The sequence below is a fragment of the Nonomuraea sp. NPDC004354 genome (assembly GCF_053602555.1).
In genome coordinates this window covers 676,653-790,921 of the sequence record NZ_JBSGDV010000001.1, presented here as the reverse complement: position 1 = coordinate 790,921, position 114,269 = coordinate 676,653, and the positions used below count along the sequence as shown (strand labels likewise).

The window sequence follows — 114,269 nt, the reverse complement described above, 5'->3', positions numbered from 1 at the left end:
CGGGTAAAGGCCAGGGGCAGGCACGGTGGCCGACCCCATCCAGTTCGCCTCGAGCACGTGCAACGCCTCGCGCCCGAGCGCGGCGTCATCGACCGCCGGCCGCGCCTCCATCTGCCCACTATGCGCCGGTCTGTCCTAGCTGAACAGGGTCTCCCCCCAGAACCCGCCCGGCCGGACGCCCGGCGGGCACACCCACAGGCCCGAGCCGACGTGCTGGATGTACTCGTTGAGCTGGTCCGTCCTGGCCAGCGACCGCTGGATCGGGATGAACCCGCGCTCGGGGTCACGCTGGTAGGCGATGAAGAACAGGCCGGCGTCGAGGCGGCCGAGCCCGTCGCTGCCGTCGGTGAAGGAGTAGCCGCGGCGCAGGATCCTGACACCGCCGAGCGAGGCGGGGTTGGCCAGTCTCACGTGCGAGTCGGCGGGCAGCAGGGACAGGTCGACGGGGTCGTGCTCCCGGGTACGGCCGTAGGCGGCGCCCTCGCCCTTCGTGCGGCCGAAGATGTCCTCCTGCTCCTTGAGCGAGGTGCGGTCCCAGGTCTCGATGTGCATCCTGATCCGCCGCGCCACCAGGTAGGAGCCGCCCACCAGCGCCTGCGGCCCCTCCGAGCCGATCCAGACGTGCTGGTCGAGCAGCTTGGCGTCGGAGCCGGGGATGTTGTTGGTGCCGTCCTTGAAGCCCATCAGGTTGCGCGGGGTCTGCTCCTCGGGCGTGGTCGAGGAGGTCTTGCCGAAGCCGAGCTGCGACCAGCGCACGCCGGCCGTGCCGAACCCGAGCCGCACCAGGTTCCGTACGGCGTGCACCGCCACCTGCGGGTCGTCGGCGCACGCCTGGACGCACAGGTCGCCGTCGCTGCGGGCCGGGTCGAGCTTGTCGCCGGGGAAGCGCGGCAGCGGCTTCAGCGCGGCGGGCCGTTCCAGGCCGAGCTTGTCGAAGAACGACGCGCCGAAGCCGATGGTGAGCGTGAGCCTGGAGGCGGGCAGGCCGAGCGCCTCGCCGGTGTCGTCGGGCGGGGCGAGCGGCACGCCGAGCGCCCCCTTGCCGACCTCGCGCCCGGCCGTCATCTGCTCGGCCGCCGCGGTCCACTGCCTGAGCATGGCCACGACCTTGTCGCGTTCGGTGGTGGTGAGGTCGAAGGCGGCGAAGTGCAGGCGGTCCTGGACAGGGGTGGCGATGCCCGCCTGGTGGGCGCCGTGGAAGGGGATGGGGGCGTGACCCGCGGCGGCGGCGGGGGCGGGCGTGGCCTGCTGGGCCAGGCCGTAGACGGCGCCTCCCGTCACGCCCGCGCCGGCCACGAGCCCGGCGCCGGTCAGCAGCCTGCGTCGCGTCACCATGGCTCAGCCCGCCACGGCGGCCGCGAGGCCGGACAGGGGCTCGGCGAGGGCGTTGACCGCGTCGGCCAGCTCCTTGACCTGCTCCTTCGACAGCTCGGTGTAGGAGACGAAGCCGTCGCCCTTCCGGTAGGCGGCCAGGAGCTTGTCGAGGTCGGCGAACCGGGTGTCGAGCGTGGTGACCAGGGCGGGGTTGCGTTCCATCAGGATGGGCGTGAGCAGCTCGTAGACCTTCTTGGCGCCGTCGACGTTGGCGTCGAAGTCCCACAGGTCGGTGTGGGAGAAGGCCTCCTCCTCGCCGGTGACCTTGCCGGTGGCGACCTCGTCGAGCAGTTCCTTGGCGCCGCTGGCCATGGAGGCGGGGGTGATCTCCGCCTCGGGCAGCCGCTTCTTGAGGTCGTCGAGGTCGGCCAGCAGCTGGTCGGCGTACTTCTTCTCCTTGTCGAGGCTGTCGGGCTGCTTCCACAGCGCCTTCTCCAGGCGGTGCCAGCCCGTCCATTTCTGACCCTGTTCGAGGTCGGCCTCGCGCAGGTCGACCTTGGGGTCGATGTCGCCGAACGCCTCGGCCACCGGCTCGATGCTCTCCCAGCCGACCCGGCTGGGCGCGTAGAGCGCCTTGGCCCGCTTGACGTCGCCCTTCCTGACCGCGGCGGCGAGCTCCTCGGTCTTGGCGATCGTGTCGTCGACCTGGGCGGTGATGTAGGCGCGGTAGTCGGTGACCGCCCTGGTCGCGCGCGGGTCGGCGGCGGCCTTCAGCTCGCCGGTGACGGTGAAGGGCGCCTTGATGCCGTCGCCCTTGTGGCCGGGCTTGCAGGCGAGCTCGTAGCTGCCGCCGCCGATCTCCACGACGAGGTCGGCGGTGGTGCCGGGCTGGATGTTGTTGCGCTCGCTCACCACGGTCCTGTCGGCGCGGTAGACGTAGACCGCGGTGAACTGGCCGCCGTCGTTCTTGATCGCGAACTTGACGACGCCGGCCTTGAGGACGGTCTTGCCGACGACGCAGGTGGTGTCGGTGGCGGTGACGGGCACGTTCTCCTGGACCGCCCCGGTCGGGGCGGGCCGCGGAGCCGAGGCGGCGCTGCCGCTGCCGCTGGCGCTGCCGCCGTCGGCGCCGTCGTCGGCGGCGGTGCCGCAGGCGGCGAGCGTGACGGCGAGTACTCCACACAGGGCTAGGGAACGCATGGTCGACTCCTTGAGCGCGTTAGGTCGTCCTAACTTAGCTTTCCCTAACCTAAACCGCCTACGTGGGGTCCGTCACCTACCGCGTCTTGGCCCAACGGGAGACGAACATCACGGCCACCGCGATGCCGCCGATGATCAGCGCCCACTTCAGGAGCGTGAGAGCGAAGCCCAGGATCGGGCCGACGAGCATGAGGCCGACGATGACCAGGGCGATGATGAGCAGGATGCGTGCCATGGGAGCAACGCTAGGCCGCCGGAGCCCGACATGGACCGGTTCGGCGGTCGAATCAGGGACAAGTCAGGGAGACCCCTCAGGGTCAGGAACCCCCCTGGACACGACCGTCGTTGACCCGGTAAATGGGTGCGGGGTCCTCACTTCGACGGGGGAACGTTGATGCAACCGACCGGGCCGCCGATGAGCCGGGAAGGCGCCGACCACGCGCTGCGACAGCGCGGCGAAGAACGTGACCGCATCTCGGGCGATCTGCTCGACCTGGAGTCCCACACCACCTTCCAGCTGCTCAAGAGCACCGCCTTACGCGGCCGGACGCTGACCGTGTGGACCGCGGCCCAGCAGGCCGTGACCACGCTCTGGGCGTTGTACGACGCCTATCGCGGGGTGCTGCGGCAGGCCGAGGAGGTCAGGGCCCGCCGCGCCCGCCCCGGGCCCACCGAGCTGGAGGAGCTGACCGCCCTGCTCGCCGGCCCCTCCGTACGGCCGGCGCCGGAGAACCTGCCGGTCGAGCGGAGGTCGTTACGCCCTCCCCCGACCCAGGGCCTCACCCTCGACGAGACCGTCGCCCGGATGGACGAGGCGTTCCGCGCGACCGCCGACGCGCTGCGCGAGATCGACGCGGCGTGGACCGCGATCCTGCCGCCGCTGGAGTCGGCGGCCACCCGCCTCGGCGAGATCACCCGCCTGACCGCCGAACTCGGCGAGCCGCCCCTCGCGCCAGGGCACGAAGAAGAACTCGCCCGCCTGCGCTCCACCGCCGCCGCCGACCCGCTCGGCCTCTCCCCCGCCGACCTCGACCGGCTCGGCGCCACGCTCGACTCCCGCCTCGCCGAACTCTCCCGCGCCGACGCCCTCCGGCAGTCGTACGGCCCGCGGCACGCCACGCTGATCCAGCTGGTCGAGCAGGTCAGGACCGCTGAGGCGGAGGCGCGCAGGACCCACGCCACGGTGTCGGTCAAGATCCTCCTTCCTCCCTCGACCAGGCCCAGGACCGTCGCCGACCGCCTCGCCGCCGACGCCGCCGCCCTTCCCGGGGCGGACGCGCCCGCCGGCGGCTGGGTGGAGCGCGCCAGGCGCCTGTCCGGCGTGGAGCACGCGGCCCGCGAGGCGCTGACACGGGCGCGGACGACCACGTCGGCGCTGCTGGGGCTGATGGCCCGCAGGGACGAGTTACGCGGGCGCCTGCTGGCCGTCCAGTCCAAGGCCGTCCGCGTCGGGCTGGCCGAGGACCCCGAGACCGCCCGCCGTTTCACGCGGGCCCGCGAGCTGCTGTGGACCGCCCCGTGCGATCTCAACCAGGCGGCGGAGGCCGTGGAGAACTACCAGGACGCGATCCAGGGAGGGCGCCGATGACCAGGTGCGGGCAGCCAGGCTGCACGGGCACGATCCAGGAGGGCTTCTGCGACGTGTGCGGGCATCCCGAGAGCCCGCCGGCGACCGTCTCTGGCGATGCCACCGCGCCGTCGGGCGGCGGGCCGTCGGGCAGCGTGCCGTCGATCAGCGGGCCCTCGGGCAGCAGGCCGTCGGGCAGCAGGTCGAGCTCTGCCAGGCGATCGGCGGGCGTGCTGGGTCACGGCCTGGTGGACGTGCCGCCGACGCCGTACCGGGATCCGGCCGAGGCCGTCATGGACAACCCCGAGGTGCCGGAGGACAAGCGGTACTGCTCGGCGTGCGGCAGGCCGGTGGGGCGCAGCCGCGAGGGAGTGGCGGGCCGTACCGAGGGGTTCTGCCCGCACGACGGCACGCCCTACAGCTTCACCCCCAAGCTGGCGCCGGGCGCGCTGGTGGCGGGCCAGTACCGCGTGCTGGGCTGCCTGGCGCACGGCGGGCTGGGCTGGATCTACCTGGCCGCCGACGAGAACCTCGACGGCCGGTGGGTGGTGCTGAAGGGCCTGCTGAACGCCGCCGACGCCGAGGCGCTCGCGGCGGCCGAGGCGGAGCGCAGGTTCCTGACGACGGTCGACCACCCCAACATCGTCAAGATCTTCAACTTCCAGCGGCACGAGGGCGCCGGCTACATCGTCATGGAGTACGTCGGCGGGCCCTCCCTGCAGGAGCTGCTCAAGCAGCGGCTGCGCCAGGGCGAGGCGCTGCCGACGCGCCAGACGATCCCCTACGCGCTGGAGATCCTCAGGGCCTTCGAGTACCTGCACGACAACGACCTCGTCTACTGCGACCTGAAACCCGCCAACGTCATCCAGGTGGGACAGCAGCTCAAGGTCATCGACCTGGGCGCCGTCCAGCGCGTCGGCGCGCGCACCGGCAGCTCGTACGTCACGGCCGGCTACCACGCCCCCGAGATCGCCACGTCCGGGCCGTCGATCACCGCCGACCTGTACACGGTGGCGCGCACGCTGGCCGTGCTGAGCCATCCCTTCAGCCCCGCGAAGGACAACGTGGAGGTGCCGCTGCCGGGGCTGGAGGCGTGGGGGAACGAGTCCTTCCACCGCTTCCTCGTCCGGGCGACCCACCCCGAACCCGGCCGGCGCTTCCCCGACGCCGCCGAGATGGCCGAGCAGCTCACCGGGGTGCTGAGAGAGATCCGGGCGGCGGAGGACGGCGTGCCGTACCCGAGCCAGTCGGCGGTCTTCGGGCCCGAGCGGGTCGCGGAGGGAGTGACAGGGGTCTTCGAGCCGCTGGATCCCAAGGCGGCGGTGGCGGCGCTGCCGGTGCCGCTGGCCGACCCCGCCGATCCGGCGGCGGGCCTGCTGCCGGGGCTGCTCGCGCGCGACCCGCGCGAGCTGCTCAGCCGGGTCTCGGCGCTGCCCGCCACCACCGAGACGCTGCTGACCAAGGCCAGGGTGGTGGCCGAGCACGATCTGTCCGACGACTTCCTCGACGAGGCGGCGCGGACCCTCCGCGACGACTGGCGGGTGACCTGGTACCAGGCGGTGCGCGCGCTCGCGTCGGGCAAGCCGGACCTCCAGCTGTTCGACCGCTGCTTCGGCCTGCTGCCCGGCGAGCCCGCCGTGAAGCTGGCCCTGGGGTTCGCGCACGAGCAGGCGGGCGACCACCGGGCCGCCGCCCGCTGGTACGGCACGGTGTGGCGCACCGACCGCGGCTACGTGAGCGCCGCCTTCGGCCTGGCCAGGGCCGAGCTCGCGGACGGGAACGGCAAGGCCGCCGCGGCGGCGCTCGACCAGGTGCCCGCCTCGTCGAGCCAGTACGTGGCCGCGCAGAGCGCGCTGGTCACGATCGCCGCCCGGCGCCCTGCCGCCCAGCTCGCCCCCGCCGAGCTGATCGCCGCCGGCGAGCGGCTCGACCGGCTCACCCAGCTGGAGGGGCGGCGCCGCGGCGAGCTGGCGGCCGAGCTGCTCGAGGCCGCGCTCACCTGGGTGACGGCCGCCGCCCCGCCGCCCTCCCACACCACCACGCTGCTCGGCGCGCCCCTCACCCAGAGCGGCGTGCGGCGCAGGCTGGAGGGCGTCTACCGGGAGCTGGCCAGAGCCGCCCCGACCAGGCGGGAACGGTACGAGCTGGTCGACCGCGCCAACGCGGTCCGTCCGAGGACCTGGCTGTGAGCTGCCCGGCGTGCGGCGCCCCCGTGCTCCCCGACCACGCCTTCTGCGAGCAGTGCGGCTCCCCGCTCGGCCCCGCCCCCTCCTGTACGGCATGCGGCGGCGAGATCGCCGACGGCTACTGCCTCCAGTGCGGCCTGCGCGCACCGGCCGCGACCGACCACGTCGAACTCGTCCTCGACTCGGGGGCGGCGGGCGCCAGCGACAAGGGTCTACGGCACAGCCGCAACCAGGACGCGATGGCGCTGGGCGAGGCCGAACGGCACGTCATCGCCGTGGTCTGCGACGGGGTGTCCCAGTCGCCGCGCCCCGAGACCGCCTCGACGCTGGCCGCGCAGACCGGGGTCGCCGTCCTGGCCGAGGAGCTCAAGGCGGGTTCGAGCCAGGAGGCGGCCACGAGGGCGGCGTGCGCGCGGGCCGCCCGCGCCGTCGCCGCGCTCGGCACCTCCGCCGACGACGCGCCCGCCTGCACCTACGTGTCGGCGGTGGCCGGCCCCGACCTGGTCACCGTCGGCTGGGTCGGCGACAGCCGCGCCTACTGGCTGCCGGACGAGGGCGCCGCCGTCCTGCTGACCGACGACGACGTCGCCTCGGCGGGCGTGCTGACGGCGTGGCTGGGCGCCGACGCCAGGAACGCCGGGTGCCGGGCGCTCGGCTTCGTGCCCGACTCCCCCGGCCTGCTCATGATGTGCACCGACGGGCTGTGGGGTTACCTCGACGATCCCGTCTCCTTCCGCGCCGCCGTACCGATCGACGGGGCGCGCGCGCTCGTGCACCACGCGCTGGCCTCGGGCGGGCGCGACAACGTCACCGTCGTTCTGATACCGGTCAGGAGAGCCTGTTGAGCGAGTTCACGCTGCACGTCGACCAGAACAAGTACCTGCCGATCGGCGGCAGGGAGGTGCACGCCGTCCTCACCGTGACGGGCGCGGCGGCGGCTCCCACGCCCGCCCAGGCCGCCGAGGTGATCATCATCGACACCTCGGGGTCGATGAGCGGCGGCAAGATCAGAGAGGCGCGGCAGGCGGCGAAGGCCGCCGTCGACACGCTGCGCGACGGGGTGGAGTTCGCGGTGATCGCGGGAGACACCTCGGCCCGCATGGTCTACCCCCGCGGCCGCAAGCTCGCCACGGCGAACTTCAGCACGCGGGGCAACGCCAAGAGCGCCATCGACGCCCTGGACGCCGACGGCGGCACCTCGATCGGGCAGTGGCTGCGCCTGGCCGCCGACCTGCTGGAGAGCAGGCCCGGCGCGATCAGGCACGCGCTGCTGATGACCGACGGGCAGAACAACGAGGGCGACGCGGCGTTCGCCGGTGCGCTGAAGCACTGCGAGGGCAGGTTCGTCTGCGACAGCCTCGGCGTGGGCGCCGACTGGGTGCCCGCCGAGCTGCGCAAGGTCTCCGAGGCGCTGCTGGGCACCTTCGACTTCGTGCGCGATCAGCGCGACCTGGCGGCCTTCTTCACCAGGATCACCGAGGCGTCGATGGGCAAGACGGTCGCCGAGCTGGCGCTGCGCGTGTGGATCCCCAAGGACGCCACGCTGAAGTACGTCAAGCAGGTCTCGCCCTCGCTGCTCGACCTGACCGGGAAGGCGGCCGCGGTCAACCCGCTGACCGGCGACTACCCGACCGGCTCGTGGGGCGAGGACGAACGGGAGTACCACCTGTGCGTGGAGGTGCCGCCGTCCGCGCCGGGACAGGAGATCAGGGCGGCGTGGGTCAAGCTGGTCCGCCCCGACACCGGCGACGTGCTGGCCAGCGGCAACGTCCTGGCGCACTGGACGGACGACCTGGCCGCCTCGACCCGGATCAACCCGAAGGTGGCGCACTACACGGGCCAGGCGGAGCTGCACGAGCTGATCCAGGAGGGGCTGAGCGCCCGGGCGGCGGGCGACAGGGCGACCGCGACGGCCCGGCTGGCGAAGGCGCGGCAGCTGGCCGGCTCCTCCGGGCGGGAGGACACCGCCAGGCTCCTGGACAAGATGGTGGAGGTCGACCCCGGCACCGGGACGGCCCGGCTGCGCAGCCGGGTGGACAAGGCCGACGAGATCGAGCTCGACACGGGGTCGACGCGGACCAGCCAGCTTCGGCAGGAGGGCTGAGATGGCGCTGACGTGCCCTCAGGGGCACACGTCCCAGGACGCGGACTACTGCGACGTGTGCGGCGCCCGGATGGCCCCTGCCGACGCGGCGGCTCCCGGCGCGACTCCCGGGGAGGCCGCTCCCGGCGCGGCGGGCGGGTCCGCTCCTTCGGGGGCCGGTCCTTCGGGGGCCGGTCCTTCGGGGGCCGGTCCTTCGGGGGCCGGTCCTTCGGGGTCCGGTCCTTCGGGGGCCGGTCCTTCGGGGTCCGGTCCTTCGGGGGCCGGTCTTTCGGGGGCCGCGGTCTTTCCCGGCGCCCCCGGAGCAGTCGATGCTCCGCGGGGCACGGGCGGGTCCGGCGACCCGGGCGGTTCCGGTGGTGCGGCGGGCGGGTCCGGGGCTCCGGCGGCGTCCGGCGGCACCGAGCCGGGTCCGGGCGACGGCGGGTTCGGCGGGCAGGAGTGCCCGATCTGCCGGACGCCGCGGACCGGGCGGTTCTGCGAGGTGGACGGGCACGACTTCGAGTCGCCGCTGCCCGACCCCGTCGCCCCCGCGCTGTGGCAGGTCGTGGTCGGCGCCGACCACGCCTACTTCGACGAGGTCATCGCCCTGAACGGGCCCGACGCCGGCGCCATGGTCTTCCCCCCCTACCGCCCCGAACGCGTCTACCCGCTGACCGGCACGCAGGTCCGCATCGGCCGCCGCAGCGTCACCCGCGGCACCAGGCCCGAGATCGACCTGGGCGAGCCGCCCGCCGACCCGGGGATCTCGCACCTGCACGCCGTCCTCATGGCCCAGCCGGGCGGCACGTGGGCGCTGGTGGACCCGGGGTCGGCCAACGGCACCCGCGTCAACGGCAAGCCGCTCCAGGTCAACGTGGCGGTGCCGGTCGCCGAGGGCGACCGGATCCACCTCGGCGCGTGGACGGTCATCACGCTGCGCGGAGGCACGCCGTGATGTTCCTGGCGCGCCGTACCGTCCCCGGGCGCATCAAGGTGATCTCCGCGGTCACCGTCGCCGCCCTCGCGCTGCTGTTCGCCACCCTCGCGTACGGCACCGCCGCCGCCCGCGAGGGGCTGCAGGTGATCGGGAACGACGCGGGGCCGCAGGTGGTGGCGACGGCGGGGCTCTACATGGGCCTGAGCGACATGGACGCCCAGGTGGCCGACGCCCTGCTGCTCGGCGACCGGCGCGAGGACGCGCTGGCGCGCTACGACCGGCGCAGGACCGAGGTCGGGGACGCGCTCCTCCAGGCGCACCGCCTGGCCGGCGCCGACCCGGCCGAACGGCGCACGATCGCCGCCGTGCTCGATGGTCTCGGCCGCTACGAACGCCTGGCCGCCGAGGCCCTGCTCCTGAGCTCCCTGCCCGCGACCGGCGACACAGCCCGGTCCGGCGGCACCGCGCAGGCAGACGGCACAACGCATGCAGACGACACAGCGCAGACCGGCGGCGCAGCCCAGTCCAGCGGCACGGCGCAGACCGGCGGCACGGCGCAGACCGGCGGCACGGCCCAGTCCGGCGGCACCGCGCGGGCAGGTGACCGGGCGTTGGAGGTCTACCGGCGGGCGACCGACCTCATGACGCGCGAGCTGCTCCCCCAGGCCTACAACCTCACCCTGGAGAGCGGCACGATCGTGCGGCACGCCTACGAGGACGGCCGCGCCACGGTGGTCACCGTCCGGGTGATCGCCCTGCTCAGCGGGGCGCTCGCGCTGGGCTGCCTGGTCTGGTTGCAGGTCTATCTGGCCCGCAGGTTCCGCCGGGTGCTCGGTCCGGCGCTGCTGGCCGCCACCCTGGCCACGGCGGCCTGCGCCATCGCGGGCGCGGTGGTGCTGGAGCAGGAGGCCGCCGCGCTGACCGCGGCCAAGCGCGACGGCTTCGATTCGGTATTGACCCTGGCCAGGGCCCGCGCGATCAGCAACAGCCTGCACGCCGACCAGAGCCGCTACCTGCTCGACGGCGTGCGCGCCGACACCTACCAGCACACCTTCTTCGACAAGTCGCAGTCGCTGGTCTACGTCGCCGCCGCCAACCTGCCCGCCTACCAGGGCGCGCTCGGCTCGCTCCACGACGGCCGCTTCCTCGGCATGTTGCGCGGCCACGACGTCACCGCCGCCTGGCAGCGCTTCCAGCAGGCGGACAGGGACCTGCGCGCCCGGTCCGGCGCGGCGGCGACGGCCGAGCTGACCGGACCCGTGCGCGCCGCCTTCGACGCATACGACGCCACGCTGGTACGGCTGGCCGACCGGCACAAGATCATCTTCGCCGAGGCGGTCGCGGACGGCGGGAACGGGGTGCGTGGCCTGCAGGCGCTCGTACCGGCCGGGGTCCTGGTCATCGCGGCGGGCGTGTTCGCAGGGGTGTGGCCGAGGCTGAAGGAGTACCGGTGAGGAAGGTGCGCATGCTGACCACCCGAATGCGGGCCGCCCTGATGCTGACCACCCGGACGCGGGCCAGGCGGATGCAGGCCGTCAGGATGCGGGCCAGGCGGATGCTGGCCGTTCTGGCGGGGGTCGCGGTGCTGGGCGCGGCGGGCGGGTGCGGCGCGGGCGCCGCGTCGTCCGTCGTCGGGAAGGAGCGCCTGGTCATCGGCGTCCGGCCCGACCTGCCGGCGATCGGATTCAGGAAGGGGGACGGCCGGTTCGAGGGGTTCGACGTCGACGTGGCGGCCTACGTGGCGCGCAAGCTCGGCGCCACCCCCACGTTCGTGCCCGCGCTGGCCGCCGACAGGGAGCGACTGCTGCTCGAGGGGAAGGCCGACCTGGTGGTCGCCACCTTCTCCATCACCCAGGAGCGGAAGACGAGGGTGTCCTTCGCCGGCCCCTACCACCTGTCGTTCCAGGACATCCTGGTACGCGACGGGACCACGGGCATCGCGAACGTACGTGACCTGGCCGGGCGGAAGATCTGCGAGGTGCAGGGGTCGAACGCGGCCCAGCGGGTGATCGACGAGCGGCAGATCCCGGCCTCGGTGGTGCCCGCGTCGACCTACGACCAGTGCATGGCCATGCTGAAGTCCGGCCGGATCGACGCGATCACCACCAACGACGTGATCCTGGCAGGGCTGGCCGCACGTGAGGGCCGCGGCGTCCGGCTGGTGAACACGCAGTTCAACGAGCAGCGCACCGGCGTGGGCCTGCGCAAGGGCGACGTGGACGGCTGCGAGGCGGTCAACCGCGCGATCACCGACATGTACCAGGACGGCACGGCCGGGATGCTGCTGCGCAAGTGGTTCGGGACCTCGGGGCTGACGATCGGCACGGTGTCGGTGCCGCAGTTCGAGGGCTGTTCCTGACCGCCAGCCGTACCGGACGGGCGCGCGGCGGAGCCCCGGGAGACGGCTCCCGGGGCTCGGCGACCAGGTGATTGCTAGTCGAGGTAGTCGCGCAGCATCTGGGCGCGGGTGGGGTGGCGCAGCTTGGCGAGCGTCTTGGACTCGATCTGGCGGATGCGCTCCCGCGTGACGCCGAACTCCCTGCCGACCTCCTCCAGCGTGCGCGGGTGCCCGTCGGCCAGCCCGAAGCGCAGCTGGATGATGCGCTGCTCCCGCTCGGACAGCGTGGCGAGGATGTCGTCGAGCTGGTCCTGCAGCATGATGAACGCGGCCGCCTCCATGGGCACCACCGCGTCGGCGTCCTCGATGAAGTCACCGAGGTCGGAGTCCTCCTCGCCGATCGGCGACTGCAGCGACACCGGCTCCTGCGCGATCCGCTGAATCTCCACCACACGGTCGACCGGCAGGTCCATCTCCAGCGCGATCTCCTCGGGCGCGGGCTCCCGCCCCAGGTCCTGGTGGAGCTGGCGCTGCACCCTGACCAGTTTGTTGATCGTTTCCACCATGTGCACGGGAATTCGAATCGTGCGCGCCTGATCGGCAATGGCTCGGGTGATCGCCTGGCGAATCCACCACGTGGCATAGGTGGAGAACTTGTAGCCCTTGGTGTAGTCGAATTTCTCGACCGCGCGGATGAGTCCGAGATTGCCCTCCTGGATCAGGTCGAGGAAGAGCATGCCGCGCCCGACATACCGTTTCGCTATGGAGACCACCAACCTGAGGTTGGCCTCGATCAGCCGCTGCTTGGCCCGCGTGCCCTGCCAGACCAGCTCCCTGAACTCGGGGTGGGCCAGGCGGGCGAGCCCGCTGGCGAGCTTGTCCTCGGCGAACAGCCCTGCCTCGATGGATTTGGCGAGTTCGACCTCCTCTTCGGCGGTGAGCAGCGGGACCCGGCCGATCTCGCGCAGGTAGATGCGGACCAGATCACTGGTCGGCGCCCGCTTGCCTACGTCTTCCTCATCAGGACGGACGGTCTCGTCGTCGCCCTGCGGCTCGAGGACCTCCACCCCGTTCTCCGCGAGCATCCGCACGACGCGTTCCAGCGCGTCGGACGGCAGCTCGGAGCGGTCGAGCGCGGCGGCTACGTCATCGACGGTAACGCTTCCGCGCTCTCTTCCTTTCGCGACGAGGTCCGCCACCTGGTCTACCGATGGCGGCCCACTTGGCAGCACCGATGCACCCACGGGACACAGTCTGCAGTATTGCTTCCATAAAATGGCAGACCCATTTTTGTCACTCGAGGTAAGATCTGCATCATTACCAAATCGAGATCTTATTAATGTTTGGCCTGAGTTTGATCAGGAAAGAAAAGCCAATTACGCGATCAGGTTCGCAATGGAGGCGGCCGGCCGCGTCTGAATGCTGCCTCCTGCCCGCGTCGCGCCCCTGAGGGGCGACGCGGCCTCCCCGGCTTCTCCGCGAGACGGTGCGGCGTCCACGGCTCCACCGCGAGGCGGTCACCCGAGGAGCCGACGCTCCCCACTCGACGACGGTCACCCGAGAAGCCGCCTCTCCCTCACCCGAGGACGGTCACCCGACGAGCCGCCTCTCCCTCACCCGAGGACGGTCACCCGACGAGCCGCCTCTCCCCCACCCGAGGATCCGGCCGAGGACGGCGCCGCGCAGGCCGGCTCAGAACCGCGTTGAGTTCGCCGTCGCGCGCGTGTCTTCGTGCGATCACACCGTCGGCGGCGCCATCTTCATCTCCACGGACGAAGCACGCCCGGGCCACCTGATGGAGGGTGGCGGAACCATTGGCCGAGTGCCCGGGAGGTTCGCACATGGGACTCTCCGAAATCACCCCCCAGCTTGTCGTGCCTGCACCGGTCCGAAGGACCGCGATCGTCACCGTCGGCCTGCTCATGGGCGTCTGGGTGATCGACTACGTCGACCGGGTGATGATGGCCGTCGCGCTGCCGTTCATCGGTGAGGAGTTCGCGCTCACCAGGACCGAGCAGGGCTGGCTGATCACCGTCTTCTCTCTGGTGTACCTGTTGTGCCAACTGCCGGGCGGCATCCTGGCCGACCGGTTCGGCGCCCGCCGCCAGCTCATGGTGGCCCTGCTGCTCTGGTCGGTCTTCACCGCCCTCACCGGCGTCGCCTGGGGCCTGGCGTCGCTCCTGGTGATCCGCGCCCTCTTCGGCGTCAGCCAGGGGCTGTTCCCCAGCGCCTCCTTCAAGGCCGTCGCGGAACGCACCACGCCCGCCGTACGCGCCACGGCCGCCGGGGCCATGCTGGCCGCCAACCCGCTCGGCGCCGGCATCGCCCCGCTCATCGTCGCGCCGCTCATCCTCGTCATGGGCTGGCGGCACACCTTCTGGGTCACGGCCGCCGCCGGCGTCGTCATCGGGATGCTGCTCTGGACGCTGCTGCCCAAGCCGCTGCCCGCCCACCTCAACGGCTCCGACGCCGTCCAGGACAGGGGGCTCGGCCTCGGCGCCGTCGTCCGGTCGGCCTCCGTCTGGAAGTTCGCCGCCCTCTTCTGCGCCACCAACATGCTGGGCTACGGCATGATCACCTGGGTGCCCAGCTACCTGCTGGAGGAACGCGGCATCTCCCTCGTCAGCACCGGCGTCATGGCGGCCATCCCCGCCCTGGTCTCGTGCGCGACCACCTTCCTCGGCGGCTGGCTGTTCGACCGCTTCTTCCACGACCGGGCCAGGCTCTACGTCATCCCCCTGCTGCTGGTCACCGCCGTCCTCCTGGTGCTCATGCTGATGGCCGACTCCGCCGTCGGGTTCACCGTCTACCAGACCCTCGCCATGGGTGTGGCGGGCCTTTCCTCGATGGGCATCCTCGGCATGCCCGTCCGGGTCCTGCCGCCCGCCGTCATCGGATCCGGCCTGGCCGTCGTGAACGTCGGCGGCCAGATCGCCGGCGTCATCGCCCCGGTCCTCATGGGCTTCCTGGCCGACGCGTTCTCCTACACCGCGGCGTTCGGCCTGCTCATCGCCACCACCGTGCTCGGCGCGCTGATCGCCTTCATCGTGCCCCAGCGCCCCGAGCAGTTCACCCTCGGCACGAAGGAGCCCGCATGACGACATACGATCTGGTCCTCGCCCGCGGCCGGGTCATCGACCCCGAGAGCGGCCTGGACGCCGTACGCGACGTCGGCGTCACCGGCGGCGTCATCAGGGCGGTCTCCGGGGAGCCGCTCCACGGCGCCACCGTCGTCGACGCGACCGGCCTGGTGGTCAGCCCTGGCTTCATCGACCTGCACAGCCACAGCACCGACATCGCCGGCCACCGCCTGCAGGCCCTCGACGGCGTCACCACCGTCCTGGAACTCGAAGCCGGCGCCTACCCCGTGGCCGCCGCCTACCGCAGGGCCGAGGCCGAGGGCAGGCCGCTCAACTACGGCTTCGCCACCTCCTGGGCCGTGGCCCGCATGGCCGTCCTGCTCGGCCTGGAAACCGGCGGCGACCTGGACGACTTCGTCGCCAACATCGGCCGGGAGGAATGGCAGCGGGCCGCGCCGCGGCAGGCCGTCGACCGCGTCATCGGCATGCTGGAGCGCGACCTCGGCGACGGAGCGCTCGGCATCGGCATCCTCGTCGGCTACGCGCCCCGCGTCGACCCCGCCGAATACCTCGCCGTGGCCGCGCTCGCCGCCCGCGCCGGGCTGCCCACCTACACCCATGCCCGCGAGCTGGTCGAGATGGACCCCACCACCCCCGTCGACGGAGCCGAGGAGGTCGTCCGCGCCGCCGCCACGACCGGCGCGCACATGCACTACTGCCACGTCAACAGCACCTCCATCCGCCACGTCGACCGCGTGCTCGGCCTGGTGGAGAAGGTCCGCGCCGAAGGCTCGCGCGTCACCACCGAGGCCTACCCGTACGGCGCGGGCATGACCGGCATCGGGGCGGCCTTCCTCGCCCCCGAACTCCTCCACCGGCGCGGCCTCACACCGCACTCGATCGGCCTGCTCGGCGCCGAGGGCCGCATCCCCGACGCCGACACCCTGCGCCGGATCCGCGAGAGCCGGCCCGGCTCGGCCGCCTTCGTCCACCTGCTCGACGAGGACGACCCCGCCCAGTTCGACTACATCCAGCGCGCCCTCACCTTCACCGACGCCGCCGTCGCCACCGACGCCGTCCCCCTGCTGTGGCGCTCGGGCGTGCCCGACCCCCTGTCCTGGCCGCTGGCGCGCGATGCCGTCACCCACCCGCGCACGGCCGGCACCTACGGCAGGACGCTGCGCAGACTCGTCCGGGAGAGCGGCGTCCTGTCGCTGCCCGAGGCCGTGCGCAGGTGCACCCTCGTCCCCGCCGACGTCGTCGGCTCGGGCGTGCCCGCCATGCGGCGCAAGGGCCGCGTCCAGGTGGGTTGCGACGCCGACCTGACGGTCTTCGACCCTGCCGCCGTCACCGACCACGCCACCTACACCGCCACGACCGCGACCTCGACCGGGTTCGCCCATGTCATCGTGGGCGGAAGGTTCGTGGTCCTGGACGGCCACCTGCTGCCGACCGCCCTGCCCGGACGCCCGGTCAGAGCCTGACACCCGCTCAGCCGGACCCGGTCGCGGCGCCCGCTCCAGCCGGGCGCGCTCAGCCGGGCCGGTCGCCGGTCCCCGGCCAGCCGGACGCCGCCGCGTCGCCATGCGAGGCGAACAGGTTCGGCGGCCGGTCTAGCCGCCTACCGGGTTCTCCCTGAGGGCCTTGCGCTGCCGTTCGAGCCCCAGCAGCTCGCCGAACAGCCGCCGGTGCTCCTCGGGCTCCTCGACCGGGTTGAGCCGCTGCAGGCGCGACTTCACCTGGGCGATGGCCCGGTCGACCGCGATGCCCTCGACGGCGGCCAGCAGCTCGGTGCCGTAGCGCTGCTCGACCTCGGCGTCGGCCCTGATGGCCTCGACGGCGAACCTGGTGATCAGCCCGCGCACCGCCTCGTCCGGCGCGTGCTCCAGCAGCCGGTCGACCCATTCCCTGCCGCCGGCGCCTCCGGCCGCCGCGCCACCGGCCGCCGCGACGACGGCGTGGAGCGCGACGTGGTCGGGCGTGGTGAACGCCTCGGCGCCGAGCGCGTCGAAGCGCGGCCCGACCAGGGCGGGCCGCTGCACGGCCAGCTTGAGCAGCTCGCCCTCGACCCGCACGTGCGGCTCGACGACGGCGATCTTGGGGGCGCGCTGCTGTCTGGCCACCTGCGCCCCGCCGACCTCGGCGATGCGCTCGATGACGAAGCGCTCGTCCATGAAGCCGAGCCACCTGTCGAGGTCGATGGCGTAGCGCTTGCGCAGCCCTGTGTCCTTGATGCCCGCCACGATCGGCGCGGCCGCGTCGAGCGCGGCGATCTTGCCCTCGTTGGTGCGCAGGTCGTAGCGGGAGATCGTGCTGCGGATCGCGAACTGGAACAGCGGCTCCCTGCTGGCCACCAGGTCGCGCACGGCCGCGTCGCCCTGCTTGACCCGCAGGTCGCACGGGTCGAGCCCGTCGGCCTGCACGGCGACGTAGGTCTGGGTGACGAACTTCTGCTCGTCGGCGAAGGCCCGCAGCGCCGCCTTCTGGCCCGCCGCGTCGCCGTCGAAGGTGAAGATCACCTCACCGGTGGCCGAGGACTGGTCGAGCAGGAACCGGCGCAGGATCTTGATGTGCTCCTCGCCGAAGGAGGTGCCGCAGGTCGCCACCGCGGTCGGCACCCCGGCCAGGTGGCAGGCCATCACGTCGGTGTAGCCCTCGACGATCACCGCCTGGGAGCGCTTGGAGATCTCCCGCTTGGCCAGGTCGATGCCGTAGAGGACCTGCGACTTCTTGTAGAGGGGCGACTCGGGGGTGTTGAGGTACTTGGGGCCGTCGTCGCTGTCGAGGAGCTTGCGCGCGCCGAACCCGATGACGTCGCCCGTGGCCTCGCGGATGGGCCAGATGAGCCGCCCGCGGAAGCGGTCCATCGGGCCGCGCCTGCCCTCCTTGGCCAGGCCGCCCTTGACGATCTCCGCCGCGGTGAACCCCCTGCCGAGCAGGTGACGGGTCAGCGCCTCCCACTCGTTGGGCGCGTAGCCGACGCCGAACAGCTCGGCGTCGGCCCGCTCGAAGCCCCGCTCGGACAGGAACCGGCGCCCGGGCGCCGCCTCCGGCGAGAAGAGCCGCTCGACGTAGAACTCGGCGGCGGCCTTGTGCGCCTCGATCAGCCGGGCCCGCTCCCCCTGGTCGCGCTTGGGGACGTAGCCGCCCTGCTCGTACTGCAGCTGCACGCCGGCCCGCTGCGCCAGCCGCTCGACCGCCTCGTGGAAGGACAGGTGCTCGATCTTCTCGACGAACGTGATGACGTCGCCGCCCTCGCCGCAGCCGAAGCAGAAGTACATCCCCCGCTCGGGGGTGACGTTGAAGGACGGGCTCTTCTCGTCGTGGAAGGGGCACAGGCCCTTGAGATTGCCGCCGCCCGCGTTGCGGAGCTGGATGTGCTCCCCGATCACGTCGGCGATCGGGGAACGCTCGCGCACCAGCGCGATGTCGACGTCACGGATCCGGCCTGCCACGCGGCGAGTCTAATGGCGCGCTCCGACACTTTCGGCCCCGGCGCGGATGCTCGTCCCGTCCGGCACGGGAGCCCGTGGCGGAGATCCTGCGCGGCGTTGCCTGCCGTACGGGGCCGCTGGACGGATAACGGCAAACCGGTCGTGGTCACGGGCCGGGTCCGTTACAAAGGTAAAGGTTGTCGTTCGATACTGTGACACAGGTGGAGATCATGCGTTCGGGGCCTCTCAGTGCGGTGGTGGTCGGCGTCCTGCTGACCGGAGGATGCGCGCACGCCACCGGCGTCGCGGGCGTCAGCATGAAGGCCCCCGCCGAGGCCGTGGCGGCGACGCCGGTCCCCTCGGCCGGCCCCGGCACCGACGAGCAGGCCGGCGTCCAGCGGCCCGCGGCCGAGGCTCCGGTGCAGGTGCCGCCGCCGCAGGTGTCGAAGTACACCTACGCCTTCCCGGTCAAGGGCTGCAAGACCAGCTACCAGCGCAAGCTGCTCATCCTGCCCAAGACGACGATCTGGGCGGCCAAGGGCTGCGCGTTCGTCGCGCCCGTCGACGGCGTGGTCGACGAGATCAACACCGGCAACCGCTGGTCGCCCTCCACCGACCGCGGCCCCGACCGCGAGGGCAGGTTCGTCTCGATCATCGGCGAGGACGGCGTCCGCTACCTCGGCGGCCACCTCGACGCCGTCGTCCCGGACCTCAAGCCGGGCTCGAAGGTGAAGGCCGGGCAGAAGGTCGGCACGATCGGCAACTCGGGCAACGCCCGCGACACCGCCCCCAACCTCTACTTCGCGATCTCGTGGAAGGCCGGCCCGGCCTACTGGTGGGTGCGCCGCGGCATGGTCGAGCCGTGGGACTACCTGGACGCCTGGGACAAGGGCAACCGCACGCTCTCCCCGAAGGAGGAGACCTTCAGGCTGCGCGGCGAGGTCGGCGAGACGCCCGCCTGCACGACGCTGTGCGCCGGCAGGTCGACGCCCCAGCAGGAGCCGGAGAAGGAGGAGCAGAAGCGGCCGCGCAAGAAGAAGCCGGCCACGCCGACGCCCACTCCGACGCCGTCGCTCAACGACACCTCGACGCTCTGACGGTTCCCCCTGCCTGGCGGGCGTCAGGGCGTCGGCCCGCGCTCCGGCAGCGGGCCACCGGAGCGGATGAGGTTCTGGATGTCGCCGACGACGTCCCAGATGTTGACGTTCATCCCCGCGATGACCGTGCCCTGGCGCAGCCAGTAGGCGATGAACTCCAGGTCCTTGCCCTTGATGAACACCTCGTCGTAGCCCCGGGTGTCGCCGGAGAACTCCATGCCGATCTCGAACTGGTCGGTGTAGAAGTACGGCACACGGTCGTAGACGACGTCCTGGCCGAGCATCGACCTGGCCGCGGCGGGCCCGCCGTTGAGCGCGTTGGCCCAGTGCTCCACCCGGATCCACCTGTCGTAGAGCGGATTGTAGGACTCGGCGACGTCCCCCGCCGCGTGGACGTCGGGGTGCGAGGTCCGCAGGGCGGCGTCGGTGACGATGCCCTCGCGCACCTCGAGCCCCGCCCTGCGGGCCAGCTCGACGTCGGGCGCGGCGCCGATGCCGGCGAGCACCAGGTCGGCGGTCAGCACCTCGCCCGTGCCGAGCCGTACGCCGTCGTCGGTCACCTCCTCGGCGGCGACGCCGAGGCGCAGGTCGACGCCGTGGCGGCGATGGACGTCGGCGAAGACCTTGCCGACCTCGGGCCCCACCACCCTGAACAGCGGGGTGGGTTCCGGCTCGACGACGGTGACCTCGCAGCCCGCCGCGCGGGCCGCCGCCGCGGTCTCCAGCCCGATCCAGCCGGCGCCGATGATCAGGACCTTGCCGCCGTGGGCGAAACGCTCCTTGAGCGCCTCGCTGTCGCCGACGGTCCGCAGGTAGCGCACGGGTCCCGCGCCCGGCAGGCGGCGCGGGCGGGCGCCGGTGGCGATGAGCAGCTTGTCGTACGGCCGGCGGGCGCCGTCGGCGAGCGTGACCTGGTGGCCGTCGAGGTCGATCTCCGTGACGGCGGTGCCCAGCAGCAGGTCGACCGCGTTGTCGGCGTACCACTCCGGCGGGTGGACGAAGATCTTCTCTCGCTCGCTCTTGTCTTGGAGGTAGCTCTTGGACAGCGGCGGCCGCTCGTAGGGTCGCTCGTTCTCGGCTCCGATGAGCACGACCTCGCCGTCGAAGCCCTCTTCCCGCAGTGTCTGCGCCGCCTTGGCCCCTGCGAGCCCGGCGCCGACGATCACAAAGGTTGCCATGTTCTGGAGTATCGTCCTTCGGCGCCGTCATCGCAGGTCCGACGCTCGCACCCGGCCCCGGCGAATCGCGCGGGGCGGGTCAGCCGGACAGGCGGCGGTGCCAGGCGACGGCGGAGGTGTCGGTGAGGGAGGCGATCTGGTCGATCACCACGCGCACCCGTGCCGCGTCGTCCTTCGCCTCGACGAACGCGGGCCGGAACGCCGGTTCGAGCGTGTGCGGCGCGCCCAGCGTGATCAGGGAGGCCAGCTCGGAGATCAGCTCCCGCTGCCGCGCCTGGTTGGCGTGGTGGTCCTCCGTCGTCATCACGTAGTGCGCGGTCACTCCCTTGAGCAGCGCGCACTCCAGCCGCGTGGCCCGCGGCACCACCAGGTCGGCGCGGTGGCGGTAGCCGAAGGCCTCCTTGGTCGCGGCCTGCGCCGACCGGCAGAACCGTCCGATCAGGCCGCTGGTCAGCGCCTTGAGCCCGGCCAGGTCGGCCAGTGTGCCCGCGAAGCGGCGCGGCCACAGCGGGGCGGCCAGCAGCCGGTCGAAGGCCGCCTCCAGCTCGGCGCCGGTGGCGTCGGGGACGTACCAGAGGCGGGTCAGCTCGCAGACGGCCTCGCGCTCGGCCCGTGACCCGAGCGCCTCGGGGGTGGCGTGGCCCGAGTGGAGGGCGTCCTCCAGGTCGTGCACCGAGTAGGCGACGTCGTCGGCCCAGTCCATGATCTGCGCCTCGAAGCTCACCCTCCGGGCTGGCGCGCCGTCCCTGATCCACTCGAAGACCGGCAGGTCGTCGTCGTAGACGCCGAACTTGCCGCCCCGGCCGCGCGGCCACGGGTACTTGACCGCGGCGTCCAGGGAGGCGCGGGTCAGGTTGAGCCCGGCGCTGCGGCCGTCCTCCGTCAGCACCTTGGGCTCGAGCCTGGTCAGCAGGCGCAGGCTCTGCGCGTTGCCCTCGAAGCCGCCGCAGGTGGCGGCCAGTTCGTCGAGCGCGGCCTCGCCGTTGTGGCCGAAGGGCGGGTGACCGAGGTCGTGGGCCAGGCAGGCCGTCTCCACCAGGTCGGGGTCGACGCCGAGCGCGGCGCCCATCTCCCTGCCGACCTGGGCGCATTCGAGCGAGTGGGTGAGCCTGGTGCGCGGGATGTGCTGGCCGACGCCGAGCGTCTCACCGGGCCCCACCACCTGTGTCTTGGCCGCGAGCCTGCGCAGGGCCGAGCTGTGCAGGACCCTGGCCCGGTCGCGCGCGAACGCGCCCCGATCGGGGTCGCCGGGCGGCTCCGGTACCCATCGCTCCTGGTCGTGGTCGGTGTATTGGCCCATAAGTGCTGTGAGTTTACCCATCAGGGCCGGGTGGAGCCGTGGTGGACCGGGTCCGGCCTCGCCTCGTGGCGAGTCAGTTTTTCGGTAAGGTCCCGTCAGAATCCGGTTTATGGCCCTATAAGGTCATCCGCGTGACCACCGCGTTCCGTGCCGTGCTGGCCTTCACCCTGCTGGCCGGCTTCTACGTGCTCGTCGGCCTCGTCCTGGCCGCTGCCGTCTTCTTCGACGTCTACCTCTTCCTCGACTTCCACGCCGCCGGACTGAAGATCGCGATCGTGCTGACCCTGGCGGCGGGGGCGCTGGTGCGGGCGCTGTGGATGGTCAGCCGCAGGAAGCAGGGCGAGCAGCCGGGGGTGGCCGTCACCCGCGAGCAGGAGCCGGAGCTGTGGCGGACGGTCGAGGAGCTCGCGCAGCGGGTCAAGACGGCGCCGCCGGACGAGATCAGGCTGGTCGGCGAGGTCAACGCCGCCGTCGCCGAGGACACCCGGCTGCTCGGCCTGGTGGCCACCAGGCGGCGCATGTACATCGGGCTGCCGCTGCTGCAGTCGCTGACGGTCGACGAGACGCGGGCCGTGCTCGGGCACGAGCTCGGCCACTACAGCGGCGCGCACACCCGCCTCGGCGCGCCCGTCTACCGGGGCAGGGTCGCGCTGGTCGCCACCGTGCAGGGACTCGGCAACCACCCCTTCGTGCAGCGGCTCTTCGCCTACTACGCCAAGCTCTACCTGCGCGTCTCCCAGGCGGTCTCGCGGCGCCAGGAGCTCGAGGCCGACTCGTTCGCCGTGGCGATCGCGGGCCGGGCGGCCATGGCGGGCGCGCTGCGGAAGATCCACACCGCGGCGCAGGCGTGGGAGCTGTTCATGGAGCGCTACATGGGGATGGCCGGCCTGGCGGGCAACCGGCCGTCGTCGGTGTTCGGCGGCTTCCGCGCCCTCATGGGCGATCCGGTACGGCAGGCGGAGCTGGCCAGGCTCGCCGAGGAGCCGGAGGAGATCTCCCCCTACGACTCGCACCCGAGTCTCGCCGAGCGGCTGGCCGCGATCGAGCGGCTGCCCGAGCCCGCGCACGTCCCCGACCCGCGCCCGGCCACCACGCTGCTGCGGGACGCGACGGTGGCGGCCCAGGCGGTCGAGCAGTCGTTCTGGACCCAGGAGGCGCTGACCACCCTGCGCCCGGTCTCGTGGGAGGACCTGGTCGCCTCCGGCATGTACGCGGCGCGCAACGAGGAGGCGCTGCGCGACCTGGCCGTGGCCGGGCAGCGGGTCATGGGGGCGGGCGTGCCGTACCTCGACGCGGCCTTCGAGGCGGTGGCGCGCGGGCAGCACGCGGCGCTGGAGGCCGAGCTGCGGCAGCTCGGCTGGAACGACTCCGGCTCGCTGCTCGCGGGTGTCCTCGGGCAGGCGCTGGAGGCGACGCTCATCCAGCACGGGCAGGCCCGCTGGACGCTGTCGTGGTCGGGCCCGGCCAGGCTGCTGTTCGAGGACGGCGAGGAGGTCCTGGTGGCGGAGTACGCCGCCCAGGTGGTCGCCGACCCTTCGGGTGTGCCCGGCATGCGGTCGTGGCTGGCGGGGCTGGGCGTGAAGCCCGACTTCGTCCCCGTCTGAGAAGGCGGCCGCCGGACCCTCGCGGTCCGGTCCCCGCGTGAAAGGGCGGGCCGCCGGACCCTCGCGGTCCGGCGGCCCGGTGACTCAGCGGGTGTCGGAGGTGTCGACCGTCAGGGCGGCGCGGCCCGCCTCCAGGCGTGCCACGGGGATGCGGAACGGCGAGCAGGACACGTAGTCGAGCCCCATCTCGTGGCAGAAGTGGACGGAGTCGGGGTCGCCGCCGTGCTCGCCGCAGATGCCGAGCTTGAGATCGGCCCTGGTCCTCCTGCCCTCCTCCGCCGCGATCCTGACGAGGCGGCCGACGCCGTCCCTGTCGAGGGTCTCGAACGGCGAGACGCCGAAGATGCCCATCTCCAGGTAGCGGGAGAAGAACGCGGCCTCGACGTCGTCGCGGGAGAAGCCCCACGTCATCTGGGTCAGGTCGTTGGTGCCGAAGGAGAAGAACTGCGCGGCCTCGGCGACCTGGCCCGCGGTGAGCGCGGCCCGCGGCGTCTCGATCATGGTGCCGATGAGCGCGTCGACGCCCGTCTCCCTCAGGATGGCGAGGGCCTCCTCGCGCACGGCCTCCAGCTCCTGCACCGCCGCCACCAGCGGAATCATGATCTCCGGCTTGGCGCCCGGCACCGCGCGAGCCGCCTCGGCGATCGCCCTGACCTGCATGGCGAACAGGCCGGGGATGACCAGGCCGAGCCGTACGCCGCGCAGGCCGAGCATCGGGTTCTGCTCGTGCAGGCGCTTCACGGCGGCCAGCAGCGTGCGGTCCTTGTCGCCGGCGTCGCCGGTGGCCACCTTGACCGACAGCTCCACGAGGTCGGGCAGGAACTCGTGCAGCGGCGGGTCGATGAGGCGGATGGTGACCGGCCGGCCGTCCATGGCCTCGAAGATGCCGGTGAAGTCGGCCCGCTGGAGCGGCTCGAGGGCGTCCAGCGCGGCCTGGCGCTCCTCGTCGGAGGTGGCCAGGACCAGGTCCTCGACCAGCTGCCTGCGGTCGCCGAGGAACATGTGCTCGGTACGGCACAGCCCGATCCCCTCGGCCCCGAACCGCACGGCGCGGGCGGAGTCCTCGGGGGTGTCGGCGTTGGCCCGCACGCCCAGCCGCCGTACCGAGTCGGCGTGCCGCATGATCCGGTCGACCGCGCGGACCAGCTCGTCGTCCGGCCGGCTGCCCTCGAAGTACTCCACCACGGCCGAGTCGACCACCGGCACCTCGCCGAGGAAGACCTCGCCCGTGCTGCCGTCGATGGAGATGACGTCGCCCTCGTCGACCGTGATGCCGCCGGGGGCGGTGAAGCGGCGCTCGCTCGTGGCGACCTCGAGCTCCTCGGCGCCGCACACGCAGGTCTTGCCCATGCCGCGGGCGACCACGGCGGCGTGCGAGGTCTTGCCGCCGCGCGAGGTGAGCACGCCCTGGGCGGCGATCATGCCGGCCAGGTCGTCGGGGTTGGTCTCGCGACGGACCAGGATCACCTGCTCGCCGGCGGCGGCCAGCTCGACGGCCCGCTCGGAGGAGAAGACGGCCTTGCCGACGGCCGCGCCGGGCGAGGCGTTCATGCCCTTGGTGATGAGCGCGCGCTCGCCGTCGGCGGCGAACCTGGGGAACATCAGCTGGGCGAGCTGGTCGCCGCTGACCCTGGTGACGGCCTCGTCGAGGGTGATGAGTCCCTGGTCGACGAGCTGCGTCGCGATGCGGAAGGCCGCGGCGGCGGTCCGCTTGCCCACGCGGGTCTGCAGCATCCAGAGCTTGCCGCGCTCGATGGTGAACTCGATGTCGCACAGGTCGCGGTAGTGGTTCTCGAGCTTCTCCATGATCTGCAGCAGCTCGTCGTAGGAGTGCTTGTCGATGCGCTCGAGCTCCTGCAGCGGGATGGTGTTGCGGATGCCGGCGACGACGTCCTCGCCCTGGGCGTTCTGCAGGTAGTCGCCGTAGATGCCCTGGTGTCCCGAGCCGGGGTCGCGGGTGAAGGCCACACCGGTGCCGGAGTCCTCGCCGAGGTTGCCGAAGACCATGGCCACGATGTTGACCGCGGTGCCGAGGTCGGCGGGGATGCGTTCCTGGCGGCGGTAGAGGATGGCGCGGGGAGCGTTCCACGAGTCGAAGACGGCCATGACGGCCAGCCGCATCTGCTCGCGCGGGTCGGCGGGGAAGTCCCTGTCCGTCTGCTCGCGCACGATGCCCTTGTACGTCTCGACCAGGCCCTGCAGCTCCTCGGCGGACAGGTCGGTGTCCTGGCGGGCGCCCTTGAGCGACTCCAGGGCGTGCTCGAACAGCTCACCGTCGATGCCCAGCACGGTCTTGCCGAACATCTGGATGAGCCTGCGGTAGGAGTCCCAGGCGAAGCGGTCGTTGCCGCCCGCCTGCTTGGCCAGGCCGTGGACGGATTCGTCGTTGAGCCCGATGTTGAGGACCGTCTCCATCATGCCCGGCATCGAGAACTTGGCCCCCGACCGCACGCTGATGAGCAGCGGGTCGTCGGCCTGCCCGAGCTTCTTGCCCATGGCCGACTCCAGCGCCTTCAGATGCTCGGCGACCTCAGCCTCGAGGCCGTCGGGTACCGCGCCCTCCGCCAGGTAGTGGCGGCACGCCTCAGAGGTGATCGTGAATCCGGGGGGAACGGGCAGCCCGAGATTCGTCATCTCGGCCAGATTGGCGCCCTTTCCGCCGAGAAGATCCTTGAGATCCTTGTTGCCCTCGGTGAAGTCGTAAACGTACTTGGCCACCACAACTCCTTTGCGAACGCCTCCGTTCCGGACTCTACCGATAAAGAACAGCACGAAACTGCACTCAACGGTTAAATCCCCGTTTCTCCAGCTCAGAAGGTATACACCGGTCTAATCCACTGGAAATTTATTGGTTTATACCAATTGGTGTAAACCAATTCTTTGAACGCACTTGGCAGACATGGCAACGGCGCCGGAGGGAACCTCCGGCGCCGTTCGTCCCTGCTAGCGGAGCCCGGCTTTCGCGATGTACTGCGTCAGCGGGCCGTCCTCCAGCTTGCCCTTGCGCTGGGCCTTGAACACGTCCTTGACCAGGTGGAAGACCTCCTCCCTCGCCTCGGCCTCCGCACCGCGCATCGCCGCCCTGGCGGCCTCCCGGACTCTCTCGTGAGCCTTGTCCGCGAGGCCCTGCTCGATCCCGCCCCCGGCCTGCTGCTGGTAGACCGCCTTGTCGAGGCCTTCGAGCCACCTGTTCCAGCCGCCCGGAGGGATGTACTCGGAGGCCTCGCTGGCGTAGGGCTCGTCGTCCTCGTCGTCGGAGTCCGTGTCGTCCGCACCGGGCGTCTCCGCCTCGACCAGGGACGACGGCTCCGGGCTCGCGGTGGCGACGGCGGACGGCGGCGCCGGGTCCGGATCCGCCGTCACCACGGCCGCGGGGGTGGGCGTGGGGCGGGGCTCCTCGCCTCCGCTGTTGAACATCGTCACCGCGAGCGCCCCCACCGCGATCAGCACCACACCGGCCAGCGCCTGCAGCGCCAGCTTCTTGCCCTCCGAGGCGGGCCGGGCTTCCGTGCCGGTGCCGGCGCCGGAGAGCATCGTGCCCGTCACGGGGACCGCGGGGCCGCCGCGCAGATCCGTCGTCACGGCCGGGTCATGGGGCGGCAGGACGGCCGGGTCGTGGGCGGGCAGCACGGCCGTCGGGTTCGGCACGGCCCGCGGGGCGGGATTCGGTGCCGTCTGGGCCGCCTGGGGGAAGGCGAAGGCGGCGAAGGCCTGCCGTACCTGCTCGGCGGAGGCCGGCCGGTCGGCGGGGTTCTTGGCCAGCATGGACATCACCAGCCGGTCGAGGGGGGCGGGCACGTCGGGACGCACCTGGCCGGGCGGCACGGGCGCCTCGAAGACGTGCTTGCGCATGAGGTCGGCCGCGCCGCCGGAGAACGGCGGCTGGCCGCAGAGCAGCTCGTAGGCGACGCAACCGAGGGCGTACAGGTCGGAGGCGGCGGTGCCGGCCTCGCCGTTGATCTGCTCGGGCGCGAGGTAGGCGGCCGTGCCGACCACGGTGCCCACCGTCGTCAGCCTGGAGGCCTCGCTGGCCACCTGCGCGATGCCGAAGTCAACGATCTTGAGGGTGCCGTCCGCCGTGCGGTGCAGGTTCGCCGGCTTGACGTCGCGGTGGACCACCCCCGCCCGGTGCGCCGCGTCCAGACCGGCGGCCGCCTGGCTCATCAGCCTGCACACCTCGGGGATGGTGTACCGGTGACCGTCCTCAAGCTCCTCTGCCAGGCTGCGGCCCGTCAGCAGCTCCATCACGAGGTAGGGGCGCCCGTCCTGCTCACCGGTGTCGAACACGGTGACCACGTTGGTGTGCACGATCTGGGCGGCGGCGCGAGCCTCGCGAGCGAACCGCTCGCGGGCCGCGGGCTGCGTCACCTGCGGCGCGAGGATCTTGACCGCGACGCCCCTGCCGGTCCGCGGGTCGAGTCCCCGCCAGACCTCGCCCATACCGCCGCGCCCGATCTGCTCGTCCAGCTGGTAGCGCCCGTCCAGCATTTCCGGCATATTTCCCGCCAATGGCTCAGATGTCTCGTATTCCGAGCCAACCTATATGGTGACGACCCCGGCGAGTGGGTTGATCGTCGGCGCCCGATTCCGCAGCCCACCCACCTGCGCGAGCTTTACCAGGTCTTTCGGTCGCGCGGCCTACGATCCCGGCATGATGTCACCCTTCAAGCGCTACCTCGCGGAAGAGATCGCACTCGATCACGCCGAAGGGCTCATCCCTCGCCGGGAGGCCCTGCGGCGGCTCGGCCTCCTCGGGATCGGCCTGCCGGCGGCCACCGCGCTGCTGGCCGCGTGCGGCGCGGGCGACCAGGTGGCCGCGACCGCCACGCCCGCGCCGAGCCCGCCCGCCGGCGCGTCCCCCTCCCCCGCCGGGCCTTCACCGCTGCCGGTGGAGGCCGTCACCTTCCCGGGACCCGAGGGCGTGACCCTGCAGGGCGCCTGGGCGCAGGCCCGGCAGCCCAAGGGCGCGGTGCTGGTCATCCACGAGAACCGCGGGCTCACCGACCACATCCGCTCGGTCGCGGGACGGCTGGCGGCCAGCGGCTACTCCGCGCTCGCGCTCGACCTGCTGTCGCGCGAAGGCGGCACGGCGTCGTTCAGCGACACCGCGCAGGTCACGGCCAAGCTGGGCGAGATCCCGCCCGAGCGGTTCGTCGCCGACATGAAGGCGGCGCTGACGGAGCTGTCCAAGCGGGAGGAGGGCGCCAAGCTCGGCATGGTGGGCTTCTGCTTCGGCGGCGGCATGACCTGGCTGCTGCTGGCCGGCAAGGAGCCGCAGCTGTCGGCGGCCGTGCCGTTCTACGGCCCGCTTCCCGAGGGCGCCGACTTCACCGGCGACCGGGCGGCCGTCCTCGCGATCTACGCCGAGCAGGACGCCCGGGTGAACGCCACCCGTGACGCCGCGCGGGCCGCGCTGGAGAAGGCGGGTCTCGAGTACGAGATCGTCACCTGCCCCGGCGTCGACCACGCCTTCTTCAACGAAACGGGCCCGCGATACGACGCGCAGGCCGCGAACCAGGCCTACCAGCGGATGATCGGCTGGTTCGGCACCCACCTGGCCTGAGCTCAGCCGTTGTCGATCTTGGCAGGGCGGCCCATGCCCACAGCGCTTCCGAGCCGACCGCGCCCGGGGTCGGGCGCGGTCGGCACTGGGCGGCTCAGTCGTTGAGGTGCTGGCGCAGGTAGGACTCCACCTGGTCGAGCGCGATGCGCTGCTGCCCCATCGAGTCGCGCTCGCGGATGGTCACGGCCTGGTCCTCGAGGGTGTCGAAGTCGACCGTGATGCAGAACGGCGTGCCGATCTCGTCCTGGCGACGGTAGCGGCGGCCGATCGCGCCCGCGTCGTCGAACTCGACGTTCCAGCGCTTGCGCAGCTGGGCGGCCAGGTCCTTGGCCTTGGGCGACAGGTCGGCGTTGCGCGACAGCGGCAGCACCGCGACCTTGACCGGCGCCAGCCGGTGGTCGAGGCGCAGCACCGTGCGCTTCTCCAGCACGCCCTTGGCGTTGGGCGCCTCGTCCTCGGTGTAGGCGTCGAGCAGGAACGTCAGCGTGGCCCGGTCGACACCGGCGGCCGGCTCGATGACGTAGGGCACGTAGCGCTCGCCCGTGTCCTGCTCGAAGAACGACAGGTCGACGCCGGAGGCCTTGGAGTGGGCGTTGAGGTCGAAGTCGGTGCGGTTGGCGATGCCCTCGAGCTCACCCCACTCGGAGCCGGCGAAGTTGAAGCGGTACTCCACGTCGACGGTGCGCTTGGAGTAGTGCGACAGCTTCTCCCGCGGGTGCTCGTAGAGCCGCAGGTTGTCCTTGTTGATGCCGAGGTCGGAGTACCAGCGGTAGCGCTCGTCGATCCAGTACTGGTGCCACTCCTCGTCGGTGCCCGGCTTGACGAAGAACTCCATCTCCATCTGCTCGAACTCGCGGGTGCGGAAGATGAAGTTGCCCGGCGTGATCTCGTTGCGGAACGACTTGCCGATCTGGCCGATGCCGAAGGGGATCTTCTTGCGCGCCGACTGCTGGACGTTGGCGTAGTTGATGAAGATGCCCTGGGCGGTCTCGGGGCGCAGGTAGGCCAGGCCCGACTCGTCCTCGACCGGGCCGAGGTAGGTCTTCAGCAGGCCGCTGAACTGGCGCGGCTCGGTGAAGGCGCCCTTGTTGCCGCAGTTGGGGCAGGTGATGTCGGCCAGGCCGTGCTCGGGCGACCTGCCGTGCTTGTCCTCGTAGGACTCGACGAGGTGGTCGGCGCGGAAGCGCTTGTGGCAGGACTGGCACTCGGTCAGCGGGTCGGTGAAGGTCTCGACGTGGCCGCTGGCCTGCCACACCTCGGGGGCCAGGATGACGCAGGAGTCGAGGCCGACCACGTCTTCGCGGGCCTGAACCATCGACAGCCACCACTGCCGCTTGACGTTGTTCTTCAGCTCCACGCCCAGCGGACCGTAGTCCCACGACGCGCGCAGGCCTCCGTAGATCTCGCTCGACGGGTAGACGAGCCCCCGTCGCTTGGCGAGGCTGACGATCGTATCCATGACGTCGGTCCGGCGTGCCATTGGCTGAATCTCTTTCCGGCTGGAGGTCGGCGAGTAGGAATGATGAGATCCCAGCTTAGGGGACATCCGGTCGCCTACGCGCGCGACTAATCGTCGCGGCCGGAAAGGTAGACGTCCTCGAAGGCGCTGGGCTCGTTGACCATGAGGATCATCAGGGGGTACATCGCCATTCTGGCCGCCGAGAGCGCGCGGCGGTAGAAGCCCGCGCCCTCCCACTCGCTGACCAGCGCCCACAGGTTGGGCTCGTCGACCGAACGGCACAGGCGGCCGCGCAGGTAGCCCGGCTGCTCGGCGAGCACGTCGATGATCTCCTGGCCTTGCTTGAGGAACTCTTGGGAGCGCGCCTCGGGGACGGAGTAGCGAATCAGAGCGAGCACGCGTTCCAGGATGTCAGACAAGAGGGGTGTCCCGATGTGCGCTCTTCAGGATCCGCCGTTCCGCTCGCGCCCGGCGGGGCGGACAGCAGGCGGTCAAGGGCCGGTACCGGAGAGGGGTCCTGTGGCGATCCTTCAGGCACGGGCGGGTCGCGCGCTAGGCTCGGGAGGTGGCCAGTCGAAAGCCTCTCCCGCCCGGCGAGCAGTTCTTCACGCCCGGCGCCACGGGCCTGCGCAAGGCGGTCGAGCAGCGCAGCGCCGTCCCCATCACCTTCCTGTTCACGCAGGTACCGCGATGGGTGGCACCGACCGTCCTGGTGATCCTGCTGCTGGCCGGCTTCGCGCTCGACAGCTGGCTCGGCGGGCTCGCGGTGCTGCCCGTGGTCGCCTTCGTCGGATGGCTGGCCTACCTGTCGTGGCCCTCGCTCGGCACCGGCGGCAAGCTGCTGCGCGTGACGATGCTGACCTTCCTCGTCCTGGTGGCGGCCGACAGGTTCGGTGCCTTCTAGTTCTTCCGGACGATCATCCGGATCCGCCTCTGGCGTGACGTGAGCTGTGGCCGGGGTGACATACGGTCCGGAGTCATGCGTCGTTTCCTGGTCGGTGCCGTGCTCGTCCTGTGCGCCACGGGCGCCGGGTGCCTGTCCGGCACCAGCGCGCTGGAGCTGCCCGCGCTGACCGCGGGCGCGCTGGCCGAGCGCTACACCGCCAACAGCGCGGTCGCCGGTCCGGGACGGCAGCTCATGGCTTACGACAAGGTGGGCGACGGGCGGGTGATCGAGGTGGTCGGGGATCTGGCCAAGGCCCGCACGGTGATCGTCTACGTGCCCGGCACCGGGTTCGGCCTGCGCGACTTCGACGGCTCCTCGGTCTCACCCGGCGGCGCGGCCAAGGCGCTGCACGCCAGGGCCGCCCAGCTGCGGCCGGGCCACGAGGTGGCCGTCATCGGCTGGCTCGGCTACGACGCGCCCGAGATGACCGACTGGGACGTGATCACCACGCTGCCGGCCGCCAAGGGCGCCAAGGCGCTGCGCGAGCTGGTCACCGCCCTGGAAGGCAAGGACCGGGTGAGCCTGGTCTGCCACAGCTACGGCACGGTCGTGTGCGGGCAGGCGGCGCCTGGGCTGCCGGTCGCCGACATCGTGGCGCTGGGCAGCCCGGGCATGGGCGTGTCGACCAGCGCCGAACTCCGCACGCCCGCCCGGGTGTGGGCGACCCTGTCCAGGAAGGACGACGTGTTCAGGGCAGGAGTACGGCTCGGCCCGGTCGGCTTCGGCGCCGACCCCGTCACCGGCGGCTTCGGCGCCCGGGTCTTCGACGGGGGCGACGGCGGCCACAACGACTACCTGCGTCCCGGCAGCGCCACCCTCGACACGGTCACCTCCATCGCCCTCACCGGGGCCCCTGGGTGATCAAGCGGGCAGGTCGAGCAGTTCGACCGGCTCGCCGTCCCATCCCGGCGGGATGACGGCCAGGGCGTCGGCGAGCGCGGCGCCCCAGAGCGAGCCGGGCCGGTCGTGCCCCACGGGCCTGGCACCCGCGCCGGACCTGCGCACCGGCACCAGCCGCGTGTCGCGGTGATGGGCCAGGCCGCGCGGGCCGCTTCGGCGATCCTTCACCGACGTCTCCGCCAGCGTCACGCGCTCGCCTGGCTCGTAGCGCTCGCCGCGGAGCAGGGGGACCAGCAACGTCAACGCCGCCGCCAGGGCCGCGAACGGGTTGCCCGGCAGGCCGACGACCAGCCGTCCGCCGGGCAGGCGCGCCAGGAGCTGCGGATGGCCCGGCCGTACGGCGACCCCGTCGACCAGCACCTCGGCGCCCAGCTCGGCCAGCACGCCGCGCAGGTGGTCGGCGGGCCCCTTCGAGGAGGCCCCACACACCACGACCACCTCGGCCGACCGCACCCCTTCCTCCCCCGCCGAACGCGCATCTCCCTCCCCTGGAGGACACGCATCCTCCGCACCGGCCGACGGCACGTCCCCCTCCCCCGGCAGGCACGCGCCCCCCGCTCCGGCCGACGGCACGTCCCCCTCCCCCCGCGGACACGCGCCCTCCACTCCGGCCGATGACACGTCGTCCTCCCCCGGCCGACACGCGCCCCCCACACCGGCCGATGACACGTCTTCCTTCCCCGGCGGGCGGGCATCTCCGGCCTCACCTGGGCGTGTGCCTTCCGGCGTTCGGGCGCGGAGGGCGGCGTGGAGGGGGGCGGCGCCGTCCGGCAGCCTGAGGGTGGGCCCCAGCGTGCCGCCCGCCCACGCGACCAGCCCGGGCAGGAACGGCCCGATGGCGTCTCGCACCCGCCCCGGCCCGGGCAGTCCCGCCTCGACCACCTCGTCCCCCGTCACCAGCACCGCCACCTGGAGCCGGCGGTGAACGGCGAGCACGTCGTGGCCGAGCGCGGCGGCCAGCCCGAGCACGGCGGGAGTCACCGTGGTTCCCGCGGCCAGCACGACCTCGCCCAGCCCGACGTCCTCCCCACGCCTGCGGATGTGCCGCCCTTCCTCGACGACCCCGCGGACCAGCCGCTCCCCACCCGGCAGCGCCCCGGCCGGCGGCCTCCCTTCCCGGTGCGCGTTGTCTCCGGCCACCCCGCCGACCCGCACCTCCTCAGAAGCACCGTGGTCGACCGCCTCGCCGACACACACCTCCTCGGAGGCATCGCCGTCGGCCACCTCGCCGACCCGCGCCTCCTCGGAGGCACCGTCGTCGACCGCCCCGCCGACACACACCTCCTCGGAGGCATCGCCGTCGGCCACCCCATCGGCCCGGCGGTCTCCGGGTATGTGGTCGCCGACCGTCGCGGCCTCGTACGGCAGGACCGCCGTCGCCCCCTCCGGCACCGGAGCGCCCGTGGCGATCTCCACCGCGTACCCCGGCTTCAGCACCTCGCCGTGCGCGTGCCCGCCGGCCAGCACCCGGCCGACGACCCGCCAGGGCCCTTCGCCCGCGACCGCGTAGCCGTCCATGGCCGACACGTCGGTCCCGGGCACCGCGACGAGCGCCCGCAGCGGACGGGCGAGCCGGCAGCCGTGCGCCGCGGACAGCGGCACCTCCGCCTCCGGCCAGGGTGGCGCGGCGCGCAGCGCAACGGCGCGGGCCTGCGACCAGTTCACGCTTCCACTGTGCCTATCGCGACCGGCCGGGTGGAGAGGTACGTACGTACTCACGAGACGAACCTTGCCATGGACCCGGGCCGGTCCCGCCCGCCGGGGAGTCCGGCCGCCTGGAAGAAGAAGCGACGCTCGCGGGTTTCCGCAGAGGCGCCCCGATGAACGTCCGCGCCACAGGGCCCGCGCCCTGGCCCGGCTTCGAGCCCGGCTCCGGCTCCGGCTCCGGCTCCAGGCCCGAGTCCAGACCCAGGCCCAGACCCAGGCGCGGGTCCAGGCCCGGGTCCAGGTCCGGGTCCGGGTCCAGGAGGGGGTCCAGGCGCGGGTCCAGGTCCGAGTCCAGGTCCAGGAGTGGGTTCAGGTCCAGGTCCAGGAGTGGGTCCGGGTCCGGGGTCCAGGGGTGGGAGGGAATGCCGGCCGGGGCGCACGGCCTCCTGCCGACGGCCGGCACCCTGAAGAGATTTTGACAACCATTTTCATTCTGGTTCATACTGGGTGGTGTGATGCCCCTTAAGACCCGTTTCCTCACCTTGATCTCCGGCGGGATGCTGCTGGCCGCCACCGCCGCCTGCGGAGCGGGCGCCGCCGAGACCGAGCCCGTGGCCGCCGTCGAGGCCGGCGACAAGGCGAAGGTCGTGGCCAGCTTCTACCCCCTGCAGTGGCTGACCGAGCAGGTCGCCGGTCCGGACGCGACCGTCGCGACGCTGACCGCGCCCGGGGTCGAGCCGCACGACCTGGAGCTGACGCCGCAGCAGGTCGCCGAGATCGGCGGGGCCACGCTCACCGCCTACGTCAAGGGGCTGCAGCCCGCGGTGGACGAGGCGGTCGAGCAGAACGGGGCCGGCAAGGAGTTCGACGCGGCCGCCGCCGTACGGACCCTGCCGGCGAAGGAGGAGGCGGCCGAGGGCGCCGAGGGGCACGACCACGAGCACGAGATCTCCTACGACCCGCACCTGTGGCTCGACCCCAGCACGTTCGCGGGCGTGGCGACCAAGCTCGGCGAGCGGCTGGCCGCCGCCGACCCCGCGCACGCGCAGGCCTTCAAGGACCGCGCGGCCAAGACGGCAGCCGCCCTCACCGCGCTCGACCAGGAGTTCGCCAAGGGCCTGTCGACCTGCTCGGCCAGGTCGATCGTGACCGCGCACGAGGCCTTCGGCTACCTGGCCGACCGCTACCAGCTCAAGCAGGTCGGCCTGACCCTCGACCCCGAGTCCGAGCCGTCCCCCGCCCGCATCGCGGAGGTGGCCAAGGTGGCCAAGGCCGAGAAGGTCACTACCATCTTCACCGAGGCCCTCGTCAGCCCCAAGGTCGCCGAGGTCCTCGCTCATGAGGTGGGGGCGAAGACCGCGGTGCTCGACCCCCTGGAGAGCGCGCCGTCCAGCGGCGACTACCTGACGGCCATGCGCCAGAACCTCTCGACCCTGCGAACCGCACTGGGATGCACAGCGTGACAGCAGTCTTCGACATGACCGGCGGCCAGGTGACCCTGGACCGCCGGTCCGTGCTTCGCGGCGTCGATCTGACCATCGGCTCCGGCGAGGTCGTCGCCATCATGGGAGCCAACGGATCGGGCAAGTCCACCCTGGTCAAGGCCCTGCTCGGGCTCATCCCCCTGTCCGGGGGCCAGACCCTCCTGTACGGCAGGCCGCCCGCGCGCTTCCGCGAGTGGTGGCGCGTCGGCTACGTCCCGCAGCGGCTGCAGGTGGGCGGCGGCGTGCCGGCGACGGTCCGCGAGGTCGTCGCCTCGGGCAGGATCGCCCGCCAGCGTCGCCTGCGCCCCACCGACGCGGCCGACAGGCTCGCCGTCGAGCGGGCGCTGGAGTCGGTGTCGCTGGCCGACCGGGCGGGCGACTCGGTCCAGCAGCTGTCCGGCGGCCAGCAGCAGCGGGTGCTCATCGCCCGCGCCCTGGCCGGCGAGCCCGACCTGTACGTCATGGACGAGCCCAACGCCGGCGTCGACGCCGAGAGCCAGCGGCTGCTCGCCGGCACCCTCACCACGCTGGTGGCCCGCGGCAAGACGATCGTGCTGGTCATGCACGAGCTCGGCCCGCTCGAGCCGCTCATCACCCGCGGCGTGGTGGTCCGCGACGGCGTGATCGCCCACGACGGCGTGCCGCCGCGGCCGGAGGGCGACTGCGCCAAGCCGGGGCACGAGCACGTCCACCCGCACGCCGAGGAGCCCGTCACCGGGCCGCTGGCGGGATGGCGGGCAGAGGCGTGATCGAGCTGCTCCAGCTTCCCTTCATGCAGCGGGCGGTGGCCGCCGCGCTGCTGGTCGGGCTGTGCGCGCCGCTGGTCGGCACCTTCATCGTGCAGCGCCGCCTGGCCCTGCTCGGCGACGGCATCGGCCACGTGGCGCTGACCGGCGTCGCGCTCGGCTTCCTCACCGGCACCGCGCCCGTGCTGACCGCCATCGCGGTGTCGGTCGTCGGCGCGGTGGCCATCGAGCTGGTGCGGGCGCGCGGCCGTACCAGCGGTGACGTGGCGCTGGCGCTGCTGTTCTACGGCGGCATCGCGGGCGGGGTGATGCTGATCTCCATCGCGCCCGGCGGCAGCAACGCCAAGCTGACCTCGTACCTGTTCGGCGCCATCGCCAGCGTGACCGCCCAGGACCTGTGGGTGATCGGCGCGCTGGCCGTCGCCGTGATCGCGGTGGTGGCCGTCTTCGGCAGGGAGCTGTTCGTGCTCTGCCAGGACGAGGAGGTGGCCAAGGCCAGCGGGCTGCCGGTGCGGTTCCTGAGCCTGCTCATCGCCGTCACCGCCGCGCTCACCGTCGTGATCGCCATGCGCGTCGTGGGGCTGCTGCTGGTCAGCGCGCTCATGGTGATCCCCGTGGCCACGAGCCAGCAGTTCACCAGGGGCTTCCGGGCCACCATGCTGCTGTCGATGGCCTTCGGCGTCCTCGCGGCCGTCGGCGGGCTGCTGGGTTCCACCTTCTCCGCCAAGGTGCCGCCGGGCGCCGCCATCGTTCTTCTCGCTCTCGCCGGCTTCGTGCTGGCCCTGGTGGTCGGTAGATTCGTACGGCGAGGCCGAACCCAGGAGAGCAATCCATGACCACTCGTCGCGATGCCGTTCATGACACCCTTCGCAGGAGCGAAGGTTTCCGCAGCGCGCAGGACGTCTACGCCGAGATGCGCTCCGACGGCGCCAAGATCGGCCTGACCACGGTCTACCGGGCGCTCCAGGCCCTGGCCGACGGCGGCAAGGTCGACGTGCTGCGCACCGACGACGGTGAGTCGGTCTACCGCGCCTGCGCCAGCGGCGACCACCACCACCATCTGGTCTGCCGCCGCTGTGGCCGCACGGTCGAGGTGGCCGGGCCCGACGTCGAGCGCTGGGCCGAGTCCGTCGGCGCCGAACACGGGTTCACCGAGGTCACCCACACCGTCGAGGTCTTCGGCACCTGCGCCGCCTGCTCGGCCGCCGCGCGCGCCTCCTGACACCCGGACGTGCCAGAGGGCACGAAACGGGTATGTGCACCGCAGGAAGGCCCCCGGCACTCCGCGTGGGAGATACGCTGTGCCCCCACGCTGGAGTAGGCCACGACAGGAGCTGACATGCCGTTTGGCCATGACATGGTGTATTCGCTCGCCACGGCCGTCGACCTGGTGAACACCTCACCGTCGACGGGTGGCGACGAACGGCTCGGCGATCTCGACGACCTGGCCGAGTTCGTCAGGGTGCGCCAGGTCAGCGGCATCCAGACCCTCACCCCACGCGACCTGGGGCAGGTCAGGATGCTGCGCGAGGATCTTCACCGCGTCTTCACCGCACCCGATCAGGCCACCGCGCTGCGGCTGCTCAACACGCTGCTGACGGACACGCGCATCACCCCGAGGCTGACCGAGCACGACGGTCACCCGGTCCACATGCACTACTTCGCGCCCGACGCCTCGCTGGCCGAGCACCTGGCGGCCGACTGCGGGATCGCGCTCGCGCACCTGCTGGTCGAGGGCGAGTGGGAGCGGCTGCGCACCTGCTCGGCGCCCGACTGCGACCACGTCTTCGTGGACGAGTCGCGCAACAGGTCACGCGTCTACTGCGACAGCCGCACCTGTGGCAACCGCATGCATGTCGCCGCATACCGGGCGCGGCGGCGGGCATGATGATCCGGTGACCACCGACGAGGTCAGAGACCAGGTCCCGCTGACCAATCTCGACCAGCCGCTGTTCGACGACGCGGGCGTGACCAAGCGCGACCTGGTCGACTACCTCGACACGATGCGTGACCGCATCCTGCCGGCGCTGCGCGCGCGGCCCCTGTCGGTGGTGCGGGTACGCCAGGGCCAGGCGCCCTTCATGCAGAAGAACGTGCCGTCCTACGCGCCCTCCTGGATCCGTACGGTCACCCTGTGGGCCGAGACGTCCCGCAGGGAGGTCTCCTACGCCCTGTGCGACGACCGCAGGACCCTGCTGTGGTTCGCCAACCAGCGCGCGGTGGAGTACCACCCGACGCTGGTGACCGCCGCCGGCTGGGAGCATCCCACCCACCTGGTCCTCGACCTCGACCCGCCCGCCGGCGACGACTTCCCGATGGTGGTGCGCGCCGCCGGGCTGATCCGCCAGGCGCTGGCCGACGCGGGCCTGGCGGGCGCCGTCAAGACCAGCGGCGCGAAGGGGCTGCACGTCTTCGTCCCGCTGCGGGAGGGCCTGGCGATGGCCGACGTCGCCGCCGCCACCAGGGCCCTGGCCGCGCGGGCCGAGCGGATCGACCCCGGCCTCGCCACCACGGCCTTCATCAGGGAGGACCGGGAGGGCAAGGTGTTCCTCGACTCGACCAGGGCGGGCGGGGCGACGGTGGTGGCCGCCTACAGCCCGCGCGTGCGCCCCGGCGCGCCCGTGTCGTTCCCCGTGGCGTGGGACGACCTCGACCGGGTCGCACCCGCCGACTTCACCGTCCGCACCGCCGCCGGGCTGGTGGGCACCGGCGACCCCTGGGCCGAGCTCATGCCGCTGCCGCAGGACCTGCCCGCCGACCTCGTCGAGGAGGGGCACACCATCCCCGTCGCCAGGGTGCAGGCCATGCACGAGGGCAAGCGCAGGGCCCGCGCCCGCCGGGGCTGACGGGCACCGCCTCAGCCCGCCTCAGCCCGGTGGCAGCCGAAGCCCGACAGCTCAGCCTCGGTGATGCGCGCGGGCAGGTCGAGCGGGTCGTGCTCGGGCACCTCGTCGACGCCGCGGAGCAGGCGCAGGTGCTCGACCCTAGCGCCTCGGCGGATCCACCTGGTTGGGGACGGCTCCGCCGTACCGCCGGTCGCGCTTGGCGTAGATCTCGCACGCCTCCCACAGGTCACGGCGGTCGAAGTCGGGCCAGAGCCGGTTGAGGAACACCATCTCGGCGTAGGCCGACTGCCACAGCAGGAAGTTGGAGAAGCGCTGCTCGCCCGAGGAGCGGACGAACAGGTCGACCTCGGGGATGTCCGGCTCGTCGAGGTAGCGGGCGAACACCTTCTCGCTCACCCGGCCCGGCTTGACCCGGCCCGCCGCGATGTCCTGGGCCAGCTTGACCGCGGCGTCGACGATCTCGGCCTGCCCGCCGTAGTTGACGCAGAACTGCAGCGTGAGCGTGCGGTTGTTCCTGGTCATCTCCTCGGCGTCCTGCAGCTCGGCGATGACGCTCTTCCACAGCCGGCCCGGCCGGCCGGCCCAGCGCACCCGCACGCCCATCGCGTGGAGCTCGTCGCGGCGGCGGCGGATCACGTCGCGGTTGAAGCCCATGAGGAAGCGGACCTCGTCGGGCGAGCGCTTCCAGTTCTCCGTGGAGAAGGCGTAGGCGCTGAGGTACGGGATGCCCAGCTCGAGCGCGCCCTCGATGACGTCGAACAGCGAGGCCTCGCCGGCCTTGTGCCCTTCCGTCCGCGGCAGGCCGCGCTGCTTGGCCCACCGGCCGTTGCCGTCCATGACGATGGCGACGTGCTTCGGCACCAGGTCCCGCGGGATCGGCGGGGGCACCGCACCCGACGGGTGCGGTGCAGGGGGACGGACGTTCACCGGGCTGGCTCCCTTTCTACGTGGCGGAGAGAACGAATGCCGTGTTCGAGATGCCACTGCAGGTAGGCGGCCACCAGCCCGCTGCACTCGGACCGGTGGCGCGCCTCGGAGGCGTCGGCCGTGTCCCAGTCGCCGCGCAGCAGCGCCGTCATCAGGATGAGGGTCTCTCCCGCGGGTACGGCGGCGCCGGCGGGACGGCACGACCCGCACACCGCGCCGCCGGCCACGATGGCGAACGCCCGCACCGACTCGCCGCCGCACCTGGCGCACTCCCGCAGCGCGGGCGCGTAACCGGCGACCGCGAGCGAGCGCAGGAAGTAGGCGTCGAGCACCAGCCTGGGCTCGTGGCTGCCGTCGGCCAGCGTGCGCAGCCCGCCGACCAGCAGCAGGAACTGCCTGAGCGCGGGCTCCTTCTCGCCCTGGGTGAGCCGGTCGGCCGTCTCCAGCATGGCGCTGCCGGCCGTGTAGCGGGGGTAGTCGTGGGCCAGCGCCTCGCCGTACGGATGGATGGTCTCCGCCTGCGTGATCACGTCGAGCGTGCGACCCACGTGCAGTTGGAGATCGACATGTGTGAAAGGCTCGAGGCGCGCGCCGAACCTGGAGGTGGTGCGGCGCACGCCCTTGGCGACGCCGCGCACCTTGCCCGTGCGCTTGGTGAGGAGGGTGACGATCCTGTCGGCTTCGCCCAGCTTCTGGGTCCGCAGGACGACGCCCTCGTCTCGGTAGAGACTCACTGGTCCAGTCTAGGGTGACCTTGGGGTGGACCGGCTTTACCCGAGTCTCACTAGACTTTGACACCTGCCCCTGTTTTACCTGTTGTTCTACCCCCCGCAACTGCCTCGAAAGGGTGACATGACCCGCGTGGTCCTGCTGGGCTCTTCGCCCGGCCCCGACACCGCTCCGACCGGCCTGAGGCTGGCCGCCCTCCCCGGCTCGCCCACCGTCGGCGAGCGACTGCGCGCCCAGGCGCTCTCGCTCGACCCGCAGCCGCTTCTCGTCCAGCGCGCCGATCTCGCCACCGCCCTGCGCGCCATCGCCCAGATCGCCGAGTCGGCCGAGGAGAACCTCCTCCTCCTGCCCGAGAACTCGGTCATCCACGACGAGCTGATCTACCAGATCACCAAGGCCAAGCGCGGCGCCATCACGCTCGTGGCCAAGGAGCCGCGCGCGGAGGACGAGAACGGCGAGCGGATCGCCTACGACGTGCCCATCGAGGAGGCGGCGCCCGAGATCGGCGGCAACAGCCTCGAAGGGCTCATGGTCCGCACCCGCGTGGGCAAGTCGCGCGTCATCTCGGTCGGCACCGCCCACCACGCCGTCACCCGGCCCAACGCGATCCTGCTCGGCCCGCTCCACCTCACCACGCGCAACCTGCCCGTGCTCGCCGAGGCCTGCCGCGAGCTGGCCGACCTGGCCCACCTGTTCGGCCCCGAGGACGACCTGGCCCAGCTGATCATCTTCGGCCTGGTCCGCAAGGGCGTCTCCGTCGGCATCCGCGGCCGCCGCGACCTGTTCTTCCGCCGCATCACCACCCAGGCCGAGGCCAACGAGGCCGCCACCGAGATGTCCGGCATGGACGAGGACCGTGCCAGGCTCAACAACGCGGTCAAGGGCGCCGACGGCTTCTTCACCACCTACTTCGTCAGCACCTACTCCCGCTTCATCGCCCGCTGGGCGGCGCGGCGCGGGCTGACGCCCAACCAGGTCACGCTGATCTCCATCTTCCTCGGCGTGGCCGCCGCTCTCTGCTTCGCCACCGGCCAGCGGCTCGGCATGGTCGCCGGCGGCGTGCTGATCTACTTCGCGTTCGTCTTCGACTGCGTCGACGGCCAGGTCGCCCGCTACGCCCGCAAGTTCGGCGTGCTCGGCGCCTGGCTCGACGCGACGTTCGACAGGTTCAAGGAGTACGTCGTCTTCGCCGGCCTGGCCGTCGGCTACGTCGTCGCAGGGCACGGCGACGACATCTGGATCCTGGCGCTGGCCGCGATCTCCCTGCAGTCGGTCAAGCACCTGCTCGACTTCTCCTTCGGCGCGGCCAACCGGCGCAAGGCGCCGTCCCCGCTGCCCACCACCCCGATGACCGCGCCCGACGACCGCGACCTGCGCAAGGCGCTGGAGCGGCGCAAGGTCGAGCGCAGCACCGGCATCCGCGGCGTGCTCAAGATGTGGACCAAGGCGGGCAAGTTCCGCTTCGTCTACTGGGCGCGCAAGATGGTCGTGTTCCCCATCGGCGAGCGGTTCGCGGCCATCGCGATCACCGCCGCCCTCTTCGACGCCCGGGTCACCTTCATCACCCTGCTGATCTGGGGAAGCGTCGCCTCCGCCTACACCGTCACTGGACGCGTCATGAGGTCTCTCGCATGATCACGCAGCCGCAGACCACCGCCACCTCCGCTCCCGACCCCGACGAGGAACGGCGCCGCATCCAGACCGCCAGGCTCCTGGCCTACCGCGATGACGGTCCGCTGGTCCACGCCCTCGCCTCGCGCCTGGGCAAGGGCCTGCCCCCGGTCCCCACGCTGCTGGTCGCGCTCCTGGCGACGATCGGCCTGGCCGTCGCGGGCCTGTCGCCGCTCATCTCCGTCGCCGTCATGATCGTGCTCGTGCTGCCCACGGGGGCGCGTGACCACCTCGGCCGCCTCGACTGGCTCGTGCCGCCGCTGCTGCGCGGCACCGAGTTCCTCGTCGTCATCCTGGTCGGCCTGGCCTACGACGCGCCCAAGTGGCTGCTGTTCGTGCTGCTGTACGTGGTCGGCTACCACACCTACGACACCGTCTACCGCACCAGGCAGAGCATCTGGCCGCCCACGTGGGTCTTCATGGCCGGTCTCGGCTGGGAGGTCCGCCTGCTGATCATCGCGGCGGGCGCGGCTCTGGGCGTGCTGACCCCGGTGCTGTACGTGCTGACGGCCTACCTGTTCGTGCTGTTCGCGGTGGAGAGCGTGACGAGCTGGGTACGGCTCGACAAGGCCTCGGCGCAGGCCAGCGCCGACGCCGAGCAGGACCTGGAGGCCTCGCCCGAAGAGGTGCTGGAGCAGGCCACCGGCGAGGCCGAGAAGGCCTGACACCGGGGCTCCGGAGAGAGTCCCTGTCAGGTTTCCCAGTCCGGGGCCGTGCGAATGAACCGCGGCCCCGGCTGCGTGTACGGGGGTCCAGATCTCCTCGGCGAAGAGCGCTCTCCGAGAGCTAGCCCGCCCACCGACAGGGTGTCAATACGTGGTTGACAGCGCTGGAATACCATGGTCACATCAAGGCCAGAGAGCGCTCTCTCGTCCGTTGCCCCCCGCTCGCACGGAGAACCGCCATGCCCTCCACGTTCCTCACCCGCCTGGCCGCGACGGTGGCCGGGATCCTGGCGGCGGGCGCCCTCGTGGCCGCCGTGCCGCCGACCCCCACCGGCTGGAGCCTGGTGTGGGCCGACGACTTCGACGGCCCCGCCGGGTCCCCGCCGTCCTCCGGCAACTGGATCATCGACACCGGGCACTCCTACCCCGGCGGCCCCGCCAACTGGGGCACCGGGGAGATCCAGAACTACACCGCCGATCCGGCGAACGTCCGCCTCGACGGCGCGGGCAACCTGCGCATCACCCCGATCGGCAGCGGGCAGAACTGGACCTCGGCCCGCGTCGAGACCCGCCGCGCCGACTTCAAGCCCGCCGCCGGCCGCATCCTGCGGATCGAGGGCCGGATCCAGATGCCCGACGTCACGGGCGACGCCGCGCTCGGCTACTGGCCCGCCTTCTGGGCGCTCGGCTCGCCGTACCGGGGGAACTACTGGAACTGGCCGGGCATCGGCGAGTTCGACATCATGGAGAACGTCAACGGGATCAACGCGGTCTGGGGCGTGCTGCACTGCGGTGTCAACCCGGGCGGGCCCTGCAACGAGACCTCCGGGCTCGGCGCCAGCCGGGCGTGTCCCGGCTCCACCTGCCAGTCGGCCTTCCACACCTACCGCTTCGAGTGGGACCGCAGCGTCTCCCCCAACCAGCTGCGCTGGTACGTCGACGGCCAGCGGTTCCACAGCGTCAGCCAGGCCCAGTTCGACGCGGGCACCTGGAACGCCATGACCGGCCACGCCGGCTACTTCCTCCTGCTGAACGTGGCCATGGGCGGCGCCTTCCCGAACGCGCTGGCCGGGCCGACGCCCACCGCGGCGACCGTGTCGGGCCGGCCGATGGTCGTCGACTACGTGGCCGTCTGGCAGAGCGGCGGCGGCACCCAGCCCACCGACCCGCCCACCGAGCCGCCGGGCGGGGTCGACGCCCGCTCCACCATCCAGGCCGAGCGCTTCCAGGCCCAGTCGGGCACCATCGTCGAGGCGACCACCGACACGGGCGGCGGCCAGAACGTCGGCGCGATCGCCAACGGCGACTGGCTCCGCTTCGACGGCGTGAACTTCGGCAGCACGCCCGCCCGGCAGTTCGTCGCGCGCGTCGCCTCAGGCGCGGCGGGCGGGGTGAGCGGTCTGGTCCAGGTACGGCTCGGCAGCCCCACCGCGGCCCCCGTCGGCGACTTCGCGATCGCGAGCACCGGCGGCTGGCAGAGCTGGCGCACCGTTCCCGCCAACATCGCGCCGACCACCGGCACGCACACGGTCTACCTGACCTTCGCCAGCGGCCAGCCGGCCGACTTCGTCAACGTCAACTGGTTCACGTTCGCCACCTAGCGTCGCGGCGCCTCGCCGTCGTAGGCCACGGCGGGGGCGATGCGCGTGACCTCTCCTCGTTCGGCGGGCTGGTCCTTGAAGCGCATCAGGCCTCCAACGCGGTCCGCGTGGTTTCGACGCTGAACGCTGATCTCGCGCCCGCGCCGGAGACGCGGGCGCGACCTGCCTGCGCCGAGCCGCTGGCTGTACAGGACAGGCTGTATACAGGGGGACGTGGAACTGGATCGGTTGGATCGGGACATCATCGGGGCGCTGGTCGACGATGCCCGAGCGACATATGCACAAATCGGACAGCGCATCGGCCTGTCGGCGTCGGCGGTGAAGCGCAGGGTGGACCGCCTGCGCGACGCGGGCGCGATCACCGGGTTCAGCGCCCGCATCGCCCCGCAGGCGCTCGGCTGGACCACCGAGGCCTACGTGGAGCTGTTCTGCCAGGGCAAGACCTCCCCCGCCGCGATCGGCCTGGCGATCGCCCGCCATCCCGAGGTGGTCTCGGCCTGCACGATCACCGGCGAGGCCGACGCGCTGCTGCACATCAGGGCCACTGACGTGCGGCACGTGGAGCGGGTGATCGAGCGGATCGCGGCCGAGCCGTTCGTCGTGCGGACCAAGAGCTCGATCGTGCTGTCGCGGCTGGTGGACGAGGCGCAACGGATCGGCGCCGGAATGCCACAAGACGCAACAAACCCGCCCCAACACGCAATATCGGGCGCTTGGCCTGCGTAAACACTGTTCCTAGGCTGCTGCCGTCCCCCTCGACGAGTTGGAGCCGCAGCATGCCCAAGCACTTCCTGATGTGCCGACCTGACTTCTTCGCGGTGGAGTACGCGATCAATCCGTGGATGGATCCGGACGCGGGTGCCGACCGCGCCGTCGCCATCAGGCAATGGGAGGGGTTGAAGGCGGCCTACGAGGAGCTCGGTCACCGGGTCAGCCTGATCGACCCGATCGACGGCCTGCCCGACATGGTGTTCGCCGCCAACGGCGCGCTCGTGGCGGGCGGCAGGGTCTACGGTGCCCGCTTCGCCTTCCCGGAGCGGGCCGCCGAGGGCCCGGCCTACCTGAGCTGGTTCGCCGAGCGTGGCTACCCGACGTACGAGCCTGCCCACGTGAACGAGGGCGAGGGCGACTTCCTCGCCATGGACGAGGTGATCCTGGCGGGCACCGGCTTCCGCACCTCGCGCGAGGCGCACAGCGAGGCGCAGGAGTTCCTGGGCCGCCCCGTCGTCTCGCTCCAGCTGGTCGACCCGCGCTTCTACCACCTCGACACCGCGCTGTTCCCGCTGCACGGGCGGAATATCGCCTACTACCCCGGAGCGTTCTCCGAGGGGAGCCGGCGCGTCCTGCGGCGGATGTTCCCGGACGCGGTGATCGCGGGTGCCGACGACGCCGAGGTGCTCGGTCTCAACGCCGTCAGCGACGGCACCAACGTCGTGATCAACGTGGAGGCGCACGACCTCCAGCTGGACCTCAAGCGGCGTGGATACGAGGTGATCCCCGTCGACCTCAGCGAGCTGCGCAAGGCGGGCGGCGGTCCCAAGTGCTGCACACTGGAAATCAGGGGGGAGAACTGACAATGACCACCAGTGCGGAACACATCGAGGTAAGCGAGCGCCGTAGCGCGCACAACTACCATCCGCTGCCCGTCGTGATCCACGAGGCGCACGGCGCCTGGGTGACCGACGTCGAAGGCAAGCGATACCTGGACTTCCTGTCCGGCTATTCGAGCCTCAACTTCGGCCACGGCAACCCGAAGATCATCGAGGCGGCGCAGGAGCAGCTCAGGAACCTCACCCTGACCAGCAGGGCGTTCTACCACGACCAGTTCGCCACGTTCTGCGCCGGGCTCGGCGACCTGACCGGCAAGGACATGGTCCTGCCGATGAACACCGGCGCCGAGGCCGTCGAGACCGCGATCAAGGTGGCCCGCAAGTGGGGCTACAAGGTCAAGGGGGTGGCGCGGGACCAGGCCAACATCATCGTGATGGAGGACAACTTCCACGGCCGCACCACCACGATCGTCAGCTTCTCCACCGACGACGACGCACACGCGGACTTCGGCCCGTACACCCCCGGCTTCAAGATCGTGAAGTACGGCTCGGCCGAGGCGATCCGCGAGGCGATCGACGCCCACACGGTGGCGGTGCTGGTCGAGCCGATCCAGGGCGAGGCGGGCGTGCTCGTGCCGCCGGACGGCTACCTGACCCAGGTACGCGAGCTGTGCACGGAGCACAACATCCTGATGATCGCCGACGAGATCCAGTCGGGTCTCGGCCGGACGGGCACCACCTTCGCCTGTGACCACGAGGGCGTCGTGCCCGACATCTACGTGCTCGGCAAGGCCCTCGGCGGCGGCGTGGTCCCCGTCTCGGCCATCGCGGCCGACGAGAACGTGCTCGGGGTCATCCAGCCCGGGCAGCACGGCTCCACGTTCGGCGGGAACCCGCTGGCCTGCGCGGTCGCCAACGCGGTGATCGAGCTGCTCAACACCGGCGAGTTCCAGGCCAGGGCGGCCAGGCTGGGGGAGATCCTGCACGGTCGCCTGCGCGAGCTGATCGGCAACGGCGTGGTGACCGTGCGCGGGCGCGGGCTGTGGGCGGGCGTCGACATCGACCCCTCGCTCGCCACGGGCCGCGCGGTGTCCAAGGCGCTGCTGGAGCGCGGCATTCTGGCCAAGGACACCCACGGCTCCACGATCAGGCTCGCCCCGCCGATCGTGATCTCCGAGGAGGACCTGCACCACGCCGTCGACCAGCTGGCCGACGCGATCGCCGCGCTCAGGTAGCCACCCCCGGTACGGCTCGCGCCCCGCGCGGCGCGAGCCGTACCGACGGTGGTCAGCGGTCGGAGCTCGGCATCATCGTCACGGTCACGGTCGGGACGGGTGCCTGCGGCGCCGACTCGGCGGGCACGTCCTGCGGCCTGGGCGGCGCGCCACTGTCCTGGGCCGCGGAGGGCGCGTCCCGATCCGGTACGGGCGTCACGGTCACCGTCGGCTCACCGGGCGCGGGCGCCGTCGACTCGGCGGACCCGGGCAGTGTCGGCTCGGCGGAGACGGGCGCCGTCGGCTCGGCCGAGAATCGCGGGTCGGCCTTCGTCGTCGGCCGGCCCACGTCCTCGCAGCTGCTGTCGTGCGCGGCGGAGGCGCTCTCCGCCGGGAGCGCGTCGACGACGGAGACATTGGTCTGCGCGGTCAGCGCGAGCACCGAGCCGACCGGCGCCCCCGCGCTCTTCGCGTCCACGACCGTCCCGCGCTCCCCCATGAACATGAAGGTCGTGGGGTCGAAGACGAGCTGTTCGAGCATGCCGCCCTGCGCCTTGCTGCCGAGCGCGGTGCCCTTGCGGCCCGCGCCGTCCTCCACTCCCTCGGCGACCTCCACCCCGGGCAGCGCCTTGGCGGCGTTGAACAGCGCCTCGCGTTGCGGCCGTGGCAGATACGTCTCCCTGATCAGGTCGCCCACCACGCCGAAGGCGTTGTTGTTGGTCACCTTGCCGCGCTTCTCCAGGTAGGCGCGCATGCCGTCCACGTCGGCCGGGAGCGTGGCGAGATAGGCGTGGTCGGAGCGGGCCTCGCCCATCCTGTCGGGGCAGTTGGCCAGCCGCATCCACTCCTTGCCCTGCCACTTGCCGGCCTCCTCCGGCATCGGCCAGCCGGGGAACTGCTTGGGCTCCAACCCTTCGATGGACAGCAGGCCGTCGGCGCTGGCGTCCGCCGAGCGCCACAGCCGGCGCTTGGTCCGGTAGAGGTATCGGGTCTCCTGCTCGCCCATGGACATGGCGGTGTACATCGTCTCCGACTCCACCAGCACGAACTGTCCCGGCTTGGGCGCCGGCTCGTCGCTCACCCCCGCCAGGACCGGCGCCGCGGGACGGGCCACCGTGCCGTCCCGTCCGGTGGCGGACAGCGTGAACGCCACGCCGCCGACCAGCGCCACGGTCAGGCCGAAGGCCCCCGCCGCCTGCCAGCCGATGCGGGGCAACCGGAAGCGGTGCCGCGCCGTGGTCTCCTGCACCAGGCGGCGGCGGGCGGTCTCCCGCGCCTCCGAGGGGTACGGTGGGACGGCCGGCCGTCCCTCGGCGAAGATCCTGATCTCATCGTCCATGCTCGGGCTCCTCCTTGAAGGGATCGATGCCGCCAAGGGCCCTGCGCACCTTCGTCCTGAGCCGGTGCAGGCGTGAGCGGACGGTGCCGACGGGGATGTCGAGTGCGAGCGCCACATCCTCGTAGGTCAGATCCGCCCACGCCACCAGCAGCAGCAGGTCCCGTTCGGCCGCCGACAGGCGCGTGAGCGCCTTGGCGAGCCTGGGTTGAAGCTGCTCCGCGGTGACCCGGTCGGCGCTGCGCTCGTCGAAGGATCCCGGCCGGTCGGGCGAGAGGCGCGCCATGGCCTGCGTACGGCGGCGCTCGGCCCTGCGGTGCTGCGCCACGACCTTGGTCGCGATGCCGTACAGCCATGGCCTGGCGTCGGAACGCGAGCGGTCGTAGCGCGCCCTGCCGCGGAAGGCGGCCAGGAACACCTCGCCCACGGCGTCCTCGGCCAGTTCGGGGCCGAGCCGCCGCGCGGCGTACCTGAAGATCTCATCGGCGTGCCGGTCGAACAGCGTGGCGAACACCTCCGGTTCGCTCACCGACTGCCCGACCAACGTCGCGTCGTCCAACGCCTGCGCCATCACCACGGGAGGGATTCCTTTCTGCGGTCACCCTGTACTTGGCCGCAGCCGGGAGTCCGGTTCCCCCTACTTTGCGAGCCTCCATGCCAGCAGCCCCTCAGGCGCCTCGTCGGGCACGAAGCCCGCCTCGGTCAGCTCGGCGCGCAGGGTGGCGGCGGAGGGCCGGTAGGTGACGCTCTCGACGACGTCCTCGCTGATGACGGCGTCCCCGTGGACGATCCGGTAGGTGAAGCTCGCCTCGATCTTCTCGCCCTCGACGGCGTGCGTCCGCCCCCAGATCTCGTAGGTGTGCCTGCCCACCGGGTAGGCGGCCATCCGGGAGGGCTCGCCGGGCACCGGCATGGGCCGCTCGGCGAAGTTGAAGACCAGCCGGCCGCCGGGCACCAGCCGGCGGGCGAGGGTCTCCCACAGCTTCGGCCGGTCGTCGATCGCGTAGAGCACGGCGATCATCACGACCATGTCCACCGGCTCGTCGAGGTCGACGTCCAGCGCGCCGTACGGCAGGACGGTCACCCTCTCCAGCAGGCCGGGACGGGCCGCGAGCCTGGACAGCAGCACCGACCGCATGCCGAGAGAGGGCTCCAGGGCGAAGATCTCGCCGTCGGTGGCGTCGGCGATGACCTCGGTGATGAGGCCGGTGCCCGCGCCGATCTCCAGCACCGACCCGCGCACCAGCGGGGGAAGCTTCTCCCTCACCTCAGGCACGTGCCCGTCCTCGTGCCACAAGTCATAGAAGGGGACAGCCGGGGCGTACTGGTCAAAGGTCATGGACTGTTTCTAGCGGCTGCAGCGACTCGCCGTACCAGACAACGGTGATCCGCTCGCCGAACTCCAGCGCCGCCAGCGCGTTCTGGAACACCGGCCCCTTGGTCACCCGCCAGCGGAACGGCGGGCGCGGAAGGCGGGCGAGCGAGGCGAGCAGGCCGCCGATCAGCGTGGCGACGCCGAACTGGGTGAAGATGTTGGCCAGGCGCAGCGCCTTGCTCAGCGGGTTGCGGATGGGCGAGCAGACGATCTGGTAGATCGGCCCGGGCGCCTGCGCCAGATACGAGTAGTGCACGTCGCCCGACAGGATCAGCACCGGCTCGCCTAGCTTGACCAGCAGCCGCGCGAGGTCGTCGAAGGAGCGGCGGAAGGCGGCCCAGTGCTCCAGGTCGAAGGTCTGCCGGAACCACTCCGACAGCCGCGCGACGGTCTTGCCCCACCTGCCGTCGCACAGCGCCTCGTTCCAGTTCTGGACGTAGTGGACGCCCTCGGGCAGCAGGAACGGGATCGACGAGCCGATGATCAGCCGTCCTCGCGTGCGCGCGATCTGGTCCCGCAGCCATTCCCACTCGCCGGGGTCGAGCATCCGCCGGTCGCCGGGCGTCAGCTGGCGCGCGCACCTGGTGTCGACCACGATCAGCCGGGAGTGTCCGAGGTCGCGGGCGTAGCTCCACCTGTTGCTGCTCGGTTCGGCGTCGGCCTTGGCGGCGAAGTCGTCGAGCACGGCGGCGCCCTCGCCCCGCTTCAGCGCGGCCAGCACCGGGTCGCCCGCGCGCTCGTCCGGCGACATGTTGCCCAGGTGCTGGTAGATCCAGTAGGCGCCGAGCCCGGCGACCACGCGCCGGTGCCACCAGGGGGTGTGCGCCATCGCGGCGCGCCAGTCCTGGGAGGTGTTCCAGTCGTCGCGCAGGTCGTGGTCGTCGAAGATCATGGCGGTGGGCACCGTCGACAGCAGCCACCGGATGTCGGGGTCGTCGGTCCACGCCTGGCGGTAGAGCGCGGCGTACTCCTCGAAGTCGGCGATCTCCTGGGCCGGCTCCTCGCCGGGACTCCTGCGCGAGGCGATGAGCTCCAGCACGGCCGGTGCGGGCTTGTCGGCGTAGACCTGGTCGCCGATCATCAGCAGCAGCTCGGGCAGCGGCCTGTCGCTGCGCGCGTAGGCGCGCAGCACGTCCACGCCGTGGGTGGCGGTGTGCGCCGCGTCGTGCGGCACGCTGGTACGGCAGGAGCCGAACATCACCCGCGAGGGCCCTTCGGGCGGCATGAGTTCGATCCGGCTGGGCCGGTCGATCGGCCACACCTGCTCGCCGTTCACCTCGACGGTGTACTCGCCCTGGAAGCCCTCCAGGTCGACGATCGCGTAGTGGTGGCCGTGGACGGTGAAGGTGGGGGTGTCCCACCGCCCGCACACCGTGACCACGCCGGGCTGGTCGGTCTCCACCCAGATGGCGGCGTGCGTGGAGTCGACGTAGCGGAGCATCGGACCGACGAGCAGATCAGCCATTCGTCCCCTCGATGTGACGTTTCGGCGCGGTTCTCGCCTCAAGACTGCCAGAGTGGCATGTTCCCCTCGCGTCGATCTCCAGCTTGGATCTTCAGTATGGGGATCAGCCACGGGTTACGCTGATCATCACAGAACCGCCCATGGGTAAAGCAATGGCGCTCTTCCCGCTTTGGGCGTACATAACAGGAGGAATCCTTCCCATGACCGTCATGGTGCCGTCAAGGACGCCGGCCCTGATCACACCCGGGCGACAAGCCCTCGACTCCGCTCTCCACCAGCTCGACCAGGCGGCCGAGCACCTCGGCCTCGACCAGGGCCTGCGCACGATGCTCGCCACGCCGCGCCGCTCGCTGACCGTCTCCGTCCCGGTCCGCCGCGAGGACGGCACGATGGACGTCGTGCAGGGCTTCCGCGTCCAGCACAACGTCTCGCGCGGCCCCGCCAAGGGCGGCATCCGCTTCCACCCGGCCACCGACATCCACGAGGTCACCGCGCTGGCCATGTGGATGACCTGGAAGTGCGCGCTGGTGGGCATCCCGTACGGCGGCGCCAAGGGCGGCGTGTGCGTGGACCCGACCGCGCTCACCACCAGGGAGCTCGAGCGGCTGACCCGCCGCTACGTCAACGAGATCCTCCCGCTCATCGGCCCCGAGAAGGACATCCCCGCCCCGGACGTCGGCACCGACGAGCAGACCATGGCCTGGATCATGGACACCTACAGCGTCAACGCCGGGTACTCGGTGCCGGGCGTCGTCACGGGCAAGCCGATGACGCTGAGCGGGTCGCTCGGCCGTGCCGGGGCCACCTCCAGGGGCGTGCAGATCGCGACGCTGTCCGCGCTGGGCCGCTCCCCCGAAGGGGTGAGCGTCGCCGTGCAGGGCTTCGGCAAGGTGGGCGCGCTGGCCGCGCAGTACCTGTCCGACGCGGGCGCCAAGGTGGTCGCGGTCTCCGACGTCACCGGGGCGGTCCACAACGCCGCCGGGCTCGACATCGCCGGCCTGCGCGCGTGGGTGGCCGAGTCCGGCGGCGTCGCCGGCTACCGGCACGCCGACGCGATGGACCACGCCGCGCTGCTGGAGCTGGACGTGGACGTCCTGGTTCCCGCCGCGCTGGAGGGCGCGATCACCGCCGAGAACGCGCCGCGGGTCAAGGCCCGGCTCATCGTCGAGGGTGCCAACGGCCCGACCACGCCCGAGGCGGACGAGATCCTGGCGGCGCAGGGCACCACGATCGTCCCCGACATCCTGGCCAACGCCGGCGGCGTGATCGTGTCGTACCTGGAGTGGGTGCAGAACATGCAGGCCTACTCGTGGAGCGCCGACGACGTCGAGATCAGGCTCCGCGACCTCATGGAAGGCGCCTTCGGCGAGGTCAGGTCGGTGGCGGAGGCGCGCGGGATCACCCTGCGCCAGGCGGCCCACGTGATCGGCGTGGGCAGGGTCGCCGAGGCCCACCAGATGCGCGGTCTCTACCCCTGACGCGTGTCCGGGCGGCGCGGGTGAAGATCCGCGCCGCCCGGGTCCTTAGGATGCGCGCTATGACATATCCCGACCCGATCTACTTCGACGACAAGGGCGAGAACAGCGCCGTCCACCGTCCCGCCGGATCCGCGCCCGACCTGGTCTACCCGACCGGCAACACTGTCGACTACCTGGCCACCGGTGCCTCCACCGGCGGCCTGTTCGGCCTCTACCGCTGGAACATGGGGCCCACGCCGAGCGGCCCCGGACCGCACTTCCACAAGACGATCACCGAGTCCTTCTTCGTCCTCGAAGGCACGATCAGCATCTACAACGGTGACCGCTGGCTCGAGACGAAGCCGGGCGACTGGGTCCACGTGCCCGCGGGCGGCGTGCACGGCTTCCGCAACGAGTCGGGCGAGCCCGCCTCCATGCTGCTGCACTTCTCGCCCGGCGCGCCTCGCGAGGGCTACTTCGAGGGCCTGCTCGACGTCGCCACCATGAGCGACGAGGAGAAGGCCGAGTTCTACCTCCGCCACGACAACTACTGGCTCTGAGCGGTTCAGGCTTACGCGTAGGGGGCGGTGATGACCTCCATGCGGTGGCCGTCGGGGTCGTCGAAGTAGACGCCGCGGCCGCCGTACAGGTGGTTGATCATCCCCGCCTTCGCGTGCCCTGGATCGGCCCAGAAGTCCAGGCCGCGCGCCTGGATGCGCCCGAAGATCTCGTCGAACTCGGCCTCGCTGACGATGAAGCAGTAGTGGTTCGGCCGGACGTCGGCCGAGTCCATGTAGTCGAGGGTGACGCCGTTGGCGGTCTCGACGGGCACGAACGGGCCCCACTGCGGGCCCGCCTTCAGTCCCAGGATCTCCGCGATGAAGGCGGCGGAGGCGTGCTTGTCCCTGCTCGGCACGATGGTGTGGTTCAGGTCGACAGCCATGACACCACCGCACCATCGTTCACCGCCCCTGGCAATTCCGGCACGCGCGGACACGTACACAGTCGCCAAGCCGGCCCACGACCCCGGCCCGCGACATGGCCCGCGACCGGGCCCATGACCTGGCAGAACGCCACCCTGCCCGATAGAGTGCGCAAGATCAAAACTTGGGGGGACGGGTGCTCAGGCTCGTGGTGGCGGCGGGGTTGCTCCTGCCGGTGGGCGCAGGTCCCACCGTGGACGCGCGCGACTCTGCCGGCGGGAGCGGCGCGGCGGTTCCCGCGATGTCAGCGCTGTCGGTGCCGGACCGGCGGGTTCTCACGCCGGGAGGCGACCGGCTCGGGCACGCGCCCGTGGCGCGACCGTACACGGGCAGGTACCGGCTGGCGGGGCTGCTGGTGAGCCACGACCCCGTCAGCCGCAGGGAGCTGACCTGCGGCGCGGTCGTGCTCCGGTCGCACAGCCGCAGCCTGGTGCTGACCGCGGCCCACTGCCTGTACGGCGACGGCCACCGCTTCGACCGGATCGTCTTCATGCCCGCCTACAACCGCGACGGCTCGGGCCGTCCGGCGCTCGGCGTCTGGCCCGCCGTGCGCTTCTGGGTGCCCAAGCGATGGCGGGCCAGGCCGTACTCCACCGCCCAGCTGCCCTACGACGTCGGCGTGGTTGGCGTCGCCGCCGGGAACCGGCAACTGGAGGAGATCACCGGGCCGGGGCTGCGGCCGCGCCTCACCCGCAGGGGCGACTCGCTGTCGCACCTCGAGCTGCTCGGCTACCCGATCGGCGGCTCCTACCCCGGCAGCGACCTCCACCGTTGCGTCGGCGACGCCGTCGAGGGCGGCGCGGCCGGGCCCGGGGTGCTCGTCACGCGCAACTGCCACGCCGCGCCCGGCGACAGCGGAGGGCCCGCCGTGCTCGGCCGTGCGGTGGCCGGCGTGGTCTCCTCCTCCAGCCCGTTGCGGGACGCCGCCGGGTTCACGGTGATGACGCGGCTGACCCCGAGACCGTTCGGCAGGCTCCTCGCCGCCGCCGACCGCGCCATGGCCCCCCGGACGTTCACCCGCTGACAAGCCCCGCTCCCCGCGGACCATCCCTCGGCCGCCCCGAACCATCCACCGGCCCCGCCGGCCTTCGCCCGCCGAGGTGCCCCCGCTCCCGCGGATCGTCCGCAGGTCCTCAGGCGACGAGGGCCGCCTCGCGGTCGCAGGCGGCGACGATCTCCTCGCAGACCTCGTGCGTGACCAGCGCGTCCTGCGCGCTCAGCACCTCGCCCGCCCGCACCGCGGCGAGGAAGGCCATGCCGGCCTGCTCGACCCCGCGCTGCCGCGACACCGGCACCCAGTCGGGCCGCCGCACCAGCGTCTCCCCCGCGGGGCCGTGGTCGACGACGTCGCCCAGGTTCACCACGCGGCGCTTCACGCCCTCGCCCAGCACCTCCAGGCTCTCCTCCGAGGCCGCGCCGACCCTGTTCATGACGCCGTGCGCCATGAAGCCCTCGCCCGCCAGCTCCAGCACCAGGTGCTCGACCAGCCCGTCACGCATCCTGGTACGGATGCGTGTCTCCGTCACGGGCCCGGGAGCGAGGAAGCGGAGCGTGTCGACCACGTGGATGAAGTCGTCGAACACCGCCCTTCTCGGCGTGTCCGGCAGGGCAGGACGGTTCTTCTGCATGAGGACCAGATGGCGCGACAGGTCGAGCATGCCCGCGTAGCCGGGGGCGTAGCGGCGGTTGAAGCCCACCATGAGGGAGACGCGCCGGTCGGCGGCCAGCCGTACCAGGTGGCGGGTCTCGTCGAGGGTGTAGGCGACGGGCTTGTCCACGTAGACGTGCACCCCCGCCCTCAGCAGCGGCTCCACGATCGCCGGGTGGGCCTCGGTGGCCGCGTGCACGAACGCGGCGTCGACACCCGCCTCGACCACCTCCTCGACCGAGGTGGACCGCTCGGCCACGCGGTGCGCGGCGCCGAGCCGGCGCAGGGTCCGCTCGTTGCGGGTGCACAGGTGCAGGTCGAGGTCGGGCTGGGCGGCCAGCACGGGGAGGTAGGCCTTCTCCGCGATGTCACCCAGGCCGATCATGGCAATCTTCATGCACCGAGCGTAGTGCGCCCGCTTCGCGCCCGCCCGCTGCCCTCTCACACGCCCAGCGTCGCGCGGAGGGCGTCGTCGATCGGGGTGGGCTTGATCCCGAAGGTGTCGGTGAAGGCCGACGAGTCGATCTCGAACGGCGCCACGAACTGGTAGCGCGTGTGCCGCAGCTCGCCGATCAGCGGGTTGACCAGCCCGATCGCCCGCACCAGCGGCCACGGCAGCCGGCTCATCCGCGGCGCGGGCAGTCCCAGGACGGCCGCCATCCGGTCGCCGATCTCCCTGAACGTCAGCGGCTCGCTCGTCGGCACGTGCCAGGCCCTGCCCCAGGCCCGTTCGTCCGCGGCCGCGACGACGAGCGCCTCGGCCACGTCCGGCAGGTACGTCCAGCTGTGCGGAACGTCGGCCGGCCACACGAGCGGGATCGTCCTGCCCGCCCTGAGCGGCTTGATGAAGCGGTCACCCAGGAAGGACTGGTCCGTCGCCCCGGGTCCGAAGTAGTCGGACCCGCGCACCTCGGCCACCCTGACCCTGCCCGCCTCGTGCGCGGCCAGCATGTCGGCCCACATCGCGGCCCGCACCTGGGCCTTCGGGCTGTCGGAGGCCGGCGGCAGGTCCTCGGTCATCGGCCCCTGAACCGGGCCGTAGCTGTAGAGGTTGCCCAGCGCCACCAGCACCGCGCCGCTCTGCTCGGCCGCCGCCAGGAAGGACGCGGCCATCGGCGGCCAGTCGGTGAGCCAGCGGTGGTACGGCGGGTTGACGCAGTTGTAGACGGCGTCGGCACCCCTGGCGATCTCGACCAGCGCGGCGCTGTCGGCCACGTCGGCGGCCACTTTCCTGACTCCTTCGGGACCGCTGCCCGAGCGGGTGACGACCACGACCTCGTGGCCCTGCGCGATCAGCTTGCGAGCCACGTGCCGGCCGACCTGACCCGCGCCCACGACGACATGCTTACCCATGATCAACCTACCTTCAGAAGAGACGCGTACGAGTGTGGCCTGATCTCACTACTGGTGCCACAGCAGGCGGAGGACCCCGTTGACGACGAAGGCCGCACCCAGGACGACCGCCGGGGTGAGCGCCCCGGCAGCGTAGAGCGCGAGCGCCCCGCCGCCGAACCAGGCGACCTCGAACAGCCCGCGCGCGATCCCCGTGAGGGGGTAGGTGGCGTTGGCGCCACCGCCCGCCGCGAACAGGCCCCACAGCACGCCGAACAGGACAGGCGCGCCGAGGCCCAGCAGCAACCGCAGGGCCCAGGAGGATCCGGCGGTGAAGCCCCAGTAGCCGACCGCGCCGATGACGCCGAGCTCCAGGAAGAACATCAGAGCCAGGTTGGCTCCCTTGGCGATGGCGAGCATGCGAACCTCTTCGTGAGCGCCGTTCATTGACGAGAGCAATGCTCTCCCAAGAGAGCGGAAGAGTCAAGAGCAGTGCTCTCGTTTTTTGGCGGCGCTCTGGTAGCGTGCTTCGCATGACGACCGCAAGCCGTACCGCCAGAGAACGCGTCCGCGCGGAGCTGATCAGGGAGATCACCGACATCGCCCGCCGGCACCTGTCCACCGACGGCGCCGCGGGCCTGTCGTTGCGGGCCGTGGCGCGGGAGATGGGGATGGTCTCCTCGGCCATCTACCGCTATTTCCCGACGAAGGACGATCTGCTGACGGCGCTGATCATCGACGCCTACAACGCGGTCGGCGCGGCCGTCGAGCAGGCCGACGCCGGGTGCGCCCGGGACGACTTCCTCGGGCGCTGGCTGGCGATGTGCCGGGCGATCAGGGCGTGGGCGCTGGCGCACCCCCACGAGTACGCGCTGATCCACGGCACGCCGGTGCCCGGCTACCAGGCCCCGGCCGACACCGTCGATCCCGCGGCGCGTGACGGGATCATGTTCGCGAAAGTGCTGTCGGACGCCCACGCGGCGGGGGCGATCCAGGTGCCCGCCGACACGCCGGCCCCGGAGGAGTTCGCCGGCGACGCCGCCGCGCTCCGGGAGGCGATCTTCGTGGGGCTGCCGGACGAGGTGATCCTGCGCGGCATCCACGCCTGGACGTGGGTCTACGGGTCGGTCAGCTTCGAGCTGTTCGGCATGTACAACAGCGTCGTGACCGCGCCGGCGGCCACGTTCGAGCACGGCGCCCGCTCGATCGCGCACTACCTGGGCCTTCGCTGAAACGCGAGGCCCGGCCGGCCATGACGCCGACCGGGGGTACGGCGAGGCGTGCCGTACCCCCGGGGTGAGTCACGTCAGCGGGAGGCCCGGTTCACCGCCGAGATGATCGCCTTGAGCGAGGCCGTCGTGGTGTTGCCGTCGATGCCGGCTCCCCACAGCACCTGGCCGTTGACGTCGCACTCCAGGTACGAGGCGGCCTTGGCGTCGCTGCCGGCGCTCATCGCGTGCTCCACGTAGTCGAGCACGCGCACCTCGAACCCGAGCGCCGAGATCGCGTCGATGAACGCCGAGATGGGCCCGTTGCCGGTGCCCTCGACCTCACGGATCTCCCCGTCGATGCGCACGTCGGCGCTGATGCGGTCCTTCTCGTCGACGGTGGACTCGTGGCGGTGCGCCATCAGGCTGAGACGGCCCCAGCGGTTGGCCGGGTTCGGCAGGTACTCGTCGGTGAAGATGTCGAACATCTGGGCCGGCGAGATCTCGCCGCCCTCCTCGTCGGTGCGGGCCTGCACGACCTTGGAGAACTCGATCTGCAGCCGGCGCGGCAGGTCGAGCTGGTGGTCGGCCTTCATGATGTAGGCGACCCCGCCCTTGCCGGACTGGCTGTTGACCCTGATGACCGCCTCGTAGCTGCGGCCGATGTCCTTGGGGTCGATCGGCAGGTACGGCACCGCCCACCGGAAGGAGTCGACCGGCACCCCTGCGGCGGCCGCGTCGGCGGCCAGGTGCTCGAAGCCCTTCTTGATGGCGTCCTGGTGGGAGCCGGAGAAGGCGGTGTAGACCAGCTCGCCGCCCCACGGGTGGCGCGGGTGCACGGGCAGCTGGTTGCAGTACTCGGTGACCCGGCGGATCTCGTCGATGTCACTGAAGTCGATCTCGGGGTCGACGCCCTGCGAGAACAGGTTCATGCCCAGGGTGACCAGGCAGACGTTGCCGGTGCGCTCACCGTTGCCGAACAGGCAGCCCTCGATGCGGTCGGCTCCGGCCATGTAGCCCAGCTCGGCGGCGGCCACGGCGGTGCCGCGGTCGTTGTGCGGGTGCAGCGACAGGATGACGGAGTCGCGGTAGGCCAGGTTGCGGTGCATCCACTCGATCTGGTCGGCGTAGACGTTCGGGGTCGCCATCTCGACCGTCGCCGGCAGGTTGATGATCACCTTGCGGTCGGGGGTGGGCTGCCACACGTCGTTGACCGCGTTGCACACCTCGACCGCGTACTCCAGCTCGGTGCCGGTGAACGACTCCGGGGAGTACTGGTAGTGGACGTCCACGTCGGAGGCCTCGGCCAGCTTGCGCACCAGCTTGGCGCCCTCGACGGCGATCGCGGTGATGCCCTCCCTGTCCATGCCGAACACCACCCGCCGCTGCAGCGTGGAGGTGGAGTTGTACAGGTGGACGATGGCCTGCTTGGCGCCCCTGATGGCCTCGAAGGTCCGCTCGATCAGCTCCGGCCTGGCCTGCGTCAGCACCTGGATCACCACGTCGTCGGGGACGCGGCCCTCGTCGATGATCTGCCGGACGAAGTCGAAGTCGGTCTGCGAGGCGGACGGGAAGCCAACCTCGATCTCCTTGTAGCCCATCCGCACCAGCAGCTCGAACATCTTGAGCTTGCGGTGGGAGTCCATCGGGTCGATCAGCGCCTGGTTGCCGTCGCGCAGGTCGACGGCGCACCAGCGGGGCGCCTTGGTGATGACCCGGTCGGGCCAGGTGCGGTCGGGCAGCCGGATGGGCTCGAACGGCTGGTATCGCTGGAAGGGCATGGAACTGGGCTGCTGAGCGGTCATGTCATGATCCTCGTCGGTCGGAAGGAAACGGCCGACGCGCATGACTCGCTCCGCGACGAGGGAGCCGGCCTTCTAGAGGCCCCCGCCGCGGCGGCTAAGAAGCAGTCCACGCAACACGTCAAGCACGCTACCAGACGCTCAGGAACGCTTGTGTCAAGGTCTCGCATCGCGAGACACGAGCACGGACAGACAGGTCACGCAGCCTTCGAGCTTCTCGAACTCGGAGATGTCCACCTGGACCACCTCGAGCCCGCGCTTCTCGAGCGACGCGGCGGTGGCGGGCGCGGAGGCGGCCATCAGCACGCGGTCGCCGCCCAGCAGGACCAGGTGGGATCCGGCCTCCTCCTCGGGCACGAGCAGCCCGGGCAGGTCGACGTGCCCGGGAACGCCGATGAGGGTCCCGTCGGGCAGCGCGGTGACGGCCGACTTCAGGTGCAGCACGCCGCGCATCTCGACGGGCACGACCTCCCGCTCGGGCAGGTGCGCGGCGAGCTGGGCGATGCCCTCGTCGTTGGTCCTGGCCGACCTGCCGACGTAGATCCGCGAGCCGACCTGCAGGACGTCGCCGCCGTCCAGGGTGCCGGGCCCCTCGATGCGCCTGATCTCCAGGTCCAGCGCCTGGACGGCCGCCGCCACCGTCTCCACCTCCGGCCGCCGCTCGGGCGCTCCGGGCCTGGTGAGCACGGCGGTGCCGGCGCTGACCACGACCGCGTCCTCGACGAAGACCCCGTCGGGAAGGTCGTCGGCCCGCTCGACGTGGCGGATCTCCCAGCCGTTGGCGCCGAGCGCCTCGACGTAGCGCTCGTGCTGGCGCGCCGCGAGGTCGGCGTCGACCGGCTCGCGCTCGATGTTGGTGACGATGCCCTCGGCCAGATGGGGGCCAGGCGTTCTGACCAGCGCAATACCCGACATGGGATGATTTCTACCACGCGGTGGTTAGAGTCTGATCCATGCAGGACAACGAGATTCTCAGCAGGATCAACGCCCTCGTGACCGAGGAGCACGAGCTGCGCGGCCGGCTCGCCTCCGGCGAGGTCACCACCGACGAGGAGAACGCCCGCGTCAAGGAGCTGGAGGCGGCGCTCGACCAGTGCTGGGATCTGCTGCGCCAGCGCAGGGCCCGCCGCGGCGTGGGCGATGACCCCGACTACGCCGCCCCCCGCCCGGCCGACGAGGTGGAGAACTACCAGCAGTGACCTGCGCCGCTCCCGGCCGGTAATTCGCTGGCGGTCCGCCGCGCTGGTGGGGTTGCCTGGCCTCATGGACATCCGGCGCATCGACCTCGACCCGCCCGGCGACCTGCTGACCGGGCTGCACGCGGCGTTCCTCGCCGCCGACGCCGACCATCCGGGACCGCGCATGTCGCTGCCCGGCTACACCGCCATGGTGTCACGCGGCTTCCCCGGCGACGTGATGGAGGCGTGGGCGGTGGTCGAGGACGGCAGGGTCGTGGCCGGCTACGGCCTGGGCCTGCCGATGACCGACAACACCCACCTGGGCGTGGTGCGCAGCCTCGTGGTGGTCCCCGAGCGCCGTCGCCGCGGCCTCGGCACCGCCCTGGTCGCCCACGCCGCCGGCCGGGCCCGTACGGCGGGCCGCCGCATGCTGCTGACCGAGGCCCCGGCGAAGGGCCCGGCCGACGGCTTCGCCCGCGCGACCGGCTTCACCCCGTCACTCGGGGAGGCGCGCAGGGCGCTCGACCTGCGCGCGGCCGACTGGGCCCGCGTCGAACGCATGCTGGCCGACGCCGAGCCGTACGCCGCCGGCTACCGTCTCGAGCGCTGGGCGGGCACGGCCGCGCCCGAGCTGCACGCGGACCTGGCGTTGCTGATGGAGGGCATGAACGACGCGCCCCACGGCGACGACGTCGAGGGCATGCGGTGGGACGCCGGGCGCATCGAGGCGATCGAGGCGACGAACGCCGAGTTCATGCAGCAGACCTACTCCATGATCGCCAGAAGGGCCGCCGACGGGGCCGTGGCCGGCTACACCCGCATCTACGTCGACCGCGCCGAGCCGGACGGCTGGGGCCGCCAGGCCGACACCGTGGTGCTGGGCGAGCACCGGGGGCACCGCCTCGGGCTGGTGCTGAAACTGGCCAACCTGCTGTGGTTCCGCGAGATGGAGCCGGACGTCGACCGCATCATCACGTGGAACGCCACCTCCAACGCGCACATGCTCGCGATCAACGAGGCGATGGGATTCGAGCTGGTCGACGAGTGGACCGAGTGGCAGCGGGAGGTCTGACGGCGCCAGGCCGAATAATTCATCCTACCTTCGGGTGATTTCCGTTGTGTTAAGCGGAGGTTAGATAAACCGTCATCCCCCTGGACGGAACAACCCTCTGTGGAGAGCCTACGACCTGCAACGACTCTCGCAGGAGGTCCCCCTTGACGACACACGCAGCCGCGCGCACCCCATGGAAGGCGGTGCTCGGCGGATCGGTTGGAAACCTGGTCGAGTGGTACGACTGGTTCGTCTACAGCAGTTTCGCCGTCTACTTCGCGAGCTCGTTCTTCCCGAAGGGCGACGCCACCGCCCAGCTGCTCAACACCGCCGGCATCTTCGCCGTCGGCTTCTTCATGCGGCCGATCGGCGGATGGCTGCTCGGCCGCTACGCCGACAGAAAGGGCCGCAAGGCAGCCCTCACCCTGACCGTCACGCTGATGTCGGCCAGCGCCCTGCTGATCGCCATCGCACCCACCTACGCCGCGGCCGGGTACTTCGGCGCGGCCGTCCTGCTGGTGGCTCGCCTCCTGCAGGGCATCTCGGTCGGCGGTGAGTACGCCGCCAGCGCCACCTACCTCACCGAGGCCACGCCGCCCGGCAAGCGCGGCTTCGCCTCGAGCTTCCAGTACGTCTCGATGACCGCGGGCCAGATCGTGGGCCTCGGCCTGCAGATCATCCTGCAGAACACGATGACCGAGGAGGCGCTGAAGTCGTGGGGCTGGCGCATCCCGTTCATCATCGGCGCGCTGGCCGCCGCCGTGGTGTTCTACCTGCGCCGCAACCTCATGGAGACCGAGGTCTACGACGAGCAGGAGAAGGGGGTCGAGCGCGAGCGCGGCACGCTGCGTCAGCTCTTCGCCCACAAGCGCGAGTTCCTGCTGGTCATCGCCCTCACCATGGGCGGCACGGTCGCGTACTACACCTACACGACCTACCTGACCAAGTACCTGTCCAACACCGCGGGCCTGGAGAAGACGACGGCGACGCTGGTCAGCTTCTGCGCGCTGTTCATCTTCATGTGCCTGCAGCCGCTGGCCGGCGCGCTGTCGGACCGGATCGGCCGCCGCCCGCTGCTGATCACCTTCGGTTTCGGCTCGATGCTGGGCACCGTCCCGCTCATGACCGCCCTGTCGGGTGTCAGCGGCTTCGGGGGCGCGCTGGTCCTCTCGCTGACCGGTCTGATCATCATCACCGGCTACACCTCGATCAACGCGGTGGTGAAGGCGGAACTGTTCCCGACGAACGTGCGGGCGCTCGGCGTGGCGCTGCCGTACGCGATCGCCAACGCGCTGTTCGGCGGCACGGCCGAGTACGTGGCGCTGTGGTTCAAGGACTCGGGCATCGAGTCCGGCTTCTACTGGTACGTCTCGGCCTGCGCCGCCGTCTCGCTGATCGTCTACTTCACGATGCGCGAGACCCGCGACGCGGCCCTGTCCTCCAGCGAGAAGGCCGAGCCGCAGCTGGCCCGCGTGTAGGACGCGCGGACGCGTGCGGCAGGCCGCCGCGAACCCGTGGTCCCCATCACGCGTTTGTTGTCACTACGCTCCTCACATGCGAGTTCTCCTGGTCGAAGACGACGACCGGCTCGCGGCCGCCCTGACCACGGCCCTGTCGCGACACGGTCACCAGATCGTGCGCGCGGGGCTGGCGGTCGACGCCCTCCGCCTGGCGGGGGGCGTCGACTTCGTCCTGCTCGACCTCGGCCTGCCCGACATGGACGGGCTGGAGGCGCTGCGCCGCGTCCGCCGGGTGTCCGCGGTGCCCGTCATCGTGGTCACCGCCCGCACCGAGGAGCGTGAGATCCTGCGCGGTCTGCGCTCCGGTGCCGACGACTACCTGGTCAAGCCGTTCCGTACGGCCGAGCTCATGGCCCGCATGGAAGCCGTCGTGCGCCGCGGCACCCGCCCCATGCCGGCCAGGGACCACGTGGTCATGGCCGGCGACGTGCGGATCGACCTGGAGACCCGCCAGGTGAGCGTCGCCGGCGAGCCGGTCACGCTGACCAGGCGGGAGTTCGACGTCCTCGCGCTGCTGGCCAGGGAGCCCGGCGTGGTGCGCAGCCGCGAGGAGATCCTCGACGAGGTGTGGGGCGACCCGCTCCTGTCGGCCTCCCGCTCGCTCGACGTCCACGTCGCGGGCCTGCGGTCGAAGACCGGCCGTCCCGGCCTGGTCGAGACGCTGCGCGGCACGGGCTACCGGCTGGGAGGGCAGTGAGACACCGGCTGGTCGTCACCTTCACCACGCTCATCGTGCTGATGATCGCGGCGCTGGCCGTACCCCTGGGGATGGCCTACGCCTCGCACCGCACCAACCGGCTGCTGCTCGACCGCCGCGCCGACGCCACCCGCTTCGCCGAGCTGGCCGACCAGGCCGCGCGCGAGAACGACAGGACGGCGCTGACGGCCGAGGTCATCCGCTACGCCGACCTGTACGGCGCCGCCGTCGTGGTCAAGGGCCGGGACGGCACGACCCTCGTCCATGCCGGCGACATGCGCGCCGACACGGGCGCCGCGATCCGCCTGGCGCTGTCCGGGCAGACGACCGAGGACCTGCCGACGATCAGCCCGTTCGGGCCGGGCCACGTGCTCATCGCCGAACCCGCCGGCCGCGACGCGCAGCTGTCGGGCGTGGTGCTGCTGCAGGCGCCCACGACACAGGCGCGGGCGGACGTCTCCCTGGTATGGGCGGGCCTCGCGCTGGGGGCGCTGGTGGCGCTCGGCTACTCGGTGCTGGCCGCCAGAGGGCTGGCCAGGTGGATCCTACGGCCGGTCACCGAGCTCGACCGCACCACGCAGGCGATCGCCGAGGGCCACCTCGACGCGCGCGCCCATCCAGGTGTGGGGCCGACCGAGCTGCGGCGGCTGGAGGAACGGTTCAACGCGATGGCCGACGCGGTCTCCACGACGCTCGACCGGCAGCGGGCGTTCGTGGCCGACGCCTCCCACGAGCTGCGCACCCCGCTCACCGTGCTGTCGCTGCGCCTGGAGAACCTGGAGCCGCACCTGAAGTCCGAGGGCACGTCGGAGTTCGAGGAGGCGCTGGCCGAGGTCGACCGGCTGGCGGGCCTGGTGGAGGACCTGCTGGCGCTGGCCAGGGTCGAAGCGGGCGCGGTGGCCCAGCAGCTCGACTCGCTCACCCCGCTCGCCCCCCGGCTGGCGGGCTGGCGCGAGGTCTACACCGCGAAGGACCTCACCCTCGAGGTCGACCTCGAGCCTGACGCGACGGTGCCCGAGGCGGCCGCACGGGTGGCCGACATCGCGCTGGACAACGCACAGAAGTTCGTCCCGCCCGGCGGCACCGTCACCGTCACCCTGGCCGGCGGCGTGCTGCGGATCGCCGACGACGGCCCCGGCCTTCCTGAGGAGGAACGAGTGCAGGCCCTCGGCAGGTTCTGGCGGGCGGGCACGCACGCCAACGTGCCCGGCAGCGGGCTGGGGCTGGCCATCGCGGCCGAGCTGGCGAGGGCGTGCGGGGCGACGCTGGCGCTGGAGGCCAACCGGCCGCGGGGGCTGGTGGTGGAGCTGCGGCCGGCTCAGCCGTACACGGACCTGTAGTAGCGGGCCGCGCCCTCGTGCAGCGGCACGGCGCCGGTGCCGATCGCGTAGCGCCTGTCGAGCCGCCCGCCGGGCGCGTCGGGGGCTTCGAGCCGGTCGCGGCTGGCGAAGAGGGTCTCGGTGACGGCGAAGGCGACGTCGGCGCCGAGCCCGGCCCTGCACACCAGGTAGCTGGGGGTGCCGATGGTGGGCACCGGGGCCGGCTGGCCGTACTCGCCCGCCGGGACGATCGCGCTCTCGTAGAGCGGGCCGTACTGCCTGCGCAGCGGCCCGACCAGCCAGTCGAGGGGCAGCAGCCGGACCGGGAGGTCGCCGGCGGCCAGGGCCGGGGTGGGCACGCCGCCCGACCAGAAGAAGGCGTCGACGGCGCCGACGGCCAGCGCCCTGAGCGACTCGTCCAGGCCGAGCCTGGAGGTGCGGGCGCGTTCCTTGAGCGCGGCCTTCGCCAGCACGCGCTCGGCGGTGAACGCGGTGCCCGAGCCCTCCGCGCCGGTCGAGACCGCGCGGCCCGCCAGGTCCTGGATCCTGGCGATGGGTGAGTCCGCGCGGACCACCAGATGGACGTAGTTCATGTACATCCTGGCCAGCGCGAAGACGGGAGCGTGGCGCACCCGCACCGCCTCGTCGGCGCTGTCGGCCAGCGACAGGCCGAGGTCGGCCCTGCCGTCGGCGAGCATGGTGAGATTCTCGATGCTGGCGGCCGTCTTCAGCACGGTGACGTCGAAGCCGCGCCGCCCCAGCTCGGCGGCGAACCTGTCCCCCAGCGCCTCGTACGGTCCCCCGGCGGGGCCGGTGGCGAAGCGCAGGCCGGCCACCTCGTCGCGGTCCGCCGAACAGCCCGCCTGCCAGCCGACCGCCAGTCCCGCCGCGACGGCGAGGAAGGCACGGCGGGTGACGGACATGCCCCCCAAGGTATCCGGTCATGAGGCCGGCGGGCTCCGGACGCCCTTTGCGTTCCCATGGTGCAGGGAGATCCCCTTAGGGCGGCTTGTTCAGACAAGCTGTGCGCACTTGTCCAGCTAGTAGAAACGACGACTGGTCAATCTGTGTACATCTGGGCTTTACTCGCGTCATGGATGCTTCCTCCATGCGCAGGACTCTCTCCATCGCGGCCGCCCTCCTCGCCGCCGCCACCCTCACCGCCGCCGCCCCCGACGGCACCCTCACCCCCGTCTCCGCCTCGGTGAAGGCCGGCGACCCCGTCCAGCTCCGCTACTCCACCCCCGCACCCGACCCCAAGAACTGGATCGGCCTCTACAGCGACCCCGGCAACGGCCCCGTCGACCAGAAGTACGTCGGCGCCTCGCTGAAGTGGGTCTACATCCCGCAGGGCAGCGGCACCGCCAGCCTCGACACCGACGGCCTCGAACCCGGCGACTACGTCGCCTACGCGCTGGCCAAGGACGGCTACCAGTGGCTGGCCGCCCCCGCCAAACTGAAGATCGTGAGCAACGAGGCTCTGCGCTTCGTCACCGGGACGATCCCGCTGCGCAACGCCCGCGCCAAGAGCCCCTACACCGCGACCGTGCGCGGCCTGGTCAGGGGCCAGGTCACCGGCTTCCGCAAGGTCAGCGGGCCCGAGTGGCTCGACGTCGCCCAGGACGGCACCATCACCGGCACCCCACCCGCCGCCGCCTCGGCCAAGACCGTCACCGCCACCGTCGAGGCCGTCAACGACGGAGGCGAGAGCGCCACCGCCCAGGTCAGCGTGGACGTCAGGCCGCCCGGCGCGCCTCTCGTGCCCGAGCTGAAGGCGCTCAGCTGGAACCTCTGGCACGGCGGCAGCCAGGTGCGCGGCGGCCGGGAGAAGCAGCTGAAGTTCCTGCTCGACCACGACATCGACGTGGTGGGCGTGCAGGAGAGCTCGGGCACCTCCGCCAAGGACCTGGGCGAGGCGCTCGGCTGGGACCACTACCAGGCCGGTCCCGACGTCGGCTTCGTCAGCCGCTACCCGATCACCTCGCGCGGGCCGCTGCCCCAGCAGTCAGGGCTGCCCGCCGCCAATGTGAAGATCAAGGTCGACGACCGGCGTGGCACCGAGATGGCGCTGTGGAACGTCCACCTCGGCTACACCCCCTACGGGCCCTACGACGCCTGCTTCGGCAAGTACCCGGTCGAGCGGCTGATGGCCAGGGAGGCGGAGTCCGGCCGTACCAGGCAGATCGAGGGCGTCATCAAGGCGATGGAGGGCGACCTGGCCGCCTCGGAGCGCACCCCCGTGCTGCTCATGGGCGACTTCAACGCCCCCTCCCACCTCGACTGGACGCCCGAGGCGAACAAGTGCGGCTACGACGCGGTGGCGTGGCCCACCTCCGTCGTTCCCGAGCGGGCCGGGCTGAAGGACTCCTTCCGCGTCGCCAACCCCGACCCCGTCGCCGAGCCGGGCATCACCTGGTCGCCGATCTACACCACCTTCACCGGCGGCTACGGGCACGACTCCCACAAGGGCGAGCCGGAGCCGAAGGACCGCATCGACTTCATCCACTACAAGGGCGACCTGCGGGTCCAGAGCTCGGCCGCGGTCGTCGAGGGCGACCCGGCGCCGATTCCCGGTCACCGCGACAACCTCTGGACCTCTGACCACGCGGCGGTGCTGACGGTGTTCGGGGTCGAGTAGCCCGAACCGGGTCCGGCACGGTCGCGCGACGATCGGGAGCCCGCGCCTCTACGGCCCGACCCCGCGGCTTACCCCACACGAGCAGGAACGCCTGCTCATCCATGCCGCCGGGTCGCGCGCGGCAGGCGGGCCGGCAGGTGCCGGCCCGCCACGACGTCATGGACGGCACGCCGGGACAGCACGGCCGCCCCGACGGCGGGTGAGGTTGAACCCCGGCGGGGAGGGGCGCCCCGCCATCCCGTGTCGCGTCAGGCCCCCGGGCGCGCCTCGGCGGGCGCGGGAACCTGGGGCCGGGTGGAGTCGAGCGCGCGCAACGCCGCCACCAGGGGAGCCAGCTCCGGTTGCCGGTCGGCCTCGGCCAGCGCCTCGGCCAGCGCCGCGTCGTTGGTCGGCTGCGCCTTGGCCAGCAGGTCCAGCCCTGCGGGGGTGACGTCGGTGTAGATGCCCCGCCGGTCTGTCGCGCACAGGTAGCGCGACAGCAGCCCGCGGTCCTCGAGCCTGGTGACGAGTCTCGTCGTGGCGCTCTGGCTGAGCCCGATCGCGTCGGCGAGCTGGTTCATCATCAGGTGCCCGCCCTCGCCCGGGTGCTGCGCGCTGAGCAGCACCAGCGCGGAGTACTCCCGCACGCTGAGGTCGTGCGCGGTCTGCAGAGCGCGCTCGATGTGCGCGTCGATCCTGTTGTGCAGCGCGGACAGCGTGCACCAGCTGTGTGCCCGAAGGTTCGGCATGACTTCAGGTTACCTCCTCGTGCAATAGTCGGCGCTTGCATATATCCCGCGCATGCAATTATTGTGGACGCGTTCCATTCTTCTAGTCGAGGGATCTGTCATGCCCATCGCACTCCTGGCCCTGGCCATCGGCGCCTTCGGGATCGGGACGACCGAGTTCGTCATCATGGGGTTGCTGCCCCAGGTCGCCGCGGAGTACGGCGTCTCCATCCCCACGGCCGGATACCTGGCTTCGGGATACGCCATGGGAGTCCTCATCGGCGCGCCGATCATGACGATCCTGGGCACCCGCGTCCCCAGGAAGACCATGCTCACCGCCCTCATGGTCATCTTCGTGGTGGGCAACCTGCTCTCGGCGGTCGCGCCCGCCTTCGGCCTCATGCTCGCCGGCCGGATCGTCACCTCCCTGGCACACGGCGCCTTCTTCGGCATCGGGTCGGTGGTGGCCGCCAACCTCGTCGCCCCGCAGAAGCGGGCCAGCGCGATCGCGCTGATGTTCACCGGGCTCACCCTCGCCAACGTCGTCGGCGTCCCGCTCGGCACCTGGCTCGGCCAGCAGACCAGCTGGCGCCTCACGTTCGCCGCCGTGGCCGCCCTCGGCGTGCTCGCGGTGATCGGCGTCGCCACGCTCGTGCCCGCCGACGAGGCGCCCACCGCCGCCAACAAGCGCATACACGGCGGGAAGGGACTGCTCCGCCGCGAGCTGGCCGCCTTCGGCGACGTGCAGGTACTGCTGGCCATGGCGATGACCGTCCTCGGCTTCGGCGGCGTCTTCGCCGCGATCACCTACATCGCGCCGATGATGACCGAGGCCGCGGGCTTCGCCGAGTCCGGAGTCACCTGGATGCTGGTGCTGCTCGGCATCGGCATGGTGATCGGCAACCTGATCGGCGGACGCCTGGCCGACCGCGCGCTGATGCCGCTCCTGTACGGCTCGCTCGCCGCCGTCGCGGTCGTGCTCGCGCTGTTCACCGTCGCCGCCTACTCCCAGCTCGCCTCGGCGGTCGCCGTCGTCCTGATCGGCCTGCTCGGCTTCGCCACCGTGCCGCCGCTGCAGAAGCGGGTGCTCGACCTGGCCTCGGGCGCGCCGACGCTCGCCTCCGCCGTCAACGTCGGCGCCTTCAACCTGGGCAACGCGCTGGCCGCGTGGCTGGGCGGTCTGGTCATCTCCGGCGGCTTCGGCATCACCGCCCCGAACTGGGTGGGCGCGCTGATGGCCGGCTCGGCGCTCGTGCTGGCCCTTGTCTCGGGACTGCTGGACCGCAGGCAGGCCAGGCGCCCGGCCCGCGCCACCGCCGAGGTCGCCGCGGCGGAGCGGGTCTGACCAGGATTCACCTGGTGAAGGTGACACCGTCCGCACGGACCTGCCACCCCGTGACGGCCCAGGGCCCGGCATCGCCGCCGACCCTGGGCCCTCACACGTCCCGAACCGGCACTCGGCCCCCGGACCGTCGTCACATCCCGGACCGTCACTCGGCCCCAGGCCGTCACGGGCCCGGAACTGTCACACCTCCCGGACCGCCACGCGCCCCGGACCGTCGTCACACGCCCCGGGCCGTCACGGCCCGGGGCCGTCATACCTCCCGGGCCGTCACGGCTTCCGTTGGTCGGCCTCCCGTACGTCGTGGAGGTGGATCAGGACGTCGAAGGAGCGGGCGAGCGCGAGGTCGGCGAGCGGGTAGGGGTACTGCGTGCCGATGTTGCGCGTGGGCCGGACGACCTCCAGCCAGGTGCGCGCCGCGGCCGGGGCGGTACGGATGTCGAGGTAGTAGTCCTGGTGACGGACCTTGTCGAGGGTGTACTCGTTCGTGCCGGGCCCGGCCGCGCCCACGGTGAACTTCTTCCAGTCGCCGCCGAGAGCGGCGTCCTTCGACAGGAAGGAGCCCCGGTCGAAGGTGAACCCGATGGGAAGGTACTTCCGGCCCAGCGTGTCCCGCAGGAACGACCCTTGCGTCTTGGGATACAGCGCGGGCTGGCCGGCCACGTAGCCGACGTGGTCGTTCTGCGCCGACAGCAGCATCTTGTCGCCGGTGCGCCGCTGCCACCAGGCGGTGTTGTCGGCCATCACCTGGTCGCGGTAGCGCTGCGCGACGGGAAGCCAGGCCTTGTCGGTAAGGTCGAAGGCGAGGAACGTGGCCGTCTGGGAGATGGACCGGGCGTTCTGGACCGTGAGCTCGAACTCGTCCTCGTCCGTGCCCTTCAGATTGCTGACCAGGTTCAGGGCCTGCCGTGCCTTGGCGGCGAGCCGCTGCCGTTCCGCGAGCGGCTTGCCCAGGTAGGCGAACACGTCGTCGATCGGGCGCAGACCGGCGTAGAGGTCCGTGACGTGCGGCAGCGACTCCGGGTGGGTCCGCCGCACGTAGCCGGTCACGCGCTCGAAGAAGTCGTCGCTCAGCGTGGGGGCGCCGATGTCGTTGCCGATGAAGTGGACCGTGCGGCCGGGGTGGCGGCGGTTGTGGTCCCGCATCCACTCGATGAGGCTCACGAACTCCTCCCTGTCCCACGGCGAGTTGGCCAGCGCCGCTGTCGCGATCTCGCGTGCGTCGCCCTTGCCGGTCTGGAGGTAGTCGTCGATCTGAAGTCCCGAGGACCAGCCCAGTTCCAGGGCGAAGGTGGTGAAGCCCTTCTCCTCGACGAGATAGCGGAAGACCCGCTCCTTCATGGCGAAGAACTCGTGCGAACCGTGGGTCGCCTCGCCGAGGCCGACCACCTTGGCGTCGCCGATCATCGCTCCCAGCGCTCGCAGGTCGGCCGTCTTGCTCCCCGGCTCGGTCGAACGCAGCGGGTGCGCCGCCCGCTCCAGCGCGCGGACCGGGTCCTGTTGCCCGCCGGTCGTGCCGGCCGAGGCCGCCTGGGCCGCCACGGGGGCGAGAACCGCTCCCATCGCGATCACCGCCGTCGCCCGCAGCCCCCACCGGCCGATGCGCCTTCGGTCCCTGGCCATGCCTTACCCCTTACCTTGCGTCCTGCCACGTGAGACGGATCAGGCCTCACGGTGAAATCGATACGCCGACGAGAGTATGGCCGCGCGATCGCGCCCCCCATGACGCTGACCAGCATCTTCGGGGTACGGCGAGCAGGCGCGTCAGGGTGGGGCCGGCACTACCCGGAGGCCGCCACGAGCCGGCCCGGCGGCTGTGCTGACCTCACCGCGCGACCGGCCCAACCGCACCCCCGGAACGATCGGTAGGACGTCGCCCTCGGGACGGCGGGCGCGGGCAGGGCAGGAGTCGCGGGGTCATGGGCGGCCATGGCGTTGACAGCATCGGCCTCGCGGGCGTCGCGGCGTATCGTGAGGGCGTGGCCGACACTCTCGCACGCCCCAGCAAGCGCGGCGTCGCCGCCGCCGTCGTCCTCGCGGGGCTGCTCCTCGCCCTGTCAGCGCTGCTCCCGTGGGCCGGCATCGACGCCAGACTGGACGTGCTGGGGGCCGGCATCAGCCAGGAGATGCGCGGCGTCGACGACCCGTTCGGCGTCTACACGCTGGTCGCGGGCCTGGCCGCCGCCGCGTTCGGGCTGGCGGGCCTGCTGCGCGGCCGCCTGCTGACGGCGCTCGCCGCGCTGCCGGGGACGGCCGCGGCCGTGCTGCTGGTGGTGTACGTGGCCGACCCGCGCGGCATCGGCGACCGGGTGTCGGTGGATCTCGGGGTGCTGTCGATCGAGCCGGGCCTGCGGCCGGGCTGGTACGCCGCGCTGGCCGCCGCGCTCGCCGTCACCGCGCTCGCCCTCCTCGCCCTCCCCCGCCCTCGCCAGCGCTGACCGACCGCTCCCCGCCCTCACCCACGCTGACCGACCCGTCCCCCCGCCTCGCCCGCGCTGACCAACCCGATCCGCGCCGTCACTCACGCTGACCGACCCGACCCCCATCCCGTACGGCAAGCCGGGTCAAGCCCCCCGTGGTCACCGCTGACCGCCCGTCCATCACGCGTACTCCAGCAGGACTTCGGCGCGGCCGCGCAACGTCCACCCAGCAGGGAAACGGCACGCCGGGGTTTGCCACCCAGGAGCCCGACGGGGCGCCGTGACGGCGGGAACCGGAGTCCTGCCCGGTGAGCGCCCGTGACAGACGGCACCCCGCGCGAACGGAGGCGCTGGAGCCGGCTTGCCGTAAACGAACGGCCCCGAACGCCACAAACGGACGACCCCGAAGCACCCACTCGAACGGGACGACCACCGACGGTCTGGACAAGACGCCCCGCGGACGCTCCCAACCGCACGGCCCACGGACGGCAGCGGAACGATCTGCCCGCACGAGACGTCGATCCCGGGACGGTTCGGGTGGAGGCGCGGGGATCAGTCGTAGAAGCCCAGGCGGCGCAGTTGTTTCGGGTCGCGCTGCCAGTCCTTGGCGACGCTGATGCGCAGGTCGAGGTAGACGCGGGTGCCGAGCAGCGCCTCGATCTGCTTGCGGGCCTTGGTGCCGACCTCGCGCAGCCGCTCGCCCTTGTGCCCGATGACGATCGCCTTCTGCGACGGACGTTCGACGAACATGTGCGCGTAGATGTCGAGCAGGTCGTCGCGCCCCTCTCGGGGCAGCATCTCGTCGACCACGACCGCGATCGAGTGGGGCAGCTCGTCGCGCACCCCTTCGAGCGCCGCCTCCCTGATCAGCTCGCCCACCAGCACCTGCTCGGGCTCGTCGGTGAGCTGCCCGCCCTCATACAGCGGCGGCGACTCGGGCAGCTCGGAGATGAGCACGTCGGCCAGCGCGTCGAGGTTGTCGCCGCGGTTGGCCGACACCGGCACGACGTGCGCGAACTCGGCCAGCTGGGACACGGCCAGCAGTTGTTCGGCGATCTGCTCCCTGGACGCCAGGTCGCACTTGGTGACCACGGCGACGACGGGTGTGCGCTTGACCGCGCCGAGCTTCTCGGCGATGAAGCGGTCGCCCTTGCCGATCGGCTCGTTGGCGGGCACGCAGAAGCCGATGACGTCGACCTCGGTCAGGGTGGACAGCACCAGGCTGTCGAGCCGCTCGCCGAGCAGCGTGCGCGGGCGGTGCAGGCCCGGCGTGTCGACGATGATCAGCTGGGCGTCGGGGCGGTGCACGATGCCCCTGATGACGCGCCTGGTCGTCTGCGGCTTGGAGGAGGTGATCGCCACTTTGGTGCCGACCAGCGCGTTCATCAGCGTGGACTTGCCGACGTTGGGGCGGCCGACGAAGCAGGCGAACCCGGCGCGATGGTTACTGGTCACCTATGAATTCTCGCCTATGCCGACCAGCGCTCTCGCCACCAGGCGAAAGCCTGGGGCAGGACCCGCGGCGCCCAGGCGGGCATCGGCAGGCTCGTGAGCTCGCTCTCGGCGGCGAAGCGGGCGTCGGTGATCTCGTCGCCGTCGGGCGTGATCGTGCCGCCGACGATCGCGCAGCCGTAGACGGCGTTGACGTAGGCGACCTGGTGGCCGTTGGGGTAGGTGGTGCGGAACTCGGGCCCGCCGAACACCCCGATCAGCCCCCGCACCTCGATGTCGACGGCGAGTTCCTCGCGCAGCTCGCGCACCACGGTGTGCTCGGGACGCTCGTCGGGGTCGATGCCGCCGCCCGGCGGCGCCCAGCTGCCCTGCTCGCCGGTGTGGCGGGCCACCAGCAGCCGTCCTTCGTCGTCGAAGACGCAGCCGGTGGCCGCGGGCAGCATCAGCAGGCTGTTGCCGACCTGCTTGCGCAGGTCGGCGAGGAACGGCGACATGGCCATGTCAGGCCCTGAGCGTGCCGTCGGGGCCCGCCACGAACAGCGCCTTGGCGCCCAGCTCGCGGACCACCGCCTCGTCGTTCTCGCTCGCGCTCTCGGCCTCCGTGACCAGTGCCGCCGCCTCGAGCGACCGGGCGCCGCCGGAGACCGCCATGGCCACGGCCACCTGCACGGCCGACAGCGTCAGCGAGGCGAGGGCGACGTTGGTCGCGGCGTAGGTGCGGCCTGTCTCGTCGCGCACCGCCGCGCCCTCCCGCGCCGCGTTGCGCGCCCTGGTCGCGCGGGCCAGCGTGATGATCTTGGAGTCTTCGGCATCGAGAGTCACGAGCCAAGGTTAGCGAGCCAGCTCGGCGAACGTCTTGGCGAGCTGTTCGGTCCGCTGAAGGTCAACGGTGCCCAGGCCGGTGTGGACGAGCGACAGCAGCCTGTCGCCCAGGCGGACGAACACCACATCGAGGGCGTAGGGGTAGCCGTTCAGCCGTCCGCGCAGCTGCCTGCCGACCGCCTCGTCGCCCAGCGGCGGAAGGGTGAGCGGGGACAGCCGCAGCCGGGTGGCCCGTCCCGGCTCGGTCACCTCCATCCGGGGGCAGCGGTCGAGGGTCCGGCCGAGCTCGTCCAGGTGCCACGCGGCCTGGGCGCCGCCGTAGACGGCCACCCCGACCGCGGCCAGTTCGCCGAGCACGTCGCCCTGGTAGCTGGCCGCCGCGTGCGCCTCCAGCGCCCGCGCGGGCGGGCGTCCCGCCGCGGTCTGGAACGCGGCCGCGCACTGGGCGCCCGTCTTGTGGAACGGCGAGCGCCACGCCGCGCCCGCCTTGGGGGAGAACCCGTCGGGCAGGACGGGCTGGCCGCGCAGGATGCCCCGCAGCCGGGCGCTCTCCTCTGTGGCTGCCGACTCGGCGTAGGGACGCCGTTCGGCGCACCCGGCCAGACTGGTGACCAGCAGCCCGCAGGCCATGGCGGCGAGTGCCGCCCTCATGATCAGCGCCATGATCTCCCCCGATGATCGCTCACGCCGACGGCATATCTCCCCCGTCGACGAAAACGGCAATCCACCGGAGTCGCCAACTTCATTACCTGTGTTGAAAAGACCCTGGAAAACCTGTAAGGGTGCTCTCGCCCGGTTCAACCCGGGCGAGAGCACCCTTGACGAAGTGCAACGCCTGGCCGCGGCTAGCAAGCCGGGCGTCGCGTTCCCCCCGGAGCCCCCTCCGCGCCGCGAACCCCTTCCGGCGCCTCGGTGACTCCCTCCGACACCCACCGCACAGGGTGTCGAGAAACATCGTGCTCGGAGGGCCTTGCAAGATGCTTGTAGAACACTTGCGGCCTTGGCGAACCCTCTGATGTCTTGTACGGACTCGACGCTCAGCGCGGCCTTGCGCCGGGGTCCGCGCAGTGTGTCGGTCGAGCGCCTGGTCCGCGCTGTGTGTCAAGCGCCGGGTCCACGCGGTGTGTCAGTCGTGTTCGGCGGCCGCGACGACGGCCTCGTCCTCGGGCGGCGCCACCCGCCGGACGACCACCGTGCTGATCCGGTTGCGCCGCCCCGCCAGGCTCTCGGCGGTCAGCCGCAGCCCGGCCACCACCGCCTGCGACCCCGCGATCGGCACCCGTCCCAGCGCGTGCGCCAGCAGCCCGCCCACCGTCTCGACGTCGTCGACGTCGATCTCGGCGTGGAACAGCTCGGCCAGCTCGTCGACCGGCATCCGCGCGGTCACCCGCAGGCCCCCGTCGGGCTGCGCCTCGACGCGGGGCGCCTCCTGGTCGTACTCGTCGGTGATCTCGCCGACGATCTCCTCGAGGATGTCCTCGATGGTGACGAGCCCGGCGGTGCCGCCGTACTCGTCGATGACGATGGCCAGGTGGATCTGGCGCGCCTGCATCTCGCGCAGGAGCTGGTCGATCGGCTTGCTCTCGGGCACGTACGTGGCCGGACGCATGATCGACTCGACCTTCGCGCCCGCGTCGCCGGACGACTCCTGCACCCGCCGCGCGATGTCCTTGAGGTAGGCGATGCCGATGACGTCGTCCTCGTTCTCGCCGACCACCGGCACCCGGGAGAAGCCGCTGCGCAGCGCGAGCGAGAGCGCCTGGTTGAGCGTCTTGCCGCGCTCGATGAAGACCATGTCGGTACGGGGCACCATGACCTCGCGCACCAGGGTGTCGCCGAGCTCGAACACCGAGTGGATCATCTCGCGCTCGTCCGGTTCGATCACCCTGCGCTCCTCGGCCAGGTCGACCAGGTCGCGCAGCTCGGCCTCCGAGGTGAACGGCCCGTCGCGGAAGCCCTTGCCGGGGGTCAGCGCGTTGCCCAGCAGGATCAGCAGCTTGGGCAGTGGCCCGAAGATCCTGGTCAGGCCGTAGACGAGGGGGGCGGCGGCCAGCGCGATCGGTTCGGCGTGCTGGCGGCCGAGGGTGCGCGGGGAGACGCCGACGATGACGTAGCTGACCACGATCATGACGGCGGCCGCGGCGGCATAGGCCCACCCCTGGTCGCCGAGCAGATCGATGAACAGCAACGTGGCGATCACCGTGGCGACCAGCTCGCAGCTCAGCCGGAGCAGCAGCAGGAGGTTGAGGTAGCGGGGCGGGTCGGCGACGATGGCCTGCAGCCGCTCGGCTCCTCTCCGCCCCTCACGCACGAACTCCTCGGCGCGCACCCGGGAAATGCGGGACAAGGCCGTTTCGGCACTGGCGATCAGACCTCCGATCACCACGAGACCGACGGCCGACAGCAGCCACGCGTTCACCGCTGGGTGCGCACCTCCCGCCACGACTCCAGGAGCTGGGCCTGCAGGCCGAACATCTCCTTGTGCTCCTCCGGTTCGGCGTGGTCGTAGCCGAGCAGGTGAAGGATGCCGTGGGTGAGCAGCAGGTCGAGCTCGTCGGCCGTGCTGTGGCCGGCGGTGGTGGCCTGCTTGGCCGCCACGTGCGGGCACAGCACCACGTCGCCGAGGAGCGCGGGATCGGGGCCGTTGTCGGCGTCGCCCCGCGCCCCGCCGCCGGGGCGCAGCTCGTCCATCGGGAAGGACAGCACGTCGGTGGGGCCGGGCTCGCCCATCCACTTCTCGTGCAGCTCGGCCATGACGCCCTCGTCGACCACGAGGATCGACAGCTCGGCGAGGGGGTTGACGCCCATCTCCTGCAGCACGTGCCCGGCGAGGGCGGCGAAACCCTGCTCGTCGACCTCGACGCCGGACTCGTTGTTGACCTCGATGCTCACGGTCGCTTCCCTCGTCGCTGCTGGTGGATCTGCTTCGGCTCCTGGAGCGCGTCGTAGCGCCCGTAGGCGTCGACGATGTCGCTGACCAGCTTGTGGCGCACCACGTCGGAGCTGCTCAGCCGCGCGAAGTGGATGTCGGGGATGCCGTCGAGGATCTCCTGCACCACGCGCAGACCGCTGACCGTGCCGGTGGGCAGGTCGACCTGGGTGACGTCACCGGTCACGACGATCTTGGAGTTGAAGCCCAGTCGCGTGAGGAACATCTTCATCTGCTCGGCCGAGGAGTTCTGCGCCTCGTCGAGGATGATGAAGGCGTCGTTGAGCGTGCGACCGCGCATGTACGCCAGCGGCGCGACCTCGATCGTGCCCGCGGCCATCAGCTTGGGGATGGACTCGGGGTCGACCATGTCGTGCAGCGCGTCGTAGAGCGGGCGCAGGTAGGGGTCGATCTTCTCGTAGAGCGTGCCGGGCAGGAAGCCGAGCCGCTCCCCCGCCTCGACGGCGGGCCTGGTCAGGATGATCCGGTTGACCTTCTTCTCCTGGAGCGCGCGTACGGCCTTCGCCATGGCGAGATAGGTCTTGCCGGTGCCGGCGGGGCCGATGCCGAACACGACCGTGTGCTTGTCGATCGCGTCGACGTAGCGCTTCTGGTTGACGGTCTTGGGCCGGATGGTGCGCCCGCGCGAGGAGAGGATGTCGAGGGACAACACCTCGGCGGGGCGCTCGGAGGTCATCTTCAGCATGGCGATGCTGCGCTCGACGGCGTCGGCGGTCAGCTCGCCGCCGCTGCGCAGCACCTCGACCAGCTCCTCGAACAGGCGCACGACGGCGCCGCTCTCGTCGGGGCTGCCGGTGACGGTGATCTCGTTGCCGCGCACGTGGATGTCGGCGCGGAACGCGCCCTCGATGACGCGCAGCAACTCGTCGCGGGAGCCAAGGAGGGTGACCATCGGATATTCGTCCGGAATCAGCACCTTTGCCTGAGTGCGCGAGGGTGGTGCTGTTCTACGGGATTCGTTTAGCTCAGACATGGGCAGGCCTGTCGGCCTGATGCCTCCCGGTCTCGGTAGGGTGTTCTCACTTCATGGTAGCCGGGCACCCCCACCCGGCTCGCGTCAATATCAGCCGGGCGGCCAGGACAGCGCGCGCCCGCCCAGAACGTGCGCGTGCACGTGGAAAACGGTCTGGCCCGCGCCCGGTCCGGTGTTGAAGACCACGCGATAGCCGCCCTCGGCCACACCCTCCTGCGTCGCCACGGCGTGCGCGCTCTTGAGCACGTCGTCGGCCAGGCCGTCGTCGGCCTGGGCCAGCGCGGCGGCGTCGGCGTGGTGAACCTTGGGGACCACCAGCACATGCATGGGCGCCTGCGGATTGATGTCGCGAAAGGCCAGCGTCCTGTCGGTCTCGTAAACGATCTCGGCAGGAATCTCCTTCGCCACGATCTTGCAGAAGAGACAGTCGGTCACGGTGGAACCCTATCGTCACTCGAGAGAAAGGAGGGGACCCGCTGTTGCCAATCGGTAATCCGTCATACCGTGCGTACAAAGATCCCCGCGGTTAGGGTGTGTGTGCGACAATCCACCGAAAACTAAGACGATTCAGGGTCGGGCGAGGCCACCTGGCGAGGACACGACTGGGTCATGCCCCCTAAGGAACCGCAAGAGCGTAAACCCCCCGGGAAGGCTGAGCGTCCCACTGATGTGACCACCGAAACCCTTCTGGCCGACAGGTCGTTAGGGGCGGTGCCGGTCGGGTGGGATGCCGACATGGCCGTGACCGCGCTCTACAGCGCCCACTTTCGGTCATTGGTGCGTCTCGCTGTGTTGCTGGTACGCGACATAGCAACCGCGGAGGAAGTCGTGCAGGACGCGTTCGTCGCCATCCATGGCGCCTGGCGCAGACTTCGCGACCCCGACAAAGCACTCGCCTACCTACGTCAGTCTGTCGTCAACCGGTCCCGTTCCGTGCTGCGTCACCGCGCGGTCGTCGAAAAGTACGCTCCCAAAGGCCTGCCCGACGCCCCGAGCGCCGAGAACGGCGCGATCGGCGAGCTTGAACGCTCGGCCGTCATCGAGGCACTGCGGGCCCTGCCCGCGCGACAGAGAGAGGCGCTCGTTCTTCGTTATTACGGTGACCTGTCCGAGGCCGAGATCGCCCATGCCATGGGCATCAGCAAGGGCGCCGTCAAGAGCCACACGGCTCGCGGCATGGCGGCCCTGCGTTCCGTTCTGGAGAAGATGTCATGACCCTGCCACCCGACGAGCACGGCGAGATCCTGCGCCGGGTGCTGCGCGCGGAGGCGGACGCGGTCGTGCCGTCTCCCGAGGGCTTGGAGATCATCCGCGCCCGCATCGAAAGGCGCGGGCTGCGGGGACTGTTCTGGTGGCGGGCGGGCGCCGCGGCGGCGGGCGCGGTTCTCGTGGCGGGGACGATCGTGATGGTCGTCCCCGACCTCCGCAACATGGTGATCGTCCCCGCGGTCCCCGTCGACAACGGCACCGAGCTGCCCCCCGACAACTCCTCGACCACCCGCCCGCCGGCCAAGCTGCCGCCGACGCGGCGCACCCAGCCCGCCGTCCCGCCGCCTCCCGTGACCCACTCACCGGCCACCGAGACCTCCGAGACGCACGCCCCGGTCAAGAAGACCCCGACGCCGACCCCCACCCCGACGCCGTGCGCCAAGGAAAGCGCGCAGCCGCGTGCGGAGGAGTGTCTCGACGCCACCCCGACGCCGACCCCGTCGGCCACGCCGTCAGAGACGACCCAGAACCCCGACAACCCCGACTGCAGCGCCGAGCAGTGCTCGCCCGAGGACCCCGCGCCCTCACCGAGCGAGATCGCCACCCCGCTGTCCAGCCCCTAGCATCACCAGCGCCCCGTACGCGCCTGCACGACGGCGGCCGCCGCGACCCCCGCCGTGGAGGTGCGCAGCACCGTCGGCCCGAGCAGCACCGGCACGGCCTTCGCCGCCGTGAACCTGTCGAGCTCGTCCTCTGAGATCCCGCCCTCGGGCCCCACCACGAGCACGATGTCGCCGGCCACCGGCAGTTCGACGCTCGCCAGCCCCTCCTCCGCCTCCTCGTGCAGCACCAGCGCCAGCGCGGCCCCGGCCAGCAGCTCGGCCACCTGGGCCGTCGAGTGCTGCGGCGTCACCTGGGCGGCGTGGAACCTGCGGGCCTGCTTGCCCGCCTCCCTGGCCGTCGCCTGCCACTTCGCCAGCGACTTGGCCGCCCGCTCGCCCTTCCACTGCGTGACGCTGCGCGCCGCCGACCAGGGGACTATCACGTCGACGCCCGCCTCGGTCATCATCTCCACCGCCAACTCGCCCCTGTCGCCCTTCGGCAGCCCCTGCACCACGACCAGCCGCGGCGACGGCGCGGGAACCTCGAAACGGCGCAGGACCTCCACCCGCAGGCCGTCCTTGAGCACCTCGACGGCCACACACTCGGCGACCGCGCCCGCCCCGTCGGTCAGGTCGATCCGCTCGCCCGCCCGGATACGCCGCACGGCTGCCGCGTGCCGCCCTTCGGGGCCGCCGAGAACGAACTGCGCGCGGCCGAGATCGGCCGCGTCGGCGAGGAACACGGGCACGGTCACAGGAGCCTCCCCTGGGCGGGCGACGTTACGGCGGCCGGCCGGAGTCCCGCTGGAGCAGCGTGATGGACGGGCCCCGGCCGCGTGACCGCGGTGGGGCCGAGCCGGCCTGCCGTACCGGACGGTGGACTAACGGCCGTTGAAGGCGTCTCTCAGCCGGGAGAAGAACCCCTGCTGGCCGGGAGCGAACTTGCCCGGCGGACGCTCCTCACCGCGCAGCTTGGACAGCTCGCGCAGCAGGTCCTCCTGCGCCTGGTCGAGGCGGGTGGGCGTCTCCACGTTGACGTGGATCAGCAGGTCGCCGCGGCCCGTCTCGTTCAGGCGCTGGACGCCCCTGCCGTACATGGTGATGACCTGGCCCGACTGGGTGCCCGGCCGGACGTCGATCTCCTCGGCGCCGTCGAGCGTCTCCACCGTCAGCGACGTGCCGAGGGCCGCCGCGGTCATCGGGATCTGGACGGTGCAGTGGAGGTCGTCGCCGCGCCGCTCGAAGATCTCGTGCGGCTTCTCGACGATCTCCAGGAACAGGTCTCCGGGAGGGCCGCCGCCGGGACCGACCTCGCCCTCGCCGGCCAGCTGGATGTGGGTGCCGTCCTCGACGCCCGCGGGGATGCGCACCTTGATCGTACGGCGGGTGCGGACCCGGCCGTCGCCCGAGCACTCCTGGCAGGGGTGGCGGATGATCGAGCCGAAGCCGCCGCACTGGGGGCACGGCCGCGAGGTCATGACCTGGCCCAGGAACGACCTGGTGACCTGGGAGATCTCACCGCGCCCCTGACACATGTCACAGGTGTCGGGATGCGTGCCGGGAGCGGCGCCCGAACCGGAGCACACCTCGCACAGCACGGCCGTGTCGACGTTGAGCTCCCTGGTGGTGCCGAACGCCGCCTCGCGCAGGTCGAGCTCGACCCTGATGGTCGCGTTGCGCCCTCTCCTGGCGCGCGAGCGGGGGCCTCGGGCGCCGCCCGCCGTGCCGAAGAAGGCGTCCATGATGTCGCTGAAGGGGAAGCCTGCGCCGAATCCGCCGGCTCCGGCACCCGCGCCCGCGCTCGCGAAGGGGTCGGCGCCCAGGTCGTACATCTGGCGCTTGTTGGGATCGGACAGGACCTCGTAGGCCTGCGTGATCTCCTTGAAGCGCTCCTGGGTCGCCGGATCGGGGTTCACATCGGGGTGCAGCTCGCGCGCCAGCCGACGATACGCCTTCTTGATCTCGTCCTGACTGGCGTCACGGCGCACCCCGAGGGTGCCGTAGTAGTCGTTTGCCACTTATCGACCTCTTATGATGCAGCCAGGATCTGGCTGACGTAGCGGGCCACCGCGCGTACAGCGCCCATCGTCACGGGGTAGTCCATCCGGGTGGGACCGAGCACGCCGAGGCGGGCCCCGGAACCGTACCCGGTGGCGACGAGGGAGGTGCCACGCAGTCCTGTGTAGGGGTTCTCCGAGCCGATCCTGACGGTGAGCGTGGTCGGCATGTCGGAAGTCTCGCCGAGCAGGCGCATGAGCACGACCTGCTCCTCCAGCGCCTCGAGCACGTCGCGCAGGCCCGTGGTGAAGTCGGCGCCCGCCAGGTTGGCCGCCCCGGCGAAGACGATCTTCTCGTCGTGGCGGTCGACCAGGGTCTCCAGCAGCACCGACAGGATCGTCGCCGCCGCCGGCCGGTCCTCGACCGCCAGCCGCTCGGGCAGGTCGGCGACCTGCTCGGGCACCTTGTTGAGCCCGCAGCCGTCGAGGCACGCGTTGAGCACCGCGCGCAGGTGCGCGACCCTCGACTCCTCGATGGGCTCGGGTAGCTCGATGACGCGCTGCTCGACCCGGCCGGTGTTCGTGATCAGCACGAACATCACCCGCCTGTCGGTCAGCGGGACCAGCTCCAGATGACGGACCGTCGACTGCGACAGCGTCGGGTACTGCACCACCGCCACCTGTCTGGTCAGCTGCGCCAGCAACCGGACCGTGCGGGTGACCACGTCGTCGAGGTCGACCGCACCGGCGAGGAACGTCTCGATCGCCCTGCGCTCGGCGGCCGAGAGCGGCTTGATCTGCGACAGCCTGTCCACGAAGAGCCGGTAGCCCTTGTCCGTCGGCACCCGTCCGGCGCTGGTGTGGGGCTGGGCGATGTAGCCCTGCTCCTCCAGCGCCGCCATGTCGTTCCTGACCGTGGCCGGGGAGACGTTCAGGTTGTGGCGCTCGGCCAGCGCCTTCGAGCCCACCGGTTCGTTGGTGGACACGTAGTCCTCGACAATGGCGCGGAGCACCGCAAGCTTCCGATCATCGAGCACGTGCTCACCTCCCTGCCTGTTGAGGAACGACAGGTCTAGCACTCTGTGTTCCCGAGTGCCAAGTGTACGGCTCTCGCCCACAAGGTGCGATAACACGCGGAGTCAAGCCGGCCGCAAGCCGTACGCCGACAATACTGTCCATGACCGACGTTCCACCGCCCCCCTGGCGGTACCCCGAAGAGGGGCCCTGGCGTCCTTCTCGTCGCGCGCCGCTGCGACACGGCGATTTGCTACGGTCCCCCCATGTACGAGCGTGACGTCCTTGCGGGGAACTGGCGGCGCCCCGGCAAGGGGAAGATCCCGGTCGTGCCGGCCGAACGCGACCTGGTCGTGGAGGACGCCGACAGCGGGTTCTGCGGCGCGGTGGTGGCCTGCGACAAGGAGGCGGTCACGCTCGAGGACCGCTTCGGCAAGCGCCGGCTGTTCCCGCTGGCGCCCGCCGCGTTCCTGCTGGAGGGCAGGCCCGTGACCCTGGTACGGCCCGCCGCCGCCCCCGCCGGTCCCCGGCGCAGCGCCTCCGGCTCGATCGCCGTCGAGGGGCTGCGGGCCAGGGTCGCGCGGGAGAGCCGCATCTACGTCGAGGGCGTGCACGACGCCGCGCTCGTGGAGAAGATCTGGGGTCACGACCTGCGGGTCGAGGGCGTGGTCGTGGAGTACCTCGAGGGCGTGGACGACCTGCCCGCCATCGTGGCCGAGTTCGCGCCGGAACCGGGGCGCAGGCTCGGCGTGCTGGTCGACCACCTGGTTCCCGGCTCGAAGGAGAGCCGCATCGCCGCCCAGGTCACCTCCCCGCACGTGCTGGTCGTCGGGCACCCCTTCGTCGACATCTGGCAGGCGGTCAAGCCGTCCGTGCTGCGCATCCCCGCGTGGCCGGAGGTGCCGCGCGGACTACCGTGGAAGGAGGGCGTGATCGCCGCGCTGGGCTGGGGACTCGAACCGGCCGACGCGTGGCGCAGGATCCTCGGCGCCGTGTCCACCTATGCCGACCTCGAGCCGTCACTGCTCGGCCGGGTCGAAGAGCTGATCGACTTCGTGACGGAGACATCATGAGCGAGAACCATCCGCAGCCGGACGGCGACGCCACCAGACGCGTCGAACGTTCCGACCTGCCGGGCTCCGGCCCGCAGCCCGGCGGCCCGCCCTCGGAGGGTCACGGCCTTCCCCAGGGTCACGACCAGGCGGGCGGCCACGGCCAGCCCTCCGGCGGGTATGGCCAGCCCTCCGGCGGGCACGCCCAGCCGCCCGGCGCTTACGGCCAGCCTTCCGGCGGGTACGGCCCGCCGCCCGGCGCTTACGGCCAGCCTTCCGGTGGGTACAGCCCGCCGCCCGGCGGTTACAGCGCACCCCAGGGTCACGGCACCCCTTCAGGCGGTCACGACCCCTCGCAGGGTTACGGCTCCGCCCAGGGTTACGACCCCTCCCAGGGTTACGGCTCCGCCCAGAGTTACGGCCCGCCCCAGGGTTACGGCCCTTCGCCCGGCCACGGCCCGTCCCAGGGTTACGGCCAGCCGCCCGGCTACGGCTCGCCCGGATACGGCCCTCCCGGCTACCCGCGCCCGCCGCACGTGCCCGGCCAGTTCGGCCCGCGGCCCGGCAGCGACGACACCAGCATGGCGATGCTCGCCCACCTGCTCGGCATCCTCACCGGCTTCGTCGGCCCGCTGATCCTCTACTTGGTCAAGCGTGACGAGTCCCCCTACGTCCGCGACCAGTCGGCGCAGGCGCTCAACTTCCAGATCACCGTGTTCATCGGGTACATCGTCTCCATCGTGCTGGCGTTCCTGCTGATCGGCTTCCTGCTGATGTTCGTGCTGTGGATCGCCTCGCTGATCTTCGCGATCATGGCGGCCATGGCGGCGAACCGGGGCGACAAGTACCGCTATCCCGTCAACATCAACTTCGTCAGCTGAGGGTGCGCCGGGCTCCTCGGCGACCGGGTGGGCAGGCGTCGGTGTCCGGTGGGGCCTTCTCGTCCTCACACGGGCTTCCGAGCCTGCTCCACGGGCCGGTCGCAACCGGCCCGAACCGGCGCGCGGTATCCGACCGGCATCAACCGCCCGGCACCACCCGCACCAGACCCACCTCGACCACCCGGCACCGCCCGCACCAGACCGGTTTCGACCACCCGCACCTGACCGACCGACCTGGACCGCGCAGACCCGGCCGTCCCCCGCCGGCACGGAAGGCATGCGACGCGCACCCGGCCGCTCCCCCGCTGGCATGGAAGGCATGCAGCGTGGACCCGGCCGCCCCCCCGCCGACACGCAAGGCATGCGACGCGCACCCGGCCGCTCCCCCGCCGGCACGGAAGGCATGCGGCGCGGACCCGGCCGTCACCCGCCGGTACGGATGGCGTGCGGCGCGAGCTCGCCGGCACGGATGGCGTGTGACGCGGGCTCGCCGCGCGAGTCACATGGTCAGGTCGCGGATCAGGGCGTCGGCCAGCAGCCGGCCCCGCAGGGTGAGCACCATGCGACCCGCCTTGAAGGGCTCGGTCTCCAGCAGCCCGTCGCCCATCGCTCTGGCCACGGCCGTACGGGTGTTCGCGGCCACGTCGGCCAGCGGATAGCCGGAGGCCAGCCGCAACTCCAGCATCAGCCGCTCCACCTCGCGGTCGTCAGCGCCGAGCACCTCCCGCGCGTGCGCCGGCGAGGTGCCCGCGGCCAGGCGCTGGGCGTAGGCGGCCGGGTGCTTGACGTTCCACCAGCGGGTGCCGCCCACGTGGCTGTGCGCGCCGGGCCCGACCGCCCACCAGTCGCCGCCGGTCCAGTAGAGCAGGTTGTGCCGGCACCGGCCCGCGTCGGAGGTGGCCCAGTTCGACACCTCGTACCAGGCGAAGCCCGCCTCCGACAGCATCTCGTCGGCGATGACGTAGCGGTCGGCGGCCACGTCGTCGTCGGGCATCGGCAGCTCGCCGCGCCTGATCCTGGCCGCCAGCCTGGTGCCCTCCTCGACGATGAGCGAGTAGGCCGACACGTGGTCGGGCTCGGCCTCGATCGCCGCCCGCAGCGAGGCCCGCCAGTCGTCGTCGCTCTCTCCGGGGGTGCTGTAGATCAGGTCGAGGTTCACGTGGTCGAACCCGGCCCGCTTCGCCTCCTGGACGGCCTGCGCCGCCCGTCCGGGGGTGTGGTGCCGGTCGAGGATCTTCAGCACGTGCTCCCTGGCGCTCTGCATGCCGAAGCTGACCCGGTTGAAGCCGCCCTCGCGCAGCCGTTCCAGGTAGGCGGGGTCGACGGACTCGGGGTTGGCCTCGGTCGTCACCTCGGCGCCGGCGGCCAGGCCGAACTCCTCGTCGATCGCGCGCAGGATCCTGGCCAGGTCCGCCGCGGGGAGCAGGGTGGGCGTGCCGCCGCCGAAGAAGACGGTCTCGACGGGCAGGTCGGCGTCGCCGAGGACGCGGCGGGCCAGCCGTACCTCCTCGATGGCGGTGTCGGCGTAGTCGCGGTGTGAGGCACCCGGGCCCAGTTCGGCGGCGGTGTAGGTGTTGAAGTCGCAGTAGCCGCAGCGCGTCACGCAGAAGGGGACGTGGACGTAGAAGCCGAAGGGGCGCTCGCCCAGGCCGTTCAGCGCGCTCGCGGGCAGTTCGCCTGACGCGGGCGCGGGGTCGCCGTCGGGAAGGGTGGATGGCACGCTTCCAGTCTGCCGTGCCCCGCGCACCACCCTGGCCCACCCCATTGACGCGCCGATCGCACCGGCCTACGATCCGGGTCAACTTAAAGGAAAGTTTCCTATAAGTTAACCGACTGGAGACGCCTGTGAAGAGAGTCCTCGTCCTCCTTTCCTCCTTAGTCCTGGGCCTCACGGCGGTGGCGCTGCCCGCCGAGGCCCGCGGCGGGTTCAAGCGGGTCGCCTACTTCATCCAGTGGGGCGTCTACGGCAGGAACTTCCACGTCAAGGACATGGACACCAGCGGCGCCGCCGCCAAGCTGACCCACATCAACTACGCCTTCGGCTTCGTCGGCGCGGACGGCACCTGCGTCTCGGCCGACCCCTGGGCCGACTGGCAGCGCCCAGTCCCCGCCGAGCAGAGCGTGGACGGCGTCGCCGACGCGCCCGGCCAGGCGCTCAACGGCAACCTCAACCAGCTGCGCAAGCTCAAGGCCAAGCACCCGAAGCTGCGCGTGCTCCTCTCCCTCGGCGGGTGGACGGGCTCCCGCTACTTCTCCGACGCCGTCCTCACCCCCGAGTCGCGCGCCAAGCTGGCCACCTCCTGCGTCGACATGTGGCTGAAGGGCGACCTGCCGGGCCTCGAACCGGGCGCGGGCGCCGGTGTGTTCGACGGTCTCGACCTCGACTGGGAGTGGCCGGGCTCCGAAGGCGCTCCGGGCAACGTGACCAGGCCCGAGGACAAGCGCAACTTCACGCTGTTCCTGGCCGAACTCAGGTCGCGGATGGCCGCGCACTCCCGCTCCGCCGAGCTCACCGCGTTCCTGCCGGCATCGGCGGCGAAGATCGACGCCGGGTTCGAGGTGCGCAAGGTGTTCAGGCTGCTCGACTTCGCCACCGTCCAGGGGTACGACCTGCGCGGCTCGTGGGAGTCGCGGACCGGGCACAACGGCAACCTCCTCACCGACCGGCGCGACCCGAACCCCGTGCGGTACAGCGTCGACCAGACCGTGCGGGACTACCTGTCGCGCGGTGCGCCCGCCCGGAAGATCGTCGTCGGCGTGCCCGCCTACGGGCAGGGCTGGACCGGCGTCACCGCGGGCGGCGACGGCCTCTACCAACCCGCCTCGGGACCCGCGCCCGGCAAGTGGGCAGCGGGCAGCGAGGACTACAAGGACCTCGCGAGCAAGCCCGGCAAGCGGTACCGGGACCTGCGCACCGGCACCGTGTGGCTGTACGACGGCAACGAGTTCTGGTCGTACGACGATCCCGCGGTGATGACGCAGAAGGCCGCCTACATCCGGCTCAAGGGGTTGGGCGGGTCGATGATGTGGTCCATCGACCAGGACGACGCCAAGGCTTCGCTCACCTCGGCGCTGTACCAGGTGCTCCGGTGACGTCGCCGACACGGTAGGCGCTTCGGGGGCTGTCTCGTGGGGACGGCGCAGGGGTTCGCACCGTCCCCACGACCCCGCTCCCCCGTTCCCCAGGACCAGCCCTTCCACCGACCGGGCCCCGCACCTCTTCCCCGAGCGCACCCCCCACCCCGACCTCGCGACTCTTGCACTTCCCCCGACGGCCTCGCTCCCGTACGGCGGAAGCCCTCGCTTCCCGGCCCGGCTCCCGTACGGCGGGAACCCTTGCCTCCCGGCCCGACTCCCGTACGGCGGAAGCCCTCGCTTCCCGGCCCGACTCCCGTACGGCGGAAGCCCTCGCCTCCCGGCCCGGCTCCCGTACGGCGGAAGCCCTCGCTTCCCGGCCCGGCTCCCGTACGGCGGGAACCCTTGCCTCCCGACCCGGCTTCCTTCTCCCCTTCCCGCGTTCTCGCGCCAAGGAGGAGCGCCCTCGCACACGGTCGTACGGCGTTGCCGGGCGGAACCGGGAAGGAGTCAGAAGCCCCGCCGGCGTACGGCGTTGCCGGGTAGGAACCGGGGAGGCGAGGTCAGCAGGCCCGCCGGTGCAACGGCGACTCCTCGTCGAACCCGGCCAGCTGTAACAGGCTGTCCAGCGCGGCCTGCCGCATCTCCTCGACCGAGGACCCCTTCTCCCCGAAACACTCGGCCGCCACGTCGAGCACCGCCTCCACCACCGCCGAGTCGGGATACGGCACCTCGACGTGCACTCTTCCGTCGGAGCCCACCTCGCTCGGCGTGAAATGCAGCCGCAACAGCCGCCGGGTCTCCTCGGCCACCGCCACACCCAGCACGGCGGCCTTGACGAACCGCTCGGACTCGACGATGTCGCCGTCCATGCCACCTCCACAGTCGGACATGTGTTCGATCCGAGAAGAAGCTACGGCACCGCACCGACAAAAACCGGCCGCCACGATCCACCCGCTCCGGCGGCCGGCCCCGCCCCGGCAGCCGATCCCGCCCCGCGACGAGCTCAGGCCGGCAACGGGATCAACCCCGCGCCGTGGAGCCGGCGGGTGGCCGGACCGACTGCTCGGACAACGAACCAGGCCACCCCCACACGGGACCAACATGGAACCCACACGGGACCCACCGGTGTCACCGACCCCGCACCCCGCGAGCCCCTGTTTCCGGAAGCACCGCGGACCTCTGCTTCCGGAAGACCGCGGACCTCTGCTTCCGGAAGCACCGGGCCCTGTTTCCGGAAGAACCGCAGGCCCTGTTTCCGAAACACCGCAGGCCCCTGCTCCCGGAAACACGACAGGGCCCGGTGCTCCAGCGGGGAGCTCCGGGCCCTGGTGCGGTGACTACCTCGGTGACGACTTCGGGTGGCTACTTCTTGGCCTTGTCCGCGCTCGACTCGGTGGACAGCGCGGCGACGAAGGCCTCCTGCGGCACCTCGACCCTGCCCACCATCTTCATGCGCTTCTTGCCTTCCTTCTGCTTCTCCAGCAGCTTGCGCTTACGCGAGATGTCACCGCCGTAGCACTTGGCGAGGACGTCCTTCCTGATCGCCCTGATGTTCTCGCGGGCGATCACGCGCGCGCCGATGGCCGCCTGGATCGGCACCTCGAACTGCTGCCGTGGGATCAGCTCGCGCAGCTTCTTGGCCATGTCGACGCCGTAGCCGTACGCCTTGTCCTTGTGGACGATCGCGCTGAAGGCGTCGACCGGCTCGCCCTGCAGCAAGATGTCGACCTTGACCAGGTCGGCCTCCTGCTCGCCGGCGGGCTCGTAGTCGAGCGAGGCGTAGCCGCGGGTACGCGACTTGAGCTGGTCGAAGAAGTCGAAGATGATCTCGCCGAGCGGAAGCGTGTAGCGGATCTCGACGCGGTCTTCCGACAGGTAGTCCATGCCCTGGAGCTGGCCGCGCCTGCCCTGGCAGATCTCCATGATCGCGCCGATGAACTCGGCGGGCGCCAGGATCGTGGACTTGGTGACCGGCTCGAAGACCTGCGCGATCTTGCCGCCGGTCGGGAACTCCGACGGGTTGGTGACCGTGATCTCCTTGCCGTCCTCCATGACGACCCGGTAGACCACGTTCGGCGCGGTGGAGATCAGCGACAGGCCGAACTCCCGCTCCAGCCGCTCGCGGATGATCTCCATGTGCAGCAGGCCGAGGAAGCCCACGCGGAAGCCGAAGCCGAGCGCGGCGGAGGTCTCCGGCTCGTAGACCAGGGAGGCGTCGTTGAGCTGCAGCTTGTCGAGCGCCTCGCGCAGCTCGGGATACTCGTCGCCGTCGATGGGGTAGAGCCCGGAGAACACCATCGGCCTGGGGTGGTCGTAGCCCGCCAGCATCTCGGTGGCACCACGCGCGGCCGAGGTGACGGTGTCGCCGACCCGCGACTGGCGCACGTCCTTCACGCCGGTGATGAGGTAGCCGACCTCGCCGACGCCCAGCCCCTTCTCGGCCACCTTCGGCTCGGGCGAGATCACCCCGATCTCGAGCGTCTCGTGGGTGGCCTGCGTGGACATCATGGTGATGCGCTCGCGCTTGCCCAGGTGGCCGTCGACGACCCGGACGTAGGTGACGACGCCCCTGTAGGTGTCGTAGACCGAGTCGAAAATCAGCGCGCGCGCCGCCGCGTCGGCGTCGCCCACGGGGGCCGGAACGGTCTCCACGACGTGGTCGAGCAGCTCCTTCACCCCGATGCCTGTCTTGCCCGAGACCCTCAGCACGTCGGAGGGGTCGCAGCCGATGAGCCCCGCGAGCTCCTCGGCGAACTTCTCCGGCTGCGCGGCGGGAAGGTCGATCTTGTTGAGCACCGGGATGATGTGCAGATCGTTGTTCATGGCCAGGTAGAGGTTGGCCAGCGTCTGCGCCTCGATGCCCTGTGCGGCGTCGACCAGGAGGATCGCGCCCTCGCACGCCTGCAGCGACCGCGAGACCTCGTAGGTGAAGTCGACGTGGCCCGGCGTGTCGATCATGTTGAGGACGTGGCCGTTCCACGGCAGCCGCACGGCCTGCGACTTGATCGTGATGCCGCGTTCGCGCTCGATGTCCATCCTGTCGAGGTACTGGGCGCGCATCGAGCGATCGTCGACCACGCCGGTGATCTGCAGCATCCGGTCGGCAAGCGTCGACTTGCCATGGTCGATGTGCGCGATGATGCAGAAGTTGCGGATCAACGCGGGGTCGGTCTGGCCAGGCTGATTGCGCACCGAAGTCCGTTTCGACAAGGGTTGAGGTCAAGCGTCTTTCATGGTGACATGCCCGGGTGGTTGCCCGAACCGTCATCCGCCACGGTCTGCGCGTACTGGCGCTGGCCCTGGCCGTCTTGGTCGCGCTCGCCGCCCTCCTGGCGACGGCACTTCGGCTCCAGTTTACCGGGGCACCGGAGGCCTGGGCGAAGAGCACGGGCAACGATGCGCTGTGGCTCGGGCACGCGTGGGTCGACGGCCGCCGCACGGAGCGCGACGTGGAGGCGATGGCGGTACGGCTGCGCGGCACCGGCATCAGGGACGTCTACGTTCATTCCGGCCCCTTCGAATGGGATGGCAGCCTCAACCCCGCCAAGCACCCCAATGCCGGAAATTTTCTGAAGTGGTGGCGGAAACATCTGCCTGACGTACGGGTCTCGGCCTGGCTCGGGCAGGCCGTCAAGAACGGCCTCGACCTCGACGACCCCGCCGCCCGTGCCCGCGTCCTGGCGGGGGCGAAGCACATCATGGACCTCGGGTTCGACGGCATCCACTACAACTTCGAGCCGATCGGCGACGGCGACACCGACTTCCTCGACCTGCTGGACCGCACCAGGCCGCTGACCAGGCTGCTGTCGGTCTCGACGCCCCAGATCGAGCCCTATCCGCTCATGCGGCCGGCGACCCGGGCGATCCTCGGCCACGACAAGTACTGGTCGCAGGGCTACTACCAGGAGGTCGCCGGCCGTACGGACCAGGTGGCGATCATGACCTACGACTCCGGCCTTCCGCTGCAGTGGCTGTACGGCGGGTACGTCGTCCGGCAGGCGGGTCTCGCGCTCGACCTCACCCCCGCCGCCACGTCGATACTCGTCGGCGCGCCCGCCTACCACGACCACGGCGTGCCGTACGGCGACGCGGCGGAGAGCGTGGCACTCGCGGGCGAGGCGGCCCGCTTGGCGTTGTCGTCGTACGGCAGGCGGGAGGGCTTCGGGCTGGCGCTGTACGTTGACTTCGCGGCGACGGAGCAGGACTGGAAGGAGTACGCCGACCACTGGACCCGGCTGGCGCCCTCGCCGGGAGAGAACGGCGAGGTGGGCGCGCCGGGAGGCCGTGAGGAGTGAGGTCCATGGAGTCAGCCCGTATGCTGGTGAGGCGCAGGTCGTCGATTTGAGCGGCGACCTGAATTATTGGTAACCTGTTCAACTGCGTGTGGCGCGCCCTCTCATCGAGCCCGCGCGCCCCATCCGATTCCTGACCTTCACCGAGGCTTCTTCGTGGCGAACATCAAGTCCCAGATCAAGCGCAACAAGCAGAACGAGAAGGCTCGTCTGCGCAACAAGGCTGTCAAGTCTTCCCTGAAGACGGCGATCCGCAAGTTCCGCGAGGCCGCCGAGCAGGGCAACGTCGACGAGGCCGTGGTGCTGCAGCGCGCCGCCGCCCGCCAGCTCGACAAGGCCGCCAGCAAGGGCGTCATCCACAAGAACCAGGCCGCCAACCGCAAGTCGGCGATCGCTCAGCGCGCCGCCGCGCTGCAGGCTGCCAAGTAGTCGCAGACGCTCCAGCGACGCCGCACTCCGGATGACGGGGTGCGGCGTTTTCGTGTGCCCGCGACCTGCCGCGGGCCCGCATACCCCCGACCTGCCACACACCGGTGCCCGCACCTGCCGTAGGCCCCGCGCGCCTGCGGCCTGCCGCACGCGGGTGCGCTCGCGGCAGGCCCCGCGCCTGTACGCCTGCGGCGTCCCCCATGCCAGGAAATATCCGGACCGCATGGAGAATGTGTCACAGTTCGGACATCACCCCGGCGTTTCGGCTGTGTCACCATTGAGAAGATCCACTTGCCGTGACCCATGACCATCCCCAAGGGTTCAACAGAGCACCGTCCTCGCCGCTCTCACGGCCGTCCGGGAGATCTCCCCATGATTACGATCATCGCCCAGGCAGCCCTCGGCTCCGCCCCAGAGGGTGACCGGTGACCAGCACGCCCACCATCTCCGACCTCGAGGCGCGGGCCGCGCGGGAGCGCCCCGTCTTCGGCGCCGACGCGCACATCGTCTGCGACAACCTGGTCCGCATCTACAAGACCGAGGGTGTCGAGGTGGTCGCCCTGCAGGGCCTCGACCTGCTGATCCAGAAGGCCGAGCTGATCGCGATCGTCGGCGCGTCAGGCTCGGGCAAGTCGACGCTGCTGAACGTGCTGTCGGGCCTCGACGTGCCGACGGCCGGCGTGGCCAGGGTGGCGGGCATGGATCTGCTGTCGATGACGGCCAAGGACCGGCTGCGCTACCGGCGCGAGGTGGTCGGCTTCATCTGGCAGCAGACCGCGCGCAACCTGCTCCCCTACCTGACCGCGCGGGAGAACGTCGAGCTGCCCATGAAGCTCGCGGGCACCAAGGACAGGAACCGGGCGATGGAACTGCTGACCCTGCTGGGCGTCGGCGCCTGCGCGGGCAGGAAGCCGTCGGAGATGTCGGGCGGCGAGCAGCAGCGCGTCGCGATCGCCGTGGCGCTGGCCAACTCGCCGCAGCTCATCCTGGCCGACGAGCCGACCGGCGAACTCGACAGCGAGACCTCCGAGGAGGTGTTCGACGCGCTGCGCAGGGCCAACCGCGAGCTCGGCGTCACCGTGGTCATCGTGACGCACGACGCGCTGGTCTCCGAGCAGGTCGACCGGACGATCGGCATCCGCGACGGCCGTACCAGCAGCGAGACGCTGCGCCGCGAGGGCGCCGAGGGTCAGATCATCGCCGAGGAGTACGCCGTCCTCGACCGCGCGGGCCGGCTGCAGCTGCCGCGCGACTTCATGAGCGCCCTCGACATGGAGCGCAGGGTGCGCCTCGAGCTGGAGTCCGACCACATCGGGGTGTGGCCGTCGCGTGAGGAGCCCGCGGATGAGCGCTGAGCCGCTGGTGGTCGTGGAGGGTCTGCGCAAGGTCTACCGGACGGGGCCCAAGGAGGTCGTCGCGCTGCGCGAGGTCTCGTTCGCGGCCTTTCCCGGCGAGCTGGTGGCGATCACCGGCAGGTCGGGTTCGGGCAAGACCACGCTGCTGAACCAGATCGGCGGGCTGGACCGGCCCGACGCCGGACGCGTGGTGGTGGCGGGGCAGGAGGTCACCTCGCTTCCCGAGGACCGGCTGCTGGCGCTGCGCAGGGACGTGGTGGGTTTCGTTTTCCAGTCGTTCGGCCTGATCCCGGTGCTGTCGGCGGCCGAGAACGTCGGCGTGCCGATGCGCCTGGCCCGCACGCCCGTCGACGAACGCGACAAGCGGGTGCGCGTGCTGCTGTCGCTGGTCGGGCTCGAGCAGCACGCCAACCAGCGCCCCTACGAGCTGTCAGGCGGCCAGCGCCAGCGGGTGGCGATCGCCAGGTCGCTGGCCAACCGGCCGCGCCTGCTGGTGGCCGACGAGCCGACGGGTCAGCTCGACTCGCAGACCGGGCGGCAGATCATGCAGCTGATCAGGGCGCTGGTGCGCAGCGAGGGCGTCACCGCGCTGGTGGCCACCCACGACCAGAGCCTGATCTCGCTGGCCGACAGGGTGCTGGAGATCAGCGACGGGGTGCTGCGAGAGGCCGCGGCGCAGGCGTCCTGACCTCCCGTACGGCCAGCACGCTCAGGCTCGCCGCGGCCACCGCGACCGCCGCGACCCACAGCGGCACCGCCGTACCGGCCCATCCGGCCAGCGGGGCGGCGACGGCCAGGCCGAGCGGACGGCTGGCGAACGAGATCAGCGAGTCGAAGGAGCGCACCCTGCCCAGCGCCTCCACCGGGATCCTGTCGGCGACCACGGTCTCCCACAGCGGCACGAGCACGCCGAGCCCGAACATCGCCACGCCGTAGGCCACCGCCACCGCCCACCCGTTCAGCGGCACGGCGAGCGCCGCGAGCGGCACGGCGTAGAGCGAGGCGCCCACCGCGCAGCCGACGAGCGGGCTGCGGACCGGCAGGCGGGGCGCGACGAACACGCCCGCGAGCATGCCCACCGTGCCGCACTGCACGATGATCACCCACATCGTCTCGCCACCGCGGACGGTGATCAGCGGGCCGAGCGTGAGGAACAGTCCCGCGCAGAAGTGCCACACGCCGTGGCCCAGGACGCTGACCAGGAACCACGGGCGGCGCCTGATCTCCTGCCAGCCCCTGGCCAGCGAGTGCTTGCCGGTGGGGGCGGCCGTGGCCGTACGGACGCCGCCCAGGGTGAAGGCGGAGGCCGCGAAGAGCGCGGCGGTGACCAGCGACGCCCAGCCGGGGCCCGCGCCCAGGACGAGCGCCCCGGCGAGGGCGGGCGCGCCCACGGCCGACAGGCTGGTGGCCAGGCTGATCCGCGCGTTGGCGCGCAGCCGCGCCGGTCCTTCCACGGTCGCGGCCACCAGCCTGGGTACGGCAGGCGTGCCGAACGCCACCGCCGCTCCCGTGATCGCGGCGAGCACTGCCAGGTCGGCGATCCTCTCGACACCGGCCAGCAGCTCCACCCCGATCGCCGCCTGGGCGGCGCACCTGGTCAGGTCCGCGAGCAGCGCGACCCGCTCGGGCGGGAAGCGGTCGGCGAGCACGCCGCCGAACGGCAGCAGCACCAGCATCGGCACCAGCTCGCACGCCAGCACGATGCCCAGGTCCGCGGCGTCGCCGGTGACCCTGAGCACGACGAGGGTCAGCGTCGTCGGGATGAGCGCGGTCGCCAGCGCGGACAACGCCCGGCCGATCACTAGTCTGGTCAGCATGGGACGGGAGAATAGTTCGCCAGCGAATGTTTCGTCAACGTATGATTCTGTCGACAAGCACCTGGCACGCTGGCGCGGCAAGGCGCCCTACGACGAGCGAGCGGAGGCGATCATCACGCGGATGCAGCTGCTGGTGAAGCACGTCCGCCTCGCCAAGGAGGCGGCGCTGGCCGAGGTCGGGATGCAGGACTTCGAGTTCGAGACGCTGCACCGGCTGGCCTCCCGCGACTCCCGGCAGGCCACGCCGTCCGAGCTGGCGGGCGAGCTGATGCTGTCACCCGCGGGGATGACCGGACGCATCGACACGCTGGAGAAGGCCGAGCTGGTGCGCCGGATCCGCAGCGAGGAGGACCGGCGCAGGGTCGACGTGGCGCTGACGGACAAGGGACACGAGCTGTGGTCGGCGGCGATGCAGGTCAGAGCGAGAGCGGAGAAGGCGATGGTCGCCGTCCTGGAGCCGGACGAACAGGAGGTCCTCGACGGGCTCCTCAAGCGCCTCCTGACCAGCGTGGAATCAGCCCGAGGCTGACACCGGGACACCCGCCCCCGGTCCGTGATCGTGACGGCACGAAACATCGACCCCGGCCAGCCGCCCTGACCACCGAACCTCGATTCAACCCCGGCCTACCGCCTGACGGACTCCAACCTCGACCCCAACCCACCGCCCCGCCAGACACCAACCCCGACCCCGACCCACCGCCCCGCCAGACACCAACCTCGACCCCGACCCACCGCTTTTGGCGACACAGGCCGAAAGCCTTGGACTCAGCGGCCCGCCCGCATGACACGAACCCGGCCCGGGTGACCCGGATCCGGACCGAATGATCCCGAATCCGGCGCGCGACGCCGACGACGCGCGGCCCGAGAGACCGCTCGCCTGGGCGGGACCCGCCCCACCGTCCGGCAGGACCTGGACAACCGCCGACCTTCAACGGCCGGACGCGCCGTTCAGCGGCCGGACGCGCCGTTCAGCGGCCGTTCCTGGCGGCGACGATCGTCTGGATGGCGTGCTCGAGCGCGTATGCCGGGTCGGCACCACCGCCCTTGACCTGCTCGTCAGCCGCGGCGACCGCCATCAGCGCCGCCGCCAGCCCCTCGGGACCCCACCCCCGGAGCTGCCGCTTGGCATTGTTGATCTGCCACGGGGCCATCCCGAGCTGCGCGGCCTGCACGTTGCGCCCCGCCCCGCCCACCTTGGCCAGCGACCGCAACGACCTGGCCAGCGCGCTGACCAGCAGCACCGGCGCGACCCCCGTGCTCAACGCCCAGCGCACCTGCTCCAACGCATCCGCCAGGCGGCCCTCGACCGCCGAGTCCGCCACCGTGAACCCGCTCACCTCGGCCCGGCCCTTGTGGTAGCGGGCGACGGCGTTCAGGTCGATGCTCTTGCCCTCGGTGTCGAACACCAGCTGGCTACAGGCCGCGGCCAGCTCGCGCAGATCGTTGCCCACCGCGTCGAGCAGCGCCTGGGCGGCGTCCCCGGCGATCGTCCGGCCCGCCCGCTTGATCTCGCTCTTGATGAAGTCGAGCCGCTCGGCGGGCTTGGTCAGCTTGCTGACGGTGACGACCTCGGCCTTGGTCTTCTTGATGCCGTCGACCAGCGCCTTGCCCTTGGCACCCCCCGGATGCACCAGCACCAGGACGGTGTCGTCGCCCGGGTTCTTGGCGTAGCCGACGACCTCGGTGATCACTTCCTTGGACAGGTCCTGCGCGGACCTGATGACCACCACCGACCTGTCGCCGAACAGCGAGGGCGAGGTTAGGCGCGTCAGCTCACCGGGCTCGACCTTGCCGCCGACCAGATCGTGCACCTCCGCGCCCGCGCCCTGCGCCTTCACGGCGCCGACCACGGCGCCGACCGCCCGCTCGGCCAGCAGTTCCTCGTCCCCGACGACCAACGTCACCATGCGGTCAATTCTCCTGTACGGCAAGCACCCGATAGGCCACCGCGGTCACCGGCGACCGCCCGTCCATCACGCTACTGCGGGCCCACGGGGCCGGCCCCCGTAACGCCGACCCACCAACGCCACCCTCCCCTTGACCCGACCCCCTTGACCCGACCCCCTTGACCCGACGCCTCGGCCTGCCAACCCGACCGACCGCCCGCCCCGCCGTTCCATCCCCACCCGCCCCTCCACCTGCGAACGACACCAGTCCAGGAGCCTCCAACACCCACTCCGCACCTCCCCGACCCACACCGCCAAACCACCGGTCCCCGACCGCCTCGCCGTCGAGCCGACCCCAGCCCAACCGCGCCCGCCACCACACCCACTCCGCACCTCCCCGACCCACACCGCCAAACCACCAGTCGCCGACCGCCTCGCCGTCGAGCCGACCCGAGCCCGACCGCGCGTGCCACCGCCACGCAGGTCTCCGCCACCAGTCGCCGACCGCCTCCACCACCAAGCCGACCCGAGCCCAACCGCGCCCGCCTCCGCCACCGGACCGCCGCCGCCGGACCGCCGCCTGGCCACGGTCAGCGCGCGACCGGCGGCGCCCCTCCCGAACGCCTGTACTCCCCCGGCGTCTGCCCGCACCACTGACGAAAGGCCAGGTGGAAGCCCACTTCCGACCGATAGCCGACCCGCTCGGCGATCCGGCTCTGCGGCAACGCCGACTCCTTCAGCAGCCGGGAGGCCTCCTGCATCCGGCGCGCCATCAGATGCCGCATCGGCGCCTCCCCCACCAGCTCACGGAAGCTCGCCGCGAACGCCGATCGTGACAGCCCCGCCTCCCCCGCCAGCGACGCCAGAGTCCACGGCTCGGCGAACCTCGTCTGCACGGCCAGCAGCGCCCGGCTGATCCCCGGATGCCGCAGAGCATGGAGCACCGGCTTGTCGAGATCGCGCAACGCCACCCGCAGCGCCAGCACGAACACGAGCTCGAACGCCCGCAACGCCACCAGCACCCCGCCGGGCTCACCGCCCTGCCACTCCGCCGCCAGGAGGTCGAGTGTGCCCGACAGCAGCGGCTGGCTTTCGAGCAGCTTCCTGTCCAGGACGAGCACCGGTGGCAGCGCCTGGTACAGCGGCGCGGCGGCGGCCCCGTCGTAGTGCAGGCCGCCGCACAGCATCGTCGTGGCGGCGCCGGGACCGTCGATCTCCACCGTGCGGGCACCGCCGGGCTCCCGCTGGGGCAGCACCGCGGCGAGCGGCACGGTCGCGCTGCCCGGCCGATCAGCCAGGCGATGGGCGGCGCCATGCGGGAAGACGGCCAGGTCGCCCGCGCGCAGCCGTACCGGCTCGGGCAGTTCAGGCATCTCCACCGTGCACTCGCCCTCCTGGACGTAGTGGAGCAGCGCGCAGTGCTCGCGCTTGCCGGCGATCCCCCAGGGGGCGCGCGCCGACCACCGGCTGTGGAAGACGCCGTGCAGCCGCAGCGGCGTCAGCAGCTCGCTCAGCAGATCCTCATTCACGGACGATCCTTAAAGCTTTGAAGACTTGCCTTTATCGATCGTAGCCACAGTGATCAGCAGGCTGGACGGCATGAACATTCTCGTGATCGGTGCCAGCGGAGCCCAGGGCGGCGCGGTGGCTCGACGTCTCGTCGGTTCGGGACATTCGGTGATCGGACTTACCAGAACGGGCGCGGGCCTGCCCGACGGCGTGAAGCCGGTGATCGGCGACCTCGCCGACGCCTCCGTCGTACGGGCCGCGTTCGACGGGGTGACGCACGCCAGCGTGATGCTACCCATGGTGTACTCGGCCCCGGTCGTGGACTCGTACGTGCGCAACATCGCCACGGCGGCGGCCGAGGCGGGCGTGCGCCGGCTGGTCCTGAACACAGGCACCCGCATCCCTTCCGAGCCGACGACGGTGGCGGCCTTCGAGACGCGCCGGACGGCGGCGGCGACCCTGGCGGCGAGCGGGGTGCCCACCGTGGTGCTGCGTCCGCCGGTGTACCTGGACAATCTGTGCGCGCCGTGGGTGGCGGGGCCACTCGTCCACGAGGGCGAACTGCGCTACCCGTTGCCGGTCCATGCCCGAGTCGCCTGGCTCAGCCACGACGACCTCGCCACCGCCACCGTCGCCGCCCTCATCCAACCGCTGACCACCCCATCCGCCCTCTCCCTCGACGTCGGAGGCCCGGACGTGGTGACCGGGCCGATGCTCGCCACCGCCTTCGCCACAGTCCTCGGCCGTCCCGTCCGGTTCGTCGCCCAGGACGTCGACGAGTTCGAGAAGGCCCTGACCCACGCGCTCGGAGCACCCACCGCGGAAGGCGTCGCCGGAACCTACCGCTGGGTCGCGGAGAACGACGGCGACGTCTACGGCCTCAACCCCGCCGAACTCGAAGCCGCCCTCGGCATCCGCCTCACCCGGCTCCACGACTGGATCGCCGCCCGCCCCTGGCACGACCTCGCCCCCTGACCGCCGCTCCCTCCGCTCTCTTCGACGGGTTGTCACCGGGTATGCGGAGGATGAGACCGCTGCGCTCCTTGTCACTGGGTCTGCTGAGGAGGAGACCGCTGCGCTCCTTGTCACTGGGTCTGCGGAGGAGGAGACCGCTGCGCACTGCCACCCGCGGCTGCGGGAACGTCCGGCCGCCCCACTCCTGAGTACGACAGGCACATGCAACCGCCCTGCGCGGAGACCAAGACGGGTGTGGAGGCGGCCGGGGACCCTGCGCTTCAGGACATCGCACTTCGAAACCCCACGTTTCGAGACGCCGCCCCAGGGACGCCCGCCGCCCTGCTGACCACGTCCCCGTCCTGTGGCCCCTGCCTGCTCCTTTTGCTGACCAACCTGCCCATCAGCGCCTCTACCGCGACGGGCGACCCGCTCATGAAGATCAACTGACCCACTACCGCGAAAGCCGAGACCAGCATGGAATCCGACACGACCCCGGACCCCACCTCCTCCGCACTCCGCCTGGAAGCGACCCTGGAGGCGGCCAGAGCCGAGGTCGAGCGCCACCACGAGGTCATCGAACGCTGGCTCACCGGACGTGGCCCGCGCACCGACCTCGACGCCTTCACCTCCGCCCACACACCCGACTTCACCTTCGTCACCCCGGACGGCGAGACGCTGACCATGCCTCACCTGCTGGCCATGATCGAACCCGCGCACGGCGCCGCGCCCGCCCTCACGATCGAGATCTGGAACGTCACGGTGGTGGCCGACGCCGGGACCGTGGTGGTCGCCACCTACGACGAGCACCACCTCGGACCCGATCCGCGCGACCGCCGTGCCACGGTGGTCCTCGTCCGTGACGCCGCCGCTCCTCACGGCCTGCGCTGGCGGCACCTCCACGAGACCTGGATCCAGCAGAAGCCGCAGGTCATCCATCGGGCCGCCCCTTGGACACCACCGCGAGGCGGCCCGACTGGTCGATGACCGCCAGGGCGCCCGACTGGTCGGTCCGGTGCACGCGCATGCCGAGCCGATGCAGCAACCCCACCGTGCGCGGGGACGGATGCCCGTACCCGTTGTCCGACCCCACGCTGATCAACGCCGCCCTCGCCCCGATGGCCGCGAGGAAGCGAGGGTCCTGCCGTACCGAACCATGGTGGGGGACCTTGATGAGGTCGGCGCGCGGCAGTCCCGCTCGCAGCAGCTGCACCTGCGCCTCCGTCTCGACGTCGCCGCTGAGCAGCATGGAGCCCGCCGCCCAGCGCACGAGGAGAACCACGCTCTCGTTGTTGATCACGCTCCCTTCGCCCGGCCCGCTGGGCAGGGAGCCCGGAGCGGGGCCGAGCACGTTCAGCTCGGAGGGGCCGAACCGCCAGCGGGCGCCCGGTGCCGCGACCCATTCGGGGATGCGGCGCCTGCTGAGGTCCCTCGAGATGCGGGCGGACTCGCCGACCGGAGCGCGACCGGGGCTGACGATGACCGCGCCGACGCGCCGTCCCGACCTGAAGACGCCGTCGAGACCGCCGACGTGGTCGCGGTGCGGATGGGTGAGGATGAGGAGCGGTATCTCCCGGACCGCCAGGTCGCGCAGGCAGCGGTCGACCAGGGTGGGATCAGGTCCGGTGTCGACGACGACGGCTCGTCCCTGGCCCGCGGCGACCGCGAGAGCGTCGCCCTGCCCGACGTCGCATGCCACGAACAGCCAGCGCGGCGGCGGCCACGGGGCGATCACCGGCCCGGCCACGAGTACGGCGGCCAGGCCCGCCGTACCCATGACCAGGACGATGCTGCGAGTCCCCGCGCGCCGCAGCAGCGGTATGGCCACCGCGGCGGCCCCACCGAGCAGCAGCAGCCCGGCGAGGCCGCCCGGCCACGGCAGTTCGGCCAGTGGAAGCCGGGCGGCGTGCTCGGCCACGGCGATGATCCAGCCGACCGCGTAGCCCGCGGGGAGCACGAGGAGCCGCGCCAACTCCATCGAGACGGGCGCCACCAGCGTCGCCGCGAACCCGATCACGGTCGCCGGTGCCACCGCGGGCCCCGCCAGCAGGTTGGCCGGAACCGCGGCCAGCTGCACCTGCCCGGCCATGAGCACCAGCACGGGGGTCACCGCCGCCTGCGCCGCCGCCGGTACGGCCACGGCCTCGGCGGCCCAGCGCGGCATCCTGGCCGACAGCCGGTCTCGCCAGCGGGGGGCGAGCAGCAGGATGCCGCCCGTGGCGCAGACCGACAGCGCGAAGCCGTACTCGCGGGCCAGACCGGGATCGAACATGATCAACAGCAGCACGGTGCCCGCCAGTGCCGCGACGCCGTCCCGCGCGCGACCGGTGCCCAGGGCGACCGCTCCGACCAGCCCCATCAGCAGCGCCCGCAACACGCTCGGCGAAGGGCGGGCCACGACCGCGAACGCGAGCATGGCGACCGCCGCCAGCCCCGCCCGTACGGCGAGCGGCATCCCGGCGAGCCTGGACAGCGCCACCACCGCGCCCGACATGATCGCGAGATTGGCTCCGCTGACAGCGGTCAGGTGGCTGAGCCCGGCGTCCTTGAAGTCGGCGCTGACGTTCGGGTCCATGCGCGACTCGTCACCCACGACGAGTCCGGGAAGCAGGCCACGCTGGTCGGGCGGCAGCACGTCCGTCGCACGTCGCAGGCCCGCACGCAGGTCACCGGCCACTGTCTGCAGGGCCGATGGCGCGGACAGGACCACCGGCGGGCCCCGGACGAGCAGCACGGCGCCGACCAGCTCGCCCGGTTCGGCGGTGCCCAGCCTGCCCGTCACGCGCAGGCGCTGGCTGGGCAGAAGCGGCCGCCACGCGCCGCCCGATCCGAACACCACGACAGGGCTGTGGACGGCGAGCCGTCCTGCCGGGGTGTCGAGGGATTCGATCGTGGCCTCGACCACCACACTGTCGCCGTGGAAGGCGGCTTTGGCACGTCGCACGCGGGGATCACCGGTGAGCACGATGTCGGCGTGGACGGTCGCCTCCTTCGCGGCGAGCTCGGCCACCGGGCCGGTGGTGACGGCGTGCACCCGGAAGGCGACACCGGCACTGGTGGCGGCGACGCAGCCGAGGACGGCGATGGCGACATTCATCCAGATGCGCTGGGGGTCCTTCCTGTGGCGGTGGTTCGCCGGCTGGCGGGTCCGGCGCGTCCAGAGTTGCCGGGCGAGGGTGAAGAGGGTGTGTCGATCGCCGACATGGCGCTGACCTGGCGGACCAAGGCGTTGAGCGCCCTTTGACGGACCCAGAGGTGGGTGTGGTCCATGCTCCGGCAAACCAAGGGGTTGATGCTGTACGCCCTGTGGTGAACCCAGAGGCCGGTGTTGTAGGAGCTCTGGCGAGGCAAGGGGCTGACGCTGTGCGCCCTCTGACTGGCCAATGCGGGGGTGTTGTGCGTCCTCGATCCTGGCGACGTCGTTGAGGTGCGGACGCCGGTGGGTGCGCAGGAAGGCAACAGTGAGAGGAATCGCCGCGGCACCCAGCGCGGCGGCCACCGCGCAGGCCCAGCCCACCGGTGCGGGGCAGCCCAAGAGGACCAGTGCGGTTGCCCAGGAGGCGAGCGCGGGCGGGACCAGGACCACCGAGAAGGTGGCTGACCATTCAGGACGGGGGTCCTCTGGCTGGAGGGCTGAATCTTCATGGGGCCTCCTTGCCGGCCGGCCGTTCTGAGCGCTCTGGACTGGCGACCACAGCGCGGTCCATTTCGATGGCGGCATGTCGTTTCGTCACCTCCGGGCCGCCCGAACGGCGTCAGACACGGACCTTGTCCTTCAAGTCGGCGTACTTTCTCTCGCCGATGCCGGTTACCTCCTGCAGCTGGTCGACGCTGCGGAATCCGCCGTGGGTCGCACGGAACTCGGCGATCCTGGCGGCGAGCACCTCGCCCACTCCTGGTAACTGCTCCAACTGGTCGGGGGTGGCGGTGTTCAGGTCGAGCAGGTCCGAGCCGGGTGGGGCGGCGACCATGCCGCCCTGGCTGACGCCGCCTGGGGCGCCGACGACGATCTGTTCGCCGTCGACCAGGCGTCTGGCGAGGTTGACCGACGGGGTAGCGGTGTCGGTACGTGCGCCGCCCGCCGCCTCGACGGCGTCGGCGACACGCGAGCCGCCGGGGAGGGTGTAGACACCGGGCTTGCGTACCTTGCCCGTGACGTGGACCAGGACCGACGAGGTGGGCGTGGGGCTGACGACCGCGGCCGGGGGCGCGGCGGAGCCGCTGATCGGGGGTGGGGCGGCCAGGGGTTCTGGGGTGGGGCTGGACCGCCAGGCGTAGATCCCGCCGGCGACGGCGGCGATGAGACCGAGAACGAGGAGGACGCGCAGGCCCGGACGCCCGGGGTCGAGGGCGGGTGCCTGCGCGGTGACGGCGGCGCGGAAGGCGGCGAAAGAGGACGGGACGGGCGGGGAGATGCTGTCAGAGTCGGTCTGGCCCATTCGTGGGGCGGGATCCCAGTCGTTGCGGTGTCCGGGGTCGACGGTGGCGGGTGAGTGAAGGAACTCGTCGGTCTGCTCGGGGGCGGGGATGGTGAGGTCATCCGGTGTTCTGCCGCTCGGCCGGCGGACGACTCGGCGGTCGTAGGGGTGCACCCGGGCATCGGCCGGCTTCTCCCGCGGAGGCGGGTTGTCGTCCGGTGCTGAGAGGTGGCCGTCCGGTGCTGAGAGACGGTCGTCCGGTGCTGAGCGGTGGCCGTCTGGTGCTGAGAGCGAGAAGACCGCGGGGTGCAAGTAGTGCCGGTCGTCGCCGCTCGCGTGGTGGAGATCAGGGGTGGCTGGGGTGCCATGTGCGGTGAGTTGGGCATCAAACGGCTTCCGGTGGGAGGCGAAGGTGGCGGTTGACTCACCATCCCGGTCTGCCGCGCGCTGGTCGATGGAGACCCCGGCTATATCAACATCGTCGGCTGTCCGCCGGCGGCCAAAGGGGACAGCGATCGACTCGACAACGCCGCCTGACTGGCGCGGGTTGACGGACACCGTGGTCAGATCGGCGACTCGCTGTGGCCGGTGGTGATCGACGTGGGCAGGAAGCGGCCCTGCATCACCACGCGCCCGGCGCGGATCGAAGGAGGCTGAGGCCAGACCGGCGTCTCCCACCGGGCGGTGGGGGCCGACGGCGGCCACGGGAGGCAACGCGTCACCCGCCCCCCGAGAGTGATCGACGTGGGCAGGAAGCGGCCCTGCATCACCACGCGCCCCGCGCGCGTCGAAGGCGGCCGAGGCCAGACCGGCATCTCCCACCGGGCGATGGAGGCCGACGGCGGCCACGGAGGGCAGCGCGTCACCCGCTGTCCTAGCGTGGCCACCGACGGCAGGAGCAGGCCCGGCGTCATTGCGTGCTCCGCCCGGCTCCGAGAACGCTGAGGCCAGATCGGCGCCTCTGGTTGCTCGGTGGCGGCCGAAGGGGGCAGCGATCGGCTCGGTGTCGTTCGTTGCTCGGTGAGGGGCAAGGGGGGCCGCTGAGGGCAGAGCGTCGCCAGGTGTCCGGCCTGGGACTGAGGCAGAGGCCAGGACATCGCCAGGCGCGGGTGGCGCGAAGGCACCCGGGTGTAGCAGGACATCGCCCCTGGGGCCGATGGGTTCGGTGGACGCCACAACGCCGGGGCTGGAGTCGGGAGTGGCAGAGGAAGGCAGGGCGAGGCCCGCCGCCCGACGAGAGCCCGAAGGGTCCGAAGGGGTGGGTGGGATGCTGGCTGAGGGTAGCGCGGTTCCCGCGCGGCTCTGAGGGACGCGCATGCCGGAGGAGGGCATCGAGGTGGCCCGCCGTAGCCGGCGTGCGGCCACTGCCCGCTCAACGTTCTCCTCCGAGTTCCGCACAACTCGAGAAGGTAGGCCCGGCACGCCCTCAAGCCGCTCACCGAACCTGGTTCTGTGGACAACAGGGTCAGTGAGTCGAGACGCCTGTGGACAACCAGGCCGAGAGGCCGAACGCCTGCGGGCGCTCCGGATCAGACGACAGGACGTCTGGAACCGCAGGCCGAGAGGCCGAACGCCCGCGGGTTCCGGATCAGACGGCGGGACGTCTGGAAACGCCGGTCGAGGAGACGAACGCCGCTGTGCGGCCGGGTCAGACGGCGGGACGTCTGGACACAACCCGGCCGAACCGCCCAACGCCGCCACACACCCGTGTCACAAAGCAGAAACCCCGGCGCAACCAGGCCGGGGACGGCCTCGGTCACGAGGTGGGCGACACCGTGATGCCCAGCGCGCCCGGCCCCACATGGACCCCGATCACCGCTCCCACCTCGACCACGCTCATCCGTACCAGCCGCTGCAACCGCTTCGTCAGCCGCTCGGCCAGCGCCTCCGCGCGTCCCTGGGCCGACAGGTGCTGGACGGCCACGTCCACCGGCTCGGTCCCGGCCGTCTGCACCGCCAGGTCCTCCAGCCGGGCGATGGCGCGCGCCGTCGTCCGGACCTTCTCCAGCGGCACGATCCGGCCGCCCTGCAGGTGCAGCAGCGGTTTGATCGCCAGCGCCGAGCCGACCAGTGTGGCCGCGGCTCCGATGCGTCCGCCGCGGCGCAGGTACTCCAGCGTGTCGACGTAGAAGTACGTCTGGGTGCGCGCGGCCGACCTGGCGGCCACCTGCGCGACCTCGTCGAGGGGCCGCCCCGCCGCGGCGGCCCTGGCCGCGGCCAGGACGGGGAAGCCCAGCCCCATGGCGATGGACCTGCTGTCGACCACCTGGACCGGCCCTGCAGCCTCCTCGGCGGCGAGCCTGGCCGCCTCGGCCGTACCGGACAGGTCGCCGGACAGGTGCACGGAGACGACCCCAGGGGTGCCGGCGGCGAAGGCCGCCGCGTAGGCGGCGGCGAAGCGGTGGGGCGCGGGCCGGGAGGTGGTCACGGGAGTCCACTCGCCGATGCCGGTCTGCGTGCCCTCGTCGTACGGCCGGCCGCCCACGATCACCTGGAGCGGCACCACCGTCACCCCGGGCGGAACGGCGGGCAGGTAGGCCGTGGAGTCGGTGACGATCGCGACGGGGGGCGGCATACCCAGAGAGTAGCTACTGGACCGGCGTGCCGCCCCGCCAGACCCGGCGCGGCTTCAGCCCGAAGGACCAGGCGAAGGCGCCCTCGTGGTCGGCGTCCCACTGCACGATGTCGGCCAGCCGTCCGGGCGCCAGCACGCCCCTGTCGGGGGCGCCGAGCACGGTGGCGCCGCCGAGCGTGGCCGCCCGCAGCGCGTCGCCGACGCTCATGCCGAACGCCGCCACGGCCAGGCTGATGACCAGCGACATGGAGGTGATGCCGCAGTGGCCGGGGTTGTGGTCGCTGCCGAGCGCGATGGTGACGCCCTGGGAGATCATGCGGCGGACCGGCGGGAGGCTGCCGCGCTGCATCGCGGTGGCGGGGCAGAGCACGGCGGGCACGCCGTAGCGGGACAGGACCGCGATGTCCTCGTCGGAGGTGTGGTGGAGCAGGTCGGCGGAGGCGCAGCCGAGCTCGGCGGCCAGCTGGACGGCGCCGCGGCGGCTGAAGGCGCCGGCGTGGACGCGCGGCAGCAGCCCGACGTTGCGGCCCGAGGCCAGCACCCAGCGCGACTCCTCGGTGGTGAAGTGGCCCTCGTCGCAGTAGACGTCGACGCTGTCGGCGCCGGCCGCGGCCGCGTCGGCGCACCACGCGCCCACGGCCTCGACGTAGTCGCGCTGGCGGCCGAAGTATTCGGGCGGCACGACGTGCGCGGCCAGGAAGGTGACGTGCACGCGCGGCATCATCGGTTCCTTCTCCAGCTCGCGCAGGAGCCGCACGTCGGCCAGCTCGCCGTCGCGGGTGAGGTGGTAGCCGGTCTTGGCCTCGACGGTGGTGGTGCCGCTGAGCAGCCAGGAGCGCAGCCGCTCGCGCACGCCGTTGCACAGCGTCCACGGGTCGGTGCCGCGGGTCACGGTGACGGTGGAGCCGATGCCGCCGCCCGCCGCGTTGATCGCCGAGGCGGAGGAGCCGCTGGAGCGCATGGCCATCTCGGCGTAGCGGTTGCCGGCGTAGACGGGGTGGGTGTGCGCGTCGATCAGGCCGGGGGTGACGAGCGCGCCGCTGAGGTTCTCGACCTGGTCGACGTCGACGATGTCGTCGACGACGCCGGGGACGCTCTGCGGGAGGTCGGCCGCACGGCCCACCCAGGCGATGCGGTCGTTGTGAACGAGGAGGGCCGCATTGCTGATGACGTCGTTGCCCGTCCACATGCGGCCGATGTTGGTGAGCAGCCGAACGGTCATCGCACCACCCCGCACACAGGCAGCGGAGAGCGAGCGGCGGCTACCGCGCCCACTGAGTCCGCTCCGGGTCCGGCCGACATCGGGGGTCTCCTGCTCTCATCCGCAGCGATCGTGCGGTGACCGGTCGCCGGGCTCATGATCCGACGATTTCAGTTCAGTTACGTTATTTCACAGGTCGGCTTGCTGTACAGGGTTATTCGGAAGAAAGCCCGCGCATCACAACGGCGTCTGCGCCTCTTGGAGCAGCTCGGCCCCGTCCGTCCCTTTCGGCCCCCGCAGGTGACATCACTCGCAGCAGCCATCTCGATACCCGCGCCATCAGTGTCGGTAAGGCTTGACTTATGGTAGCAATCCAAACGTTCAAGGACCACCGTGGTTTTGCCCGAAAATGTGAGAATCGCGCGGGGAATCCCCGCGCGATTCTCGCAGCTCAGACCCGTTCGACGGGCTTGCCGACCTCCACCAGTTCGTGCAGGAGGCTCGACGGCACGCGAGCGTGGAGGACGGTGCCGTCGCCCACGTGCTCGACGGAGATCACCTCACCCTCCGTGTGCGCGCGGGAGATCAGGTCCCCCCTGCCGTACGGCACGAGCAGGAACACCTCGTGGTCGAGCACCGGCAGCTGACTCTCGATCATGGCCGTCAGCTCGCCGATCCCCTCGCCCGTGCGGGCGGAGACGACGACGCTGTTGCGCTCGGCCCTGACCAGCCTGTCGAGCACGTCCTGGTCGGCGGCGTCGGCCTTGTTGATCACCACGATCTCGGGCACGTCGAGCGCGCCGTCGATCTCGGAGAAGACCTGGCGGACCGCGCTGAGCTGGCCCTCCGGGTCGGGGTGCGAGCCGTCGACGACGTGGAGGATCAGGTCGGCGTCGGCGACCTCCTCCAGCGTGGAGCGGAACGCCTCGACCAGCTGGGTCGGCAGCAGCCGGACGAACCCGACGGTGTCGGCGATCGTGAACAGCCTGCCCTCCGGCGTGCGCGCCCTGCGCACGGTCGGGTCGAGGGTGGCGAACAGCGCGTCCTCGACCAGCACGCCCGCGCCGGTGACGCGGTTGAGCAGCGAGGACTTGCCCGCGTTGGTGTAGCCGGCGATGGCGACGGCCGGGACCTCGCGGCCCGAGCGGTGCGCGCGCATGGTCTCGCGCGCGGTGGACATGCCGGCGATCTGGCGGCGGAGCTTGGCCATGCGCTCGCGGATGCGGCGCCGGTCCAGCTCGATCTTGGTCTCACCGGGACCGCGACCGCCGATGCCCACGCCGCCGGCGGCGCGACCGCCGACCTGCCTGGACAGGTTGCCGCCCCAGCCGCGCAGGCGCGGCAGCAGGTACTGCAGCTGGGCCAGCTCGACCTGGGCCTTGCCCTCGCGGCTCTTGGCGTGCTGGGCGAAGATGTCGAGGATCAGCGCCGTGCGGTCGATGACCTTGACCTTCACCACTTCCTCGAGCTGGCGGAGCTGGCCGGGGCTCAGCTCGCCGTCGCAGATCACGGTGTCGGCGCCGGTCGCCTCGACCACGTCGCGCAGCTCGAGCGCCTTGCCCGAGCCGATGTAGGTGGCCGGATCGGGGCTCTGCCGCCGCTGGATGAGGCCCTCGAGGACCTCCGAGCCGGCGGTCTCGGCCAGGAGCTTGAGCTCCAGGAGCGAGTTGTCCGCCTCGGCCGCCGTGCCTGAGGTCCACACGCCCACGAGGACGACCCGCTCCAGCCGTAGCTGGCGGTACTCGACCTCGGTGACGTCCTGGAGTTCGGTGGACAGGCCCGCCACACGGCGGAGCGCATGGCGCTCTTCCAGATCCAGCTCGCCGATCTCGACGTCGTCGGTGGCGAAGGTGGCGGCGGAGTCACGCGTGTAGCGAGTACGGGAGTCGTTGTGCATTCGTGTCATCTCTAGGAGGCAACGTTCGGATGTCTCAGAATCATCCCCGACGGCCGGCCGGTCAGTCACCTGGTTAATCAACGAGGCAGGCCGACGTCGACGAGACTGCGGAACCGGTCAACGAGGCAGGACGCGCGCGTCGCCCGAGCCCGTGCGGACGCTGACCTTGCGCGGCGAGTTCGAGTCGTCGGTCACCTTCACCTGGGCGTCGCCGGAACCGACCTCGGTGACGACGTCGTAGGGGACGTTGGGCAGGTAGAGCGTGACGTCGCCGGAGCCGGCCTGCGCCTCGACGCTGTCGGGCGGGTTGGTGAACCTCAGTTCGACGCCGCCCGAGCCGGTCTCCGCGAGGACGCGCTTGCCGCCGAGGTTGTTGGCGTCGATCGTGCCCGAGCCCGCCTTGGCCTCGACCTCGCCCGTCAGGGAACGCATCGTGACGTCGCCCGACCCGGCCTCGGCCGCGATCCGCAGGCCCTTCGGCACCTCGATCGTGTAGTCCACCCAGCAGCTGTCGCCGCGCGCGCAGTCGTAGCGCAGTTCAAGGGTGTCGCCCTTCACCTCGTGCGTGGTCTCGGGCTCGTGGTCTCGCCAGTGCTGCTTCTCGGTGACCTTGATCCCGGTCCTGCCGGTCTCGTTGATCACGATGTCGCCGGCGCCGCTCATCACGTCCAGAACCGCGACCTTGTCTTTCACCTCGTAGGTCTCGGTCTTCTCGTCGGCGGGCCCGCTCATCGCCATGAATCCACTGCCGCAGCCGGTCAACGCGGTCGTGGCCAACACCAGCGCACCCAGGGCCACCAGGCCTTTCGTCCTCATGTCTCCATGCTGCTCCGGCGATGGGAAAGGCAGCATCGGGGATCGCCCTTACCTTGTCCCGGACCAACCCTGTGAAGTAGCGTCACTTCCATAATCCAGAACTTATTTTCCACAATGCGGAAAGAGGCTCCTATGGAGATCACCGGCCCCATGCACGACCGGTTCGAGGAGATCCTCACGCCGGAGGCGCTGGCCTTCGTGGCGGAGCTCCACCGGAGGTTCGACGCGAGGCGCCTGGAGCTCCTCGAGGCGCGGCAGGCCAGGCAGGCCGAGCTGGCGGCCGGCGGCACGCTCGACTTCCTGCCCGAGACCAAGCAGGTCAGGGAGGGCGAGTGGCGGGTCGCGCCGCCCGCCCCCGGCCTGGAGGACCGCAGGGTCGAGATCACCGGGCCGGTCGACCGCAAGATGACCATCAACGCCCTCAACTCCGGCGCCAAGGTGTGGCTGGCCGACTTCGAGGACGCCAACTCCCCGCTCTGGGACAACTGCGTCAGCGGGCAGCTCAACCTGCGCGACGCGCTCGACCGCACGATCGACTTCGAGACCGGCGGCAAGAGCTACGCCCTCAAGCCCGACGCGGAGCTGGCCACGATCGTCGTGCGGCCGCGCGGCTGGCACCTCGACGAGAAGCACGCCCTGGTCGACGGTCAGCAGGTCTCGGCCTCGCTGTTCGACTTCGGCCTGTACTTCTTCCACTGCGCCTCCAGGCAACTGGCCAAGGGCAAGGGGCCGTACTTCTACCTGCCGAAGATGGAGTCACACCTGGAGGCCCGCCTCTGGAACGACGTCTTCGTGCACGCCCAGCGCGCCCTCGGCCTGGACAACGGCACCATCAGGGCGACCGTCCTGATCGAGACCTATCCGGCGGCCTTCGAGATGGAGGAGATCCTCTACGAGCTGCGCGACCACTCCGCCGGACTCAACGCCGGACGCTGGGACTACCTGTTCAGCGTCATCAAGAAGTTCCGCACCAGGGGCCGGGAGTTCCTGCTGCCCGAGCGCAACGCCGTGACGATGACCGCCCCGTTCATGCGCGCCTACACCGAACTGCTCGTGCGCACCTGCCACAAGCGCGGCGCCCACGCCATCGGCGGCATGGCGGCCTTCATCCCCAGCCGCAGGGATCCCGAGGTCAACGCCGTGGCGCTGGACAAGGTCAGGGCCGACAAGACGCGGGAGTCCGGCGACGGCTTCGACGGCTCGTGGGTGGCCCACCCCGACCTGGTGCCGATCTGCCGCGAGGTCTTCACCGCGGTGCTCGGCGACCGCCCCAACCAGCTCGACAGGCTGCGCGAGGACGTCGAGGTCTCGGCCGCCGACCTGCTCAACGTCTCCGCCACCCCGGGCGACATCACCGAGAACGGCCTGCGCAACAACGTCGACGTCGCCCTGCGCTACCTGGCCGCCTGGATGGGCGGGCTCGGCGCGGTCGCGATCCACAACCTCATGGAGGACGCCGCCACCGCGGAGATCTCCCGCTCGCAGATCTGGCAGTGGATCCACAACGGCATCACGCTCGCCGACACCGGGCAGCCGGTGACCAAGGAGCTGGTCGAGCGGATCATCGCGGAGGAGCTCGCCAGGATCGCCGCCGAGCCCGGCTACGACGAGCACCTGTACGGCCAGGCGGAGGCGCTGTTCAAGGAGGTCGCGCTCGACGACGACTTCGCCGAGTTCCTCACTCTCCCCGCTTATGCCCGCATGCCGTAGCTTTCTGCACCGGGGCCGGCGTCGGCGACCGGTCCCGGGGAGGTGACCATGATCTCGACCGCGCTCACCGAGGACCTGCGCGCGCTGCTGCCCGCGGACTCGGTGATCACCGACCCGGTGCGGCTGCGCACCTACGAGTGCGACGGCCTCACCTATCACCGGGCCATGCCCGGCGTCGTCGTCCTGCCGGAGAGCGCCGAGCAGATCGCGGCGGTGGTCAGGCTGTGCAACGAGCACGGCGTGCCGTTCGTGGCGCGCGGCTCGGGCACCGGCCTGTCCGGCGGCGCGCTCCCCCGCACCGACGGCGTGCTGATCGTCACCTCGAGGATGCGCGGCGTCCTCGAGATCGACCTGCCCAACCGCCGGGCGGTCGTGGAGCCGGGCGTGACGAACCTGGCGATCACGGAGGCGGTCCGCGACCAGGGCTACTACTACGCGCCCGACCCCTCCAGCCAGCAGATCTGCTCGATCGGCGGCAACGTGGCGGAGAACTCCGGCGGCGCGCACTGCCTGAAGTACGGCTTCACCGTCAACCACGTCGAGGCCTGCGAGATCGTCACGCCCGACGGCGACATCGTGGTGCTGGACCGCCGCGACCCCGGCTACGACCTGCTCGGCGCGTTCATCGGCTCGGAG

General features: G+C 71.5%; 103 protein-coding genes (2 of these 103 cut by a window edge). 52 read left to right on the top strand and 51 right to left on the bottom strand.

Annotated features, from left to right (window positions below):
• The 4 genes from ACWENQ_RS03690 to ACWENQ_RS03675 form a co-directional block, all read right to left on the bottom strand.
• Window positions 1–111, bottom strand: partial view of an amylo-alpha-1,6-glucosidase gene (locus ACWENQ_RS03690; RefSeq protein WP_449916576.1) — the beginning only. The gene continues 1,167 nt to the left of window position 1, outside the view; only the first 111 of its 1,278 coding nucleotides appear in the window; its start codon is at window positions 109–111; its stop codon lies off the left edge, out of view.
• Between the two features lie 24 nt (window positions 112–135).
• A complete protein-coding gene (efeB, locus tag ACWENQ_RS03685; RefSeq protein WP_354906520.1) occupies window positions 136–1,335 on the bottom strand; it encodes an iron uptake transporter deferrochelatase/peroxidase subunit in 1,200 nt (399 codons plus the stop codon).
• A gap of 3 nt (window positions 1,336–1,338) precedes the next feature.
• Window positions 1,339–2,514, bottom strand: coding sequence for an iron uptake system protein EfeO (gene efeO / locus ACWENQ_RS03680; RefSeq protein ID WP_452412788.1), 1,176 nt, complete (start codon window positions 2,512–2,514; stop codon window positions 1,339–1,341).
• 76 nt (window positions 2,515–2,590) lie between these two features.
• Complete coding sequence (locus ACWENQ_RS03675; RefSeq protein WP_354906522.1) at window positions 2,591–2,749, bottom strand: hypothetical protein; 159 nt, start codon at window positions 2,747–2,749, stop codon at window positions 2,591–2,593.
• A gap of 180 nt (window positions 2,750–2,929) precedes the next feature.
• Between ACWENQ_RS03675 and ACWENQ_RS03670 the strand changes: the two genes are divergently transcribed.
• The 7 genes from ACWENQ_RS03670 to ACWENQ_RS03640 all read left to right on the top strand — a co-directional run bounded on the left by ACWENQ_RS03670 (window position 2,930) and on the right by ACWENQ_RS03640 (window position 11,646).
• On the top strand, window positions 2,930–4,102 hold the full coding sequence (locus ACWENQ_RS03670) for a hypothetical protein (RefSeq protein WP_452412787.1): 1,173 nt from the start codon (window positions 2,930–2,932) through the stop codon (window positions 4,100–4,102).
• Window positions 4,099–6,270, top strand: a complete 2,172-nt coding sequence (locus ACWENQ_RS03665) for a tetratricopeptide repeat protein (RefSeq protein ID WP_452412786.1) — start codon at window positions 4,099–4,101, stop codon at window positions 6,268–6,270. Before ACWENQ_RS03670 ends, ACWENQ_RS03665 begins: the two co-directional genes overlap by 4 nt.
• Window positions 6,267–7,112 (top strand): PP2C family serine/threonine-protein phosphatase, encoded by an 846-nt coding sequence (locus tag ACWENQ_RS03660; protein ID WP_449916588.1) that lies wholly within the window; start codon window positions 6,267–6,269, stop codon window positions 7,110–7,112. Before ACWENQ_RS03665 ends, ACWENQ_RS03660 begins: the two co-directional genes overlap by 4 nt.
• Window positions 7,109–8,371: a vWA domain-containing protein gene (locus tag ACWENQ_RS03655; RefSeq protein WP_452412785.1), complete on the top strand. Its 1,263-nt coding sequence runs from the start codon at window positions 7,109–7,111 to the stop codon at window positions 8,369–8,371. The genes ACWENQ_RS03660 and ACWENQ_RS03655 overlap by 4 nt, the downstream gene beginning before the upstream one ends.
• 481 nt (window positions 8,372–8,852) lie before the next feature.
• Window positions 8,853–9,305: an FHA domain-containing protein gene (locus tag ACWENQ_RS03650; RefSeq protein WP_452412784.1), complete on the top strand. Its 453-nt coding sequence runs from the start codon at window positions 8,853–8,855 to the stop codon at window positions 9,303–9,305.
• Window positions 9,305–10,741, top strand: coding sequence for a hypothetical protein (locus tag ACWENQ_RS03645; protein ID WP_452412985.1), 1,437 nt, complete (start codon window positions 9,305–9,307; stop codon window positions 10,739–10,741). The genes ACWENQ_RS03650 and ACWENQ_RS03645 overlap by 1 nt, the downstream gene beginning before the upstream one ends.
• A gap of 11 nt (window positions 10,742–10,752) precedes the next feature.
• Window positions 10,753–11,646 (top strand): transporter substrate-binding domain-containing protein, encoded by an 894-nt coding sequence (locus tag ACWENQ_RS03640; protein WP_452412783.1) that lies wholly within the window; start codon window positions 10,753–10,755, stop codon window positions 11,644–11,646.
• Between the two features lie 74 nt (window positions 11,647–11,720).
• On the opposite strand, the gene rpoD is transcribed toward ACWENQ_RS03640, so the two are convergent.
• Window positions 11,721–12,824, bottom strand: a complete 1,104-nt coding sequence (rpoD, locus tag ACWENQ_RS03635; protein WP_449916598.1) for an RNA polymerase sigma factor RpoD — start codon at window positions 12,822–12,824, stop codon at window positions 11,721–11,723.
• 642 nt (window positions 12,825–13,466) lie between these two features.
• On the opposite strand from rpoD, the gene ACWENQ_RS03630 reads away from it, so the two are divergent.
• Entirely contained in the window at window positions 13,467–14,723 is a 1,257-nt protein-coding gene (locus ACWENQ_RS03630; protein WP_449916601.1) for an MFS transporter, read from the top strand.
• Entirely contained in the window at window positions 14,720–16,189 is a 1,470-nt protein-coding gene (locus tag ACWENQ_RS03625) for an amidohydrolase family protein (protein ID WP_452412782.1), read from the top strand. Before ACWENQ_RS03630 ends, ACWENQ_RS03625 begins: the two co-directional genes overlap by 4 nt.
• Window positions 16,190–16,318: 129 nt before the next feature.
• Here ACWENQ_RS03625 and dnaG read toward each other — a convergent pair whose 3' ends face one another.
• Complete coding sequence (dnaG, locus tag ACWENQ_RS03620) at window positions 16,319–18,160, bottom strand: DNA primase (protein ID WP_354906532.1); 1,842 nt, start codon at window positions 18,158–18,160, stop codon at window positions 16,319–16,321.
• Between the two features lie 209 nt (window positions 18,161–18,369).
• On the opposite strand from dnaG, the gene ACWENQ_RS03615 reads away from it, so the two are divergent.
• The gene (locus ACWENQ_RS03615) at window positions 18,370–19,236 is read left to right on the top strand and encodes a M23 family metallopeptidase (RefSeq protein WP_449916608.1); all 867 of its coding nucleotides are present in this window, start codon (window positions 18,370–18,372) and stop codon (window positions 19,234–19,236) included.
• A 23-nt stretch (window positions 19,237–19,259) separates the two neighbouring features.
• Here the strand turns inward: ACWENQ_RS03615 and ACWENQ_RS03610 are convergent, their stop codons facing one another.
• Window positions 19,260–20,414, bottom strand: a complete 1,155-nt coding sequence (locus ACWENQ_RS03610) for an NAD(P)/FAD-dependent oxidoreductase (protein WP_452412781.1) — start codon at window positions 20,412–20,414, stop codon at window positions 19,260–19,262.
• A gap of 79 nt (window positions 20,415–20,493) precedes the next feature.
• Window positions 20,494–21,714, bottom strand: coding sequence for a deoxyguanosinetriphosphate triphosphohydrolase (locus tag ACWENQ_RS03605; RefSeq protein WP_449916613.1), 1,221 nt, complete (start codon window positions 21,712–21,714; stop codon window positions 20,494–20,496).
• A gap of 131 nt (window positions 21,715–21,845) precedes the next feature.
• Here ACWENQ_RS03605 and ACWENQ_RS03600 point away from each other — a divergent pair, with 131 nt between their 5' ends.
• Entirely contained in the window at window positions 21,846–23,318 is a 1,473-nt protein-coding gene (locus ACWENQ_RS03600) for a M48 family metallopeptidase (RefSeq protein ID WP_452412780.1), read from the top strand.
• Between the two features lie 84 nt (window positions 23,319–23,402).
• On the opposite strand, the gene ppdK is transcribed toward ACWENQ_RS03600, so the two are convergent.
• Window positions 23,403–26,036, bottom strand: a complete 2,634-nt coding sequence (ppdK, locus tag ACWENQ_RS03595) for a pyruvate, phosphate dikinase (protein WP_452412779.1) — start codon at window positions 26,034–26,036, stop codon at window positions 23,403–23,405.
• 225 nt (window positions 26,037–26,261) lie between these two features.
• Window positions 26,262–27,806, bottom strand: a complete 1,545-nt coding sequence (locus ACWENQ_RS03590; protein WP_452412778.1) for a protein kinase domain-containing protein — start codon at window positions 27,804–27,806, stop codon at window positions 26,262–26,264.
• Between the two features lie 163 nt (window positions 27,807–27,969).
• On the opposite strand from ACWENQ_RS03590, the gene ACWENQ_RS03585 reads away from it, so the two are divergent.
• The gene (locus ACWENQ_RS03585) at window positions 27,970–28,881 is read left to right on the top strand and encodes a dienelactone hydrolase family protein (protein ID WP_452412777.1); all 912 of its coding nucleotides are present in this window, start codon (window positions 27,970–27,972) and stop codon (window positions 28,879–28,881) included.
• 94 nt (window positions 28,882–28,975) lie between these two features.
• On the opposite strand, the gene ACWENQ_RS03580 is transcribed toward ACWENQ_RS03585, so the two are convergent.
• Window positions 28,976–30,340: a glycine--tRNA ligase gene (locus ACWENQ_RS03580; RefSeq protein WP_449916625.1), complete on the bottom strand. Its 1,365-nt coding sequence runs from the start codon at window positions 30,338–30,340 to the stop codon at window positions 28,976–28,978.
• Window positions 30,341–30,447: 107 nt separating this feature from the next.
• Window positions 30,448–30,738, bottom strand: a complete 291-nt coding sequence (locus ACWENQ_RS03575; RefSeq protein ID WP_452412776.1) for an antibiotic biosynthesis monooxygenase family protein — start codon at window positions 30,736–30,738, stop codon at window positions 30,448–30,450.
• A 167-nt stretch (window positions 30,739–30,905) separates the two neighbouring features.
• On the opposite strand from ACWENQ_RS03575, the gene ACWENQ_RS03570 reads away from it, so the two are divergent.
• Together ACWENQ_RS03570 and ACWENQ_RS03565 are read left to right on the top strand one after the other, a co-directional pair.
• Window positions 30,906–31,244, top strand: a complete 339-nt coding sequence (locus tag ACWENQ_RS03570) for a DUF6703 family protein (RefSeq protein ID WP_452412775.1) — start codon at window positions 30,906–30,908, stop codon at window positions 31,242–31,244.
• 75 nt (window positions 31,245–31,319) lie between these two features.
• Entirely contained in the window at window positions 31,320–32,147 is an 828-nt protein-coding gene (locus tag ACWENQ_RS03565) for an alpha/beta hydrolase (protein ID WP_354906543.1), read from the top strand.
• Here the strand turns inward: ACWENQ_RS03565 and ACWENQ_RS03560 are convergent, their stop codons facing one another.
• Entirely contained in the window at window positions 32,148–33,851 is a 1,704-nt protein-coding gene (locus tag ACWENQ_RS03560; protein WP_452412774.1) for a molybdopterin molybdotransferase MoeA, read from the bottom strand.
• A 497-nt stretch (window positions 33,852–34,348) separates the two neighbouring features.
• Between ACWENQ_RS03560 and ACWENQ_RS03555 the strand changes: the two genes are divergently transcribed.
• The 6 genes from ACWENQ_RS03555 to ligD all read left to right on the top strand — a co-directional run bounded on the left by ACWENQ_RS03555 (window position 34,349) and on the right by ligD (window position 38,909).
• Window positions 34,349–35,296 (top strand): metal ABC transporter substrate-binding protein, encoded by a 948-nt coding sequence (locus ACWENQ_RS03555; protein WP_449917558.1) that lies wholly within the window; start codon window positions 34,349–34,351, stop codon window positions 35,294–35,296.
• Window positions 35,284–36,066: a metal ABC transporter ATP-binding protein gene (locus tag ACWENQ_RS03550; RefSeq protein WP_449916634.1), complete on the top strand. Its 783-nt coding sequence runs from the start codon at window positions 35,284–35,286 to the stop codon at window positions 36,064–36,066. The genes ACWENQ_RS03555 and ACWENQ_RS03550 overlap by 13 nt, the downstream gene beginning before the upstream one ends.
• Complete coding sequence (locus ACWENQ_RS03545; RefSeq protein WP_452412773.1) at window positions 36,063–36,899, top strand: metal ABC transporter permease; 837 nt, start codon at window positions 36,063–36,065, stop codon at window positions 36,897–36,899. The genes ACWENQ_RS03550 and ACWENQ_RS03545 overlap by 4 nt, the downstream gene beginning before the upstream one ends.
• Complete coding sequence (locus ACWENQ_RS03540) at window positions 36,896–37,285, top strand: Fur family transcriptional regulator (protein ID WP_354906547.1); 390 nt, start codon at window positions 36,896–36,898, stop codon at window positions 37,283–37,285. The genes ACWENQ_RS03545 and ACWENQ_RS03540 overlap by 4 nt, the downstream gene beginning before the upstream one ends.
• Before the next feature lie 117 nt (window positions 37,286–37,402).
• Window positions 37,403–37,951, top strand: a complete 549-nt coding sequence (locus ACWENQ_RS03535; RefSeq protein ID WP_449916639.1) for a CGNR zinc finger domain-containing protein — start codon at window positions 37,403–37,405, stop codon at window positions 37,949–37,951.
• Window positions 37,952–37,958: 7 nt separating this feature from the next.
• Entirely contained in the window at window positions 37,959–38,909 is a 951-nt protein-coding gene (gene ligD / locus ACWENQ_RS03530) for a non-homologous end-joining DNA ligase (RefSeq protein ID WP_452412772.1), read from the top strand.
• A 138-nt stretch (window positions 38,910–39,047) separates the two neighbouring features.
• Here the strand turns inward: ligD and ACWENQ_RS03525 are convergent, their stop codons facing one another.
• Together ACWENQ_RS03525 and recO are read right to left on the bottom strand one after the other, a co-directional pair.
• Entirely contained in the window at window positions 39,048–39,836 is a 789-nt protein-coding gene (locus ACWENQ_RS03525) for an isoprenyl transferase (RefSeq protein ID WP_449916644.1), read from the bottom strand.
• Entirely contained in the window at window positions 39,833–40,570 is a 738-nt protein-coding gene (recO, locus tag ACWENQ_RS03520; protein ID WP_452412771.1) for a DNA repair protein RecO, read from the bottom strand. Before recO ends, ACWENQ_RS03525 begins: the two co-directional genes overlap by 4 nt.
• Before the next feature lie 118 nt (window positions 40,571–40,688).
• Here recO and ACWENQ_RS03515 point away from each other — a divergent pair, with 118 nt between their 5' ends.
• From ACWENQ_RS03515 to rocD, 6 genes are all read left to right on the top strand, one after another.
• A complete protein-coding gene (locus tag ACWENQ_RS03515) occupies window positions 40,689–42,200 on the top strand; it encodes a CDP-alcohol phosphatidyltransferase family protein (RefSeq protein ID WP_449916647.1) in 1,512 nt (503 codons plus the stop codon).
• Window positions 42,197–42,901 (top strand): DUF5941 domain-containing protein, encoded by a 705-nt coding sequence (locus ACWENQ_RS03510; protein ID WP_452412770.1) that lies wholly within the window; start codon window positions 42,197–42,199, stop codon window positions 42,899–42,901. Before ACWENQ_RS03515 ends, ACWENQ_RS03510 begins: the two co-directional genes overlap by 4 nt.
• A 239-nt stretch (window positions 42,902–43,140) precedes the next feature.
• Window positions 43,141–44,502, top strand: coding sequence for a glycoside hydrolase family 16 protein (locus tag ACWENQ_RS03505; protein ID WP_449916651.1), 1,362 nt, complete (start codon window positions 43,141–43,143; stop codon window positions 44,500–44,502).
• A gap of 213 nt (window positions 44,503–44,715) precedes the next feature.
• Entirely contained in the window at window positions 44,716–45,228 is a 513-nt protein-coding gene (locus ACWENQ_RS03500) for an Lrp/AsnC family transcriptional regulator (RefSeq protein ID WP_452412769.1), read from the top strand.
• Window positions 45,229–45,278: 50 nt separating this feature from the next.
• Entirely contained in the window at window positions 45,279–46,076 is a 798-nt protein-coding gene (ddaH, locus tag ACWENQ_RS03495; RefSeq protein WP_354906555.1) for a dimethylargininase, read from the top strand.
• Window positions 46,077–46,078: 2 nt separating this feature from the next.
• Entirely contained in the window at window positions 46,079–47,287 is a 1,209-nt protein-coding gene (rocD, locus tag ACWENQ_RS03490) for an ornithine--oxo-acid transaminase (RefSeq protein ID WP_354906556.1), read from the top strand.
• A gap of 52 nt (window positions 47,288–47,339) precedes the next feature.
• Here rocD and ACWENQ_RS03485 read toward each other — a convergent pair whose 3' ends face one another.
• The 4 genes from ACWENQ_RS03485 to ACWENQ_RS03470 all read right to left on the bottom strand — a co-directional run bounded on the left by ACWENQ_RS03485 (window position 47,340) and on the right by ACWENQ_RS03470 (window position 51,442).
• Window positions 47,340–48,605: a CU044_5270 family protein gene (locus ACWENQ_RS03485; protein WP_452412768.1), complete on the bottom strand. Its 1,266-nt coding sequence runs from the start codon at window positions 48,603–48,605 to the stop codon at window positions 47,340–47,342.
• On the bottom strand, window positions 48,595–49,173 hold the full coding sequence (locus tag ACWENQ_RS03480; protein WP_449917561.1) for an RNA polymerase sigma factor: 579 nt from the start codon (window positions 49,171–49,173) through the stop codon (window positions 48,595–48,597). The genes ACWENQ_RS03485 and ACWENQ_RS03480 overlap by 11 nt, the downstream gene beginning before the upstream one ends.
• 66 nt (window positions 49,174–49,239) lie before the next feature.
• A complete protein-coding gene (locus ACWENQ_RS03475) occupies window positions 49,240–49,941 on the bottom strand; it encodes a class I SAM-dependent methyltransferase (RefSeq protein WP_354906558.1) in 702 nt (233 codons plus the stop codon).
• Window positions 49,931–51,442, bottom strand: a complete 1,512-nt coding sequence (locus ACWENQ_RS03470; protein ID WP_452412767.1) for an alkaline phosphatase D family protein — start codon at window positions 51,440–51,442, stop codon at window positions 49,931–49,933. The genes ACWENQ_RS03475 and ACWENQ_RS03470 overlap by 11 nt, the downstream gene beginning before the upstream one ends.
• 200 nt (window positions 51,443–51,642) lie before the next feature.
• Between ACWENQ_RS03470 and ACWENQ_RS03465 the strand changes: the two genes are divergently transcribed.
• A complete protein-coding gene (locus ACWENQ_RS03465; protein ID WP_452412766.1) occupies window positions 51,643–52,920 on the top strand; it encodes a Glu/Leu/Phe/Val family dehydrogenase in 1,278 nt (425 codons plus the stop codon).
• Window positions 52,921–52,979: 59 nt separating this feature from the next.
• Window positions 52,980–53,459 (top strand): cupin domain-containing protein, encoded by a 480-nt coding sequence (locus tag ACWENQ_RS03460; RefSeq protein WP_354906561.1) that lies wholly within the window; start codon window positions 52,980–52,982, stop codon window positions 53,457–53,459.
• Window positions 53,460–53,470: 11 nt separating this feature from the next.
• Here ACWENQ_RS03460 and ACWENQ_RS03455 read toward each other — a convergent pair whose 3' ends face one another.
• Window positions 53,471–53,842 (bottom strand): VOC family protein, encoded by a 372-nt coding sequence (locus ACWENQ_RS03455; protein ID WP_354906562.1) that lies wholly within the window; start codon window positions 53,840–53,842, stop codon window positions 53,471–53,473.
• A gap of 164 nt (window positions 53,843–54,006) precedes the next feature.
• Between ACWENQ_RS03455 and ACWENQ_RS03450 the strand changes: the two genes are divergently transcribed.
• Window positions 54,007–54,906, top strand: coding sequence for a trypsin-like serine peptidase (locus tag ACWENQ_RS03450; protein ID WP_452412765.1), 900 nt, complete (start codon window positions 54,007–54,009; stop codon window positions 54,904–54,906).
• 109 nt (window positions 54,907–55,015) lie between these two features.
• Here ACWENQ_RS03450 and ACWENQ_RS03445 read toward each other — a convergent pair whose 3' ends face one another.
• From ACWENQ_RS03445 to ACWENQ_RS03435, 3 genes are read right to left on the bottom strand one after another with little or no spacing between them, the layout of a single operon-like run.
• On the bottom strand, window positions 55,016–55,927 hold the full coding sequence (locus tag ACWENQ_RS03445) for a Gfo/Idh/MocA family protein (RefSeq protein WP_449916669.1): 912 nt from the start codon (window positions 55,925–55,927) through the stop codon (window positions 55,016–55,018).
• 44 nt (window positions 55,928–55,971) lie between these two features.
• Entirely contained in the window at window positions 55,972–56,883 is a 912-nt protein-coding gene (locus ACWENQ_RS03440; protein WP_449916672.1) for an NAD-dependent epimerase/dehydratase family protein, read from the bottom strand.
• Window positions 56,884–56,931: 48 nt separating this feature from the next.
• Window positions 56,932–57,282: a YrdB family protein gene (locus tag ACWENQ_RS03435; protein ID WP_354906566.1), complete on the bottom strand. Its 351-nt coding sequence runs from the start codon at window positions 57,280–57,282 to the stop codon at window positions 56,932–56,934.
• 113 nt (window positions 57,283–57,395) lie between these two features.
• Here ACWENQ_RS03435 and ACWENQ_RS03430 point away from each other — a divergent pair, with 113 nt between their 5' ends.
• The gene (locus tag ACWENQ_RS03430) at window positions 57,396–58,094 is read left to right on the top strand and encodes a TetR/AcrR family transcriptional regulator (RefSeq protein ID WP_449916674.1); all 699 of its coding nucleotides are present in this window, start codon (window positions 57,396–57,398) and stop codon (window positions 58,092–58,094) included.
• A 74-nt stretch (window positions 58,095–58,168) separates the two neighbouring features.
• On the opposite strand, the gene leuA is transcribed toward ACWENQ_RS03430, so the two are convergent.
• Together leuA and ddaH (ACWENQ_RS03420) are read right to left on the bottom strand one after the other, a co-directional pair.
• Window positions 58,169–59,875 carry a 2-isopropylmalate synthase gene (leuA, locus tag ACWENQ_RS03425; protein ID WP_449916676.1) on the bottom strand — a complete coding sequence of 569 codons (1,707 nt, stop codon included), beginning with the start codon at window positions 59,873–59,875 and terminating at the stop codon, window positions 58,169–58,171.
• Window positions 59,876–60,028: 153 nt separating this feature from the next.
• On the bottom strand, window positions 60,029–60,787 hold the full coding sequence (gene ddaH / locus ACWENQ_RS03420; RefSeq protein WP_449916679.1) for a dimethylargininase: 759 nt from the start codon (window positions 60,785–60,787) through the stop codon (window positions 60,029–60,031).
• A 38-nt stretch (window positions 60,788–60,825) separates the two neighbouring features.
• Here ddaH (ACWENQ_RS03420) and ACWENQ_RS03415 point away from each other — a divergent pair, with 38 nt between their 5' ends.
• The 5 genes from ACWENQ_RS03415 (at window position 60,826) to ACWENQ_RS03395 (ending at window position 65,658) form a co-directional block, all read left to right on the top strand.
• Entirely contained in the window at window positions 60,826–61,071 is a 246-nt protein-coding gene (locus tag ACWENQ_RS03415; protein ID WP_354906570.1) for a DUF2630 family protein, read from the top strand.
• 64 nt (window positions 61,072–61,135) lie between these two features.
• On the top strand, window positions 61,136–62,122 hold the full coding sequence (locus ACWENQ_RS03410; RefSeq protein WP_449916682.1) for a GNAT family N-acetyltransferase: 987 nt from the start codon (window positions 61,136–61,138) through the stop codon (window positions 62,120–62,122).
• A gap of 143 nt (window positions 62,123–62,265) precedes the next feature.
• Entirely contained in the window at window positions 62,266–63,579 is a 1,314-nt protein-coding gene (locus ACWENQ_RS03405) for an MFS transporter (protein ID WP_449916685.1), read from the top strand.
• A 76-nt stretch (window positions 63,580–63,655) separates the two neighbouring features.
• Window positions 63,656–64,318: a response regulator transcription factor gene (locus ACWENQ_RS03400; protein ID WP_354906573.1), complete on the top strand. Its 663-nt coding sequence runs from the start codon at window positions 63,656–63,658 to the stop codon at window positions 64,316–64,318.
• Window positions 64,315–65,658: a sensor histidine kinase gene (locus ACWENQ_RS03395; RefSeq protein WP_452412764.1), complete on the top strand. Its 1,344-nt coding sequence runs from the start codon at window positions 64,315–64,317 to the stop codon at window positions 65,656–65,658. The genes ACWENQ_RS03400 and ACWENQ_RS03395 overlap by 4 nt, the downstream gene beginning before the upstream one ends.
• Here ACWENQ_RS03395 and ACWENQ_RS03390 read toward each other — a convergent pair.
• Window positions 65,637–66,560: a TAXI family TRAP transporter solute-binding subunit gene (locus ACWENQ_RS03390; RefSeq protein ID WP_452412763.1), complete on the bottom strand. Its 924-nt coding sequence runs from the start codon at window positions 66,558–66,560 to the stop codon at window positions 65,637–65,639. The genes ACWENQ_RS03395 and ACWENQ_RS03390 overlap by 22 nt on opposite strands.
• Before the next feature lie 185 nt (window positions 66,561–66,745).
• Here ACWENQ_RS03390 and ACWENQ_RS03385 point away from each other — a divergent pair, with 185 nt between their 5' ends.
• Window positions 66,746–68,275 (top strand): endonuclease/exonuclease/phosphatase family protein, encoded by a 1,530-nt coding sequence (locus tag ACWENQ_RS03385; protein ID WP_452412762.1) that lies wholly within the window; start codon window positions 66,746–66,748, stop codon window positions 68,273–68,275.
• A gap of 248 nt (window positions 68,276–68,523) precedes the next feature.
• On the opposite strand, the gene ACWENQ_RS03380 is transcribed toward ACWENQ_RS03385, so the two are convergent.
• Window positions 68,524–69,003, bottom strand: a complete 480-nt coding sequence (locus ACWENQ_RS03380) for a MarR family winged helix-turn-helix transcriptional regulator (protein ID WP_449916697.1) — start codon at window positions 69,001–69,003, stop codon at window positions 68,524–68,526.
• 100 nt (window positions 69,004–69,103) lie between these two features.
• Between ACWENQ_RS03380 and ACWENQ_RS03375 the strand changes: the two genes are divergently transcribed.
• Window positions 69,104–70,327: an MFS transporter gene (locus ACWENQ_RS03375; RefSeq protein WP_449916700.1), complete on the top strand. Its 1,224-nt coding sequence runs from the start codon at window positions 69,104–69,106 to the stop codon at window positions 70,325–70,327.
• Between the two features lie 267 nt (window positions 70,328–70,594).
• Here ACWENQ_RS03375 and ACWENQ_RS03370 read toward each other — a convergent pair whose 3' ends face one another.
• Window positions 70,595–71,947 carry an erythromycin esterase family protein gene (locus ACWENQ_RS03370; protein ID WP_452412761.1) on the bottom strand — a complete coding sequence of 451 codons (1,353 nt, stop codon included), beginning with the start codon at window positions 71,945–71,947 and terminating at the stop codon, window positions 70,595–70,597.
• A gap of 356 nt (window positions 71,948–72,303) precedes the next feature.
• Between ACWENQ_RS03370 and ACWENQ_RS03365 the strand changes: the two genes are divergently transcribed.
• Complete coding sequence (locus tag ACWENQ_RS03365; RefSeq protein WP_354906580.1) at window positions 72,304–72,762, top strand: hypothetical protein; 459 nt, start codon at window positions 72,304–72,306, stop codon at window positions 72,760–72,762.
• A gap of 534 nt (window positions 72,763–73,296) precedes the next feature.
• Here the strand turns inward: ACWENQ_RS03365 and era are convergent.
• From era to ACWENQ_RS03325, 8 genes are all read right to left on the bottom strand, one after another.
• A complete protein-coding gene (gene era, locus ACWENQ_RS03360; RefSeq protein ID WP_354906581.1) occupies window positions 73,297–74,199 on the bottom strand; it encodes a GTPase Era in 903 nt (300 codons plus the stop codon).
• Window positions 74,200–74,213: 14 nt separating this feature from the next.
• Window positions 74,214–74,696 (bottom strand): NUDIX domain-containing protein, encoded by a 483-nt coding sequence (locus ACWENQ_RS03355; protein ID WP_449916706.1) that lies wholly within the window; start codon window positions 74,694–74,696, stop codon window positions 74,214–74,216.
• A 1-nt stretch (window position 74,697) separates the two neighbouring features.
• A complete protein-coding gene (locus ACWENQ_RS03350; protein WP_354906583.1) occupies window positions 74,698–75,018 on the bottom strand; it encodes a cytidine deaminase in 321 nt (106 codons plus the stop codon).
• A 9-nt stretch (window positions 75,019–75,027) separates the two neighbouring features.
• Window positions 75,028–75,681 (bottom strand): hypothetical protein, encoded by a 654-nt coding sequence (locus tag ACWENQ_RS03345; RefSeq protein ID WP_449916712.1) that lies wholly within the window; start codon window positions 75,679–75,681, stop codon window positions 75,028–75,030.
• Between the two features lie 463 nt (window positions 75,682–76,144).
• Window positions 76,145–77,437, bottom strand: coding sequence for a hemolysin family protein (locus tag ACWENQ_RS03340; protein ID WP_449916715.1), 1,293 nt, complete (start codon window positions 77,435–77,437; stop codon window positions 76,145–76,147).
• Window positions 77,434–77,910 carry an rRNA maturation RNase YbeY gene (ybeY, locus tag ACWENQ_RS03335; protein ID WP_354906586.1) on the bottom strand — a complete coding sequence of 159 codons (477 nt, stop codon included), beginning with the start codon at window positions 77,908–77,910 and terminating at the stop codon, window positions 77,434–77,436. The genes ACWENQ_RS03340 and ybeY overlap by 4 nt, the downstream gene beginning before the upstream one ends.
• Window positions 77,907–78,941: a PhoH family protein gene (locus tag ACWENQ_RS03330; protein ID WP_354906587.1), complete on the bottom strand. Its 1,035-nt coding sequence runs from the start codon at window positions 78,939–78,941 to the stop codon at window positions 77,907–77,909. Before ACWENQ_RS03330 ends, ybeY begins: the two co-directional genes overlap by 4 nt.
• A 90-nt stretch (window positions 78,942–79,031) precedes the next feature.
• Entirely contained in the window at window positions 79,032–79,376 is a 345-nt protein-coding gene (locus ACWENQ_RS03325; RefSeq protein ID WP_452412760.1) for a histidine triad nucleotide-binding protein, read from the bottom strand.
• A 300-nt stretch (window positions 79,377–79,676) separates the two neighbouring features.
• Between ACWENQ_RS03325 and ACWENQ_RS03320 the strand changes: the two genes are divergently transcribed.
• On the top strand, window positions 79,677–80,156 hold the full coding sequence (locus tag ACWENQ_RS03320) for a SigE family RNA polymerase sigma factor (protein ID WP_183660508.1): 480 nt from the start codon (window positions 79,677–79,679) through the stop codon (window positions 80,154–80,156).
• On the top strand, window positions 80,153–80,773 hold the full coding sequence (locus tag ACWENQ_RS03315; protein WP_449916721.1) for a hypothetical protein: 621 nt from the start codon (window positions 80,153–80,155) through the stop codon (window positions 80,771–80,773). Before ACWENQ_RS03320 ends, ACWENQ_RS03315 begins: the two co-directional genes overlap by 4 nt.
• A gap of 2 nt (window positions 80,774–80,775) precedes the next feature.
• On the opposite strand, the gene ACWENQ_RS03310 is transcribed toward ACWENQ_RS03315, so the two are convergent.
• From ACWENQ_RS03310 to hrcA, 3 genes are all read right to left on the bottom strand, one after another.
• Window positions 80,776–81,507 carry a 16S rRNA (uracil(1498)-N(3))-methyltransferase gene (locus ACWENQ_RS03310; RefSeq protein ID WP_449916723.1) on the bottom strand — a complete coding sequence of 244 codons (732 nt, stop codon included), beginning with the start codon at window positions 81,505–81,507 and terminating at the stop codon, window positions 80,776–80,778.
• A 126-nt stretch (window positions 81,508–81,633) separates the two neighbouring features.
• Window positions 81,634–82,770 (bottom strand): molecular chaperone DnaJ, encoded by a 1,137-nt coding sequence (gene dnaJ / locus ACWENQ_RS03305; protein WP_449916724.1) that lies wholly within the window; start codon window positions 82,768–82,770, stop codon window positions 81,634–81,636.
• Between the two features lie 11 nt (window positions 82,771–82,781).
• The gene (gene hrcA, locus ACWENQ_RS03300) at window positions 82,782–83,786 is read right to left on the bottom strand and encodes a heat-inducible transcriptional repressor HrcA (protein ID WP_449916726.1); all 1,005 of its coding nucleotides are present in this window, start codon (window positions 83,784–83,786) and stop codon (window positions 82,782–82,784) included.
• A 243-nt stretch (window positions 83,787–84,029) separates the two neighbouring features.
• Here hrcA and ACWENQ_RS03295 point away from each other — a divergent pair, with 243 nt between their 5' ends.
• Together ACWENQ_RS03295 and ACWENQ_RS03290 are read left to right on the top strand one after the other, a co-directional pair.
• Window positions 84,030–84,836 carry a DUF3097 domain-containing protein gene (locus tag ACWENQ_RS03295; RefSeq protein WP_354906593.1) on the top strand — a complete coding sequence of 269 codons (807 nt, stop codon included), beginning with the start codon at window positions 84,030–84,032 and terminating at the stop codon, window positions 84,834–84,836.
• The gene (locus tag ACWENQ_RS03290) at window positions 84,833–85,696 is read left to right on the top strand and encodes a DUF4870 domain-containing protein (protein WP_452412759.1); all 864 of its coding nucleotides are present in this window, start codon (window positions 84,833–84,835) and stop codon (window positions 85,694–85,696) included. The genes ACWENQ_RS03295 and ACWENQ_RS03290 overlap by 4 nt, the downstream gene beginning before the upstream one ends.
• A 499-nt stretch (window positions 85,697–86,195) precedes the next feature.
• Here ACWENQ_RS03290 and hemW read toward each other — a convergent pair whose 3' ends face one another.
• Window positions 86,196–87,416 (bottom strand): radical SAM family heme chaperone HemW, encoded by a 1,221-nt coding sequence (gene hemW / locus ACWENQ_RS03285; protein ID WP_452412758.1) that lies wholly within the window; start codon window positions 87,414–87,416, stop codon window positions 86,196–86,198.
• Between the two features lie 125 nt (window positions 87,417–87,541).
• On the opposite strand from hemW, the gene ACWENQ_RS03280 reads away from it, so the two are divergent.
• Window positions 87,542–88,789, top strand: coding sequence for a glycoside hydrolase family 18 protein (locus ACWENQ_RS03280; RefSeq protein WP_452412757.1), 1,248 nt, complete (start codon window positions 87,542–87,544; stop codon window positions 88,787–88,789).
• 545 nt (window positions 88,790–89,334) lie between these two features.
• Here ACWENQ_RS03280 and ACWENQ_RS03275 read toward each other — a convergent pair.
• Both ACWENQ_RS03275 and lepA read right to left on the bottom strand, forming a co-directional pair.
• Window positions 89,335–89,643: a hypothetical protein gene (locus ACWENQ_RS03275; RefSeq protein ID WP_354906597.1), complete on the bottom strand. Its 309-nt coding sequence runs from the start codon at window positions 89,641–89,643 to the stop codon at window positions 89,335–89,337.
• A gap of 493 nt (window positions 89,644–90,136) precedes the next feature.
• Window positions 90,137–91,966, bottom strand: a complete 1,830-nt coding sequence (gene lepA, locus ACWENQ_RS03270) for a translation elongation factor 4 (RefSeq protein ID WP_354906598.1) — start codon at window positions 91,964–91,966, stop codon at window positions 90,137–90,139.
• A 56-nt stretch (window positions 91,967–92,022) separates the two neighbouring features.
• Between lepA and ACWENQ_RS03265 the strand changes: the two genes are divergently transcribed.
• The 4 genes from ACWENQ_RS03265 (at window position 92,023) to ACWENQ_RS03250 (ending at window position 95,538) form a co-directional block, all read left to right on the top strand.
• Window positions 92,023–93,069 carry a hypothetical protein gene (locus tag ACWENQ_RS03265; protein ID WP_452412756.1) on the top strand — a complete coding sequence of 349 codons (1,047 nt, stop codon included), beginning with the start codon at window positions 92,023–92,025 and terminating at the stop codon, window positions 93,067–93,069.
• A 153-nt stretch (window positions 93,070–93,222) separates the two neighbouring features.
• Window positions 93,223–93,495, top strand: a complete 273-nt coding sequence (rpsT, locus tag ACWENQ_RS03260) for a 30S ribosomal protein S20 (RefSeq protein WP_449916737.1) — start codon at window positions 93,223–93,225, stop codon at window positions 93,493–93,495.
• 425 nt (window positions 93,496–93,920) lie between these two features.
• Window positions 93,921–94,850 carry an ABC transporter ATP-binding protein gene (locus tag ACWENQ_RS03255; protein ID WP_452412755.1) on the top strand — a complete coding sequence of 310 codons (930 nt, stop codon included), beginning with the start codon at window positions 93,921–93,923 and terminating at the stop codon, window positions 94,848–94,850.
• Window positions 94,840–95,538 (top strand): ABC transporter ATP-binding protein, encoded by a 699-nt coding sequence (locus tag ACWENQ_RS03250; RefSeq protein WP_354906602.1) that lies wholly within the window; start codon window positions 94,840–94,842, stop codon window positions 95,536–95,538. The genes ACWENQ_RS03255 and ACWENQ_RS03250 overlap by 11 nt, the downstream gene beginning before the upstream one ends.
• Here the strand turns inward: ACWENQ_RS03250 and ACWENQ_RS03245 are convergent.
• Window positions 95,495–96,667, bottom strand: a complete 1,173-nt coding sequence (locus tag ACWENQ_RS03245) for an MFS transporter (protein ID WP_452412754.1) — start codon at window positions 96,665–96,667, stop codon at window positions 95,495–95,497. The genes ACWENQ_RS03250 and ACWENQ_RS03245 overlap by 44 nt on opposite strands.
• A 121-nt stretch (window positions 96,668–96,788) precedes the next feature.
• On the opposite strand from ACWENQ_RS03245, the gene ACWENQ_RS03240 reads away from it, so the two are divergent.
• A complete protein-coding gene (locus tag ACWENQ_RS03240; RefSeq protein ID WP_452412753.1) occupies window positions 96,789–97,196 on the top strand; it encodes a MarR family winged helix-turn-helix transcriptional regulator in 408 nt (135 codons plus the stop codon).
• Between the two features lie 439 nt (window positions 97,197–97,635).
• Here ACWENQ_RS03240 and holA read toward each other — a convergent pair whose 3' ends face one another.
• Window positions 97,636–98,574: a DNA polymerase III subunit delta gene (holA, locus tag ACWENQ_RS03235; protein WP_452412752.1), complete on the bottom strand. Its 939-nt coding sequence runs from the start codon at window positions 98,572–98,574 to the stop codon at window positions 97,636–97,638.
• Between the two features lie 569 nt (window positions 98,575–99,143).
• Complete coding sequence (locus ACWENQ_RS03230; RefSeq protein WP_452412751.1) at window positions 99,144–100,082, bottom strand: AraC family transcriptional regulator; 939 nt, start codon at window positions 100,080–100,082, stop codon at window positions 99,144–99,146.
• A gap of 70 nt (window positions 100,083–100,152) precedes the next feature.
• On the opposite strand from ACWENQ_RS03230, the gene ACWENQ_RS03225 reads away from it, so the two are divergent.
• On the top strand, window positions 100,153–101,037 hold the full coding sequence (locus tag ACWENQ_RS03225) for an SDR family oxidoreductase (protein WP_452412750.1): 885 nt from the start codon (window positions 100,153–100,155) through the stop codon (window positions 101,035–101,037).
• Between the two features lie 456 nt (window positions 101,038–101,493).
• Complete coding sequence (locus ACWENQ_RS03220) at window positions 101,494–102,003, top strand: DUF4440 domain-containing protein (RefSeq protein ID WP_452412749.1); 510 nt, start codon at window positions 101,494–101,496, stop codon at window positions 102,001–102,003.
• Here the strand turns inward: ACWENQ_RS03220 and ACWENQ_RS03215 are convergent.
• The 6 genes from ACWENQ_RS03215 to ACWENQ_RS03190 form a co-directional block, all read right to left on the bottom strand.
• Window positions 101,948–104,113, bottom strand: a complete 2,166-nt coding sequence (locus ACWENQ_RS03215) for a ComEC/Rec2 family competence protein (RefSeq protein WP_449916755.1) — start codon at window positions 104,111–104,113, stop codon at window positions 101,948–101,950. The genes ACWENQ_RS03220 and ACWENQ_RS03215 overlap by 56 nt on opposite strands.
• Window positions 104,114–104,771: 658 nt before the next feature.
• Window positions 104,772–105,608, bottom strand: coding sequence for a helix-hairpin-helix domain-containing protein (locus ACWENQ_RS03210; protein ID WP_452412748.1), 837 nt, complete (start codon window positions 105,606–105,608; stop codon window positions 104,772–104,774).
• 1,582 nt (window positions 105,609–107,190) lie between these two features.
• Entirely contained in the window at window positions 107,191–108,009 is an 819-nt protein-coding gene (locus tag ACWENQ_RS03205) for a DegV family protein (protein WP_452412747.1), read from the bottom strand.
• 13 nt (window positions 108,010–108,022) lie between these two features.
• Entirely contained in the window at window positions 108,023–109,231 is a 1,209-nt protein-coding gene (gene hutI, locus ACWENQ_RS03200; RefSeq protein WP_354906614.1) for an imidazolonepropionase, read from the bottom strand.
• 430 nt (window positions 109,232–109,661) lie between these two features.
• Entirely contained in the window at window positions 109,662–111,107 is a 1,446-nt protein-coding gene (hflX, locus tag ACWENQ_RS03195; protein ID WP_449917565.1) for a GTPase HflX, read from the bottom strand.
• Window positions 111,108–111,224: 117 nt separating this feature from the next.
• The gene (locus tag ACWENQ_RS03190; RefSeq protein WP_449916764.1) at window positions 111,225–111,923 is read right to left on the bottom strand and encodes a DUF4097 family beta strand repeat-containing protein; all 699 of its coding nucleotides are present in this window, start codon (window positions 111,921–111,923) and stop codon (window positions 111,225–111,227) included.
• Between the two features lie 132 nt (window positions 111,924–112,055).
• Between ACWENQ_RS03190 and aceB the strand changes: the two genes are divergently transcribed.
• The gene (gene aceB, locus ACWENQ_RS03185) at window positions 112,056–113,633 is read left to right on the top strand and encodes a malate synthase A (protein ID WP_449916766.1); all 1,578 of its coding nucleotides are present in this window, start codon (window positions 112,056–112,058) and stop codon (window positions 113,631–113,633) included.
• A gap of 48 nt (window positions 113,634–113,681) precedes the next feature.
• Window positions 113,682–114,269: the start of an FAD-binding oxidoreductase gene (locus tag ACWENQ_RS03180; RefSeq protein ID WP_452412746.1), read on the top strand. The gene runs 855 nt beyond the window's last position; the window shows 588 of its 1,443 coding nt (coding positions 1–588); the start codon lies at window positions 113,682–113,684; the stop codon falls past the right edge of the window.

Coding starts and splice junctions, on each gene's coding strand:
- ACWENQ_RS03295 (WP_354906593.1), top strand. CDS start 84,030: ATGTACGAGCGTGACGTCCTTGCGGGGAACTGGCGGCGCCCCGGCAAG.
- ACWENQ_RS03675 (WP_354906522.1), bottom strand. CDS start 2,749: ATGGCACGCATCCTGCTCATCATCGCCCTGGTCATCGTCGGCCTCATG.
- ACWENQ_RS03390 (WP_452412763.1), bottom strand. CDS start 66,560: ATGTCCGTCACCCGCCGTGCCTTCCTCGCCGTCGCGGCGGGACTGGCG.
- ACWENQ_RS03485 (WP_452412768.1), bottom strand. CDS start 48,605: ATGGACGATGAGATCAGGATCTTCGCCGAGGGACGGCCGGCCGTCCCA.
- ddaH (WP_354906555.1), top strand. CDS start 45,279: ATGCCCAAGCACTTCCTGATGTGCCGACCTGACTTCTTCGCGGTGGAG.
- ACWENQ_RS03215 (WP_449916755.1), bottom strand. CDS start 104,113: ATGAATGTCGCCATCGCCGTCCTCGGCTGCGTCGCCGCCACCAGTGCC.
- ACWENQ_RS03515 (WP_449916647.1), top strand. CDS start 40,689: ATGACCCGCGTGGTCCTGCTGGGCTCTTCGCCCGGCCCCGACACCGCT.
- ACWENQ_RS03385 (WP_452412762.1), top strand. CDS start 66,746: ATGCGCAGGACTCTCTCCATCGCGGCCGCCCTCCTCGCCGCCGCCACC.
- ACWENQ_RS03475 (WP_354906558.1), bottom strand. CDS start 49,941: ATGACCTTTGACCAGTACGCCCCGGCTGTCCCCTTCTATGACTTGTGG.
- ACWENQ_RS03585 (WP_452412777.1), top strand. CDS start 27,970: ATGATGTCACCCTTCAAGCGCTACCTCGCGGAAGAGATCGCACTCGAT.
- ACWENQ_RS03240 (WP_452412753.1), top strand. CDS start 96,789: ATGCAGCTGCTGGTGAAGCACGTCCGCCTCGCCAAGGAGGCGGCGCTG.
- holA (WP_452412752.1), bottom strand. CDS start 98,574: ATGGTGACGTTGGTCGTCGGGGACGAGGAACTGCTGGCCGAGCGGGCG.
- ACWENQ_RS03580 (WP_449916625.1), bottom strand. CDS start 30,340: ATGGATACGATCGTCAGCCTCGCCAAGCGACGGGGGCTCGTCTACCCG.
- efeB (WP_354906520.1), bottom strand. CDS start 1,335: ATGGTGACGCGACGCAGGCTGCTGACCGGCGCCGGGCTCGTGGCCGGC.
- ACWENQ_RS03315 (WP_449916721.1), top strand. CDS start 80,153: ATGACCCTGCCACCCGACGAGCACGGCGAGATCCTGCGCCGGGTGCTG.
- ACWENQ_RS03540 (WP_354906547.1), top strand. CDS start 36,896: ATGACCACTCGTCGCGATGCCGTTCATGACACCCTTCGCAGGAGCGAA.
- ACWENQ_RS03220 (WP_452412749.1), top strand. CDS start 101,494: ATGGAATCCGACACGACCCCGGACCCCACCTCCTCCGCACTCCGCCTG.
- ACWENQ_RS03205 (WP_452412747.1), bottom strand. CDS start 108,009: ATGCCGCCCCCCGTCGCGATCGTCACCGACTCCACGGCCTACCTGCCC.
- ACWENQ_RS03590 (WP_452412778.1), bottom strand. CDS start 27,806: ATGCTGGACGGGCGCTACCAGCTGGACGAGCAGATCGGGCGCGGCGGT.
- ACWENQ_RS03550 (WP_449916634.1), top strand. CDS start 35,284: ATGCACAGCGTGACAGCAGTCTTCGACATGACCGGCGGCCAGGTGACC.
- ACWENQ_RS03670 (WP_452412787.1), top strand. CDS start 2,930: ATGAGCCGGGAAGGCGCCGACCACGCGCTGCGACAGCGCGGCGAAGAA.
- ACWENQ_RS03190 (WP_449916764.1), bottom strand. CDS start 111,923: ATGAGGACGAAAGGCCTGGTGGCCCTGGGTGCGCTGGTGTTGGCCACG.
- ACWENQ_RS03430 (WP_449916674.1), top strand. CDS start 57,396: ATGACGACCGCAAGCCGTACCGCCAGAGAACGCGTCCGCGCGGAGCTG.
- efeO (WP_452412788.1), bottom strand. CDS start 2,514: ATGCGTTCCCTAGCCCTGTGTGGAGTACTCGCCGTCACGCTCGCCGCC.
- ACWENQ_RS03615 (WP_449916608.1), top strand. CDS start 18,370: ATGCGTTCGGGGCCTCTCAGTGCGGTGGTGGTCGGCGTCCTGCTGACC.
- ACWENQ_RS03480 (WP_449917561.1), bottom strand. CDS start 49,173: ATGGCGCAGGCGTTGGACGACGCGACGTTGGTCGGGCAGTCGGTGAGC.
- ACWENQ_RS03250 (WP_354906602.1), top strand. CDS start 94,840: ATGAGCGCTGAGCCGCTGGTGGTCGTGGAGGGTCTGCGCAAGGTCTAC.
- ACWENQ_RS03415 (WP_354906570.1), top strand. CDS start 60,826: ATGCAGGACAACGAGATTCTCAGCAGGATCAACGCCCTCGTGACCGAG.
- hutI (WP_354906614.1), bottom strand. CDS start 109,231: ATGACCGTTCGGCTGCTCACCAACATCGGCCGCATGTGGACGGGCAAC.
- ACWENQ_RS03410 (WP_449916682.1), top strand. CDS start 61,136: ATGGACATCCGGCGCATCGACCTCGACCCGCCCGGCGACCTGCTGACC.
- ACWENQ_RS03290 (WP_452412759.1), top strand. CDS start 84,833: ATGAGCGAGAACCATCCGCAGCCGGACGGCGACGCCACCAGACGCGTC.
- ACWENQ_RS03625 (WP_452412782.1), top strand. CDS start 14,720: ATGACGACATACGATCTGGTCCTCGCCCGCGGCCGGGTCATCGACCCC.
- ACWENQ_RS03380 (WP_449916697.1), bottom strand. CDS start 69,003: ATGCCGAACCTTCGGGCACACAGCTGGTGCACGCTGTCCGCGCTGCAC.
- ACWENQ_RS03630 (WP_449916601.1), top strand. CDS start 13,467: ATGGGACTCTCCGAAATCACCCCCCAGCTTGTCGTGCCTGCACCGGTC.
- ACWENQ_RS03275 (WP_354906597.1), bottom strand. CDS start 89,643: ATGGACGGCGACATCGTCGAGTCCGAGCGGTTCGTCAAGGCCGCCGTG.
- ACWENQ_RS03330 (WP_354906587.1), bottom strand. CDS start 78,941: ATGTCTGAGCTAAACGAATCCCGTAGAACAGCACCACCCTCGCGCACT.
- ACWENQ_RS03320 (WP_183660508.1), top strand. CDS start 79,677: ATGGCCGTGACCGCGCTCTACAGCGCCCACTTTCGGTCATTGGTGCGT.
- ACWENQ_RS03440 (WP_449916672.1), bottom strand. CDS start 56,883: ATGGGTAAGCATGTCGTCGTGGGCGCGGGTCAGGTCGGCCGGCACGTG.
- leuA (WP_449916676.1), bottom strand. CDS start 59,875: ATGACCGCTCAGCAGCCCAGTTCCATGCCCTTCCAGCGATACCAGCCG.
- ACWENQ_RS03505 (WP_449916651.1), top strand. CDS start 43,141: ATGCCCTCCACGTTCCTCACCCGCCTGGCCGCGACGGTGGCCGGGATC.
- ACWENQ_RS03445 (WP_449916669.1), bottom strand. CDS start 55,927: ATGAAGATTGCCATGATCGGCCTGGGTGACATCGCGGAGAAGGCCTAC.
- rocD (WP_354906556.1), top strand. CDS start 46,079: ATGACCACCAGTGCGGAACACATCGAGGTAAGCGAGCGCCGTAGCGCG.
- ACWENQ_RS03375 (WP_449916700.1), top strand. CDS start 69,104: ATGCCCATCGCACTCCTGGCCCTGGCCATCGGCGCCTTCGGGATCGGG.
- ACWENQ_RS03355 (WP_449916706.1), bottom strand. CDS start 74,696: ATGGCCATGTCGCCGTTCCTCGCCGACCTGCGCAAGCAGGTCGGCAAC.
- ACWENQ_RS03370 (WP_452412761.1), bottom strand. CDS start 71,947: ATGGCCAGGGACCGAAGGCGCATCGGCCGGTGGGGGCTGCGGGCGACG.
- hflX (WP_449917565.1), bottom strand. CDS start 111,107: ATGCACAACGACTCCCGTACTCGCTACACGCGTGACTCCGCCGCCACC.
- aceB (WP_449916766.1), top strand. CDS start 112,056: ATGGAGATCACCGGCCCCATGCACGACCGGTTCGAGGAGATCCTCACG.
- ACWENQ_RS03555 (WP_449917558.1), top strand. CDS start 34,349: ATGCCCCTTAAGACCCGTTTCCTCACCTTGATCTCCGGCGGGATGCTG.
- ACWENQ_RS03245 (WP_452412754.1), bottom strand. CDS start 96,667: ATGCTGACCAGACTAGTGATCGGCCGGGCGTTGTCCGCGCTGGCGACC.
- ACWENQ_RS03225 (WP_452412750.1), top strand. CDS start 100,153: ATGAACATTCTCGTGATCGGTGCCAGCGGAGCCCAGGGCGGCGCGGTG.
- ACWENQ_RS03665 (WP_452412786.1), top strand. CDS start 4,099: ATGACCAGGTGCGGGCAGCCAGGCTGCACGGGCACGATCCAGGAGGGC.
- ACWENQ_RS03610 (WP_452412781.1), bottom strand. CDS start 20,414: ATGGCAACCTTTGTGATCGTCGGCGCCGGGCTCGCAGGGGCCAAGGCG.
- ACWENQ_RS03640 (WP_452412783.1), top strand. CDS start 10,753: ATGCTGACCACCCGAATGCGGGCCGCCCTGATGCTGACCACCCGGACG.
- ACWENQ_RS03645 (WP_452412985.1), top strand. CDS start 9,305: ATGTTCCTGGCGCGCCGTACCGTCCCCGGGCGCATCAAGGTGATCTCC.
- ACWENQ_RS03460 (WP_354906561.1), top strand. CDS start 52,980: ATGACATATCCCGACCCGATCTACTTCGACGACAAGGGCGAGAACAGC.
- ddaH (WP_449916679.1), bottom strand. CDS start 60,787: ATGTCGGGTATTGCGCTGGTCAGAACGCCTGGCCCCCATCTGGCCGAG.
- ACWENQ_RS03565 (WP_354906543.1), top strand. CDS start 31,320: ATGCGTCGTTTCCTGGTCGGTGCCGTGCTCGTCCTGTGCGCCACGGGC.
- ACWENQ_RS03535 (WP_449916639.1), top strand. CDS start 37,403: ATGCCGTTTGGCCATGACATGGTGTATTCGCTCGCCACGGCCGTCGAC.
- ACWENQ_RS03510 (WP_452412770.1), top strand. CDS start 42,197: ATGATCACGCAGCCGCAGACCACCGCCACCTCCGCTCCCGACCCCGAC.
- ACWENQ_RS03455 (WP_354906562.1), bottom strand. CDS start 53,842: ATGGCTGTCGACCTGAACCACACCATCGTGCCGAGCAGGGACAAGCAC.
- ACWENQ_RS03345 (WP_449916712.1), bottom strand. CDS start 75,681: ATGGCGCTGATCATGAGGGCGGCACTCGCCGCCATGGCCTGCGGGCTG.
- ACWENQ_RS03400 (WP_354906573.1), top strand. CDS start 63,656: ATGCGAGTTCTCCTGGTCGAAGACGACGACCGGCTCGCGGCCGCCCTG.
- ACWENQ_RS03435 (WP_354906566.1), bottom strand. CDS start 57,282: ATGCTCGCCATCGCCAAGGGAGCCAACCTGGCTCTGATGTTCTTCCTG.
- ACWENQ_RS03465 (WP_452412766.1), top strand. CDS start 51,643: ATGACCGTCATGGTGCCGTCAAGGACGCCGGCCCTGATCACACCCGGG.
- ACWENQ_RS03470 (WP_452412767.1), bottom strand. CDS start 51,442: ATGGCTGATCTGCTCGTCGGTCCGATGCTCCGCTACGTCGACTCCACG.
- ACWENQ_RS03605 (WP_449916613.1), bottom strand. CDS start 21,714: ATGGGCCAATACACCGACCACGACCAGGAGCGATGGGTACCGGAGCCG.